Below are 109,203 nucleotides of genomic sequence, written 5' to 3' on the forward strand. Positions count from 1 at the left end.
GTTGACCACCTGTCAACAAGAGCGGGTGGCTGCGGCCATTGCTGAAATCCTCTCAGAAAAAACCTGCCCGTAGCACTGGTTATGGTGATTTCAAATTACACTGAAGCAGCTTGTAGATTCCAGACCTCTTTCTCCTTTGGAGAGGGGCCGGGGATGAAGGAGTGATGAGGGGACTGCGGTGTTGTGGAAACGAAGCCGAAAACTAGTTCCACTACTTCAACAGACGGGAAACCTGGGGATCTTCTCCTCAGAGCAGAAATCAGGGCGCCAGGTTCGTTTTCTGCGCCGCTTCCGCTTTACCCGTATTGGGGGGCGGTTTGTCGGGATCGCCCTGTTGGTAAGTATTGCTGCTTTCAACACCGGCAACAATCCCCTGTATTTGTTGCTGGGAATGCTGCTCAGCCTTATTCTCATCAGTGGTACCCTCTCTGATCTTACCCTCAAAGATCTGGAGGTCAGCCGGCAGTTGCCTAGCCGCATTTTCGCTGGCCAGCCTGTCTTAGTGGGTCTCACGCTGGTCAATCGCAAACGGCGCCTGCCCAGCTTCTCGTTGCAGGTGAGCGAACGCATTGAGGGGCTGAGGCGGGAAGATTGGCCTTCCAGCTATGTTTTGCGGGTGGATCCCGGTGCCAAGGTGGACACTTTTTATCAGCATACTTTTTCAAAGCGGGGAGTCTGGCAGTTGCAAGGTTTTGAAGTTGCCACCAGTTTTCCATTTGAACTCTTCCGCAAGGCGGTAGAGATTAGGGATCCCCAAACGGTGATCGTGTTTCCGCGGCTCGCCCCGGTTCAAGGATTGGCGCTGTGGGATCAGCTCAGCAGCGGCAACCAATTGCGCCCCCAGCCTGGTCGAGAGGGAGACTACCTGAGCTTACGGCCCTACCGACCCCACGACGATGTGCGTTCTGTCCACTGGAAGATCTCGGCCAAACGGGATCAACTGATCGTGCGGGAGTTGGAGCGTCCACGAGCCCAGGCCATCACCCTCTGTTTTGAAAACCGCTGGCAGCCCCAGAAAGAGAGGCCCGAGATCCATCGAGACAAGTTGGAGCGAGCTGTAGAGCGCTGTGCCGGGATCCTCTTCTACTTGATGCGAGAAGGTTACCCGGTAGCACTTGTTACGTTACAAGAGCGGACTCCTTTTGGGTCAGACCTGGCCCATCAAGATCACCTGCTGACCGTGTTGGCACGACTTACTTTTGTCGGGGATCCCCAACTCAACTCTCAGCTAAAAAGAGAGCCTGATCCCTCTGTCGAGTTTGACCTCACCCCTCAAGATCGCTGTGTGCTGCTGGCCCATCCTGGCCAGGATGGAAAATCTGCCCCGGCCCATCTCATCCACACGGGATCGCTGTTGCAATTTATCCCAATTGAGTGAGCTTCAGGCCCATTTTGATAGCAGGATCCATCTGAGATTGTTTGGAAAGCTTGGGCGCAGATCCTTGCAAAGCTTTAGGTTAAACTGCTGAAGAAGTGGTGGTTCACTGCTCCAACTTTTGTCGCAATTCTGGAATGGCCCGCCGCATTTGTCGATAGCCCTCCTGAATAATCGGATCTGCTTGATGAAAATCGAAGATCCCATACTGGCTCAGCTTGGGTTGTAAGAGCAAATCCGGCGGATGTTCGGCTAAAACACTGCGGGTAACGATTTGCTCCATCACGTTCAACGTCTTGCCAATAACGTCGAAAATATTGGGACCAGAGGGCTCATCTGGAAACCATTGGCTAATTTTTTCTTGGATCCCTTGTTGTAGGGATTGATAGCGTTTGCGAATGCGGGTGATGAAGTTGGTTTCTTCTTCGATCACTTCTCCTTCAGCATTCAAGCGCTGTCGCCGTTGAAGGGTTTCTTCCACCTCTGTTTCTTCCAGTTGCGACTCCACATCCGCGGGATCCACATGGTTGAGATTGACCGCAACAACAACATCGGCCCCCATCTCTCGCACCACCCGCACTGGCACTGGGTTGACAATGCCCCCATCTCCGAGATAGCGCCCTTCGTAGTAAAAGGGTGTAAAGATCCCTGGGATAGAGATGCTGGTCCGCACGGCATCTGCCATTTTGCCCGAACGCAACAGCACCTCCTGGCCTGTGATCAAGTCGGTAGCCACACAGCAAAAGGGGATCCCGGCCTCTTCAATACACAGCTCTTGCAAATGTTCTGTCAGCAGCTCATAAATTAATTTTGTTGCCATCCAGCAGGCCACAGGTGGGAAAGACCACATCAAACAAAGACAGGATCATCTTCCAGTTGAGATCTCGCACAAAGTCTTCCAGCTCATCCAGTTCTCCCGCTGCATAAATGGCTCCCACAAAAGCGCCAATGCTCGTCCCGGCAATGTAGTCAACGGAGATCCCAGCCCGCTCTAGAGCTCGAATCACACCAATATGAGCCCATCCCCTCGCTCCGCCGCTGCCCAGTGCTAATCCCAGTTTTTTGCCCATGATTGCTCCCTCAAAAAGAGACCCAAAAGACCTCAAGAATCCTAAACCTTGCTCCCTCTAACAATTAGGTACCTGCCCTTTCCCGCAGATCGGAAGGCAGATAACTGCGTTCCCCTAAGATTTCCAGAAGGGGGCCATAGCGGTCGAACTTGACCACGCTGACCGAGGCGGCCAAAACCTCAATGCGATCCCGGTAGCGACCCAGGTCGATGCCCAGCAGGCTGCAGAGAATAACCCGAATGGTGGCCTTGTGGGAGACGATCAAGACGTGGCCGCCTGTCCATTTTTCCTGGATCTCGGCCACAACCGGCATGGCCCGATTGGCAATTTGCACGGCGGTTTCGCCCCCCGGAGGGGCGTTCCAGGCCGGCTCGGTCATCCAGCGCCAATAGGCTTCTGGGTAGGCTTCTTGCGCCTCAGCGTGGGTTTTGCCCTCCCACTCGCCGTAGTGAATTTCTCTTAGGCCCTCTCGAATCTGCATCTCCAAGCCAACTTTCTCGGCCAGGGGGCTTAGGGTAGCCAAGGCGCGCCGCATTGGGCTGACGTAGAGAGCTTGCCAAGGGATCCCAGCATAGGCTGCGGCAAAGGCTTCTGCCATTTGTTTGCCTTCGGGGGTGAGGTCGGGATCCAGAGCGCCGCAAAAGCCGCCGGAACGGCTGTAGGGGGTTTCGCCGTGTCTGAGGAGGTAAAGTTTCAGGCTCATGGGAGATGTGCGGATGGGTGGTGAACTTCGCCACTCTAGCTCTCCTTATCCCCCTTCGGGGCGGTGGTTGGTGGTGGGGATGTAAATGCGGCTACCTGCCCACTGCAACTTTTCCCGCAGAGTGCGAAAGTAGGAGAGCTCTTTTTCCAGGATCATCAGCTTGACCGGTGTAGGCGCTTGCTGAATGTGAACCCACTGGCCGGGATTCACCGACTGAGCCAACACGCCATCTGTCCACAGGCGGGTCAACCCTTCGGGATCCGCAAGGGGCCAAATGTCCACCCTGGCTGTGCCGCTGATGACAATAGGACGGCTAGACAAACTCAGGGGACAAATAGGGGTGATGATGATGGCGTCGAGGGTAGGCTCGAGGATGGGGCCATTGGCTGCCAGAGTGTAAGAGGTGGATCCCGTCGGTGTGGCCACCAGCACGCCATCCCCGTGGTACTGATCCAAAATCTCTCCGTTGACCTCGATCTCCATGATCGCGGCGGGCAGCCGTTCTCGGTTGATCGGCTTCAGGCAGATCTCATTGAGGGCATAGTAGACTTCGCTAACCGGGCGGCCCTGGGGTTTTCCCTCTCCACGGGCGGCCAAGGGATCCCCTTGCCCCAACTGCGGCTGTTCCCAAATCTGGGCTTGCAACATCATGCGGGCTTGCAAGAAAAAATCCCCTGCCTGAATGCGATCCCAGGGATCCTGTTGCAGCACCCGCTCCGACTGGGCCAAAAACCCCAGCCTACCCCCCACTTTGATCGGCAAAATCGGGATCCCATAGGAGGCTAGGTATCGTGCCGCCGCCAACACCGAGCCATCTCCCCCCAGCACCACTGCCAGATCGATGGGATCCGAGGTGGCCTCTAGAAAGACAGGGTAGGGGTTGTGGTGCAAGCCGGTGGGAGCCGTTAACACCGTAACGCCGCGCCGGCGCAACTGTTCAGCACACCTCTGACAAGCGGCTTTGCTCTCCCGATCCCCCTCTTTGTAGGCAATCACCACCAAGCCCAAGTCCATGGTCAACCTCATCAAGGGATCCCTGTCGATTGTCCCCTTCTTCAGACTGGGGATTGCTCAGGATAATCCAGACTATCCCCCCCAAAGTTAACCAGAAAATGTTCTCTTGGACGGTGAAACCGATCACCGCAGCTCTCCCTTGAGCGTCACTGCCCCCGCCAGAGCTTTCTTCTACAACTTTTAAGTAACAGTTAAGTAAATCTGAGAAGTCACCTTGAAGAATCAACCGAAAACCCCGCCATTTCCAACCGATGGCCCCAATCCGGATCCCTGAGTTCAGCCACCGGCGTAGGCTGGTGCAGACCTCAGCAATTCGGTTTATGGTATGGACATTCCCCCTGCAATTCCTCTTCTCCAAGCTGCAAACCCATGACCGCAGATCTCACCAACCGCATTTTGGGCAACCGCTACCAGCTGATTCAAGAAATTGGTAGCGGTGGTATGGGATCCGTCTTCCGCGCCTTAGACTTACACAACAACGGCCAAGAGGTAGCCGTCAAGATCCTCTATGCCCCCATGCTGCTGAGCCGGGGCGACTTCCAGACAGACTTGCGCCGTCGCTTTGCCGAAGAGATCCGCGTTAGCACCCTTCTGGGGCAGCATCCTCGCATCGTCAAGGTTTTGGATCACGGCCAAGAGGGGGAGCAGGCCTACTTGGTGATGGAGTACCTCAAGGGGCAGGATCTGGGCAAGCTGATCCGAGAAAAAGGGGCTTTGCCGGTTCGACAAGCCGTTCGACTAGCCTTGCAGGCCTGTGAGGGGCTGCACTTTGCCCACACGTTTCAGGCCAAGGTAGAGGGTCGCGAGATTCGGGGTGTCATCCACCGCGACATCAAACCCAGCAACCTCTTCATCGAGCAAGTTTTTCAAAACGGCAAGCTCATCCCCCAACTGAAAATCCTCGACTTTGGCGTGGCCAAAACCCTGGCGGATCACACCCTCAGCCTGGGCACCCAAAAAGGGGGAGGATTTATCGGCACAGCTCGCTACGCCTCTCCTGAACAGATACGGGGCAAAGCCTTGGATGCCCGCTCGGATATCTACTCCTTTGGGGTAGTGCTCTACGAGATGCTGACGGGATCCATGCCCTTTCAGCTGGAAACCGACTCCCTGCACAGCTGGATCCACGCCCATTGCTACGAAAGCCCAATCGAGATCAACCCGAAGGCAGCCCCCCAGCCGATCCCCCCCCCTTTAGCAGCCGTGGTGATGGATTGCCTGAAAAAAAACCCAGACGAACGACCGCAAACGATGCGGGAGCTGGGGGAACGACTGCTGCAAGCCTATGACCTGACGGCAACCACCCAACTCTCTAGTGGCCAAGCCAGCACTGTGATCCTGCCCACCGGCAGTGCCAAGCCTCAACAGGATGCTCCACCCTCTTCTGACCCCAAGCCACCAATCCAAACCACCCGCAATACAGGATCAGCTTCTGGAGCCTTTGAAGATATCCGCGATGAGGATCTGGATCTCATCGAAGATGAGCCGGTCTCTCCCCCCTCCCCAGGTGCAGGGATCCCCTATTACATCACCGAGCGGGAACCCTCCTCAGCAGAAGCTTCGCCAGAAACACCGGATCCCTCCCCCCAAAGTGAGGATGAAACTCCCAAAACGCCCTCCACAGTGATCCCAGCCAGCAACGCTCTCCCGACCGTTCAGGATCCCCCTGTCGCTCGCCCTGCCACGCCGGCACGAACCGATACTCCCCGCACTCGCCCTCTGCGGCAAGCTGCCCCCCAAACGGTTCTGCAACCTTCCGACAGCAACCTGAAGTGGGTTTTGGCCGGGGGATCCCTGGGCGTTATGGCTTTGCTGGCCGCCTTTTTGCTGTGGCCACGTCCAGCGGTTCGCGATACCCAGGAACAGCCGGATCGCACCCCAACTCCCGAACCCAAGGTAGAGCCCATACGCATAGAGCCCATACCCGTAAAACCAATCCTAGGGATCCCAACTCCCGGTTCTACGCCTACCCCTACGCCCGAAGCAACCCCCACGCCTACCCCTGAGGTAACTCCAGCGCCGACACCCACCCCGACTCCAGCACCAACACCCACTCCGACACCGACGCTTACCCCTATCCCTCGATTCACCCCGCTTGTCCCTCGTACTCCTACCCCCACCCCGACTCCATCCCCCACTCCCACTGCCACACCTGCCCCAGCAACGCCAACACCTGCGGCAGAGCTGGCCCTCAGCGGCGAGTGGCTTTACGAGGGAGGATCTTTTATCTGGCAGGGATCCCTGTGCAAGGTCAATGTTGCGGCTGGCGTCCAGGAAACCGTCTCCATTCGTCAGGAGGGCAACCAGATCAGCGTTTCCTCCCCCAGCTTTTCTGAGCGCAGCGGCCAGCTTATCGGCAGCCAACTTTCTGTTAGCGGCAGGATAGGGGGTAGCGGTACCCCAACCGTTGCTTGGAGTGGCACGGTCAGCCCTGACGGGCGCGTGATTCGCGGCAGAGCCACCTGTGGCAGCGCTGACTTTGCCATCAAGCTCACCCGCCAGAGCTAGAGGCCGACACCCCCCCCTCGGTCTCCGCCGCCGCCGTCTTCCCTATCGTCTTTCTGTTGCCGTTGAGGCGGTGGAGGAGGAGCAGCAAAGCTTTCGCTCACAACTTCGATGGTGTAAGGGCCTCGCCCAGGGCTGCCCGGCCCAGCGGCTGGAGAGGCATTTTGCGCCCAGTAGCTTTGCACCTGGAGCAAGTAGCAGCGGTTTTGCCGCACGGGGATGGTTAGCTGAGAGGTGGTAAAGTTGCCAGGGGCAGCATCATCATTTACAAAAACGTCAGGATCGAATCTCCGGTTGCTATCAAAGCTGCCGATAGCCAACAGCGGATCAAAAACCTGGCTGGTCAGCCGGATCGTAACCCCCGTAACGTTGGCTGCAGAGGGAAAGTAAAGAAACGCATCTGAATAAAAGGTAAACGTGCCGGGAGGGGGTGGGAATTCCCGGGCATTTCGAAAATTGCCCTCCTCATCAAAATAAAACTCCAAAAGGCTATTCGGCCCCAAGGTTCCACTGCGCCTATCCCCCTGTCGGCGGAGGCCAATCGAAGCGAAAAAGTCTGGGCTGAAGGCTTGTTCGCAGACGTTCACCAGAGGCGGTATTGTACTCCCTCCACTTCCTCCACAACCTGCCAAAACCGCAGCCGAGGCCAAAAGGCCCAAGAACAGCCTCTGCAGGGATCCCTGCGGAGCTCTAGAAGCATTCGATGCTGGCCCTGGCATAAGCACTCCTCCGGACACCGGATGTCAATGTTCCTCTAGATTACGATGCTCTGAGCAATTCTCAGCAAAATGCAGATCACTGACAGGATTTTCCCACGTTTAGGCTTGCACCAGCCTGGGGGGGCTGTTCCGCTGTTGACCTCGAGAAGGGAGCTTCAAGGGCGTAGTGGGGCCGTTGAGCCAATTTTGTCCTCAGGAAGGGATCCAGAGCAAAACCCTTTTTCGCAGTGGGCTAACCACTACTGGCGTCGGGCTTCCTGGTGAGGAAGAAATGGGCCAGGGCTGCCACACATTCTCGATCTTCGAAGAGTAGGTGGCATCGCTGCCGAACCTCCTCAGCCATGTGGTAGCGAAACTCAGAATCGGATCCCAGTTTTACGGCCAAATCCTCATAGCTTTTCAGATCCGAGGCAATTAAACTGTCCAGCTCCATTCTTTTGAGAATGGCATAGGTATGCCGGCCCCGCATCAGCTTTCCAGGGCAAGTGATTACAGGTAACCCAATCGCAACGGCTTCTAGGGTGGTGATCCCACCTGACCAGCCGTAGGAATCCAACATGAGATCCGCACAGCGGTTGAGATCCAAGTAGTCTTGATGGTCTAATCCAGGCAGAACCAGACAGTGGTCTTCTGCATTGAGACCGTACAGGGAAAAAGCCCGGGTGAGCCGTTGCTGAAATTGTCGAGCAATGGCAGCATTGGGCAGAGCCAAGAAGACAAACTGAGCGTTGGGCACTCGTTGGGCAATAGCGGCAAAAAGATAGTCGTATTGGGGCAGATATTTACCCAAGTATTGACAAGTTAGGTAAACCACTGCATCTTCACGCAGGCCGAAATCCTCACGATAGCGCTTTTGCTGCGGCAAAACCGGCTTTTCAAAGCAAGTACCCAAATGAGGTAGCCGGATCAAGGTTTCACTGTAGTGTTCCTGAGCATTCTCCGGCTCCATTAAATCGCTGGAAAGGAAATAGTCAATCGTAGAAAGCCCAGAAGTTACAGGATGAGCCCAAGTGGAGCACTGTATCGGTGCCAGTCGCAGGGAAGCCAGTTGCAGAATGAGAGGCGAAAGGCCGATCTCCAAATACACCAAAATATCCAACTGATCCTGTAGGATTTGTTGGGCTGCATCCTCGAGGCTGCTGGGAATGTGCCTAAACACATCGGCGTATTGACGATACCGGTCTGTCATGAAGTCGGTTCTGGGATCCAAGTGATAGGCGAAGACTTGAAACTTTCGCTCCGAGTTAGCCTGTCCATCAGCCCAATTGGCGTTCAGGTACTTAACCCAACCCAGAGATAAGCGACTGTAAGAGCAAGCTCGCATGGAAGCTGAGGCAAACCCAACTCGGAGGGGATCCCCTGGTTGGGATTGGCAAGGAAGATATCTCCACTGGGAATAGCAAGCGTTGACTATGCGTTGAACAAACTGGGCATATTTTTTCTGTAAATCCAGGTCGTTGTAGCCTTGGTACTGTAGGTAGTGATTGGTTCCCAGTCCTGATGCCCACAGCGCTGTGCGACGTTGCTCCTCTGTTTCTAGGGGAGTTTCCTCAATAAGACAATCCAGATGCTCGATAAAGCGAGCACGAAAGGAGTTGAGTTCTTCCTCGCTCCGATAGACTGCTGGCAGATACAGATGATAAAACCAACGAGCCTGTTCTAACTGGGGATCCAAAGCCATTGCTTTCTCCAGGTGATCCAACGCAACAGCGTGTTCTCCTTGATCTCGACAGGCGATGGCCAGATTCAGATGCACCTGCGCCAAAGGGATCCCTGTCTGTTCATCCGAGTTTTCCAGTAGAGGATTGAGTAGGGCAATGGCTTCTTCGCTACGTCGCAGGTTAACTAAGATTTTTCCAGCTTGAAAGGCAGATCCAGCAGCGTGTGGATTCAGTTTCAGGCTTTGCTGATAACAGGATAGCGCTTCCTCCAGTTGACCCAAAGACTCATAGACGACACCCAAATTGTGGTGATACAGAGCCACTTCGGGATGTTGCTCAATGGCTTCTGCAATGAGAGCCGCTGCCAATTCCGAGTCTCCTCTGGCTTGAGCTACCGTTCCCAACAGGTGAAGGGCATCTGCATGCTCAGGAAAATCCGCCAAGATTTCGGAGTAAATGGCCTCTGCTTGCCGCAAATCTCCTGCTTGCTGGGCTTGGATCCCGGCTAGAAGTTTGTTTGTAAGTATCCAGTCTGACATCTACTACAAGATGGCTAGAAATTCTCCTGACTTGTCTGCCCAGTATAGTCATTTCAAGTGGATACAAACATCCCCCAAGCTCCACCATTAGCCCTTTTCCCAGAGGAAGAGGGGAGTTGGGGATCAACGGAACAACAGTTTCACTGCTATTGGGAATGCCCCCGTTGTGTTGCTTCTGAGTTGTTGATGTTTGGATGTCTATGTCGGCATTTCGAGGACTTGTAACTCGCTTTTCCAAACCGGTAAGCGAGGAGAAGGGCAACCTAACTCAAATCCGCTGCCACCCGGTGGGCGCAGGCAAAGCCGGAGAAGGCAACGGCATTGAGCCCTTGGCCGGGGAAGGTGCTATCCCCCACGCAGTACAAGTTGGGGATGGCGGTGCGATTGAAGGGCATGCCCAGCAAGCCCCAGGGATCCCGGCTGGGGATGGGCCCATAGGTGCCGTTGCTGCGGCTCAAGAAGCGGCGGTGGGTGCGGGGGGTGCCTATCTCCTTCAGTTCAATGTGGGATCCCAGTTGGGGCCAAAGGGCCTCCAGGCGGCGGATAAGCCGGTCGGCGGCTTGCTGTTTTTGGATCTGGTACTGGCTTGGGCTTAACCCTTGCCAGGTGGATATCCAACTGGGGGTAAAGGCATGAACAATGTGGCGGCCCGGGGGAGCCAGGTCGGGATCCAACAGGGTGGGGACGGAGACGAAAAGGGTGCCCTGCTCAGCCTCCATCTGATCCCAGTCTTCCAGGAGAATGTGGTGACAATGGCATTCGCCGGCCAGGGCCTCGGCCCGCACCCCCAGGTGCAAGCTTAAAAAGCTAGGGGATTGCTGGTAGCGTTTTTGCCACTGCCGCTCCGCCCTGGGCAGGGATCCCGGCCATAGGCGCTCAAAGGTGTCCCAGCGGGTGGCATTGGAGATGATTGTGCGGGCAAAGAGCTTTTCCCCGCTGGCCAGTTCTACGCCCACCGCCCGACCTCTTTCTTCCAGGATCCGCCGCACGGACGCTTTGTAGCGGATCTGCCCGCCATGGGCCTCTAGCCCCTGGGCCAGCTTTTGGGCGATCTGCCCCACCCCCCCTTTGGGATAGTTGACACCGCCGTAGTGTCGGTCACAAAACACCATCCCGGCATTGATGATGGGCGTGCGATCCGCCGGCACCACCGACCAGCAGTAGCACTCCATGTCCACAAAGCGCAGCAAATCCGGATCCCGCAGACAGCGCCGCGCTACCTGGCCCACATTCACCGGCAAATAGCGCGCCAAGGTCAGGCAGCCGAGGGGATTGCTCACAAAAGAACGAAATAGATAGCCCCACTCCTCCAACGAGAGCAGCTCCATGGCATTGAGGCTGTTGAAGATGGGCCACAGGCTATCGTAGAACCGGCGAATGCCGGCGGCTTCCCGGGGAAAGTAGCCGGATAGCTCCTGCAAAAACTGCTCGTAATCCCGGTGTACTCGGGGATTCAGCCCCTTGGGCAGGTGGTAGGCAATCTGCACCGGATCGGGGATAGAGTCTATGGACTGGCCCACGGCTGCCAAGGCGCGGGTCAGCAAGTTGGTGGTGCCTTGGGTGCCCAATCCAAAGATCATGGAAGCGCCCACGTCAAAGCGGTAGATCCCGTTGCCTAAGGGATCCGGACGCTCAAAATAGCCGGCACTGCCCCCTGGAATGAGGTATTTCTCCAGCACCAGCACACGGTATCCTTTGGCAGCCAACTGGCTGGCCGCGACCAATCCCCCGATCCCCGCACCGATGACGATGGCATCCCAAGCAGGGGAAGGGGTGTGCAGAGCCTGCAAGAAGGTCTGAGAAGGCAAAGTAGAGGTCAAGGGATCCCTCTGGAAACTCAAACGCAAGATCAGTATCTTTACCGTACCAGAGGTTCTAGGGTTTCCCCATGGGTTGAGCTCCCCTGGGAATGAGTTTGCCCAGATCTGCAAGATCCCCAAATAGAGATTGTGGCGCGGGCTACGGAACCGAATTCACGAATTTGCTATACAGAATCCGGCCACACGACACAGATGGTTTTGCCATGTTGGTGACCCAGCATCCTGTCTTTCGGCGCTTTTGGTACCCGGTGATGCCCCTCAGCCGATTGGAGCAGGGATCCCCGCAACCTTTCGAGCTGCTGGGAGAGAGGATCGTCCTTTGGCTGGACAAAGCCGGACAGCCCCAGGCAGCCGCAGATCGCTGCTGTCATCGGTCGGCGCAATTGTCCAAGGGAATCGTCTGTGATGACCATATCCGCTGCCCCTACCATGGGTGGGAGTTCGATGGCACGGGAGCCTGTGTCAAGGTGCCGCAACTGCCGGATCAGGCCCGCATCCCAGAGAGCTACCGCATTCCCGCCTATCTCTGCCAGGCCCGCTATGGCTATGCTTGGGTGTGCTTGCATCCCCAGCCTCTACGGGGGATCCCGGTCATCCCAGAAGCCGAGGATCCCAGTTACCGGCTCATCCACGAGTTCTACGAACGCTGGGAATGTGCCAGTTTGCGCATCTGCGAGAACGAGTTCGATGCCGCCCACATCAGCTTTGTACACCAGAACACCTTTGGCAGTATGGAAGACTTGGTACCCAGCCACTTCGAGGTCGAGGAACTGGACTACGGGATCCGCACCCGCACAGTGCTCGGTGTAGCCAACCCAGAGCTGCAACAAAAAAACCTGGGCATTGCTGCCGCCAAAACCGAGCGCACCACCACTTCAACCTGGCATTTGCCCTTCACCAACCACCTTCACATCCGCTACCCCAATGGCCGCAGCCATGTCATCGTCAACATCCCCACCCCCATCAACGACCGAGCCTCCCAAGTGGTGCAGTTTTGTTTGCGCAACGACACCGAAGCCGATACCCCAGCCGCCGAGGTTATCCGCTTTGACCGGGCTGTAACTCTGGAAGATAAAGCCATTTTGGAGACCACGGATCCCGACGTGCCCCTCACCCTCAGCGCCGAACAGCACATGCTCACCGATAAGCCCGGGATCCTGATGCGCAAGCAATTGGCGGCTCTGCTTAAAGCCCACAGCAGCTCCTCAAACCAGATTTTCTAGGCTGCGGGTGCCGGCGTAGCGGCTGTAGGCGTAGATCAACCCCAGGGTGAGGCCGGTAACCAAAAAGCTGAGGGCCGCCCCGAAGGGATAGTCCAGGCTGGAGCCAAACTGCAACTGAATCACATTCCCGATCAACAGCGTTTTGCTGCCACCCAACAGATCCGGCACTACGAACATGCCGAAAGCCGGGATCCCCACCAGAATGAGGCCCGCCGCCAGTCCAGGCAAGGTCTGGGGCAGAAGCACCCACCAAAAGACCTGCCAACCCTTGGCATAGAGATCCCGTGCCGCTTCCGCCAGCCGCCAATCGATGCGCTCCACCGCCGTGTACAGGGGCAAGACCATGTAGGGCAAAAACGTGTAGACCATGCCCAGATAAACCGCCAGCCAACTGGGATACAGAGCCGTTTGCGGTGGGATCCAGCCCAGCCAGGCCGCCAAGCGAGCCGGCCACCCTTCCGGGGCCAGCACCACCATCCAGGCATAGGTGCGGATCACCAGGTTCGTCCAAAAGGGCACCACCACCAAGGTGAGCAACAGATCCCGTTGTCGGGGTGGGTGGGCGGCAATGAAGAAAGCCAATGGGTAGGCCAGCAGCACGCAAAAAAAGGTGGTCACCCCCGCCACCAGCAGGCTGCGGCCCAAGATCTGCCAGTAGATGGGCGTCCATCCCAAGGGGCCAAAGCCGAGAATGCGCAGATAGTTCTCCAGGGTCAGGGGCAGTTGAATCTGGCCAAACTCCCCGCGGCTGAGAAAGCTGCACACCAACAGCAACAGCCCCGGCAGCACCAGAAAAAACATCACCCACAGCACCCCTGGCCCAGCAAAAATTAGGCTGCGCCCCAACTCCTGCCAAGGGGTGAGCAGCTCCCCAAATCGCACCTGGGCTTGGCCAGGGATCCACTTGCCCACAGGAGATGGCAGCTTCAACATCCAGTCTCCTCCTGACGGGGATCCGGTCGCAAACGGATTAGGCTTTTCGGGGGTAGGTGGGCCACCAGCGCTGCGCCGATCTCAAACCCTGCATCCTCAATATCGGTGTTGAGGGCCGTGGCCTTGAGCTGCTGACCTTGGTTTGTCCGCAACAGGTATTGGTTCTCAGCCCCAGTGTAGATGAGGTTTTCCACCCGCACCGGCACCTGGTTGGGCAGCAGATCCCAGCCGCTGCGAGAGAGCTGGATCTTTTCCGGGCGAATAGCCAATTGCACCGGTTCCGAGCTGGCCGGGATCCCCAAGACCTTCAGCTTTCCCAAGGGCGTATCCACACAGTCCGTCCCACAGGCGATCCCCTCGATCAGGTTGCTGGCCCCTAAAAAGTCGGCTACGAAGGCCGTCGCCGGGCGCTCGTACACCTCATCGATAAGGCCCACTTGCTCAATGCGCCCCGCCCGCATCACCGCCACCCGGTCGCTGGTCACCAAAGCCTCTTCTTGGTCGTGGGTAACGAAAATAAAGGTCATGCCCAGGCGGCGCTGCAACTCGCACAACTGCACTTGAAGCTGCTTGCGCAACTTGGCATCCAACGCCGACAGCGGCTCATCCAACAAGAGCACTTCCGGCTCGTTCACCAAAGCCCGAGCTAAGGCCACCCGCTGCTGCTGTCCTCCCGACAGCTCATGGGGCTTCCGCTTGGCCAGAGCTGCAATCTCCACCAATTCCATAGCAGCCGCTACCCGCTTGCGCAGAGCTTCTCCCCGCACACCCCGCATGCGCAGGCCGAAGGCGATGTTGTCCTCCACCGTCATAAAAGGGAAAAGGGCATAGCTCTGAAACACCGTGTTGACGTTGCGCTTGTGGGCGGGCAGGTGGCCTACCGGGCGACCTCGAATCACCACTTCCCCAGCATCGGCCATCTCCAGGCCGGCCAGGATGCGCAGCAGGGTGGTCTTGCCGCAGCCGGAAGGGCCCAGCAGGCCGAAAAACTCCCCCCGCCGAATGTTCAGCTCAATGCCATTGAGGGCCACAAAATCGCCAAAACGCTTGTAGAGGCCGGTTACTTCCACATCCCAGTCGGGATCCCGGAGGGTAGAAATACTGGAGATGACACCCGCGATCACAGTTGACAGCGCTGACAAACCTATCGAACCCAGTATGCAGGTCTCCGGGAAGATTGCAGTTGTCCTCCACACCCGGGGCACAAGTTCCAGGCCAAGCCCTGCAACCGGGGATCCCTGCCCACAGCCTTTCAAGATAGCAAATGTGGGAAACATTGTCGCCACGCCACCCCTGGGCAAACAGTAGCCAGAGATACCGGCTTGAGGAACAGTCTAATTCAGGATTGGAGGGGATTTTTCTTTGATTGAATGGGTCTTTTGCAAGGGATCCCTGGCCGTGCCCGTTCACACCCTCAAAGCCACTCCCCATACCGTCCACTTGGGCGGCTTTTCTTCCCAACTGCCCCCGGCCTTGTATGTGCAATCGGGCGATGTGGTGCAGGTGGAAACCTACTCGGGGTTCGCCCACTACGGCAAAGCGCCGGACCGTTTCTTCACGCCCGAATTCCTCGAAATTTGCCAAACCTTGCCTGCCGAGCGCCGAGTGGGGCCGGGCCCCCATCTGTTGACCGGGCCGATCTACGTTGAGGGAGCTGAACCTGGAGATGTGCTGGAAGTGCGCTTGCAAGCGATCACCCCCCGCTTGCCCATCGGTTTCAATGCCATCCGTCCCGGATGGGGGGCTTTGCCCGGAGAATTTGATCAGCCGCGACTGCGCTTCATCGACCTAGATATAGACCAGGGGGTAGCGGAATTTCCTCCCGGCAGCGGCATCCGCGTCCCCATTCGCCCCTTCTTTGGCATCTTGGGGGTGGCGACCGAGGAAACCAGCCGCAGCTCTATCCCCCCCGGCAACTATGGTGGCAACATCGACAACCGCCAATTGCAGGCGGGATCCCGAGTTTTTTTGCCGGTCTTTGTGCCCGGTGCCCTTTTTTCGGTGGGGGATGGCCACTCCGCTCAAGGGGACGGAGAAGTTGATGTAACGGCCATTGAAACTTCCATGAATGGCACTTTGCAGTTGATCCTGCGCAAAGATCTGCCGCTCGAGGCACCGCTGGCGGAAACCCCGACCGATTTCATTACCATGGGCTTTGCCGAGGATCTGGATGCGGCCTTTGAGATTGCCCTAAGGCGGATGATCGATTTTCTGCATCGGTTTGTCGGCATTGGGCGAGAGGAAGCCTATGTGCTTTGCAGCATTGCTGTCCACTTCCACATCACGCAGGTGGTGAACAGCCCCATGAAAGGTGTGCATGGGTTGCTGCCAAAACAGATCCTGCCCCGCCCTACCCTGATCTAATCGGATCTAATCGCGTCAGCGGGGCGGAGTCCTTACTGCTCCCATTACTGCTCCCAATAAGTATCGGCGATGGGATCCGCAGGTGTCGCGGGCTCCTGCATTGGCCAGACCCAATCCGTGAGGTCTTGAGAGGGGATCCCTTCCGGTAGCAGCCCATGGCAGCGGGAGCGAAACAGACAACTGTTGCAGCGCTCAGTGTGGGGGGTCATGGGAAAGTCTTGCGCCTCCAGTTGCCGCAGGTGGTTCAGAGTGGCTCTTAGGTGGGCCAGGTCTTGCTCATAGGCGGCGGCGCTGTAATACCGGTGGAAGGGCTGCTGCGGATGTTGCACATACCAAAAGGTCAGTTGCACCTGCTCCGGCTCAAAAGGGCCTTCCAGGGGCAGCTGCTGGGCCACCTCGCAGAGCAGCAGAGGGTAAAGGCGCACCTGCCAGTCTTGGGCCAACTGTTCATCGCGAGGACGTTGACGCTCAGTTTTCCAGTCCAGGATGTGCAGGGATCCGGGGATAATCACCAGCCGATCCAAACGGGCTATCAGCTTAAAGCCCTCAATCCGTTGCCACAGGGGCAACTCCGCCAACACCCGTCCCTGGGGATGGGCATGGGAGCTGGCCAAGAACACCTGCCACCACTGCTGCACCCCTTCATCCAGGGCAGACAGACGCGGCTCCACCTGCCGCCCGCGGCTGTGCCACTCCACCAAACGGTGAAACTGCCGTCCGCGCCTCTGCTCCAGCTCGTGCTCAAAAACACTGGCAGCGGGCCAGATCAACCGCTCCAGGTACACATAGCGAAACAGGCGGGGGCAATGGTCCAGCAAGGCCAGCGAAGAGGCGGAGAGGTTGACCTGCTCAAGACTCAACCTCTCCAGAGAAGGGGCAGCAGGGATCCCAGACAAAGTGCTCCGCACCGCTGTCGCGAAGGGGAAGAGCTGGCAAGAGGGGGCTAAGTTCCACTGCTCTCAGGATACCCCCACCGCCACCAGGGGTCGCCCAGCGGAGGAGCTCATTTCCAACCTGCTCCAAATTTCCATCCTGCTGCTCCGCAACGCTTGCGCAGAAGGGCGTGGGCGGGATCTGGACTGCAACCGCCCGCTGGAGCTGGGATCCCTGTCGGGATGGCTAGACCCGGAACCGTCTGTGGTTGCGCTAGGTTCCCACCGGACTTGCCCAGACCCAGATGGCGACCATCCCATCCCAGAGCAACAGAAGCAGAGCAAAACATCCTAGGAGCCCGTACATCCAAGGCTGAACGTAGGGGCGCAGCCCGCCAATCTCCAGTTGAGCGTGCCGTCGAATCTCAGCCAACAGCTGCTTGAACCTGGTCACCCGCATCGGCAAAAGTACGCGATCCCCCCCTCGGCTGACCAAGTAATACACCATACCACCCTGGCTGGTGGAGCGGGGCTCAATGCGCTCGATATCGGCCCACCGGATCTGCCACTCCTGCCGCACAAAAGGCGGCACCCAACTGGGGTAGGTGGCCTGCATGCCCTCTTCGTCCAACTGAATCTGCTGGCTCAGGGATCCCAGGACTACTCCCCACCCCAGCAGCAGAGCAATCCAAAGGGATCCCAGCTCAAGAGGTGTTGCCTGTTGCCGAGCCAGCAGGATGGGTAGGGGCAGAACCAGTCCCCAGTACAGAGCCTGCACAGCGCAGCGAATTAAGGGAGAGATGGGGAAGGTCATCGTCGGCAAGATGAGGCTGGCTTTATCAAACTTAAGATAGCGCTAGATAGCGCTTAAAAAGGCACCTCCTCCTCCAAGGACTCCGTCCCGCTGAGGCGAACGGCAAGCTGAGAAGACTGCTCACGCCGGTAGGACGGATTCCTTACTGCATTGGGAAAGTCTACGGGATGAGGACTCCGCCCCGCTGACGCGGACGGCTCTGCTCCTGTTGGCGAGCCGTAGGTCTCACCGGAGAGCAGGTCAGGGGATCCCTCGGCTTCTATAGCCTCTATTGAGGAGAGCTCTTCCGTGGATCCCGTCACGTCAGACCCCAACACCCCTTCCAAATCCACCAAGCTGCCGTTGAAGTGGTCGGCAAAACGGCGGGCAATCTCCGCCAGCTCCTGGGTTAGCTCGAAGGACTGCCCACCGTGCAGGGTGTCGCGGCGCTCTGCACGACTTGGAGAATCGGTCGCGACAGCGGTGCGGAGCACTTTGTTCGCACCGGCAGGAAAAAGTCCTTGGGTTGCCAAGCCGGCCACCTTGGGGCCACCCATAGGATTGTCCCGCTCAGGTTCTGGCGAAGGTGGGCTGGAGTCAGAAGGGGAATGTTGCTGTCGCCGGGCAAGGCCGTGGCTCTGCGGTTCTGCCCTGGGCTCCCTTGAGGAAGCACGACTGTTGGTGTTGTCGCTCTGCAACCCCGGCGTGGTGACAGGATCCGGGGCCACGGGGGCGGGGGGCAGGTCTGTTTCTCGGCTGAGCAGTGCCGAGGACTCCGCACCGCTGACGCGAATGGAAACATGCGGCCCGCTGGAGCGCTGCACAATCAAGTTGAGCTGCACAGGGCGCTGCAGCAGGTTGTGGAGCACCGACCGCAGTTCGGCTTCTTTGCTGCGCACTTTTTCCACCAGACCCTTGCTGGGAAAGGCGAGGGTAATTGCTTCAGGAGTCTCTTGGTGCAGGTGGCCGGATCCCATCAGAGCCTTGGTGAGGGGAGAGAGGCGCTTGAGGAACTCGTCCCAGTGGGGGCGCAGCAGCTTGACTGTGGCGGCGTCCCTTGCCGGTTCTCTGGGCTGCTCCGAGGACTCCGTCCGAGTAGCGCGATCTGCCTTCTGGCTCGACGCAACAGCAGGGGAGGCTGAAGGCCCAACAGTTAATTCATCTATCTCACCAACAGTTGATGGGCTTGATGGGCTGATGGTCGCAGCAGGGGCCGGAGGGGCTGTCCCGTCCGGGGGAGTTCTCTGGGGTGCAGGAGATAGGTCAAGGGCTGGGAAAGGACTCCGTTCCGCTGAATCCTCAGCCACCATGCTTGGGCGCAGCTGGCCCAGCAGATCCACTAGGGCAATTTCCAACCACAGTTGGGGCTGTCCGCTTTGACGAATTTGCGGCTCACACTGGCGCAGATGGCTCTGGGCTGCCAGCAGTATCTCCACCGAGTAGCGAGGGGCCCGTTGCTGCAGGGCTGCCCAGGTGGAGTCCGTTACAGCCACCAACTCCCGTTGCTGGGGGGCTGTCTTGACCAGCAGCAGATCCCGGTAAAGGGCCACCAAGTTCTGCAACAGGGCTAAGGGCTCTTTGCCCCGCTCCAACAATTGCCGAGTTTGGCTGAGCACCGCCTGCACATCCTGAGCCAGCAGCGCATCCATCAGAGCCAAAAGCTGCTGTTCCGGGATCCCGCCCACCAAGTCCCAAACCGCCTCCGGGGTGATGGATCCTTCCAAGAGGCTGAGCTGGTCCAGCAGGCGTTCGGCGTCCCTCAGGCCCCCTTGGGAAAGTTGGGCCACCAGTTGCAGCGCCTCCGGCGTGATAGGGATCCCTTCTTGGGCGGCGATCTTGCCCAGGTGGGCCACCATGTCGTCGAGGGGGATGCGGCGGAAGTCAAACCGCTGACAGCGGGAAACAATGGTGGGCAAAACCCGCTGCGGGTCAGTGGTGGCCAGGACAAATACCACGCGGGGGGGCGGCTCTTCAAGAGTTTTCAGCAAGGCGTTGAAGGCCGCATTGCTGAGCATGTGGCACTCGTCGATGACATAGACTTTGTAGCGGCTGTTCACCGGGGCAAACTGGGCCCGCTCGATCAGCTCGCGGATGTTGTCTACGCCGGTGTTGCTGGCCGCGTCAATCTCGAGAACATCCAGGGAGGCTCCCGCAGTGATGGCGCGGCATTGGCTGCACGCCTGGCAGGGATCCGGCGTCGGCCCCTGTTCACAATTCAAAGACTTGGCCAAGATGCGGGCGCTGGAGGTTTTTCCCGTGCCCCGCGGCCCGCAGAACAAATAGGCAGGCGCCACCCGCCCCAGCCGGATGGCATTGGCCAGCGTTTGCACCACCGCTCCTTGGCCGACCACATCGGCAAAGCGCTGCGGGCGGTATTTTAAATGCAGGGGTTCATAGTTGCCAGCGGTGGCCATTTCCGGGATCTCCAAGCAAGCAGCGCCCCAACCGGAACCGCGCAAGAGCTCTGCTCTGCTGACGCGATCCCACCGGGGCTCTCCTATTCTGGCTCCTCGATGAAGGGATCCCTCCCTGCCCATCAAGAGCAGGGCTGGACACCAGGGGGGGAGACCGGCAGAGCTTTTGTGCTCCGCTCCGCTGAGGACTTGGGATCCCGGCGACGCAGAGAGGGAAGCTGGATCCAGCCGGGCGAGTCGAGCTGATCTATGTGCTGCACGCGGTAGCTGAGCTGATACACCTCCTTCCTGAGCTGGCGATTCTCTGCCTGGATGGCGGCGATGCGCTGGCGGATGGGCTGCAGGCGGGCTTGCAGCTTGCGCCGGTAGAGCTCTGGCAACTCTTGAATCATCTGCTCCAGCAACTGCTTCTCTTGGTAAAGCTGCTCAATCTCCGCCTCATAGCTGCGAATTTGCCGGTGTTGCTTTTCTTGGCGCAGCTCCAGAAGGTCTATCTGGCCCTGCAAGATGCGATTGCGCTCTCGCAAAAGCTGGATTTCCCGCTCCCGCGCGGCCAGAGCTTGAGCAAACTCCGTCTCGCCAACGCAGCCTGCTTCCTGCATCGTTTCTCCCTCAACCCACCCGTACATGGCTACCCTCCGTCCCACCGGGGCGTAGGGGATCCCCTATCCGTCACTGTATCCGGCCTGCCGAGGTGAGGCAAATGGCCTCTCTAACGCCAAAGCCTGCTTCACCTGGGCTTCCAGCTCAGCCAGGGATCCGGAGTTGTCCAGCACCACATCGGCACGGCGCACTTTTTCCGCCAAAGGCCACTGGCTGGCGATGCGAGCTTCGATTTCTTCCGGTGTAAGAAGATCCCGGCGAGCAAGGCGTTGCCGCTGCTGCTCTGGAGTGCAAGTCACCACCCAAATCTCGCTGGCCCAATTTTCCATGTGGGCTTCAAACAGCAACGGGATCATCAGACAAACGGTTTGAGATCCCTGGGCAGAGGAAAACCCTGGCCCGCTGTTCTTTTGGGAACCAGGCCCTTCCTCAAGCAACACGCCATGCGCCTCAGAGCTCTGCTCCGCTAACCCGAACAGAAAATCTTGCAGTTGAGCTTTAACAAAAGGGTGGATCTGGGCCTCTAGCCAAGCCCGCTCGGCAGCATCGGCAAACACGATCTGGCCCAACTGCCGGCGATCCAGATCCCCGGAGGGTGTTTGGATGGCCTTCCCATAGCGTTCCAGTACCCGCTCGCGAATGGGGGATCCCACCGCCAAGGCCTGGCGGGCCATTTGATCGGCATCGGCCACCGGGATCCCGTGCTGCTCCAAGATGCGGGCGACCGTGGATTTGCCCGTGCCCACTCCGCCTGTCAGGCCGATGATTCGCATAGCTGTCGTGGTTACGGTTTAGCTTGCTGGGGTAGAGGGGCGCTGCCAGGGTAAAGCCAGTTGAAGGTTTTTCTTTCAAGGGGAGGCCGTTTTTGCAGCCAGCGGAGAAGAACGGTGCTCTGCCGCAGCCGGCAAAGGAGAGCTGGGCGGCAGCAGGCTATACTCAAAGCCCTCCACCAAAGCCCGACAGGAGGCCTCGATGATGTTGGTGGAAACCCCCACCGTTGTCCAACGGCGGTGACCGTCGCTAAACTCCACCAGCACGCGCGTTTTGGCCGAGGTGCCGGCTCGCCCATCCAAAATGCGCACCTTGTAATCAGACAGGTGAATCGCCTCCAGTTGGGGATAGAACTCCAGCAGCGCCTTGCGCAACGCCCCATCCAGAGCGGCCACCGGCCCATTGCCTTCCGCCGCCGTCACCCGAGTCTGCCCCTGCACCGCGATTTTCACCGCTGCCAACGATTGCACATCCGTTGCCTCGCCACTGGGATCCCAGTCTTTGCTGTTCCAATCGGAGCGGGTGGTGGTCGTCACGTTGAAGCTGAGCACTTCAAACGGATGCGAGCGCTGACCCAGCAAGCCCCGCACCAACAGCTCAAAGCTGGCCTCAGCCGCCTCAAACTGATAGCCCTGCAGCTCCAAAGTTTTCAGCCGCTCCAAAATCAAGCGCGCCTGTGGATCCGACTTGTCCAGCCGGATCCCGAATCCGGCCATTTTGTGGAGAATGTTGCTCAGCCCCGCCTGTTCTGAGACCACGATGCGGCGACAGTTGCCCACTTGCTCGGGGGCGATGTGCTCGTAGGTGAGAGGGTTTTTCTGAACGGCGCTGACGTGGATCCCACCCTTGTGGGCAAAGGCCGATAGGCCCACAAACGGCGCATGGTCATCCGGGGCCAAATTGACCACCTCGCTGATGGAGCGGGAGATCTCCGTCAGGTGTTGCAGCTTCTCTTGCGGCAGACAGCGATAGCCCAGCTTCAGTTGCAAGTTGGGAATGACGCTGCACAGGTCGGCATTGCCGCAGCGTTCCCCATAGCCGTTGATGGTGCCCTGCACCATGCGCGCCCCTGCCTGCACCGCCGCCAGGGCATTGGCCACAGCAGTGCCGGAGTCGTTGTGGGTGTGAATGCCCAGAGGCAAATGCCGCAGGTGATGGGATTCTGCCAAGACAGCTGCCGTGATCGCCGCAATCTCGTGGGGCAGGGATCCGCCGTTGGTATCGCAGAGAACCAGCCACTCTGCCCCTGCCTCGGCAGCCGCCACCAGGGTTTGCAGGGCATAGTCGGGGTTGTGGCGATAGGCATCGAACCAGTGCTCGGCATCGTAGATGACCCGCCGCTGCTGGGATCCCAAGTAGGCAATGGTGTCGCGGATCATGGCCAGGTTTTCCTGCAGCGTGGTGCCCAGGCCCTCGGTGACGTGGAGATCCCAAGACTTGCCGAAGACGGTTATATAGCGGGTGCCCGCCGCCAAAATGGCCTGCAGCATGGGATCGTCTGCCGCCCGCCGCCCCGGCTTGCGGGTAGAACAAAAAGCCACCAGCTCGGCTTGCTCTAGGGGCTCTTCCCGCATCTGCCAGAAAAACTGCACATCCTTGGGATTGGCTCCTGGCCAGCCCCCTTCAATAAACGGGATCCCCAGCCGATCCAGCAGCTTGGCAATCTGTAACTTGTCTTGCACCGACAGCGATAGACCCTCTCGCTGGGCCCCATCCCGCAGTGTGGTGTCGTAGAGGGTGATGGTGGCTGAGCAACCCAGATCAATCTTCATATCGCATCAGTTTCTTGTAAAAGGCGGTGGAGAAATCCGGCTGTTGTCCGCGCTGCACCAAAGAGACGACATCAATCAGATAATCCACAAACTCGTAGTTGGCGATGGAGAGCTGATAGGTGAGATCTGCATCCTGAGCAAAGATCACCTGAACCACCGTCAGATCCGAGGGCAACGGGGACATGTGCCAACTGGCCAAGAAGCGGACAGGCCCCTCTCCCTCGATGGCCCTCTGCCCTTCCAGGCTGGCTTTTTTGTAGAGGCCCACCGCGAGGGCTAGGTACTGTCGGCGGGCAACGGCGTAATAGGGCTGATAAACGGCCACTTCTGGCGGGCTGGCGGGTTCAAGTTGCAAAGCCATGGTGCGCTAGGAGAGGGGTACAGCTTTTTCTGATTTCATGAAGTTCTACAAAATGGGTGGGATCCCCATAGCCAAGAGAGATCTCTGCATTGGCTATAGCAAGTGTCGCCGGAAAAAGCTGTGAGGTCAATTGTGGCAGAGAACCCAGAAAAAATTATAAGGGGCCACTGCAACCCATTTCATTCAGCGTATCGCGAAGCGGTGCGGTTCCCGGTAGGGTGCCGGAGGCATAGCACCATCGCGACAGCGGGTGAGCGGACTACGAATAGATTGCCCAATTGTCTACTTTTCCTTGAGGGATCCCGCATCCCATGCTGGGGAGAAGCGTTGGAAAGTCGGGGATCTCTAGGAAAGAATAGAAAGAGGGGGGATCCCTGCCCCTGCTCGCAACCGGCTCTTCTCCTGCCGGCAATAGCGAGATGGCATCCTTGCCTGGTTATCCAAACGCTTGGCATCTTCTGTCTTCATGAGCACAGCCCAAGGCCCAACCGCCTCTCGTCTCGACCCTCTCCCCCCCGGAGAGGGAGGAATAGCGGCCAACCCCCTGCTGGAGTGGGATCCCGTCCTGCAGCACAAGTTCCAGCAGCTTGTCCAGATCTTCGCCGAGATGGAGCAGGTCTTGGTGGCCTACTCTGGGGGGGTTGATAGCAGCCTGGTGGCCAAGTTGGCCTGCGATCAGCTGGGGGAGCGGGCCCTGGCTGTCACCGCTGCTTCTCCTTCGCTGCTGCCGGAAGATTTGGAAGAAGCAATTCAGCAGGCTCGGCAAATCGGGATCCGCCATCAGATCGTCGAAACCCACGAGCTGGAGGATCCGAGCTACGCCGCCAACCCCGTTAACCGGTGTTACTTCTGCAAAAGCCACTTGCACGATACCTTGCGCCTGTTGGCCCAAGCCCAGGGATATAACCATGTGGTGGATGGTCTCAATGCCGACGATCTGGCCGATTACCGACCGGGGACACAGGCAGCTCGGGAGCGCGGCGTGCGTTCCCCTTTGGCGGAGGTGGGGATGAGCAAGCTGGAGGTGCGGCAATTGTCTCGCCACCTGGGGCTGTCTTGGTGGGATAAACCGGCCCAACCCTGCCTCAGCTCTCGCTTTCCCTACGGGGAGGCAATCACCCCTGAGAAGCTGCGTCGGGTGGGAGCGGCGGAGCGCTACTTGCGCAGCTTGGGTTGGCGGCAGGTCAGGGTGCGCTCGGAGAAGGACACCGCCCGCATCGAACTTCCTCCGGATCAGATCGTGGAGTTTGTGCAGAAAACCAATCTGGAAGCGCTGGTCAAGGCCCTGCAATCCTTCGGCTATCTCTATGTCAGTCTCGATTTGGAGGGCTACCGCAGCGGCAAGCTCAACCGAGTCCTCAACCTTTCCCAGTTGGCCACAAGCTAGCGGGCTGGGGAAGCCGTAGGGGATCTGTGTTGAAGTTTTGCGCCGGGTGATTATGAGAGGGTTGCGGTTGCTCTGGCTCTGCTTGGGGGTGCTGGGGTTGGCAGTTGCCGGCCCTACTGCGGCTCAGGTGGAGTCCCAGAAGAAGGGGGGCGCTCAGCCCATAAGTACGACCGACCTCAGCGCCGTTGCCGACCGAACGTTACGGCTGCGTTCTGACCGGCAAACCTTCGATCAACGGGCGGAAGTCTTCCAAGCAGAAGGCAATGTGGAGATGCGGCTGGGTCGCTCTGTGTTGCGGGCGGATCGCCTGCGCATTGAGCTGCGACAGCGGCGGGCTGTGGCCGAGGGCAATGTCTCTATTCAACTGGATCGGCAGCGCATCCAGGGATCCCGCCTAGAATACGACTTTGAGCAAGAGCGGGGATTTTTGGAAGAGGCCTTCGGGCAGGTGGATATTGGCCAGTTGCAGGCCAGTGGATCCCCGGCAGCCGCCCTCTCTCCGCAGCGGCTGGTGCGCTTTCGTGCCGTTCGCATCCGCTTCGATGCCACCACCTGGGAAGGAGAACAGGTGCGGCTGACCAACGACCCGCTGGATCCGCCGGAGTTGGAGATTCGTAGCCCACGGGTGACCTCCACCCTGCAAGCCGATGGCTCCAGCCTTTTGATTGCCGAGGCCGGCCAACTGGCCTTCGACCAGGTCTTGTTTCTGCCTCTGCCCATTCGGTTGCGCTTCGACTCATTAAACCGTCAGCCTCCGGTCAGCATCTTCTACGATGATTTCGACAGGGAAGAATTGCGGCGCGGCTTGATCCTCCAGTCCAACATCGAGCTGCTGCGGGATCCCAACGTGAGCTTGGTGCTCTCCCCGCAACTGTATCCACAACGTCTTTGGGGCAGTGAGCAGGGCCTTTTGGATGGGATCGGGCTGCGGGCCGATTTTCGTTGGCGGCAACCGGAAGCCAACGCTCAAACCTCGCTGTTTGCCGAGCTGCGGGGGATCGTCTTCCAGGAGTTTGCTCAGCGCTTGCGAGCCCAGGTCGAACACCGCATCACCACCGGCGATGGCGGAGAAGTCGCCTACACCTACGCCTATCGGGAACGCTTCTTCAGCGGTCGCCTGGGGTTTCAAATTGTGGAAAACCGCCTCGGTGCCAGCTACCGCTCACCCACCCTCCGCCTAGGGAATACCGGCTTGGATCTCAGCTACCGCATAGCCGCCGACTACATCGATGCCTTGGGGCAGCCGGATGAAATCGACACGGATCCGGAGTTGGCCTTAGCCAACACCACCGACCGCATTCAGCTCTCCCGCCTGCAACTGGGGGCAACCTTGAATCGCTCCTTTCCCCTCTGGAGCCCTCCCAAGACGGCGGCGGATCCCCCACCCCGCTTTTCCGCTCTGCCCATCGAGCAAGGGATCTGGCTCAGCACCGGTGTGAGCAGCAGCCAGTCTTTTTACTCCAATGGCCGAGCCCAGAGCTATACTGCCGGCAGTATTGGCATTGATGCGGTGATTGGGGCTTTTGTGGCCGATACCTTCGACTACACCAACCTGAGGGTGACCTACTCCAACGGTTTTTTGGCCGGAGCCTCGCCATTTTTGTTTGACCGCATCACCACGCGGGAACAGCTCGTCCTGGGCTTTTTGCAACAACTGTACGGCCCGCTGCGGGTAGGGGCAGAGACAACGGTAGATTTGCAGTCGGGCCAGCAGGTGGATGTCGTCTATCGCCTGGGCTATGACCGCCGCACCTATGGCTTCAGCCTGCAATACAATCCGGTGCGCCAGTCGGGGGCTCTGGAGCTGCGGGTGGAGGGCCTGAACTGGGATCCCGGCCAATCCTCGCCGCAGCCGACGACCGGATCGCGTATCCACGAGCCTTGATCCCTAAACTCTAAGGCAGCTTAAAAGTGTAGTCTTGACTACTACTCTGTGGAGATTTTCTATGAGAAATTGTCCCATATTGGGGAAAAATCCTAATTCAAATCTTCCTCGAATTGCAGAACCCTCTTGGAAATCGAAACAGTAAGGTAAAATACAGAAGTTATTTTTTCCAGGATTGATTTCTGCCAGTTGGGATCGCCGTATCGCAGACTACCGCAGTGATCCCCAGACGGTGTTAGGGTAGATGGTAGGCTGAGCAACGTGGGCTGGTAATCTGAATTATGCAAACACTCGATGCAATCCCCGATAAAAAACGAGCAGAGCGAATAACCTGTAGCTACATCAATGCGACCAGCTCCATTCAGGTGGTTCGCATCACGAATATCGAAAACTGGTACTTTGAGCGGGTGGTCTTTCCAGGCCAGCGGCTGCTCTTTGAAGCGGTGCCTGGAGCCAAGCTAGAGATTCACACGGGTATGATGGCCAGCTCCATTCTGGCAGACACCATCCCCTGTGAAAAGCTGCGCGTTCGAGAAACGGAGCCGGCGACCGTAGGCGCCTAAATCCCCAGAGGCCAGCGGTGCGGACTAGGTTTCCCGGCCTTGTTGCCTTCTCTCCTCACTCTCTGGGCTGGGGGAAGGCTGAGGTGAGGGGCTGGCGGAGCGGCGGGGCTTGGGAGGTAGGGGGATCTCCAGGAAACGGGCGCTCAATCTCACCAGGCTGGTCTCTTGGGGCGGCCAAGGGATCCCCAACCAACGGGCCGTGATCTCCAGCAAGCTGGGGGGTGGTGTCGGGGTAGGAGTTGGTGTTGGTGATGGGGTGGGATAGAGATCCAGGCGCGGTGGCCGTGGGGTGCTGACCCGAAAAGCATCGGGGGGCGGTTGGGTCAGAGGTACATTCGGATCCCCGCATCCCAGCAAGCCCAGCCCGCCGGCAAGCAACAGGCCGTACAATTTTCGAGTGCCTCTACTGCCCATGAGTACGCTGCTGGACACCTCCAACAGGGTATCATCGGGATCCCAAGGCTCTGAGCTGGGCTTGCAAATCTTCCTCCAGCACAGATAGCTGGCGAGCCAAGGTCACGTAGCGGTTGGCGGTCAGGTTTTTGGCGGTAAATTGCTCCAACAGTTGCTGATCCCGGGCAACCATTTGGTTGAGATACTGAGCCACAGAGGCTTGTGGATCCTCGATCAAAGCTCGGCACACCTGTAGGGCCATCACCAGTTGGGCCCGCACTTGTAAAAACAGCGATTGGATGTACTTTTGCTCAGCCTCACTGAGTTGCCGAAAATCCCGCCAATGCTGCCCCCCCTGCAGGGATTGTTGGAGCTCGTTGACCCAGTGGTTGTAGTCTTTTACTTTGCGGGCCAGATCGGTGGCAAACTTCATCACCTCGGGGGTGCTGTTGAGCAGGTGGGCCTCCTGCCAACGCTGGCGGATGCGATGCAGGCTTTTTCCCAAGCGCAGGCTGACTCTCAGGATCCCCAACAGGAGCAGCAGTAGGATCCCGGCAGCCGCGGTATAGGACACCCAAGAGCCGGGATCCCGCATCCCCAAGAAGATGACCAAGGCTATTGCTATCAAACCAAAGGCCAGCATGCCCCAGGAGCGTAGCCGCTGTTGCTGCAAACGCAGGTACTCCGCCCGCAAATCAAAGGCCTCGCAGCAAGCGTCCAGATCGGCGGCCATGAGCTGGCGAAACTCGTCCACAGAGATCGGTTCCACACTAATCATCGAGGGCACCCTTAACGCAAGTGGATCGAGGCCAAACGGCATCAAGACCTGCCCTGCCAATCACGGGCAGCTTCCGTGCTTTCTTGTAGGGGCTCCAGCGTTTCGCTGGCCGGAACCACCATCAACCCATACCCTCCGCTGCGGCAAAAATCGACGATCTCCTGCGTGTCAAAGCGTTCTGCCACGGGCTTGGGCAGTCCCTGTTGAGCCAACCGCTGCGCATATTTTCTTGCTGCAAACGAGCTCTCGAAAGCAATGACGATATCTTGACCCCCAACCTGGCGCGTGCAGATTCCCTCCTGCCCATTGGCTTGGTAAAGCAGCACAATCACCTGGGGGGGCAAGTCCTCTGGGCTGACCCAAGACAAACCCTTCTCAGCCTGGGATCCCCCGCTAAGCAATACATCCCGCGCCTCATTCAGCCGCGCCAGTTGCGCCTCTAGCAAGGGTCTTTGTCGCTCGTCCTCCAGTTCTGCGAGGGCAGTACTGAGGGTTTGGTATTCCTGAAACAGTCGCCCCCGGATCTGCCGCTCGGTTGCGTCCGGCGGAAGGTTGAGAATCTGAAGGGCTTCGGCGGTGTTCATCATGGGCTCTGATTTATTCAAAATCATTGCCTAGACTAGCTGCTTTGAGAGTCTCTGGAGAGAAATTCTCCTATGATCGTGGCTGCCCGCTTTCTCGGCCAGAAGAGAGGGTGGACTCACCGTTCGCGCCAGCGGGCCGGAGGCCTTGTGCGGCGATGATGACTTCCATCTTGGGGCTGCTCAGCAGGGGAATTGACCTGGGGTTGGTCAGATAAAGAGGGAAGGGGGAAGCCCAACTCAAAAGCCTCTCGTGCCAGCAAAGCCAGCAGAGATGGATTCAACTGGGCGCGTTTCACCCGCTCCTTGAGGCGATTCCACAGGTGTGCTCGGTGGATGCGTTCCAACTCTTCTCGCTGTTCACGTATCATGTTGTTCTCACCTCTCTTGTATCAATCCTAACTAAGCAACAGGGGAGCTGGTGTCAGGGAACTTTGATGGATTTTAGGAGATGGGATCCTCATTTTCTCCGAGTTGACCCGCCGGGATCCCTGGGGTTGCCAGCAGGGAACACCATTCACATCTGTAATTTCTTGTGTTGCAGCAAGCCCGTCTTCGGAATGTACAAGGGCGGGATCCGACAGTTTTTCTAGGGACATTTTGGGATCCCTGCGCGCCTTAGAGGTCTTCCACACAGGGAACTGCGGCCTTGACAGGGCCAGCTTGCCCCAATCTATCCAAAAAATGCTGCAGGAGCTGAAAACCGGGTGGGTTGAGGCTGTAGTAAATCCAGCGCCCCTGCTGGCGAGCATTGACCAATTTCGCATCCCGCAGGGTTTTTAGGTGAAACGAGAGCTTGGATTGGCTCACCTTCAGCTCCTCGCAGAGATCACAAACACACAACTCACGCCCCTGCAGCAGTTGCAGCACGCGCAGGCGAATCGGGTCAGAGAGGGCGTGGAATCCCTCCCGCACCTGCTCATCTGTCAAGTTCCCCTCTACCTCAACCAGGAACGAAACCATCATTCAACCAGGGTAGCAGGAGTTTTGCGCTGCGGCTGCTGATGGATTCGATGGCAGGGGAAAGGCGCGACAATCAACCAGTTTGGCAGCATCTCACTCGAAGGCAAGCAAATACAGACCTTCCGGTTCAGAAGGGATCAGTTGATACGGATCTTTCTGATTGGCCTGTTCACAGAGATTGGCAAAAGACTGCAAACCTTCCAAGCGTTCCGTGAGTTCGCTGAGGGTATCGAGGTACTCCGCCAAGCCCGCTTGAGTCAGGTACCAAGATTTGTCCAGCTCTCGGAAATAGGTCATCTGAAATCAATCACTGGGATCCGTTATGCGAGAGACACAGTTGCACCGGCTATGGCTGGTGTTGCTGGAAAAAGCTGCTTTGAATCATCTGTTGAAAAGCCTGGGCTGCTCGCGAAGTGTGCAGAACCCTCGCGAGAGCATCTACAAACGGCTCATCAATCTTTTGCCAAGACGGAGACGTTAATCCCGACACAGGGATCCAATACGAGCTTGGCAGGTGGCGATTTCTTGGGGGGTGAGGTTGTCCCAATTGACGTCGCGGCGCAGCACCAAGCCATTGTGCCCAGTGATGAAACGGGGCAGCTCTGCTTGGTCGATCACGCTCAGATCCCGCATGTGATAGGTAGTGTAATAGGTAACATCTGGGCTCTCGAAATCCACGTCGATAAGGGTGAGGGTCTTGCGGGGGGGCAGAGGGCTGCCCAAGAGGGGACGAGGGCCAGAGCCGAGAATGCCGCAGTGAAGCAGTTGCAGTTGCCCTTTGTGGCCAGGGTAGTAGCCGTGGTCGTGGCCGCTGATGTAGGTGTGGACGCGGTACTTCTCCAGCAGAGCCCGTTTGGCATCCGCCTCCAGCAGCACTTCTCCCGGATCGTCGCGCCCGACAGTGATGGCGTAGAGGGGCAGATGGCCGATGACAATGCGCAACTTGGCCTTCTGAGCCCGTTCGCTGGCCAGAGCCGCTTCCGCCCAGGCCATTTGTTCGGGCGGGATGTAATTGCAGGTGGCATCCCAGACTAGGTAAAACACATCGTCTTTTTCAAAGGTGTAGTAGAAGGGAAAGTCCCCCCGATCCACAAAGTTCAAACCTGGGTCGTGGGCCGGATCGTTCCAAAACTCGCGGGCCAGATCCCGTTCTTTTTGAAAGAGAAAGCCGCCCCGCGTGGTGCGGGCACAGGAAGCATCGTGATTGCCCAAGGTAAAGCCGTAGGGAAGTTTGGCCGCACGGATTGGGCCAGCCACATGCCGGTCGAAGGCTGCCCACATGGCGCGAATGCGCTCCTCCGACAGGCGGGGATCCTGACCGGCCACCATATCTCCTCCTCCCAAAACAATATCCGGCTGAAGATAGGGGATGAGGCCAATGCCCCGATCCACCTCTGGGTCGTATTCCACCGAGCCGTAGATGCCGTTCATGTCACTGATGACCAAGAGGCGCAGATCTCGGCGGGGGGGGATGTAGAGGCCATGGGGGGCATCTGGATGGGGGACGACGGTGGGGGTGGGCTGGGGGGTAGGAGAGGGGAGAGCGGCTCTAGGGGATCCCATCCCTGGGGCTAGATGAGAGGGCTGCTGCCGACTGGCCCAATAGGCTCCTGCCAATCCACTGCTGCTGGCCAACCCCAACAAACCCAGAATTACCTTGCGCCGCTGCATGATCTTTGCCCCCAACACTCCAGCGGTATTGTAGAAAATCAAAAGGCTGATGTTGGGCTCTTCCATCTGCGCACGGCCTGGACTCGGCTCGAAGATGGCTATGCGCGGCAGCTCTTGTAGAGTTCGGGGTGTTTTTTGAACAACTGTTGACGCACAAATGCTACCTTGGTAGGGATGAGCAACTACCTATCTCAGACTCGGTATGACTTGAGGTTTTCCATGCCTCGCCCCTTGGATTCTTTGGAAGCTGCTTTGGAACGGTGCCGGGAGTGCAATCTGCGTTTGAGCCGACAGCGCCGTTATATCCTGGAGCTGCTGTGGCAGTGTGGCGAGCACCTCTCCGCCCGCGAGATTTACGATCGCCTAAATCAGCAGGGCAAACCGATTGGCCACACGTCCGTTTATCAAAACCTGGAAGCTTTGGCCAGCCACAACATTGTCGAGTGCTTGGATCGTGCCGATGGGCGCCGCTACGGCAACCGCACCCATCCCCACAGCCACGTGAACTGTCTGGATAGCAACCGCATTTTGGATGTGGATGTGGAGCTGCCGCCTGAACTGCTGGCCCAGGTGGAGCAACAAACGGGCACCCGCATCCAGAGCTACCGCATCGAGTTTTTCGGGGTGGAAAAGCCTGCGGAGCCCCAGCAGTAACCTTGGCAAAGGGATCCCTGCTGCCCTGAGCAAAAGCTGGGCAAAGGTCAGTAAGCTCGATTTTGGCCTTTGCCGATTTGCGACTGGATTTGCTCGAGAGAACTGGCAGGGGCCAGGCATTTGTTGCCCCAGCACACCAGCCCTAGAGCTCCTTCCGGCAGAGGTTCGGCTTCGGTGGGGAGAGCAAAGACGGTGGTGGGCCAAGATCGTTGCTGAAAGGCGGGAATGGAATCGGCCTCCAGGGTGACTTTCACCCAATTGCTATACCAATCCAGTCCGGCAAAAAGGCTGGGGCAGGTGCGCGGCTGGGTGCTCATGATGTGGGCAAAGGTTTTCAAGGCCTGCTCTGCCCGCTCCAGGTAGTCCAGATCTCCAGTGAGGGCGGCAAGGCGCACCAGGTTGGCAATGGCCACCCCATTGGCTGCAGGGGTAGCGTTGTCCTGGAACTCCTTCTCTCGCACCAACAGCTCAGGGGCACTCTGGGCATCGCTGACAAAGTATCCCCCCCTGGCCGGATCCCACAGTTGCGCATCCATCTCCTGCTGGAGCTGGAGGGCAGCCTGCAACCAGTCTTGAGGGGTGGGATCCCCCACCAGGGGCAGGCAGGCTTGCTGCAAGTCCAACAGGGCCTTGATCAGCAGGGCGTAATCTTCCGATTTGGCGGGCACCTGAGCTGTGCCATCGTAGTTCAGGCGCAACAGGGATCCGGTCTCAGGGTGGCGCTGCTGGCTGAGGATGAATTGGGCAGCCCGCAGAGCGAATTGCAGATAGTCTGCGTTGCCGAACACTTGATAGGCCCGCGCCAGGCCGGAGATCATCAAGGCGTTCCAAGAGACGATCATCTTGGTGTCGGTGACAGGTGGGATTCGCCCCGGCCAGGATTGCAGACGGGCCGATTGGGCATCCACTGCCGGAGGGAAGGGAACTCGTCGATCCGCAGAGCCATAGCGTGCCTGAAACAGATGGGTGGTCAAGGCGGCTTCAACTTCTGGCGGCAACGTCCCCCCCTGTTTGCGCTGCAAGACGATGCAGCCGGGCCGATCGGGGAAGTTGCCCCCCGGCGATAGGTCAAACGCCTGCTGCAAGGCGCGGAAGGTTTCTTCCCCCAAGAGCTCCTGCAGCTCCTGCCAGCGCCAGACGTAGAACTCTCCCTCCTCTGGCTCTCGATCCTCTGCCCGGGCAAAGCTGTCGGCATCTTGAGCGGCGTAGAAATACCCGGCAGGGGCGGTCATCTCTCGCGCCACCCACTCCACCGTCAGCCGCACCGCCCGCTCGATGGCCGGATCTTGGATACCGTGCGCCCACAGATCGGAGAGAAACTCTAGGATCTGCCCGTTGTCGTAGAGCATCTTTTCAAAGTGGGGCACCGTCCAGGTGGGATCCACGGTGTAGCGGTGAAAGCCGCCGGCCACATGGTCGAAGATCCCTCCCAGCACCAAGGCCATGCCTCGCTCTTTGGCCCGTTCCAGAGCGCTCATGGAGCCGGGGATCCCTTCTGGTGGGTCGAAGCGGGCTGAGCGCAACACCAACTGGGCGTAGGGCATCATGGGAAATTGCTGCACCGCCCCGGCATTGGCGAGCAAAGGCTGGATCTTGGGGATCCCAGAGCGCAGCAGGTCGGCGGGAATGTGGTCTTCCGGCACCAGGTCGCTGAGGGTGGTCAGAGCCGTCAAAATCTGGCCTTTCATCTCCTCTATTTTTTCCTTTTCCTGCCGGTAAAACTGCAGGATGCGCTGCAGCAAGGCCAGAAACCCCGGGCGGCCAAAGCGGGGCTCTACGGGAAAATAGGTGCCGGCGTAAAAGGGCACCAGGTCATCGGGCGTGAGGAAAACATTGAGGGGCCACCCCCCCTGCCCGCTCATGAGCTGCAACGCCTGCATGTAGATGCTGTCGAGATCCGGCCGCTCCTCGCGATCCACCTTGATGGGCAAAAAATGGGCATTCAAAAAGGCGGCAATTTCAGGGTTGGAGAAGGCCTCGCCCTCCATGACCGTACACCAGTGGCAACTGGAATAGCCGATGGACAGAAAAATCGGCCTATCCTCGGCCCGCGCTTTCTCCAGAGCCTCGGGGATCCAAGGCCACCAGTCCACCGGGTTCTCGGCGTGCTTGCGCAAGTAAAGGCTGGAACTTGTGGCGAGGCGATTGGCCATAGGTACACCCTCTCACCTTTTTTTGCTTTTCAGGCTAGCGCGTTCTCCTGCCGAGGCCGAACCAACCCACTGTTGTTCAAGATACACTCACCCAGGATCCCTGTCGGTCAAGCCTGCTCCTGCTCGGCAGCCGGGATCAAAAACTCCAGAGGGCGCCCGTGCAAGACCAAGGTGGTGCTGGGGTTTTCCACAAAGCCGATCCGCTCGTAAAAGCCGCGCTGATGGGTTGTGAACAGGTAGATGCGCTCCACCGACTGCAGGTGGGGATGGCTGATCAGGGTTTCCACCAACTTGCGCCCAATGCCCTGACGTCGGTAGTCGTGATCGACCACGATATCCCAGAGGACGGCCCGGTAAACCCCATCGGAAGTGGCGCGGCCAAAGCCAATCAGGCGCTCCCCATCCCAGGCGCTGACCACCGGATGGCTGTGGGCAACGGCCCGCTCCATCTCCTGCCGCTGGCGATTCTGCGCCCAAAAGGCATTGCGGTTCAACAGCAGGAGAAGTTGATCCAGATCCAGCTCGCCCCGCTCCAGAGAGAAGCGAATGTTGCGGTTGTCCACCGGCTGACGAGAGAGGGCAATGACAGGCTCAGGAGAGGGATCGGGCATGAAGAAGACCTTTGCAGCAGTGAGGGTTGGCAAGGAAGGGGGAGTTCAGCAAAACACTTGGGCCTGACAAACTGAGGCTAGCTGGCCGAGGCACTTTCGGCGGTTGGCCCCGCATGCTCTAGGGCATAGGCTTTGAAGCGCTCCAGATCCGCCTGGATGGTGCTCTCCACCACTTTGCCCACAAACAGGCCATCCAAGATTTTGCCGAGGATCCCCGGGATCTTGTAGGCCACCGACAGCTTCACAATGGTACTGCCTTTGCGGTCGTAAAAGCGCAGCGCGCCCCGATTGGGCAGCCCCTCCACCGAACTCCAGCCAATGTGTTGGTGTTTCACCACCGTGTGGGTGCGGGAGATCCAACTGAAGGTGAGGCCGCGGGTGTCCAGTGTCCACCGGGACAGCTCCTGATCCAGCAATTCCACCGAGCGGATCCACTTCATCCAACGGGGCATGAGGGTGAGGTTGGCCCACAAATCCCATACCTGCTCGATGGGAACAGGCACCTCCACCTGACAGGTATGCTCTAGCCAATCCGACTCTGACATAGGGCCTCCCACGCAACACCCGGCAGAAACACAAACCATCCAGGGGCTTGACCACAACGCCTCGGAACGGGATCCCTGCCTTTACAAAATTTTATATCGACCTAAGATAGCATTATCGGCCTCGTGAAAGTTTGGGGCTCTGCGCTTTTTGGCAGCCCGGTTTCTTTTTCCAGCAAGTTGCGGCTGCCCCCCATGAGGGCAATGCAGAAGGCAGGTATCATGATTGCCATCTGCAAGCTCCACTTGCAAAGGTTCGGTGCATCCACTCGGTTGACTCGACGGGACGACCTCACCATGGTTTCACAATGGAAACAGCATCTTAAGAACTACTTCGTGGCGGGGTTGCTGGTGGTGATCCCTCTGGCAACTACCATTTGGCTGACGGTGGAGGTGGCCACCTGGAGCATTGGCTTTCTGACCAGCATTCCGAAGCAGTTCAATCCCATCCAGGGTTTGCACCCGATCTTGATCAACCTCATCGATCTGGCGGTGGGCCTGTTGACGCCGATTGTGCTCATCCTGTTGATTGGCTTCATGGCCCGCAACATTGTCGGCCAGTGGCTGCTCAATCTCAGCGAACAGTTGCTCCATGCGATTCCGGTGGCGGGGCTGGTGTACAAGACCTTGAAGCAATTGGTCAGTGTTTTGTTTGCCCCCAACAATCAGCGCTTTCGGCGGGTGGTGCTGGTGGAATATCCCCGACCAGGAGCTTGGGCGCTGGCCTTTGTGACGGGCACCATTCAAACTCCCATTCGGCCCGATGGGCCGCAGCGCTCCCTTGGCCTGTTTGTGCCCACCACCCCCAATCCAACGACGGGCTGGTACGCCATTGTGCCGGAAGACCAGGTGGTGGAAGTGTTCATGCCGGTGGAAGATGCTTTTAAGATGCTCATTTCCGGCGGCATTGTCACCCCTGAGAGTTTTGAAGCGGGGCTGCAGCGGCGAGAAGGAGCTTTGGCCGTGACCATGCCCAGTTTGCGGGAGCTGGTGGAGCAGGAGCGGGTGGCAGGATCCCCCAGGGCTGACTCGGTGGGCTCTGAGGTAGGTTTTGAGACTGAAGGGATCCCTTAATCCTGCTTTCCTGTCCCTGCAGAAGGGCCGGGCTGCCAGAGCTGGTATTCTTTGGCCTGTTCCAAGCGCACATAAAAAGGCCGCATTTGCCGATCCAATGCCTCCACTTGCTCGGGGGAAAAGGCTTTCCAATCAGCGCGGCTGGCCCAGCGGAGGATGAGGTGGACAAGTTCAGGATCCTGCTGATCCAGCCAAACTTCTTTGCCCAGAAAACCCGGATGTCGGCGAAGGGCAGATCCCCAAACCCGCTCGTCTTGCTCAAGAAAGGCTGCTTGCCCACCGGGAGGAACCCGGAAGCAGAGATGTTCGATGGCGATAGGGCCGGGCGGGCTGGGGCAGGTCGACATAGGAGCAGAGGCGGCAAAGTTAAAGATGGGCCCTCTCAAGACTCCAGGGGGGAAGCAGTCAATCGTTGCAGGGTGGGAATGAAGTCGGGGTAGGAGATGCGGGCACAGTCGGCTCCCCTGAGGAGGGTGGATCCCTGCGCTCCTAGAGCTGCCACCATCAGGCTCATGGCGATGCGGTGATCCTCGTGGCTATCGACCTCGGCCCCGTGAAGAGGGATCCCTCCCTTGATTTCCAGGCCATCAGGATATTCAGTGACCTGGGCTCCCATGCGGCTCAACTCTTGGGCCATGGCTGACAGACGGTCGCTTTCTTTCACCCGCAGCTCTGCGGCATCGCGAATCACCGTGATCCCCTCGGCAAAGGCCGCCGCCACCGCCAAAACCGGGATCTCGTCGATCAGGGTGGGGATGAGATCGCCGGCGATGGTGCAGCCGCGCAAGCGGGCCGAACGCACCCGCAGATCTCCCAGGGGCTCGCCGGCCATTTCCCGGCAGTTTTCAATTTGAATATCGGCCCCCATCTCCTGCAACACCCGTAGTGCACCGGTACGGGTGGGGTTGAGGCCCACATCCCTTAGCAGCAATTCGCTCTCGGGCACAATGGAGGCGGCCACCAGCCAAAAGGCTGCCGAGCTGATATCCCCCGGCACCTGAACTCTCTGGCCCACCAGGCGGGATCCCCCCACCACGGCCACGGTTTTCGCCTCTGGATCCACGTGAATGTCGGCTCCGAAGGCCCGCAACATCCGTTCCGAGTGATCCCGAGAGAGAGCCGGCTCGGTGACTTGGGTGGTGCCTTCTGCCAGCAGGCCCGCCAGCAAGAGGCAGGATTTCACCTGCGCTGAAGCCACCGGGGAGCGGTAGTGAATGCCCTTGAGGGATCCCCCTTGTACGGCCAAAGGTGCCAACGTCCCACCGGCCCGTCCCCAAATGCTGGCCCCCATCTGCCGCAGCGGTTCTACCACCCGCCCCATGGGCCGCGAGCGCAGGGAGCGATCGCCGGTGACGGCAAAAAAGCGCCCGGCCTGGCCCGCCAGGATCCCCAGCATCAGGCGCAGGGTGGTGCCGGAGTTACCTGCATCCAACACGTCTGCCGGTTCTTGCAGCTGGCCCAGGCCAACTCCCCGAATGCGAACACACTCGCTGTTGAGCTCCGAAATATCTGCCCCCAGCGCCCGAAAACAGGCTGCCGTACTGCGGGGATCCTCTCCCAGCAACAGCCCTTGGATGGTGGTTTCTCCTTCGGCCAGGGATCCCAGCATCAGGGCGCGGTGGGAAATGGATTTGTCGCCGGGGATGCTGACTTGGCCGCGCAGGCCCTTGGCCGGCGAGAGAGTGAGGATATCGGTAGAAGAAGAGTGAGTCAACACAGCAACTCTGATGGCAGACTGGGCAAAAGCGGCAGCAGTCTCATCTTACTCAGGCCCGGACTCATGCCCCAGAGATCTTACCAGGGATCCCAAGACAGCCTGTCTTTTGACGGCCACCCCTCTTTTCTCAGAGGATCACCTTAACAACATGGATTCCTCGGTCGGGGCCTGGCCTCGGCCTTTTTTTTGCAGATACTGAACTTTGTAGCAGCAGAAATAGAACCCCCGCAGACCGTGCTTGGCAAGGTGTATCAACACGATTCCGTTTTGACCGAGGAGGTGATGGCCTACCTGCAACCCCAGGGGGGCGGTATTTTTTTGGATGTGACGTTGGGAGGGGGTGGACACAGCTTGGCGCTGCTGCGGGGGGGAGCTGCTCGAGTGGTGGGGTTGGATCGGGATCCGGCGGCTCTGCAGGCGGCGCAAGCGCGTTTTGCAGCAGAAGGGATCCCCGGCAGCCGCATCCAACTGTGGCACCTCAATTTTGCCGATTTCGATCTGCAGCAGCATGGCTTTCGGGATGAGCAGGGGCAGGGGATTCCCTTCGATGGCATCGTGGCCGACTTGGGGGTGAGTTCGCCGCAACTGGACTGCCCTGAGCGGGGATTTAGCTTTCGCGGAGAGGGGCCGCTGGACATGCGCATGGATCCCAGTGCCGCTCAGGAAACCGCTGCCGATTGGGTTAATCATCGCCCGGTCGAAGAGTTGATCGAGATTTTCACCCGTTACGGCGAAGAGCGATTTGCCCGCCGCATTGCCCATCACATCGAGCAGGCTCGTCCCCTCGCCACAACTACCCAGTTGGCCCAGGTGGTTTGGCAGGCGGTACCTCCGGCAGCTCGGCGAGGCCGCATCCACCCGGCCACCCGCGTCTTTCAGGCGTTGCGCATTGCCGTGAACCGAGAACTGGAGGCTTTAGAAACCTTGCTGGCCCAAGCCCCCACTTGGTTGAAACCCGGCGGCAGGTTGGCCGTAATCAGCTTCCATAGCCTTGAAGATCGCCTGGTGAAATGGGCCTTTCGCAGGGATCCCCGTTGGCAGGTGCTCACCCCCAAGCCCTTGTCCCCTTCCGAACTGGAACGGCAACGCAATCCACGGGCCCGCTCTGCCAAACTGCGAGTGGCTGCCCGCAGCAGTCAGATGTAGGTTTAGGTTGGTTCTCCCGCTCTCAAGAGATCGGCTACCGTGAAGCGGACAGCTGTCCTGCTGAGGCCGGGAATCGGGAGAAGGGGGTTGCTATTGGGGGATGCGGGGAACTAGGGTGAAGCGGAACCGGCAGTCCTGCACCGTCGGATCCCTTGGTGTGTGTGAGGTTAAGCCCTATGGTTAGCCAGCCTTTGAACGCAGGTCTTGATCGTCCCAAAAGCCCTCGTCGCCACAGACAGCCTTCTGCTCTGAGCCGACCCCTCTCCGGTACAGTTCAGGCCAGCCGCACCCAACCTTTGAATTTGAAGTTGAAATCAGCCCATCCTCGCAGCCAGCATCTTGCTTGGGCAGAACACCTAGCCTGGTGGAAGCAAATCTCCACAGGGATGGCTATCCTCTCCGGCGTTTCAGTGTTGAGCCTTTACAGTTGGACTGTGCATACCCAAAGCCGGTGGAGCCAGCGTTACCAGGTGTGGCAGCAGATGCAGCGCAACGAACGACAGTTTCTGCTGACTCAAGAATCCATTGCCAATTCTCTCCGGGAAATCGCCGACCGCTCCGAAATGGTGCCGCTGGTACCGGATCGGATGATTGAGGTGCCGATTGCCTCTCCCAGCCATGTTGAACCGGATCCAGCCCACCAGGCAACGGCTTTGCCGGAAAGAGCGCTCCGCGCCGCTCACGCGACCGAAAAAGCCCCTCTTTTCTATCCGGTTGGGTACTAGTCCAATGAATCCCGTGGACAGCAGCCAAGCCACTGCTCCCCTCTTACTCTCCCAAAGGCTGTGGATTTTGCAAGATCTCAGCGTATCTCTATCCTCCCTATTCTTCAAATTCTTCAAAAGTCAAGGGATCCCTGGGCCTCAGGATCTGGAATAGTAGTGGGCTACTCTTCAACTGCTTACAAAGCAGTGAAGAAATCTGGCCTAAATGGGATGTGGCCCATCCGAAGCCCTGGGATTGCCGTTGGGATCCCGTTCACCCCTGGGGATGACATCCCCCCTGGCAGGATAGGAACTCCAGAGCAGGGGATGTATGATGCCTAGCACGGCTTTTTCGGAGCAATCGCAGAGAAAGCTGTACCGACAGGTTGTCCTGGGGATCAGCCAGGGCATGTAAAGGGGAAAGTCCGGTGCAAATCCGGCGCTGTGCCGCAACTGTGATGGGCTTGGGCTAGACCTATGCCCTCAGTCAGGATGCCCGCCTGCGGTTCTGGCTCGTCTTTCTTCCGCGTCGCACGGAATCAGGAGCTTCAAGAAAGAAAATGAATCCCATTCTAGGTCTCAGCCTGGCGCTGGGGGGTCTTGTTTTGGGGATCCCAGCGTGGGCGCAGCCGGCAGCTTCCCCGCCCTCAGCTCAAGAGGTTTTGGAAACCGGCGTTAGCGCCGAGATTTTAAATCAACCCGTCACCACGCCTTTTCGTCGCCCCGGCTTGCTGCGGGATTCTTCCCGCCCGGTTTACGTCGTTACCCGCCAGCAAATTCGAGAGCAAGGGGCAAGAACCGTTCAGGAGGCCCTGCGCTACCTGCCCGGGATCCTCAGCGACGGCACGGCAGGAACCCAGTTGGGAGCCCTTAGCTCCCAGTTTATGCGGGGAGGACGAACGGCCCAGGTTTTGGTGCTGTTGGATGGCCGCCCCATTAACGACCTGGGCTTTTTTGGCGGGTTCGATCTGTCTCAGATCACTACAGATGTGGTCGAGCGTATTGAGATCTCTCCAGGTGGGGGCTCCACCTTATACGGCTCCGATGCCGTTGGCGGGGTCATCAACATCGTGACGCTGGATCCAAAGCCGGGATCCGAGACCGTGCTGGAAGCGGCTATCGGCAGCTACGGCCTCAACGAGCAAGGGATCCAAAACCGCGGCCAGGTGCAGGATCTGGGCTGGGTGGTCAGCTATCGCCGTCTGCAGAGCAACAACGACTTTCCTTTTGAAATTAGGCGTTTGGGCAAAGCAGGCAGGCGGGAGAACTCGGCAGTGGAGTACCACAACCTACAAGCCAAACTCACCTGGCAACTGGCAGAAGGCCAGGTCCTAACAGGAAATGCCCTTTATCTCAATAAAGCGTTTCAGGTGCCCGGCAGCACCGAGTTTCCCTCCCCCGATGCAGTGCAAAACACCAACGACCTGCTGTTAGATCTCAGTTGGCTGTGGGATCAAGAGAAGGGATCCCTGCAAGCTAGGGTATTTTTTGACGACCTCAACTATCGCTTCAGCGCCCCACAAAGCCAGGGATCCCGGGATGAGATCCTGCGAACGGGGTGGGGATCCCAACTGCAATACACCTGGAAGGCTGCTGAAAACCTGGAGCTTACTCTAGGAGCAGACTACCGATCCATTTCAGCTCGCAACACCACCTTCTCCTTTGCCAGGGGATCCACCAATGTCAACTACGACAATACCGTGAACCAAGGGGCCCTCTTTGCCCGCCTGGATTACAAGCCACAGCCCAACTTTTATCTCAACTTAGGTGTTCGCCAAGATTCGAGCAATCTGGTCAACGGTTCGGCCACCTCTCCCGCCGCAGGGATCCGCTGGGTTTTGGCAGAAGGCACCACCCTGAGGGCCAATTATGCCGGCAGCTTTCGCACCCCCTTGATCTCAAACTTATTCTTTCGTTTGCGGGGCTTTTTTGAGGTAGATGGGAACCCCAATTTGCGACCGGAGCGGGGAGAGAGTTTTGACATTGGCCTGGATCAGGCTCTGGGAGATTTTGGCCTACTGCGCTTGACCTTTGCCCATAACCGCATCCGCGATGGCATTACCTTTGTCAGCACTGGCCCGCGCAGGGGAACCTACGAAAACATTGAGCTCGTGGAATACACAGGCATAGAAGCAGCCCTGGATTTGCGATTGGGGGAAAACTGGACTCTTTTTGCCAACTACACCCTGAACGATCCCATCATCCGCTCGGCGCTGGATCCCAAAGCGGTTGGCAAACAGCTAGCCTTCGTGGGAGCAGACAGCTTCAACCTGGGCCTGAGCTACCGCGATGCAGAGGATCAGTATGCCTCAGTTTTCCTGCATCACATTGGCACTTTCTTTACCAACAACGCCAATACCCAATCTCTGCCCGGCTACACCAACCTGGCTCTGCGGGGAGGGATCCCAGTAGCAGAAAATCTCGCTCTCGAGGTGGGAGTCGATAACCTGCTGGATGAGCAATATGAGGTTTTCCCCGGCTACCCCGGAGTGGGTCGCACCGTTCGGCTTAATTTAAGGGGCCAATTTTAGAGCGACTTGAGGCTGACTTTTAGCTGTCTAACTCACTGCTGAATCCTTGGCCAAGACATTGAGATCGTCTTTGCCTCTTCTCACACCCTTTGCTTGGACAGAAACCTATGACTATATCAAGGAGCACCATGTCTCGATCAACTTCCCAGTTGCCCATCCAAGCTGGCAGCGCTGCTCAGCAACCCAGCAGCCATTGTCTTTGGGTTTGTGTCACTTGCGGATCTCGGTGGGTTAACGGCCAAAAAGAAGGGATTAGCAAGGGAGAAATGCTGCTGTCTGCCCTGCAATCTCAAACCCTCAATCCTCAACTGACCCTGAAGCCGGTTGCCTGTATGAGCGGCTGCAGCCATGCTTGTGTCGTTGCGTTGGCAGCACCTCAAAAGATGACCTATGTTTTTGGAGATCTCGATCCAAAAGATGTGGATCTCATTCTGCAGACAGCAGAGCTCTACCTCACCAAGCCAGATGGGATCCTACCCTGGGCCGAGCGCCCTCTCAAAAAAGAGGTGATTACTCGTATTCCACCACTACCTTGAGGAGCTCTCTCATGGCCACTTTTACCCCCTGGATAACCCCTCTCCATCAAACTTGGCAGGAAGTTTCTCTGACGGGTTGGACAACCCTTTATGAAGGGATCCCTGCCCACATCGACTGCTTGGGGCCGTTGCTCTACGAGCTGTTTCAAGAGCACTGGGCCGAGATCCAGGTGGGCCATGTGGCGGAAGGCGGGGTGCTGGAGCTGGCTTTCAAGAAACCTCCAGCTTTGTGCGTGCTCTACGATGGCTATCTAACCGTTGCCACCGAAACTTGGCACCTGCATTTGTGCCTGGAGGAGCACCAAGGCGGCCCCCATCGTAAGACCCCACCCGAGCTGCGCCGCAAAAGATTGGTTAGCCGTGCTGCTCTCTACCGGCGCCTCAATCCCCAAGGTCAGCCCCGCATGTGGGGAATCCAATTCTGGAATGGAGCAGAAGAGCCTTTGCTGCAGATTTTTCTGCCCAGCCCCTTTTTGGGGCCAGAGGAAGACTACCTGCCGGAAGGCAAAGCAGATTACCAAAAGCTTTCTCTTTACGAGCGCATCCGCGCCATCTATGTGCAGGGGAAAGAGCGGATCCCCTATGAGGATAACCCTCTTAAACGTCCCTACCTTGCCGTCTGTCGTTCCAGCCGTTGTTATCCTTCCCGCAACTACCAACCAGTTGTGGAAGCTCTGGAATCGGCTCTTCGAGAAGCCAACCTGGACGTACAGGTTATCACCTCAGGCTGCTTGGAAGTTTGCCAACAGGGGCCCGTGGTTTTTTACTCTGGGGATCGCACCTGGTACAAGCGGGTTACTCCCCAAGTAGCTCGACAAATTGTTTTTGAGCATTTGCTTAATAGCTGTCCTCTGAAAGACCACCTTTTTCCAGGAGATTAAAGCATGATTGGCCTGCAATCGAGTGCTCAACCTATCCCCAGCTCTCGCCGCTTAATCCCAGCCCCACTTTGGATACAAGCTGCTCAAGATTTGGCCCGAGGCTGGTTCTGGCCCAGCTTGTTTACCACCGTCGGCTGTCTCAGCAATATTGCTTATACATGTACCCTTCCTTTTGTAACTGTTGGTATTGTTGCGGGCACAACTTTAACCCGCCAAAGGGCAATCATTAGTGCTTTGATGATTTGGCTGGCCAACCAAATCTTTGGCTACACCTGGCACAACTATCCCCGCACTCCCGATTCGTTTGCCTGGGGGTTGGTGCTGGGGATCGGCACGGTGGGGATTGCTCTTGCTGGCGGTTACCGACCTCTGTTTTCTCAGTCCAAGCCGCTTCGGCCAAGGCAACTGCTGCTGAACTATCTCTGGATCCCGGCCATGCTCATCTTGGGGTTTCTGGCTTTTGAAGGGCTGATTTTGGCCGCCGGCCTGGTTTTGGGGGGAACGGAGGGCCTGACCCTGCCCATTCTGGGCAAAATCTGGCTGCACAACTGGCTGTGGACAGGACTTTGGATTGGGATCCACGCGCTGCTGGTGTGGGACAGAGGACGTCGCCGGGTGTGGCTTGGAGAGGAGAAACTGCGGTGAGCTGCTCCCGTACAAGCTCTTCCCATCCCGTCAGCGGTGCGGAGCACTTTTGCAGTGATCTAGAGCATCCCCAAGAGGGATCCAGGCCAAAATAGGGGCGACCTGTGTGGGAGGGGATCCCTTTGCAACTCAGTCGCGTTAACAGTGAGCATGACTCTAGTCAATGATACGCTGGACTATACTGAAAATAATGTACAGTATGTTCAGTATGGCTGCTTGGTATGGCTAGGTATGTAAAACCGAGAGAAGCGGCGGATTATTTTGGGGTGTGTCTCCACACTTTGAGGCGATGGGAACAGAAGGGCTGGATCAAGGCAATACGTACACCATCCGGTAGGGCGAGAAGGTATGACCTCGACAGCTACATTAAATCACCAAGAAAAACCAAACGAGTCGTTTTGTACGCCCGAGTCAGCAGTCGAGGGCAGAAACCAGACTTGGAGCGACAGATTGCAAGACTGGTTAACCTCTATCCTGGAGCCGAAGTGGTCGGAGAGGTTGGCGGCGGTCTCGACTTCAAAAGACCAAAGTTCCTTGCCTTATTGGAACGAGTTCGTGCGGGAGACGTCGGAACGATTGTGGTCGCTCACCGGGATCGACTCTGCCGGTTTGGATTTGAGCTCGTTGAGTGGTACTGCCGTCAATACGGGTGCGAGGTCTTGGTTCTCGATGACGATCACCTTTCTCCCCAACAGGAACTGGTTGAGGATATCCTCACCATCCTGCACTGCTTCAGCAGTCGGCTCTACGGACTCAGAAAATACCGGGCTGCAATCGAGAAAGATACGGATTTATCCGGAACCAGCGCTGGCTAAAGTTTGGAAGCGGTGGCAAGCGGCGTGCCGGTACTGCTACAACCAAGCGATTGCCTATCAGCGTCAGCATGGTGCCCCAAAAACGGCCAGAAAGCTGCGGGACATCATCCTGCGCTCCGACCTGCCCGAGTGGGTGAAGGACGCCCCCTGCCACATCAAACAGAACGCGGTCGTCGAGGCGTGGTTGGCGTTTCACCGGAGCAAAGACGCGAGGTTTCGCAGTGTGCGAGACAGGTCGCATACGCTGCAGTTCAACGCCGGCAACTTTCGCAATGGAACGTGGTATCCGAAACTCACCCGAGGTTTGGCGTTTCGTGCATCCGAGGAGATGCCCAGAGAATGGGCACGTGGGACTGAACTAATGCGGGTGAAAGACAGATGGTATGCCATCTTTCCTGAGCCCGTGAACGAGCAGTGTTCGTTAGCAAAGGGGGTTGTTGCGCTTGACCCTGGGGTAAGAAGTTTCTTTACAGGGTTTGATGGAGCAGGTTTTGTAGATATTGCCAAGGGGGACTTCGGTAGGATCGCTCGGCTGTGCTACCACCTAGACGATCTGCAATCTAGGCTGAGCAAGGCACCGAGACTCAAGCGTAGGCGAATGCGGCAAGCGGCGTTTCGTCTGCGGGAGAGAATCGGGAACTTGGTGGACGAGTGCCATCGCAAGGTAGCGGCGTTCCTGACGGATAACTACCGATTGATATTCCTCCCCACTTTCGAGTCAGCCAAGATGGTTGCCAAGGCGGGGAGGAAGTTTGGTAGCAAGACAGCAAGGGCGATGCTCACCTGGGCGCACTATCGGTTCAAGCAGTTCCTGAAGTTTCAAGCCCAAAAGAAAAACGTGGTTGTCGTGGAAGTATCGGAAGCGTACACCAGCAAAACCTGTACCAAGTGTGGGCACATCCACACGAAGTTAGGTGGTGCGAAAGTGTTCACATGCCCCAAGTGCAACCATAGGCTACCACGAGACTGGCAAGGCGCTCTGGGTGTTATGCTCAGAGCTTTGCGGGATACCGCCTTTCTGTTCGAACTCCGTCCCGCTAACGCGAACGGAAATGGACAGAATGCTATCGCTTCACCGTTGAGCAGTAATGGTCAGCAGTGTTCAGCGTAAATGTATCAGCATTCCTGCCATCCTCTGCTCTTGGCTTCCCAACGCCTCTTGCTGTTCAGCGGCAAGGGAGGAGTGGGCAAAACAACCTTGACCTGCGCGCTGGCTCGCCAACTGGCCCAGGTGGATCCCCAGCGCCGTCTGCTCCTGATGTCCACAGATCCCGCCCACTCGTTGGGGGACGTGCTGCAAATCTCGGTTACGGATGTGGCCCAACCCTTGCCGGATCGCCCCAATTTACAGGTGCGGGCTTTGCAAGCGGAGATTTTGCTGCGGTCTTTTCGGCAAACCTATGGGCCGGCCCTGGAGCTCATTGCCGAGCGGGGCAGTTGGTTTGGCCGAGAGGATCTGCTGCCGATCTGGGATTTGGCGTGGCCGGGGGTGGATGAGCTGATGGCCATTCTGGAGGTCAACCGGCTGCTGGCGAGGGAGGAGGTGGATACGGTCATCCTGGATACGGCCCCCACCGGGCATACCCTGCGGCTGTTGGAGCTGCCCGACTTTTTGGATAATCTGCTGGCCGTGTTTGCCACCTTTCAGGCCAAGCACCGGGAAATCGCCCAAGCCCTGACGGGCACCTATCGACCGGATGAGGCGGATGCGTTTTTGGCCCAGTTGCAGAGGGAACTGGAGGGGGGCAAAGCCCGCTTGACCAATCCGGAGAGCACTTCTGCTTGGCTGGTGATGATCCCGGAGCAGTTGAGCGTGGCGGAAACCCGCCGCTTTTGTCAGCAACTGCAAAACCGCCGCGTGCCCATCGGCGGTCTTCTGGTCAATCAGGTGCTGCTTGCAAGAGAGAATAACAGCCAACCTTCGCTGCCCGCTGCTCTCCCCTCTTCCCTCTACTTGGCGCGGCAACAGGAACAGCGGCGTGTGCTCAAAGCCCTACAGGAGGAGCTGCCCGGATACTCTATCTGGGTCTGTCCTTATCAACTGCAGGAGCCGGTTGGGTTGGCGGCCCTGGATGAGCTGGTTCAGCAGCTTCGCCCCTTGCCAGAGGTGCTGCTGCAGTTGGAAGGGATCCCAGAGCAAAAAGCAGAGAGCCAAGAGAAGAGAAAGTCTCTCTTCTCCACCCTCTTCCCTTCCTTCAAGGGGATCCCGGCTCTACCGGACTTTTTGGCCCAAGGGATCCGACTGGTGTTGGTGGGGGGCAAAGGGGGTGTGGGCAAGACGACGGTGGCCGGGGCCCTGGCTTGGAACTTGGCCAAGCGCCATCCCGACAAGCAGCTCTTGCTGGTCTCCATCGATCCGGCTCACTCGCTGGGGGATCTGTTTCAGACGAAACTGGGTCAGGATCCCATTCCCCTGCTGCCCAACCTGCTGGGGCAGGAGGTCGATGCGGCGGTGGTGCTGGAGCAATTCCGGCAGGATTACCTGGAGGAGGTGGCGGCCATCTTGGCGGGGGAGGGGACGGCAGGGGTGGAAGTCCAATACGACCCGCAGGCGTGGCGGCAACTGCTGCAGATGCCTCCACCCGGCTTGGATGAGGTGATGGCCCTGTTGAGTGTTCTCCGACAGGAGACGAGCGGGCAGTTCGACCTGGTGGTGCTGGACACGGCTCCCACAGGCCATCTCCTGCGGTTTCTGCAGATGCCCCAGGCTCTGGAAGGTTGGGTAAGCTTGGCCCTGAAGCTGTGGCTGAAATATCGGGATGTGGTGGGCAGGCCGGAATGGGCGCAGCGGATGCGGGAGCTCTTGGCCCAGGTGCGACAGCTCCGGCAGCAGCTCCAGGATCCCCAGTTTGTTACCTTTATCCCCGTCTTTAACCCCGAGCAAGCAGTTCTGGCGGAAACCGAGCGTCTCTTAGCGGAACTGGATGCTTTGGGGATCCCTCATCCCTACGCCGTTCTCAATCGGGTGTGGTTGGAGGATTCTACCCCCTTTGGAGAGGCCCTCCGCCGTCGTCACCAGACTCTTCTGGCCCAGCTCCCCCAGCCATTTTCCCAGCAGGCCATCTTGACCATCCCCTTCCTACATCCTCCCAGCTTGGAGAATATCGGCTCCTACTTATTGGCTCCTCAGGAGCCCTAACCTAGGGGTAGACCTTGCTCACCCAAGGAGTTATGGATCCCCATCTGGAAGAACGCGCCCGCGAGCTGCGCACCCTGCTGCAGAAGGCCAGCATTGCCTACTATGTCCACGATGCGCCCATCCTGGAAGACAGCGTTTACGACCGCCTCTACCGCGAGCTGCAAGAGCTGGAGCGGGCTTACCCTGAACTGGTCACTCCCGATAGCCCTACTCAGCGGGTGGGAGAAAAACCTGCAGAGCATTTTCCCACCGTCTTCCACCGCATCCCCCTCTACAGCTTGGAAAACGCTTTCAACCCAGAAGAGCTAGAGGAGTGGCAAGAGCGTCTGCTGCGAGTTTTGGGCCGTGCCCCTGTTCCCGACGGCGGGACAGAGGGAGAGCTGGAATATGTATGTGAGCTGAAGATTGATGGCGCCGCCTTGGCCCTAACCTACATCGAGGGTCTTTTGGAGCGGGGTGCTACTCGGGGGGACGGACAGGCCGGAGAGGACATCACCCCCAACGTGCGCGCCATTCGTTCGATTCCCCTGCGGCTGGCGACAGCAGATCCGCCTCCCGTTTTGGAGGTGCGGGGGGAAGTCTATCTGGCCCTAGCCGAGTTTGAACGGATCAACCAAGAGCGTCGTTCCGCCGGGGATCCCCCCTTTGCTAACCCGCGCAACTGTGCTGCCGGTACCCTGCGGCAGTTGGATAGCCGCGTTGTGGCCGCCCGCAAGCTCAGCTTCTTCGCCTACGCCCTCCACTGGCCGGAGGGATGGCCTGCCGGGGATCCCCCGCAAACCCAGTGGCAGTGTCTGCAGCAGCTCAAGGAATTGGGATTTCCGGTCAACCCCCTTTCCCAGGTCTGTCGGGGCTTGGGAGAAGTGATCCAATTTTATGAGCGATGGCGGGGTGCCCAGCTCCCCTACGCCAGCGACGGGGTGGTGGTGAAATTGAACTCCTTGCGGCTGCAGGAGGAGGCCGGCTTTACGCAAAAATTTCCCCGCTGGGCCATTGCCCTCAAATACCCTGCCCAGGAAGTCCCCACCCGCATCCGCGCCATCGTGGCCAGCGTGGGCCGTACCGGCGCCGTCACTCCGGTGGCAGAGCTGGAGCCGGTTCCTTTGGCCGGCACCCTTGTCAGCCGCGCCAGCCTGCACAATGCCGATCGCCTGCGGGAGCTGGACGTGCACATCGGCGATACTGCCATCGTGCGCAAAGCCGGGGAGATCATCCCGGAGGTGGTCGGGATCCTAAAAGAATTGCGCCCTGCCGACGCTGTTCCCTACAGCCTGCCCAGCCAGTGCCCGGAATGCCACACCCCCTTGGTTCGTCCCCCTGGCGAAGCCGTGACCCGCTGCCCCAACCCCGAGTGCCCGGCCAAGCTGCGGGGCCAATTGCAGCACTGGGCCAGCCGCGATGCTTTGGATATCGAAGGCTTAGGGGAAAAGCGGGCAGCCCAATTGGTGGAGAGCTTGGGGGTGCGCACCGTAGCCGATCTCTACCGCCTCACCCCAGAGCAGTTGCAGGGTTTGGAGGGAATGGGATCCCGCTCCAGCCAAAAGCTGGTGCAAGCCATTCAGCGCTCTCGCCAGCAGCCCTGGGAACGGGTGCTCTACGGGCTGGGGATCCCCCATGTGGGGGTGGTCACCGCCCAGATTTTGGCCGGCCATTTTCCCACCCCTGAGCTTTTGGCCCAAGCCAGCGCAGAAACCATCGCCCAGATCTATGGGATAGGCGCGGAAGTGGCGGAAGCGGTGGTGGCCTGGTTTGCCGAGCCGGCCCATCGTCGCCTGTTGCAGGAGTTGCAGGCGCTAGGGATCCCCGCTCTTCCTCAGCAGGAGAACCCTGCCGTCTCCCAGATCCTGGCCGGGAAAAAATTCGTAATCACCGGCACCTTGCCCACCCTCTCCCGCCAGCAGGCCAAGGCTTGGATTGAGAGTCGGGGGGGCAAAGTCACCGCCAGCGTCAGCCGCCAAACCGACTACGTGGTGGTGGGCTCTGACCCCGGCTCCAAGCTGGAGCAAGCCCAACAACTGGGGATCCCCCTGCTGACCGAAGCGGAGCTGTTGGCGCTGGATCCCACCGTGGAATCCGGTGATCTGCATCCTTGACAGGGTGGATCCCCGAAAAACTTGGGTAGGGTGGGTTGTCTTAGCGGCAGGGATAATTTATGATTCACCTCTAGTGAGGAGTGGACGCCAATAGGGGGAAGCGAACGAAACACGGACAGTTCCTTCCCCTTTTTGGTTACAAAAAGGCGCGGCCACACCTCCAAAAAGTATCCAACTTAACTGAAGGATTCCTTTGCCAGTGCCAGATAAGTTCAACTATGATGGGATCAGCGGAGACGCATGTTTCCGTTCACTCCTCACACCATCTTCCGCTCGGCGTCAAGTCGGGCGGTTTTTCTATAAATCCGTCCAAAGGATGTATGACCATTCCCGATAGCAGCGAAACGGCTCACCCCTTCCATTTCCAGTTTTCCTCCTTGTAAGACACTTGGGGAGAACTGAGGCTGTGGCGTTTGCACGGGTAGCGCAGAGCGCTGGAGAAGCTTATGGTCACTTTGAAGCAAGAATGAAACACCTCCGTTGCATTGCTTCCCAGCTCCCTTTTGAAGAGTGGGTGGTCGCGGAAGCGGCACGGAGCGCTTGGGAAGTGTCTCAATCCAGTTTGAAATGACTATATCTCCAGTCTTTCCAGTTGATCCCCATGGGAATCTCTTGGCACCCTGCCCCCTTGGGGATCCGGAAACAAGCCCTACGAGCCCAGTGGAGATGCTAGACTAGTAGGTCAGTGAGATTCCACCAACTTCGGCCTCCTTACGCTTTCGCAGCCAATTTGCGACTGGATTGGAAGGTTTAGTTTTCTTCTGGCTTTTGCCGGATTAGGATAGCCAAGAGCAAGCAGCAACGAGGATCCCATGGCCAAATATGACTCCCATCTAAAGTGCTCCTTCTGCAACAAGTCACAGGATCAGGTGCGTAAGTTGATTGCGGGGCCGGGGGTCTACATCTGTGACGAGTGCGTGGAGCTCTGCAACGAGATTTTGGATGAGGAACTCTACGACGGCAACACTCCTCCTGCTGCCGCCCCTGCCGCCAGCCGTCGCGAAACCCCCAAAAAACCCTCCCGCAGCCTGCCTTCTCTGGCTCAGTTGCCCAAGCCGCATGAGATCATGCGCTATCTCGACCAATATGTGATTGGCCAAGAAAAAGCTAAGAAGGTTTTGTCGGTGGCGGTTTACAACCACTACAAGCGTCTGGCTGCCAAGGCCAACCCCGGTAGCGTCGGAGTTTCGGAACTGGATGAGGTGGAGCTACAGAAGTCCAACATTTTGATCATTGGCCCCACTGGCTCCGGCAAAACCCTGCTGGCGGAAACCCTGGCTCGCATGTTGGATGTGCCTTTTGCGGTTGCAGATGCTACCACCCTTACGGAAGCTGGCTATGTGGGCGAGGATGTGGAAAACATCCTGTTGCGCCTGCTGCAGGTGGCGGACATGGACGTAGAAGAGGCCCAGCGCGGCATCATCTACATCGACGAAATCGACAAAATTGCCCGCAAAAGCGAGAACCCCTCCATTACCCGCGATGTCTCCGGCGAGGGGGTGCAGCAGGCTTTGTTGAAGATGCTGGAAGGGACAATAGCCAACGTGCCTCCCCAGGGAGGGCGCAAGCACCCCTATCAAGACTGCATTCAAATCGACACTTCCAACATCCTCTTCATTTGCGGGGGGGCTTTTGTTGGCCTGGAAAAAGTAATCGAGCAGCGCATTGGCAAGAAATCGATGGGCTTTATCAAGCCAGGGGAGCAATTGTCGGTTAGCCGCGAGCAACGTATGGCCAATGCCCTCAAGGCTTTGGAGCCTGAAGACTTGATCAAGTACGGCATGATTCCCGAATTCACGGGGCGGCTCCCGGTAGTGGCGACTTTGGATCCGCTGGATGAGAAGGCGCTGGAGGCGATCCTGACGCAGCCCAAAAACGCCATTCTCAAGCAGGCGCAGAAGCTGTTGCGCATGGACGGGGTGGAACTGGAGTTTGAACCTGCCGCCATTGCTGCCATTGCCAAAGAGGCTTATCGCCGCAAGACCGGGGCTCGCGCCCTGCGGGCCATTGTGGAAGAGCTAATGCTGGATGTGATGTACGAGGCACCCTCCCGCCGCGACCTAAAGCACATCCGCATCACCGCAGAGATGGTGGAGCGCCGTTCCACCCGCGAGCTGATTCCTCACCCCTCTACGCTGCCCAAGCCTGAGTCGGCCTAGAGTCGCGGCCCTTCCGATCCCTGCTGGATGAACTTATGATCTGTTCTTGAAAGAGGGGGCAGGAGATCCTATGGCAGGGACTGCGTTCCGCTGGCGCGAACGACAGCGGGTGGATCGTGAATATGCGGTAATTGGTCTGGGGCGCTTTGGTTCTAGCTTGGCTCTCACCTTGATGGAGCGAGGGCACAATGTCTTGGGGATCGACCGCAGCCGTGAGATCGTGCAGCGCCTGGCGGATCAGCTGACGCAGGTGGTGGCACTCGATTCCAGCGATGAAGATGCGCTGCGAGCGGTGGATATCCTCTCCTTCGACACGGTGGTGGTGGCCATTGGCAGCGATTTTGAGAGCAATTTGCTGACGACGGTGGCCCTGAAAAGTCTGGGGGTGCGCAATGTGGTCTGTAAGGCGTCGACCGAGCGGCAACGCTCTATTCTCCTGCGAGTGGGGGCAGATCGGGTGGTGTTGCCGGAGCAAGAGGCAGGGCGCCGTTTGGCTCAGGTGTTGACAGCACCGGGGATCCTAGATCAGCTAGAGCTGGAGCCGGGCTACAGCATTACGGAATTACAGGTGCCGGAGGCGTTGGTGGGCCATACGCTGGCGGAGTCGGATCTGCGTCGCCGCTTCGGCATCACGGTGCTGGTGGTGAAGCGAAAGCAATCGCTGGTGGTCTCTCCCCCCGCAGACTACCTGCTGGAAAAGGGGGATTTGCTGGTGGTTCTGGGGGCCAATACCAACATCTCGCGGCTGAATGAGATGTAGGGAGGGATCCGATGAGAGAGGACTCCGCCCCGCTTCCGCGAGAGGAGGGGCCTGAGCGCTTGGTTCCACCAGTGCCATCCCGCGCCCGCCACCTGCCGACACCGGGCTCGGCATTGTCTCAGTCCTCTAGGGCCTTTGGGAATCGTCTGCAGTGGTTTTTCGGGGGGGACAGGCGTCGCCCGCTGCCACCGCCATTGCGCCTGGTTACAGGGTTGGGGCTCTTGGCAGTGGTGGGAACTCTGGTGCTCATGTTGCCGGGGATCGGGCGTGGGGATCCCTTGAGCTGGAATGAGGCGCTGTTTACGGCCATGTCGGCCCTGAGCGTGACGGGGCTCTCGACGATTGTGGCGGCGGAGGATCTCACCCTGTTGGGCCAGATTGTGCTGCTGATCCTGATTCAGATTGGCGGGGTGGGCTTCATGGTGTTGGCGGTGGTGGTGTTTCAATTGATCGGGCGGCGCATTTCCCTCCTCAATCGCTTGGCGCTGTGCAATTCGCTGGGGCTCATCGATCCGGGGGCGATCCTGGAATTGACTCGGCGGGTGCTGCTGGGGGTCACTCTCATTGAGTTGGGGGGGGCTCTGCTGCTCTGGGTGCACTGGCGGGATCTCTATGGGCCGGGGCGGGCAGTTTTTCTGGCTATTTTTCACGCGGTGTCGGCCTTTTGTAATGCAGGATTTGACCTGTTTGGCCGGGAAGGGATCCCTACAGACGGTCTGTCGCTGGCGATTTTGGCCGGTCTGATTTTTATCGGCGGTTTGGGCATCCCGGTTTTGTCGGATTTGTTAACCTGGCCGCGGGGCCACCGCCCCTCTCTGCACACCCGCATTACCCTAGGCGTGGTGGTGGTCTTGCTCTGCACGGGCGGCATTGGTTTGTTCTTGGGAGAGAGCTTGCCCGGTGGATCCCTGCTGGAGGTAAGCTGGCCCCACCGCTTGGGCCTGACGTTTTTTCAGTCGGTTTCTGCCCGAACGGCTGGGTTTGCCGGGATCCCCATTGAGGATTTGACCCCGGCAAGCCAGTTGCTGCTGATGGCTCTCATGTTTATTGGGGCAGCCCCAGCTTCTATGGGGGGCGGCATGACCACCGGCACCTTGGCGGTGTTGGTGTTGGCCTTGTGGGGCTATGCCCGCGGTTTGCCCAGCGCTCAAATTGCCGGGCGCAGTTTGGATCCCTCCATGGTGCGCAAGGCGGCAGCGGTGTTGACGGTTTCTCTGTTTGTGGTGTTGTTGGCCGCTTGGTTGATTTTGATAACCCACAGTAACAGTAGGTTGGATCCGGTGTTGTTTGAGGTGATCTCCGCCTTCGCCACCTGCGGCCTCTCGACAGGCTTCACTGGGGAGTTAAACTGGTTTGGCCAACTGATTATCGTGTTGGTGATGTTCTGGGGCCGGCTGGGGGCATTGACCATTGTCTTGGCCTTGGCCCAACAACAGCCTCGCCCGTTGGTGACCTACCCGGAAGAGCCGATCTTAATCGGTTAGCCCGGAACCGAGAAAAAAAGAGTCTGGTCGCGGCGGCGTTGCCCAGGTTCCAACATTGGTCTCTGGTTTTTGGGAACTTGAAGAGTAAGACTTTGCGTCCAAGCTTGCGTTCAACCTGCGTTTTAGTTCAAGAGACGGGAAATCCCCACCTTTGCTCAGATTCTGCACCGGCTTCTCCCCGAGTAGCCTTCGTTAGACTGAGTATCGGATTCCTTCGTCCCTCGCGTTACCGGGAGCCATCTGTGTCCAAGTTTCTTTTGATCGGTTCTACCGAGCCCTTCAGTGGTAAGTCGGCTGCCATCTTGGGTTTGGCCAAACACCTGCAGCAGCAAGGGATGAAAGTCACCTATGGGAAGCCCATCGGTTCTTGCGAGCGGGAGGATTGCTCGCTGGAAGGGGGCGATCCGGATATGCGCTTTGTGGCGGAGTCTCTGCGGCTGACGATTGACCAAATGCCGCCGATGCTGCTCCGGCTCAACGAAGAGGCTTTGCTGGCCCAAATGAAGCGAGCTCCCGAGGATCCAGCTCCAGAGTGCCCGGTTGCCCCTCTGTTGGAGTTTGTCCGGCGATCCCCTGCGGATTTGGTGCTGTTGGAAGGCCCAGCCGATCTTTATGAGGGGGAATTGTTTGGCTTGTCGCTGGCCAAGATGGCCCAAGCCCTGAATGCTCCGGTACTGCTGATCAATCGCTACCATTCCCCCTTGGCCGTCGATTCTCTTCTCTTTGTTCATCGCCAACTGGGATCCCATTTGGCAGGCGTGCTGCTGAACGATGTGCCGCCCGACCAGGTGCAACCGGCAAAAACGATCATTCGGCCTTTTTTGGAGGGACAAGGGATCCCGGTCTTGGGCATTTTGCCCTCCCATCGCATTTTGCGCAGCATCAGCGTTGGGGAGTTGGTGCGGCAACTGGATGCCGAGGTGCTCTGCTGTCCGGATCGGATGGACCTGATGGTTGAAGACATTGCGGTAGGGGCGATGAACGTCAACTCGGCCTTGAAGTACTTCCGTAAGCTGGATCACAAGGCGGTGATCACCGGCGGAGACCGCACCGATATTCAACTGGCCGCCCTAGAAACTTCCACCCTCTGCCTGATCTTGACCGGCAAGCTCCCTCTGGATCCCCGCATTCAGTCTCGAGCAGAAGAGCTGGAAGTGCCGATCCTCTCGGTGGATCTGGACACCTTCACCACCATCAACCGCATCGAACGGGTTTTTGGGCAGATTCGCCTGCACGAGGAGGTGAAAGTCCGCTGCATCCAAGAGCTAATGTCAGCGAATTTTGACTTTTCCCGTCTCTATGCTCATTTGGGCTTGACACAACCCCTAGTGTCGGCGGTAGGTGCATAAGAAAAGTTATTACTGGCTTCTCTATATTTGGTGTCTAAATAGATATTTCTTCGAGATTGAGCACTATATCTGATCAAGACGAAATAAGCTCAGTTTTGACGCGCTGGTCTCTAGTGTCTGATGCTTTCCAGTATCTGCAATGATTTCTGCAAAAAAACGCAGGGATCTATCGCCGGTTTGGCCTACTCACCGAATTCGAGAGATATCATGCGAGTATTCATCACCTCAACACACCACTCCTCCCCCAGATTTTCTGGGGGTTTTTGTTCGCGCCGTTTTGGCAGAATTTCCCTGTCTCTCTAACCTTACGTCACGTGAGCTGGTGTTGACGAGGTTTATACTACTGATAGTGTAAAGTAAAACTTTCCCGGAACTAGATACACTAAATAGTGGTGCTGGCACGCCCTTGTGCGGTAAGATGCAGTGTCTGTTGTCGAGCCGGGATCCCAAATCTTCCCGTTAGCATCGGATGAGCACCATGACCAAGGTTTCACGGATGCGCAGCCGCAAAGGAGCGCGCCCCAGCCGTCTGGCTGCCTGCCCCCGCAGCGGCATCTTCACGGACGGGGGATGTTCTCCTAACCCGGGGCCAGGGGGATGGGCCGTGGTGGTGGTTCAAGATGATCGGGTTGTGGAAGAGTTTTGGGGAGGGGATCCCGATAGCACCAGCAACCGCATGGAACTGACCGGCTTAATTCGGGCTTTGCGGTATTGCCGTGACACCCAAGGCAACAGCGTAGATACCATCTACAGCGACTCCCACCTTTGCGTACAGACCTACAACGACTGGATGGATCGCTGGGCAGCGCAGGGGTGGCGGCGGCGCACCGGGCCGGTGGAAAACTTGGATCTGGTTCAGGAACTGTATCAACTAAAGCAGCAGTGCCCTCAGGTGCAGGTGGTTTGGATCCAGGCTCACGAAGGGTTGCGCTGGAACGAGTACGTGGATGAGTTGGTCGCTCGCGCCCGGCCAAAGTAACAATTTCTACATATTCCGATGTATGAGGCTGCGATCACAGACAGGCTCTGAGTCCATCGCCTATCCTCAAGAGGACGGCTCGTCGCAGGTGTGATATGAAGACCCAACTTCAGTGCCGGTTTCGTCCTCTCTCCCTGACGTTGATGGCGGTGGGGGGCTCTTGGCTTCTGGGATCCTGCCAACTCAGAGGGCCACAGGTACAGTTGCCCGGCGATGTTCTGCCGGAAACCGCGCTGGTTCCCCAGTCGGCGCCCCTGGTGCTGACCTTTTCTACCCAACCGGAAGAATCTTTTCGCACTCACCCTGACCTTTTGGCCCAGTGGGAGAGCTGGACGGCAGAAGCTTTGGCTGAAACCGGCAAGGAATTCTCTCGGGAAGAGATGCAAGCTTGGGCTGGCGAGCAATTCACGATGGCAGTGGTGATCCCCAATCTGGTGCCCGGAGCTGCCGAGCCGGTGCCTGGGATCCTGTTTGGAGCCAGCACCCGCAACGCCGATTTGTCCGGGCAATTCTTGGCCCAGGTGCGGCAACAGGCAGCAGCAGAAGGGGCCAACTTCGAGCAGCGCCAGGAGCAGGGGGTCACCCTCTATGTGCAAACCAACGGAGAGCCGGGCGAGCGATGGGTAACTGCTGAGTTTGGCAACCGCTTTGTGGCAGTGGCCAACGACCCAAGGGTGATGCAGCAGGCGATTGCTGTGTATCGCGGCGAAGCAGAGCCGATTGGCCGCTCCGAAAGTTTCCGCACCGCTGTTGGCGATCTGTATAAGAGCGGCACGCTGGCCTTTGCCTACTTCAACTTCCAGGCTTTGCAGGAGGATCCCGAATCTTTCAAAGACTGGATGCAGGATCTGGATCCGGCGACGCTGGGATCCCTGCAACCCCTGCGCTCTTTGGCCATGGCTGCCCACTGGCAGGAGCAGGGCCTGCGGCTGCGCATATTGACCCAGACCGATCCGAAAACCCAGGTGCAGGGGGGGTGGCAAACGGCTCGCGGCGAACTCATTCAGCGGCTGCCCGGCAATGCCTTGGCGGTGCTGACCACCCAGCAGATTGCCCAGCGCTGGCAAGCCGTTATGCCTGAGCTGGAAAAAGATCCGCCGGTCAAAGAGTCGTTAGAGGAGCTGCGGGCTGAGTTTCGCGCCAATACCCGTTTGGACTTGGAAAAAGATCTGCTGGCTTGGATGGATGGGGAGATGGCCCTGCTGGTGGCACCGGATGCCCAGGCCCATCCCCTGTTGCAGGGCATGGGAGCAGCCTTGGTGATCGAGACCAGCCAAAAAGACAAGGCCAACGCGGCCCTGACTCAGTTGGATCGGCTGGCCCAAGAATCGGGAGTAGGGGTAACGGAGGCGGGTGGACAGGTGACGTGGGCGGATCCCTTGTTCAACCGACCGCTTCTGGTGCGGGCTTGGGAAGGCAACTACCTGATCGTTACCACCAGCACGGCAGCACTGCAAACGCTTGCCCAACGCCAGGGCAATTTGCTCCCTCGAACTGAGCCGCTGAAGACCCTCTACGATCAGTTGCCCAAGCCCAACTACGGCTACTTTTTGCTGAATTGGCAAGGGATCCGCACAGTGCTGGAGGCTACGCTGCCGGGCGGTTTGGCAAGCTTAGAGCCGGAGGCCCGCGAGCTGCTGACCCGCGTCGATGGGCTGGGCATTACCAGCTACCCTGCCGGGGATCACGCCTTTGGGGTGGAGCTGCTGGTTACTGTGCCACCAAAGCCCCAGCGATAAAACCGTGTCTCACGTTCTTCAGTCTTCCTAGGGGTTGGGGGTGAGGGCTATAGCCGAATTAGGCCATAGGTAAGGGCATAGCGAACCAGCTCGGTGCGGCTGCTGGTGCCCGTCTTGTTCAGCAGGCGGGTGACGTATTTTTCCACGTTGCGCACGCTGGTTTGCAGCTGCTTGGCAATCTCCTTGTTCATCAGCCCTTCTGCCACTTTTTCCAATACCTGTCGCTCGCGCGGCGTGAACTCTACCTTAATGGGTGGGGGCAAGGGAGTTGGGGCGGGGGGCTGAGAGGGACCGGTTGGGGGAAGAGTTCGCTCTGCCAGAAGCGCCCGAATGGAGGCCAGCTCGCGGGCGACCACTTCAGAAGGACTGGCTGCTCGGGATCGCTCAATGAGATTGGAGACGATGGCCACCAGCTCCTCCGGATCGAAGGGCTTGGGCAAATAGGCATCGACACCGGCCCGGTAACCCTGGATGCGGTCGGCGGTCATCCCCTTGGCGGTGAGGAACACCACCGGCAGATGGCTGTAGGGCTCGAGTTTTCGCAGTTGGGCCAAAAATTGATAGCCATCCATGCCCGGCATCATGATGTCGGAGATGATCAACTGAGGCTGGGCCGTGCTGAGCAGTTGCAGAGCCTGCTGGGCGTTGGCCGCCGGGATCACCTCAAAGCCGCTGTCCTCGAGGTAGGCTTGCACCGCTTCCCGTAAGCCGGGTTCATCATCTACTAGCAGAATGCGGGCTGCTGGACTGGCAGCAGGGGGTTCGGGTTTGGCTGGGGGAGAAGAGGCCATCTGCAGCTCCTGGGTAGCGTTCAAGCGTTTGGCGGCACCTGCCATCCCATATCTCTACAATCTTCCTACTAACCTGTGGGCAATCTCAGGCGAAAACAGGAGCCTTGGGGGGAGCTTTCCACCTGGAGATCTCCGCCCATCCGGGTGGCCAGGTCGCGGCTAATGGCCAACCCCAGCCCCTGCCCTGGCTTAGAAAGATCTGCCCGAAAAAAGGGATCGAAGATCCGCTCCAGGTTCTCAGGGTGGATGCCGGGGCCATTGTCACAGACGGCAACGAACACTTCCCGTTGCGAAGCAGTTGAGGGATCTTCACCCAACTCCACCCTCAGCCGGATCTCACCTGGGGGCGGGGTGTACTTGCAAGCGTTGTCGATCAAGTTATCAAGCACCTGGCGCAGGGCGCGCGGATCGGCTTGTACAGGGGGTAGGGAAGGGGGCAGGACGGCTTGAAAGTGGTGTCCCTGGGTTTCGGCCAAGGCTTGATAGATGGGAATCCACTCCCGCAGCAGGTCGGCCAAGGAGAGGGGCTGAAGCTGGAGGGGGGCCGGGATCCCGTCCAAACGCTCGAACTCCGCCAGCAGCTCCTGCAAATGCTTGCACTCCTGTTCAATGCTCAGGCCAATCCAGTGGTTGCGATCCTCGGGGGGCAAGCGTTTTTGTAATAACTTGGCCAGCGTGCTCAGGGCGGTGAGAGGATTGCGCATTTCGTGAAGCAAAGTGGAAAGCTGCTGGGCAGAAAGAGTGACCCCCTTGACCTTGGGTTCTCCGGCTCCGCAGACGGGTTCAGGCTCTGGATGGTGTTCAGCAACTTTTCTGGCTCTCGGCATGGATCCAATCTCTAGACTCTCCCGGCGCTGGCAGATCGATCCTAGCCCCATCTTCCCTGGGTTCCGCCACATCAGCGTTGAGACGGTATCGGGATCCCAACCGGGTGGCTTATAGCTGGCGGGGCAGGTAGATGTTGAGAATTTCCCCCCGACGGGCGCGATGGCGCACGGTGAGGTAGCCCCCCAAGGCGCGGAACAGAGTTTGGGTGACGGGAAGGCTGAGGCTCACTGCACCTGTGTCCGGCTGCACGACCAACAACTGCCCAATGGCCTGAGGGGATTTGGGCTCTGAGGCAGCAGCGACGTTGTTGTCCTCAGGGGTGTTGACCTGAAACTGGAGTTTGACCAGCTCCCCTGCGCTGACCAACTGGGCGCGAATGTGGCTGCCAGCCGGCGTGCTGCGGGCAATGCGGTCGACCATGCCAAACAGCACCGCTTCCAGCGCCTTGGGATCGCTGACCACATCCGGCAGCTCATCGGGAATCTCCAACTCCAGTTGGGATCCCCGCCGTTCCACCTGCTCCTGCCAGCGAGGCAGGTTTTGCCGCACCAAGTCCACCAGCGCAATGGGCTCTAGCTGAAGCCGACGCCCCTCCCCTGGGGTGGCAGTGGGCATCACCGTTTCTGTAGCCTGGAAAAACAGCCCGAAGCGGTTGATTTGCTCGGTACATTCGCGGTCAATTTTCTCCACGTATTCCCGTACCCGCGACGGCAGATCGTGCCGCTTCAGGATGAGACTAACCAAGGTGCGGATGGTGCTGAGGGGCGTCTGGATCTCGTGGATGAGAGCCCGCAACAGTTCTGCCTCCGAAAGGCTGTTCTGTTGGCCTTGACCGGCAGGCTGGCCATGGGAAGGAGGAGACCGCCGCTTCTGCCAATCTTCTGGCCGGGTTGTGGGCGCAGGGGAGTTCTCGGCTCTGGCGGGGGGTAAGCGAGCGGGCGGGGATCCCGACTCGGCCAGGTTTCCCAGCAGAAGAAGGCTGCTGAAGCGGGCCAGCACCCGCACATGAGGCTCCATGAGGGGATGGTGCTTGATCAGCTCCTGCCAGAAGGGCAAGCGATCCGGCCTACCCTGTTGAACCCGCTGCTCTAGGATCTGCCAAGCCCGATGCACCACTTCCGGCTCAAAAGACACCATCATCCCCCTCTGCCGCGTGTGGGGGTGATGCCCTTGGGCGGCCACCGCCGAAAAAACAGGGGTGAGCACCAGCAAAAAAGGCTCCTCCACCAGGGGATCCTGCGGCAGGAGAGGGATCACCGTCTGGCCAGGGGTCAGAATCGACTCAGGGGACAAGTCGGGGGTAAACAGCCAGGGATCTTCACGGGCCAGCTCCCGCAGCTTCAGGTTCGGTTCTGGAGCGTCAATGGGCGACGGCAGTTGAGGCAGCGGATCCCGAACCACCCAGGGGGGCCACCAAGACACCGGCCCACCGATCACCACCCCAAACTGTCCAACTTCTTGCCATAGCTGGAGCAGGGCTGCCACCGTCTGCTGCCAGGAGCGCTCTCCTGCCCCCGGCAACCATTCCGGCAAGGGCAGATCGGCCCACAAAGCTTCCATCAAGGACAGAAATCGGCGGCTGTTCACGGATCTCTTTGACCCATCCTTCCCTTGTAGGGTAGCGGTTGTGGCCCCTCTGGGGCAGGGGAAAACCTCACCTTTTCCGGGGCGGATCCCCGTCTCACTCAGGGACAAGAATCCTCGTCCTCATACGGTAGCGAGTCTGTCCAATCAGCCTACCCGTCCATCCGGCAGAGTTGCCCCGCGCAAATTGGCCCCGCTGAGGTTGGCTGTGCTCAGATCGGCTCGGGTTAGGATTGCCTCGCCGAGATCGGCATTTTCCAGGTTGGTGCGGCCCAAATAGGCATCCACCAGGTTGGCACACCGCAAATCGGCCCCGGCCAGATTGGCCCGACTGAGATCCGTCCGCGCCAGTTTGGCCGAGCACAAAGAACTCGCGGAAAGATCGGCCCCGGCCAGATCCGCCTCGCTTAAGTTGGCCTCTGTCAAATTCACCTGGCGAAGTATCGCCTCCTTCAAGTTGGCCCGCGCCATCTGCGCCCCTTGCAGGTCTGCCCCCAAAAAAGAAACCCCCCTCAGGTCGGTCTCGCTCAGGATGGCCCCTTGCAAACGGGCTTGCTGCAGATTGGCCCCTTGCAAGTTGGCTTTGATCAGACTGGCCTCTTTCAGGTTGGCCCCGCTCAGGTCGGCCCGCGTCAAATCCGCTCCCGACAGGTTGGCTCCGCTGAGATCGGCGCGGCTGAGGTTGGCGTTGCGCAGTACCGCTCCCCGGCGGCTATCGAAACGGAGATTGGCCCCCCGCAGGCAAGCCCCTCCCAAGTTGGCACTGGTGAGGTTGGCCCAGCGCAGATCCGCATCCAGCAGGTTGGCATCGATCAACAGGGCCAGCGTTAGGTTGGCCCCATGCAAATCTGCCCCTTGTAGGGTGGTGCCGTGCAACTGGGCATCTCTGAGATCCGCCTCGCTCAAGTCCGCCTGGCTGAGGTTGGCCCCACCAAGGTTAGCCCCGACGAGGTTGGCCTTCTGCAGCTTGGCCCGCCCCAAGAAGGCGAAGATCAAATTGGCACTGTGCAGGTTTGCTTGGGAGAGATCCACCCCGATCAAATCGGCCCGGCTCAGGTCAAGGGCGGCCAGGTTCTCGCCGGCAAAGTTGATCCGTCCTGCCCGGTAAAGCCGAAGCAGATCCTTGGCATCCATAGAAGAGAGGGGAGAGCTCAGAGAAGTGAGAGAGGAGCTGCACTGGTGGTTATTCTAGATAAGGATCCGGGCGTTTCCCCAGCACTCTGCGCAGCTGATCGCCAGTGTTGAACGGGATCCCCGAACAGCGGGTTTGAGCTTCAAACCAGCCCGAACAGACGGCGCTCTGCCTCCTCCATGCGATCCAAGAAAGCAGCAAATTTGGTGGAGATCTCCCCCACTTCCTGCAAAAAGGCGCGTAGTGTTTGGTACTTGAGAACCAAGGCTTCCTCTAGGGTGCAGGTTTGGAACTGCTCATCCAACGCCTTGCCCAACTCGCTCAGGGCCTGTTCGATAGCAGCTTTGACAGAGCCGACGCTGCGCCGCACCAGACGCATCACCTCCTGCTCCAACTGCGGCTTTTGCTGGGCCAGCTCGCTGCTGGCCAACACCTGTCTTAGGGAAGCATAGGGATCCGCCAGCTCAGCGGGCATTTCGGTAACCGCCTCCGGCAAAGCGTATTCCCCACTGCTGACGTGAGGGGGCTGCACCAAGCGCCACTCCGATTGTTCTAGCTTTTTCAAGATCCCCATGAACATCGCAGCGGATCCCTCGACATCCCTCAAGAAGCCGCGCAGCACCTGGTGTTTGAGGGTCAGATATTGGACGGGATCCTCATCCTGCAGACCTTCGTCCAGGGCGTTGCCCAACTCGCTTAGGGTGTTCTCGATGGCAACCATCAAGGATCCGGCGCTGTGATGGAGCAGTTGGCGGCAGGACTCTGGGATCTCCTGTCGCAGGTCAGAAGAGGGGCCGGGTGGTGTTGTCCAGGTTGCAAAAGCCAGAGGATCTGCAGGTTCTTCCTCATCTTCTGGGATCCCAGCGTCAATCCAAGTCATGGGGCTGGCCAGGGACTCTGCCTCGCCCGCGCGAGCGGCATCTTCGGTATTCAGCCAATCCAGATTGGCGGAGAGAGGCTCAGCAGCCAATCCTCCGCCGGGGAGGGTCGCTGGGGGCACGTCAACGTAAAGAGGCTTCAGCATCTGCAGCACAGCATTGGCGGCTTGGCCATCCTGATCCGGCTCCTGCAACTGCTGCACCGCCTCCTTCAGCCGGGCTTCCAGTTCTTGGGGGGAGGCGCAGGCATCGTAGAGGGCTCTGAGCAGCTCGTCCAGGCTGTAGCGCCGCAGGGCCGCCAACCCCTGCAGAGTAGGCTCTACTTTGTGGTACAAAGCCGTGAACAGAACCAGCTTGGCCCGCAAAGGGCTGGTTTGCCGCATCACCCCTGCCCGCAGCTCGAAGGGATCGTAGTCTTGCTTTTGCAGTCGTGGGCTTCCATACTCCAAGGACAAGATAGGCGAGGGTGCGGCCCAAGCTGATGGCTCCTTGGGCGAGGGCATGAGTGGGCTAGAGGGATCCGCTTGGGGCTGTTGATACAGGGGCTGTAGCTTGCTTAGCAGCATCTTGGCGATGCGAGCATACTCGGCTTTTTTGTTGATGCGGCTGATGGCCTCTCGAAAGCGCTGGCCCAAAGCATCAAGGGTAGCGTGCTGGCGGCAGAGCTGCTCCAGCAGAGCTTTCAGGTCTATTTGGTTCAACTTGCTGACATCGCTTTCCCAAGTGCTGGTGCAGGCAAAGTAAACCAGCTTTTTCACTCGGTCTGCGTACCCGCCCTGCTGCACTTCTTGCACAACAAGGCCAAAGGGATCCGAGACAACCATAGGGAGCTGCTAAGCAGGAGTAGGTGGATCTAAGCTTACGAGGATCTTTGCGGTTTTTGAACAAGGACGGGTACCTTGCTGGGCAGAATAGCATATCCTTCCCAGGCAGAACCCACCTGATGTTTGCCCAGGGATCCCCCAGCCATCAAGTGGGATTTAGCGGCCTATTTTTTGCAGGGCTTTTTCCACCTGTACTACATGGCGGTTCAGTCCCAAGTTTTCCGCCGGGATCCCCAGGGCCAGGCCCACCAATTGTGGCAAATGCAGGATCGGGATCCCCAGCTTGCGCCCGATCACCTCTTCCACCTCCGGCTGCCGAGAGTCCAAGTTGAGGTGACACAGGGGACAGGGGGTGACCAAACAATCCGCTCCCGCCTCTATGGCCTCCAGAAGATGCCGGCCTGCCATCGAGAAAGACTGCTGCGGGGCATAGCTGGAAATGGGCCAGCCGCAACACTGGGTGCGCCCGCGATACCAAACAGGGGTGGCCCCCAAACGCTCGAAGAGATCCTCCATCAAACGGGGATCCCGTGCCACATCGAAGCGGGAGATGTCGTAGGCCCGCAACAGATAACACCCGTAGAAGGCAGCGCAGCGCAGCCCCAAGAGGGGCCGCTTGACCTGTTGGGCCAATCGCTCCAGGCCGTAGTCATGAACCAGCACCCACAGCAAATGGCGCACATCGCCTGTGCCCTGGTAACGGCTCTCACAGCCCCCTTTCTGGCACAGGGCTTGCACCTGGTGAAAGTACTCTGGATTCGCGGTTTTCGCAGCTTTTAACTTTTCATTCACGCGGCCCAACACCCCCTGACAGGTGCTGCAGTGGGTGAGCATCGGCAACCCCAGCGCCTCGGCCAAAGCCAGGTTGCGGGCATTTACCGTATCTTCCAGCAGCTCCGATTCTTCTTTGAAGGTGCCAGAACCACAGCAAGAAGCAGCCTCCAGCTCCACCAGTTCAATGCCCAGATGCCGCGCAATCTGGTCGGTGGAGTCGTACAGCTCACGACAGGCCCCTTGGGCCACACAGCCGGGGTAGTAGGCGTAGCGCAAAGGTGAAGGAACAACAGCGCCGACATTCTCCCTGCCCTAAATGGCAAGGATTCTTTCCCAGGTTGCAGGATGACTCCTACTTCCTGGGCTACACCACCTTTGCAAGTGGTGAGGGATGCTATGACCCCAACTACTGGGATGAACTCCCAGATACTTTCCCTGTTGACACTGCGCCATATTCAAGTTGGCGGAGTTCATTCAACACCATAGCACAAAGCCGACCTGGTTGCGTCAGCGGGCCGTAGGCCTTAGGGCGGGGCTGGCAACCCAGTTTTCTTGGTCAGCAGTGCAGTTTTTGACAGGGTGCCGTAGGCATAACGCTTTAGACAGCAGGGCTAGGCGCTGGCCGCCTTCTTCGGAGTGGGCTGGAGCTTCACCCCGTTGGGAATGCAGATTAAGTTTTGATCCAGCACCTGCACAAACCCTTTCGAGCGCAGGGATCCCAGAAGGCGAGTCACCGTCACACGAGTGGCCCCAATGGCATCCCCAATCTGGGCGTGGGTAAGGGGCCAGGGAAGATACATCCCCTGTTCACAGGGCTGCCCATACTCCTCGATCAACAGGCTCAAAAAGCCCTTGAGGCGGTCGATGGCGCGCCGTTGGCCCAAGTTTCCCAACCACAGCAGCTTCCGTTGCAGTTGCTGGCGAAAGTTTTCCTGGACTTTCTGGTGCAAGTAGGGCCACTGCTCCAGGTCTTGCCAGTAGAACCACATCACCGTGGTGCGGTCGGCGTGGGTGCAGGCTTTTAACTCAAAGCGCTCTGGGTTGCTCAGCTCAAAGGGAAACCCAGCCGTGATAAACCCAACAAAGACCTCCCGCCGCTCTGGAGTTTGGCTGACCAAGCGCACCACCCCCTCTTGGGTGATGTACACCAATCCCGGACGGGTGGGGATGCGCACGTCTTTGGGAAAGGTGCGACAGCGGTAGTGCTCCTCGGCCCACTGGCAAAGCTCACGCCATTCCTGAGCCTCTGTTGCCGATGTGATGGAAACAAGTGACATGAGATCAACTTCCTGTCGCTCGAGCGACCTGATGGGTTTTACAGACTCCCCAGCTTTGCCCCGCTGTTCGCTTTAGCGGGAAGGAGTCTCAAGGGGATATGGATGAGGAAACAGCAAGATGCAAACAAGAAGGCACAACAAAGAGGAAGGAAACCGCAGGGTTTACTTTACCTTAGCTTCATAATGGCACTTGACCTCATGGGGTGACATTGTGTTCCTACTGATATTGTTCGAAAGGCTACGTCCAATAATAACCTCAAGAGGCCGTGAATTTTCAGATTTCGTCGCTGAACTTGGCTACCTGAGGGATCAGAGCGGATCGTTGGGTCAGACTGGTGTATGTCTAAGGGCGGGTGTGGGGTGGCTGCGATGAACATTCTCATCAGCAACGATGATGGCATCCAGGCGGCGGGGGTACGTTGTCTGGCCGCTGCTCTGGCTCGGCTGGGCGCACATCAGATCACGGTGGTCTGTCCGGATCGGGAGCGCTCGGCCACCGGCCATGCCTTGACGTTGCACAAGCCGCTGCGGGTGGATCCGGTGCGGGAAGGATTTCCCCCAGGAGTGCAGGCCTGGGCCTGTTCGGGCACACCTTCCGACTGTGTCAAGTTAGGTCTGGACGGGCTATTGGATCATCCTCCCGATTGGGTGATTTCCGGCATCAATCAGGGAGCCAATCTGGGCACCGACGTGCTCTACTCCGGCACCGTATCGGCAGCGATGGAAGGGCTGCTGGAAGGGATCCCCAGTTTGGCGGTGAGCCTGGCCAGCTTTACCCATCAGGATTTTCAGCCGGCAGCGCAAGTGGTGCTGACGTTGCTGGAGAAACTGAGCTTGAAGCCCTTGGGGGAGCCCATGCTGTTGAATGTGAATGTGCCGCCATTGTCGGCTGCCGAGATGCGCGGCATGGTTCTAGCTCCTCTGGGCTGGCGCAAATACACCGATATCTACGAGAAGCGGGTGGATCCGCGCGGCAAGGCCTACTACTGGCTGGCAGGAGAGGTGGTGGAAGAGGGGGTGGATCCCCGCTCGGATGTGCGGGCCGTTGCGGAAGGCTATGTATCGATTACGCCCCTGCAGCCGGATCTGACGGCCTACGCGGCCTTTGATAGCTTACAGCGCTGGGGGCTCTCAGCTTTTGGCTCATGAATTTTAAGCCGGTGAGCTGGGGTCAGCGCCGAACAATGTCATCCCCTCCAAATTTTGGGTCGAACTCGGCGGGAAAGCGGGTGTTGGCACTGTAGATTGCCCCTTCCAGAAAAGCGCTCTTTAGGTTGTCCATCGACAGATTGGCCCCTCGCAAATCCGCCCCCGTTAGATCCGCCCCACTTAGGTCGGCGCCACGCAAATTGGCCCCACTCAGGTTGGCCTCGCCCATCATAGAGGAGACTGCGTAGAAACTCCCGTCAGCGCCAGCAATCGTTTCGCCACCCCTTCGGCAACCGGCATGACCGACAGTCGCGTGCCCCGTCGTACTACTTCCAGCTCCTCTGGGGTGAAGGTGTCTCGCAATTCAGCCAAAGGGATCAATCGCCCAAAGGCTGAGACAAACCGCACTCGCACCGTATGCCAGCGGGGATCCTCGCGGGTAGATTTGGGATCATAGTAGGGGCTGGCAGGGTCGAATTGGCTGGGATCCACCACGTGGGTTTCCAGGATCTCCATCAAACCGGCAATTCCGGGTGGCTCGGCATTGGAATGGTAGAAAAAGGCGCGATCCCCAGGCTGCATTGCCTTCAGATAGTTGCGGGCTTGGTAGTTGCGCACGCCATCCCAAAGGGTTTGGCCTTCCCGCTGCAGATCCCAGATGCTGTAAACGCTGGGCTCAGATTTCATCAGCCAGTAGTTCATGGGGCACTAAGCTCTGGGAGCAGATAAAAGGGAGCAACGGGCAGCAAACTCGACAAAGTTTTGCAACATCTGCAAGCCAACAGGGCCCGACTTTTCGGGGTGAAATTGGGTAGCAAACAAGGTGCCGCGGGCAATAGCGGCTACACAGGTTTGGCTGCCGTGTTGGGTGGTAGCAGCCACCCAGCTTGGGTCATTGGGCACTGCGTGGTAGGAGTGGACAAAGTAAACCCAGCTTTGATCCGGGATCCCTGCCCAAAGAGGCGATTGGGGTTGGGTAAGGTGCAACTGATTCCAGCCCATGTGAGGGATGCGCAGGCCCGCCTCTGGCCGAAAGCGCTGCACCCGTCCGGGCACGATGCCCAGCCCCGGTTCCACCCCCTCTTCGCTGCTCTCAAACAAAACCTGCAAACCAATGCAAATGCCCAAGAAGGGCTGCTGCCGCTGCACCGCCTCCCGGATGGGATCCACAAAGCCTCGCTCTCGCAACTGCTGCATGGCCGGATCAAAAGCCCCATCTCCCGGCAGGATGATCCCGTCGAAACGCTCCAGCCCGACCGGCTCTGTTACCAGATGCACCTCTGCCCCGGCACGCTCCAAGCCTTTGCAAGCCGAATGCAAGTTTCCGGCATCATAGTCGATTACCGCCAGGCGCACAGCTCCCATGGGATCCCTTCTCGTGAGGAGTTTCGGAGTCTATCAGTATAGTGGTTCTATCCCGTTTGAGCTGACCCATGGCTGTGGCAACGGCTTTGCACAATCCCACTCCGACCGGTACTGCTCCGCAACCCTGTCGCGACCAGGTTGATTGGCCTGAGGCGGCTTACCTGCACATCCCTTTTTGTCGGCAACGCTGCCACTACTGTGATTTTGCCACGGGCTTGGGCACCCGAGAGTTGATAGAAACTTACGTGCAAATGCTCTGCCGAGAGATCGGCAGCTCCTACCGCTACCGCCATCTGGCCGGGGATCCCAGACCGTTGACCAGCCTTTTTTTCGGGGGTGGCACACCCTCTCTGCTGACGGTGGAGCAAGTGGGGCGGATTTTGAACGAGCTGAAAGAGAGGATCCCGTTTCATCCTGACTGTGAGATTTCCCTAGAGGCCAATCCCGGCACCCTGACCCGAGATCAGTTGGCGGGCTATCGGGCATTGGGGGTTAACCGCATCAGCTTGGGGGTACAAGCGTTTCAACCGGAGCTGCTGGCCGCTTGTGGCCGCCTGCATGGGGTAGAAGAAGTTTACGAGGCTGTATCTGATCTCAAAGCGGTGGGCCTTGATAATTTCAATCTGGATTTGATCTTTGGGCTGCCTTACCAAACCTTGGAGCATTGGCACAACTCTTTGCAAGCTCTCATTGAAATTAGCCCTCCCCACGTCTCCATCTATGATCTGACGATTGAGCCGGGAACCCGATTTGGCCGGATGTACCGACCGGGAGATGCGCCTTTGCCCACCGAGGAAACCACGGTTGAAATGTACGTGATGGCGCGCAAGCTGCTCACCCAGACCGGCTACATTCACTATGAGATTTCCAATTTTGCCCAGGCTGGGTATGCCTGCCGCCACAACCGGGTTTATTGGGAAAATCGCCCTTACTTCGGCTTTGGTATGGGATCCGTTGGCTACGAGGGTGGACGGCGCATTCAGCAACCCAAAACCCTTTACCACTACTTTGAGCAGGTGAAAGCTGGAGTCTACCCCCTCCCTCCTGAAGCATCTCCAGAGGAAGTTTGGATGGATACTTTGATGTTGGGGCTGCGTTTACAGGAAGGTCTGGATTTGGGCCATTTGCAAGAGCGTTTTGGCCGGGCAAAGGTCGAGCAAGCTTTGGAGAAGCTGGATCCCTATTTCGAGAAGGGCTGGGCCAGTTGCGAGGCGGGTCGGCTGCGGCTGATTCCGCCCGATGGCTGGCTATTTTCCAATGAGATTCTCAGAGACTTGCTGGCTTGATTCCGACGGTTACTTTCACAAGATTTCTCACCAGAGCCCCCTATCCCAATTGGCCGAAAACTCAAGCTTTGAGGAGCGTAGGCCATCACCATTTCCAGCAGCCATTAAACCCAACATTTCACAGATCCTGAGATCTCTAATCTTGCAAGAGGGGTTGAGGGGAAAGATACGGAAGCCCAGAGGATCCCTATCGATAGTTGACAAATTGCAGCGCCACCGGGTAGTCCTGCTGCCTAAGCATTTGAATGACCGCCTGTAGCTCGTCTTTATCCTTGCCGGAAACGCGCACCAGATCCCCTTGAATGGCAGGCTGCACTTTCTTAAAGTTGTCGCGGATTTGCTTGGCGATCTGTTTGGCCAGTGTGGCATCAATGCCCTTTTTCAGGTGAACCACCTGGCGCACTCGGTTGCCGCCGGCGCTCTCTGGGGGTTGGAAGTCGAAGATCTTCAGGGATAGACCCCGCTTGGCCGCTTTGGTAAGAAGCAGATCCCGAATGGAGTTGAGGGCCATGTCGTTGGCGGTGGTGATGGTCAGGGATCCCTCCTCCAGCTCAATTTCCGTCTGAGTATCCTTGAGGTCGTAGCGCTGTTTGATCTCCCGTCGGGCTTGATCTACAGCGTTCACCAGTTCCTGCCGATCGAAATCGCTGACGATGTCAAATGAGTAGGTAGAGGCCATAAACCTTATCTTCGCTATTGTTCAGTATCTTAAGCCCTCAGCCAAGCAGGGATCCCTAACTCTCGGAGAAGCTACAACAGGTAGAGGGATCCCAGTCCAGATTTACGGAGAAGCAGGATGGCCGATGTTGTTTTAATTACAGGCGCTTCTGAAGGCATCGGCAGAGCTACTGCCTTTACCTTTGCCCGTGGGGGTTACCGATTGGCGCTGGCTGCCCGCACTGCCGAAACCCTGAAGCAAACTGCCATCGACCTAGAGCAAAGCCTCAACGCCGAGGTCTTGGCCGTTCCCACCGATGTCACGCAGCCAGAACAGGTGCAAAACCTGGTGGAGAGAACTCTGGAACGCTATGGCCGCATCGATTGCCTGATCAACAACGCCGGCATCTGCATGAGTGGCCCTTTTTTGCAAACTACCCTGGAACACTGGCAGGCTTTGATGGCGGTCAACTTTTGGGGCTACCTCCACACCATTCGAGCCGTGCTCCCCGACATGTTGAAGCGCAAAAAAGGCCAGATCATCAACGTGGGATCCATTGGCGGCAAAATGCCCCTGCCCCAGATGAGCGCCTATTGTGCCAGCAAGTACGCGGTCAGTGGGCTGACAGAAGCGCTGCGTCTGGAACTGCAACCCCAAGGGATCCAGGTAATTGGCGTCCATCCGGGCATCGTCAGCAGCAATTTCCTCAAGCGAGCCATTTTTCTGGATGAGGTGGGGCCAGAGTCCTCTCCCGATGGCCACTCCCAAACCTCAGGTGGCAAAGCCCGCGAGCAAATGCAACAGGCGCTGGAGAGTTTTTGGGTCAGCCAGCCGGAAGAAGTTGCCGAAGCCATTTGGGATGCCGCTCGCCAGTCCAAGTCAGAGGTGGTGGTGGGCATGGCCCAATGGGCGGTAGGAGCTTACACCCTCTTCCCCGGATGGGTCGGCTCATTGCTCCAGAATGTTCCTCGCTAGCCCATTGGATCGGTCGAGAGTTCTGGGGCGCTGGATGAGCGATTCTGCAGACCCAGCGATAGCAGGAAGAAGGCTAAACTTCGGTATAGTTTGAGGTACGGTTAAACACTGGTATTGACAGCGGAAGTATGGTTGAATCTGTGCCTTCTCCTTCCGGTACCCACCAGCACATCTTGATCGTGGAAGACCGAGATGGCCGCCGTACCCAGGTGCTGGGATCCGCCAAATACTTCATCGGTCGGGACTTGGCGAACGACATCTGTCTCAACTCTCAGTATGCCTCCCGCTACCACGCCATGCTGCTGCGGATTCCCGCCGAGCGAGAGGGAGAATATTGCTACCGCATTTTGGATGGGGATCTGGAAGGTCGCCCCAGCACCAATGGCTTGTTGATCAACGGCCAGAAATTGACCACCCACCAGCTCAAGTCGGGGGATGTGATCACCTTTGGCCCCGATGCCAAAGCCACCTACAAAATTGTTAAGGCTCCCTAGGCCCAGATCTCTGCAGAGCGTGCAATCGCCCCCCAATCAACAGCAGCAAAGCCAGCACCAAGGCCATCTCCGACAGCAAGGTCGCTAGGGCCGCCCCCTGCCAACCCCACCTTGGGATCCAAACCGCATTCAAAAGCCCATTCAGCCCCAGAGCCATCAGTTGCAGACGGCTGCGGGGCTTTTGCAACCCTGCCCCGGTGAGCAGGTGAGATAGCAAAAGGTGGATCCCTTCCAGCAAAATGACCGGGCTGAGCCAGCGCAGGATGAGGGCCGTTTCCCGGTAAGCCGATCCCAGCACCCAGGGGATCCCGTAGGATCCCAGGGCCAGCCCCAGAGCAGCCAAACTGCCGTAGCCCACCACCCAAGGGGAAAGGTGACAGGCGTAGCGCCAGCCTTGCGGAAGGCCCTTCTGCCCTTGGCGGCACAGCTCGGCAAAATGGCTGGTGAGCAGGGCGATCATCGGCGTTTGCGAGAAGTTGATCACCCGATAGGCAGCGCTGTAAAGACCCCCCGCCGCTGCTGAGGCCAAGCGGGGCAAGAGCAGCTTATCCAAATCGGTGAAGGTTTTCACCGCGGCCAGCCCCACCGCAAAGTCCCAGCCCGCTATCAGCCGTTCCCGCAGATCTCTCCAGATCAGGGCCAAGGGGGGAGAAGGCTCGCTCCACCGCCCCATCCCCCTCGCGATCAGCAGCAGCACGACCAACACCATCAGGCCGTACAGAACAGCCCATTGCACCAGGGATCCCCAGCCTAAGGCCACCGCCAGCAATACTGCCCCCAATCGCCCCAGCGCCATGCCCGTGTCGATGAGGGCTACGCCGGCAACCTGCTCTCTCCCGATCAGGATCCCCCTGTACACCTCTGGCACCGCGATGAACAGCAGATCGCTCAAAAGCAATACCCCCACCACCGCTGCCGGCGTCCCGGCCAGCCAAACGCTCAAGAGGGGCCACAACACCAGCGCCATCCCCCCACAGCCCAATCCCGCCAGCCATAAGCTGGGGCCAATCCCCTGGGTGCAAGTCGGGGATCCCTGCCGGCTGAGGCGCTGGATCAGCAGTTCCGATTGGCCCAAATAGCCAAACGGGGCGGCCAGGTTGCTGCAGGCCAAGATGGCGGAGAAAACCCCGAAGGCTTCCGGCCCCAACAGACGGGCCAACAGGATGAAATAGGCCCCGGACAACCCCAGGCGCAGGCCATTGCCCACCATCAGCCAGGCAGCCTGGCGTAGCCGTTGTTGTTCTGCTCTATCCACGCTGCCACTCCTGGACGAGGCTTGCCAGAGCCAGGGATACTGGATGGATGCTGAGAGGGCCCGCCCAAGAGCGGGCATCTCCTCTCGATTTTGGGTGTATGGGTTGCAATTCTTCTGGCAAGTTCATGGCCAAACTCTACCCCGTCAGCAACGCCGCGCGAAGCCCCCACACCTTGGCAGGACGGGATCCGCAAGCCCTGTTCTCCCCCCATTCCAGGCCGCCTGCCCCCCGCCGGGTGCTTCCCCCACCCCCGCCGGACGGCGGTAGTCCTCGTTGGCTGGGATCCCTGCCGACCAAAACGGTGGGGCAAGGCTATCGGGCCGTTGTCTTGCTCTTGCTGGCCAGCCTGCTGCTGTTCGGAGGGCTAGGATCCCGTCTGGCCTACCTGCAGTTGGCGCGCACCCAGTATTACCGCCAGTTGGCCGATACCAACCGCATTCGCCTGCTGCCCCAGCCGCCAGAACGCGGGCGCATTGTGGATCGCAACGGTGTATTGCTGGCGGGCAGCCGATTGTCCCACTCGGTCTTCCTCTGGCCTCTGGTGCAGTCGCGGCAGCGCTGGCAGGAGATGATCCCCAAGTTGGCAGACTACTTGAACATCGCCCCTGAGGAGATCGCCCAAAAGCTAGAACAGGCTGGATATCGTTCCCCTTTTCCCGTGCGCATCCTGCGCAACGCCAGCCCCCAGGTGGTCATTCAACTGGAGGAGATGAGCCGCGAGCTGCCGGGAGTGATGGTGGAGGCGGAGACGGTGCGGTTTTATCCCCATGGCGACTTGGCTGCTCACCTGCTGGGCTACACCGGCGAGATCTCGCAGGAACAACTGCGGGCGGATCCCAGCTATCGCCTGGGGGATATCGTTGGCCTGATGGGAGTGGAGGAGTTGTTCGAGAACCATCTGCGCGGCCAATGGGGCGGGCGACAGGTGGAGGTGGACGCCATGGGAGAGGTGCTGCGGGTGCTGGGGGAACAAGCGCCCCAACCGGGCAACACCCTGCAGCTCACTTTGGATGTGCGGCTGCAGCAGGCGGCAGAGCGAGCCCTCGGCCAGCAAAAAGGAGCGGTGATCGCCATGGATCCCAGCGATGGCTCGATCCTGGCCATGGCCAGCTATCCCACCTTTGATCCCAACCTCTTTTCCAGCCGCATCACCCAAGCCCAGTGGGAGAGCCTGCAGCAGCAGGATTTTCCCTTCCTCAACCGCGGCCTGCGGCCCTATCCCCCCGCCAGCACCTACAAAATCATCACCACTGCTGCCGGGATTGAGTCGGGAGCCTTTCCCCCGAATACGGTGCTGCAGACCGGCCCCTACATCCAGGTGGGAGGGTGGCGCTTTTGGGACTGGAACCGGGCCGGCTTCGGGCGGCTGAACTACCGGCAGGCGATGGCCTACAGCAGCGACACCTTTTTCTACCAAATCGCCCTCGGTACCAAGGCTGCCCCTTTGCAAGAATGGTCGCGCCGCTTTGGGTTGGGACAACTGACCGGGATTGGCCTCAAAGGGGAAGCCGCGGGTCTGGTGCCGGATGCTGAGTGGAAGCAGCGCCACTGGCGCGAGCCCTGGTATGTGGGCGACACGGTCAACATGTCCATCGGCCAGGGATTTATTACCGCTACGCCGCTGCAAATGGCGGTGGTAACGGCGGCAGTGGCCAATGGGGGCTGGCGGGTGCGCCCCTTGCTCTCGCACCAGGTGATCCCGGAAAGCCCTGTGCCGCTGCGCCAAAAGGTAGGTCTTTCCCCTGCCACCCTGGAGATCCTGCAGCAGGGGCTGCGAGATGTCGTGGTTTACGGCACTGGCGGCAACGCCAACCTGGGGCCAGGATTTCCCCCAACGGCTGGTAAAACCGGCACCGCAGAGGATCCGCCGCGGCGATCCCACGCTTGGTATGTTGGCTATGCTCCCTACGACCGGCCCGAATTGGTGGTCGTGGTCTTTCTGGAAAACAGCGGCGGTGGGGGTGGATCACGGGCCGCTCCCATCTTTCGAGAAGTGATGCGGGCCTACTTCCGACCCGAGTCGTGAGCCCTAGCTTTCTGTCGGATCCGAGCCAACTGGGTATATGCAGTCTCTTGTCTCCCAGAAAATTGCGTTAAGATCCCCTAAAACCCCTTGCCCAGCAGGCTTCTGCCCTAACTTAGCTGTAGAATATGTCAGTGATTTGGAGCTCAACTGCCACAATCCTGCCATTCGCGCCAGTGGCGCCTTGGCGCATTGCAGGGCAAGCCCCGCTCCCACACACTGAGAACACTCTGGGCCGTGGCCGCTCTGCAACGCCTGAGCGAATCCGCGATCCAGGGAACGCTCTAACTTTATTGCCTAACTCAAAAGGAGATCAGGATGAACAAGGCAGAACTTGTTGATGCCGTCGCTCATCGCGCCAATGTAACCAAAAAAGAAGCGGAGGCTGTCATTTCCGCCGCACTGGAGATCATTGTCGAAGAGGTCGCATCCCGCGATGAAAACGGTGAACCCAAGGGGAAGGTGACCCTGGTGGGCTTCGGCTCCTTTGAGGCTCGCAAGCGCAAAGAGCGGGAAGGTCGCAACCCGAAAACCAACCAAAAAATGGTGATCCCAGAGAGCATCGTCCCCACTTTTACGGCGGGCAAGTCATTCCGCGAAGCAGTAGCAGGGGGGAAATCTTAATTTCGCCGGGTTGGGACTCGGCTGCTGGGTAGGGCGTGGAGCAGCCTCGACATGGTGGCAATTGGGCTTGGGGAGCAGCAATCGCTGGCTGCTCTCCCCAGGAGATTCTGGATTTTTCGGCCAGCTTGAATCCGCTGGGCCCACCGGAATCGGTCTTGCAAGCTCTGACTCAGGCGCTGTCTGCAGCAGACCCGGTTGTAATCAGCCGCTACCCGGATCCCGACTATCGGGACTTGCGCATCTGTTTGGCCAACCATTGGGCCGTCGATCCTGAGTGGATCTTTGTGGGCAATGGGGCAGCGGAGTTGCTCACCTGGGCAGCCCGGGATGCGCAAGGGCGGGAGGTATGGCTGCCCCAGCCTGCTTTTGGGGATTATGCGCGGGCTCTGCGGGCAGCAGGGGTAACCATCAAGCCGCTGCCTTTTTTCCCCGGCCAGGGATCCGCCGGTTTTACCCTTCTGCAGGAACCCCTTCCGGTGGCAGGCAAGGGAAACCGGGTGCTCTGGCTGAACAACCCTCATAACCCGACGGGCCAGCTCATCCCGCAGCAAGACATCCTGCCTCTCCTGCCCCAGTTCGACCGGGTGGTGGTGGACGAGGCTTTTATGGACTTTTTGCCGGGGGAGCCCACCCTGAGCTTAAACTCCAGCCCGTCGGCAATGCCCCGCAGCCAAACCTTGATCCCCCACCTGGCGGCTCATCCCAACACCATCGTCATCCGTTCCCTCACCAAGTTCTTCACACTGCCCGGCTTGCGCATTGGCTTTGCGGTGGGGCACCCGGATCACTGGCAGCGCTGGCGACAGTGGCGGGATCCCTGGAGCGTCAACGGATTGGCGGGAGTGGCAGTGGCGGCAGCTTTGGCCGATGAGGACTTCCGCCGGCGCACCTTGGCCTGGCTACCCGTGGCCCGAGAGCATTTGTTCAGGGGTTTGCAAGCACTGCCCGGCTGGGATCCCTGGCCTGGTCAAGCCAATTTTATGTTGGTGCGCTGCCCTGGCTCTGCCACGCAAATTCAGCGGGCGCTGCTGCAGCGGCACCGGATTCTGGTGCGGGATTGCCTGAGTTTTCCCGAGCTGGGAGATCGCTACCTGCGCATTGGCCTGCGCACCCTGCCGGAGCAGGAGCAGTTGTTATCCGCCTGCCGGGAGATCCTGGAGAATAGCTAGGGATTTTTCTGCGGGAGAAATTCTCATGCCCGAAGCTACCGCCTTTTGGCCGGAATGCAACGCCCCTATCGTGCGGGGGGTGGCCCATTACAGCGATCTGGAGTTGCTGCGGGCCTTTCAACGGCAGCCGGAGGTGGCCCGCTACTTCATCAGCCTGTTTTGCCGCTACTGCCAGTGGGTGGACGGGATCCTTGCCGAACATCTGCCGCCCGAGCAGTGGGCTGCCTATCGAGAGCAGGTTTGGTTGCGGCTTTACCTGCGCCTACAGCGCCTAGATGTCCACAGCCTTGTGGAAGAAGCGGCTGGCGAAGGGGATCCTGTGCTGCGACCCTGGCTGGCGGAGCAAACCCGTGAGCTGATCCAATCCTTGGATGGGATCCCCACCCGCCCTCAAGCTTCTTGCAGTCTCGACTCCACCAGAGGCGGGGCGAAGTCCTCTCTTTCACCGGCACTGGCCTGTTATTTGACTGCTGGTTTGGATACCTTGCCGGGGGATCTGCGCTTCATTCTGCTGCTGCGGGATCGCTTTGGCTGGCCACCGGTTCGCATTGCCGACCAACTCAAGGCTGACGGATACTACCTTGCTCCAGAAGACGTGGATGCCATCGTTGCCTCTGCCCGCCAGATCTTGCTTCAGAACCTGCCGGCAGATGTGCGTGCCCTCTATCTGGAGGCAAAGCCCTAGAAGACTGCCATAGCCTTATGGCATGGTGATTTATGGCAGGGAATAGAGCGCTGGCAATCCTTGTTCCTAAGGTGGTTTCTCCTGTTAAGCTGTTCCCGGCTGTAACAGTAGACTGGCATTGTTTGCTGTCAGACTTTCATTAAGTTGAGTGTGGGCTGTCTATGAGTCCTTCTCCGCTTCCCCCAGACGCAACCCAACCCTTATCTCCGGCACAGCAGTCCCATTCACATCCAGTTCCTCAACCCGCTCTTCAGGAAGCGCTGAGCCACCTGCATTTGGATGTGCTGAAAGAACTGGAGCGATTTCGCCTCTGGCAGCGTTTGCAGCGCATGGACTCTGTCCCGCCGCCGCGAGCAGGTCAGCTTAGGAATACCGGCTCTGTGCAGCGCTCCTCGCCTGTGCTCCTTCAAGAGGTGGTGGAAGACCTGGAAGAGGAAGAGATGCCACGGGGATCCTTTTCGCCCCTCTGGGTCTTGCTGCTGTGGGTGCTCTCCTGCGCGGGGATCGGCTTTGGGGTGCGCTGGCTGATTTGGCCGGAAGAACTGTCCCTGCCCCAAAGCGCTGCCCACAGGGCGGAAGAAGGGATCCCTGCCCAGGTGGATCTGGCCCAGTTGCCCTTGATCCCAGTGGAACCGGTGGAAGGGCAGGTGGGAGAGGAGTTCTATTTCGGTGGCTTGGATCCCGGTCGGTTGTCCCTGGGCTTGGCGGCCACCCCAGACTGGAAGGACTTGCAGGTGGATCCCCTTCAAGACGTTCCCAACCTGCTGGATAGCCTGCAAACTGACTTGGCCTTGGCTTCCGAGGAATCTGCTCCCCCCAGGTCACAAACGGTGGAGCAGTTGGCGGCCAGCCTGGAGCGCCCATCCCAACCTTCACCGCCTACCTCTGTGGGATCCCTGAACGTGGTGCCCCTAAGCGAAAACAACATAGACTCCCTGGGGCCGAACCGCGGCGAGGGAACCTTCTTAGTGCTCACCACCTACTCAGGGGCAGAGAGCTTGGCACGCGCTCGACAAGTCTCCCATGGGGCCTTTGTGAAAGATGTGGATGGCCAGAAGTTTGTGCAGTTGGCAGCATTTGAACAACTGGAATATGCCCGCTACCATGCGGAAACCCTGAAAAGCAAGGGCTTTAACGTCACGATTGCTGAGCAGTAGCTTTGAGGACTACAGATCCCGAATCCAAGGGATCCGAGAGAGAGGTAGCCGCCGCCAGATCCCTTCGCTTCCTTCCGGATCGAGCAAACGCCAGGCCAGTAACCCGGCTGCCGAGAAGAAAACCAGAGCCAGCAACACCGCAAGGGTATTCTGTAGGCTTTTCAAAAGAGTCCGGAGAGGGGTTCTGCTCGACCCCACCTGAGCAGCTCCAGACCGCTGCCGCGCCTGGGCGGGGGGGTTCCCGGAAGCTGGAGAGGAACTCAAGGGACGGGCAGGTGGAGCGAGGGTAGAGGATGCCAACTTGGCGGCAGGAATGGCCGGCCCCGGCAACCGGTTTAAAGCCATAACCACGGCCTGAGGGCGCTGCTGCTGACGCATCCACCGGTTCAGCTCCGCCAAGGAGATGGCACAGAGGTTGTTGAGACCCAGATCCTGAATTCGCCCCACCAAAGGCCGGTCGTTGCTGACCAAAACCACCAGCGTTCCCGGCTGCTGCTGGGCCAGGGCATAGGCGCATTCGGCAATCGCTTCTTCCAAGCGTACCCTCATGGACTGATCGCCGGCACCGGCGCCACCCACCAAGGCACGGGCTTCTGAGACGGCAAACCCCAGGCTGGGCCAGTGGCGCAAAAACTCGCGGGCTGTCGATTCTTCCTGGGGATCAATGGCCTGCCGGGTCAGGCGTTCCAACTCGGCCATCACTGCCTGTGGCAGCACACACACCCCAAACCGTGCCCACTCCTGCCATAGAGCCAGACGACCGGCCAGGATCACGGGGCTGTCGAAGACGAGGAGAGGCGGGATCTCGGCCATAGAACATGCCAGCGCTGGACTTAACCTCAATTGTGTAGCTTCCCCGAAGACTTGGGTAGCAGGGATCCCTCTGCCAGGCAGAGGCGGATGGCCAGTGGGTAGAGGCGGTGCTCCTGGGCCTGAATGCGCCGGTAAAGGGATTCCACAGTATCTTCGGGCAGAACCGGCACGGCTGCTTGGGCCACGATGGGGCCACTGTCCATTTCCAGGGTGACCCGATGAACGGTGCAGCCGGCGATTTTCACACCGCACTTCAGGGCTTGTTCAACGGCACGCAGGCCCTTGAAACTGGGCAGCAGGCTGGGATGCAGGTTCAAGACGCGATCCGGGTAGGCAGACAACAACACCTGGGTAACCAGGCGCATCCACCCGGCCATGATCACCCACTCCACGTGATGCTGCCAGAGCACCTGGACAATGGCGGCGTCCAGATCTTCGCGACGGGGGTAGTCTCGGTGGTCGAGCAAAACGCAAGGGATCCCTCGCTTTTGGGCCCGCTGCCGCACATAAGCTTTGGGATTGTTGGTGATGACCACAGCAATCTGGGCCTGCAGTTCCCCAGCCTCAATGGCTTGGGCAATAGCCTCGAAATTGCTGCCATTGCCGGAAGCCAAAATGCCAAGGATCCCCGGTTGAGAGGGCGCTGGGATCCCGTCGGGATCCGGCCAGAGTAAGCTGGGCGAGTTCATGAGCGTTTGGTGGGAAAGTCTGCAGCCCCGCTATTATGAACTATCCCACCGCAAGGGCGATCCCCAGGAGCAAGAGCAAGATGACCCCTGAGCAGGAAAGCTTGTCGATTCAAACCGCAGCCAGCCTGTCCCAAGGTTTGGAAGCTTTGAACCGAGTTGTTCAGAATCACGAGGTGTTGATTGCCGAAATTCGAGAAGGTCAAGCAATGCTGGGCCAGTATTTTCGAGAAGCCCTAGACCGCTTTGACGAGCGCACCCGCGCCATTGAGCGTAGACCCAGCCGATCCCAACAATTGAGGCCGGATCTTATGGACTCCGTCCCGCTGTCGCCGGCAACCACCTGATCTAGAGTGGGAAAGCATGGGCAGTGGGTGTGAGAGCATGGCTCCTTTGCAAGGACGACGCCGGCGGTTTTGGATTTGCAGCATGGTAGTCATCCTGTCCGGGTTTATGGGATCCCTGCTGGCGGGATCAGCGCAGAACCTGGGAGCACAAGCGCAGCAGAGCCTGACTCAAGCCCAACTGGAGCAAGCTCAATATGTGCGCAGTTGTGGCAGTTGCCATGTGGCGTTGCCCGCCCAAGTGTTGCCCACTGAAACCTGGCGACGGCTGCTGCAGGATCCCAACCACTATGGCCAGCAGATCCAGCCCCTGAGCGGTGTGGCTTTACAACTGGCCTGGGGCTATTTGCGGCCCAACTCCCGGCCCCTGCGACAGGGGGAACAGGTGCCCTATCGCTTGGCAGATTCTCGCTATTTCCGTGCCCTGCATCTGCAAGTGGAGTTTCCCACTCCTGTGCGGGTGAGCGCCTGTGTGGATTGTCACCCCAGGGCCAATGGGGGGGATTTTGCCAGCCTCTCTGCAGAATGGCAATCTTGAGGAGCGCAACTGAGGCAATGCAGGTGGATCTAGCCACCATTCTGTCAGGCTATGCCCAAGGCTACTTTCTGATGGCCGACGAAGAGACGGGATCCCTGGCCTGGTACGGCACCGACCGGCACGCGGTGATCCCCCTCGATGAGCGATTTCACTGCCCCCGTTCGTTGCGGCCCTTGGTGCGCAGCAATCGCTTTCAGGTGCGGCTGAACTGTGCTTTTGAGCAGGTGGTAGAGGGCTGTGCCGCTCGTCCCCAAACCTGGATTAGCCCCGAGCTGAAGCAGATTTACGCAGCTCTGCACCGGTCTGGCTTTGCCCACAGCTTTGAAACCTGGCAGGGAGAGACCTTGGCAGGCGGGATCCTGGGTATTGCCCTTGGAGCGGCGTTTATCGGCGAGTCGATGTTCTACCGCATCCCCAACGGCTCGAAGGTGGCCTTGGTGAAGTTGGTGGAGCACTTACGGGAGCGGGGCTTTCGCCTATTCGACGCTCAGTTGATGAACCCGCATCTGGCCCGTTTCGGCGCCTTTCTCATGGATGGACAAGAGTACCTGAAGCTATTGCAGCAGTGCCTGGGGATCCCTTGTCGGTTCGATTAGACCTGTGATGCTCAAAGCGACAGGCTTCCCAATAGCTGCTGTTAGATCATTGCAGCGGCTCTTGGTGGGAAACTTGGTGGAAAATGAGGGAGGACTCCACTCTGCTGCTGTGAGCGAATACATCCCGTGGTGGGCCAGCACATGGGATCCGCTCTGTTCCCGTCAGTGGCAGATGAGACTGGCTCGCAAACACCGTTCGTTGCCGTCTGTGCTCTTCTGCGCTCAGAACGAAGAACTATTATGCTCAGACCAAAGAACCATTAGATTAGATGGGCATTGTTATAAGGTGAGAGGAGTTCTCTACTGCTGTTGAGATTGTCATGAGCCAAAAGCTTCTGTTCGTCTGTCTGGGCAACATCTGTCGTTCTCCCACCGCTGAAGGCATCACCAATCACCTTTTGCGCAGCAGCGGCCTTTCGGAAGCGATTCTCTGCGACTCAGCAGGTACGGCAGCCTATCACATCGGCAGCCCCCCAGATCGGCGCATGCGACAAGCAGCCCAACGCTATGGCCTGGAGCTGCAGGGCAAAGCCCGCCAGATCCAACCCGCCGACCTGCGCGAGTTCGACCTGATCCTGGCCATGGATCGACAAAATTACCGCGACATTCTCAGCTTGGATCCCCAGGGAAAATATGCCGAGAAAGTGCGCCTGATGTGCAGCTATTGCCGCTCTCATTCTGACGAAGAAGTTCCGGATCCCTACTACGGGGGTGAGGCCGGATTCCATTATGTAATCGAGCTGCTCTGGGATGCCTGTAGCGGCTTGCTGGAATCCCTGGTTCCCGGGATCCAATGCCCGCCGTTGCCCCCCCGTGCTTGAGAGATTATTCGTCAGATCTGTATTCTTGATGAAACTTGACAGATAAGTCTGGACAACGGGATCCCTTTTGGCTAACTTTGTGGGCGGGATCAGAGTAGCTCCTGAACAGCTTTGGAAAGTTGGTTTTCTTGCGGTTTGGCCTTATAGCTGTATAGATTCGAGGGTTGTCTCTGACACCAAAGAGACGCTGGAGACAAGTGAGTTGACATTCGCAAATATCAAAAAAATATGTGGGAGGGTCACGATGGATGAGCTTTTACCAGGGCTGATTGCCGTTGCCCTTTACGCCTTCTTTAGCTACACCTTAATGGTGATTGGAGAGAAGCTAAACGTGCCGAATGCTTGGTTAGCTTGGATCCCGATTGCTAACATCTGGGTGATGTGTCGAGCTGCTGGTAAACCCGGCTGGTGGGTGATCCTCTTCTTCATTCCCCTAGTCAACTTGATCTTCGGTATCTGGGTGATCTTTGCCATTCCACCCCGCCTGAATAAATCCCGCTGGCTGGGTCTGCTGGTTTTCCTGCCTGTTTTGGGAGCTTTGCTCTACTCAGGCATTCTGGCCTTCACTTGAATTAGCCAGCCTTGCCTTGATACAAACTAAACAATCGAAAAAGTCTACCACTTGAGCAAGTTAAAGCTCTCCATATCGATAGTGGCGCGGTTGCGGTAGATCCCCAGCACGATGGCCAAGCCCACTGCGGCCTCGGCAGCCGCCACAGTGATGACAAACACCGAGAACACCTGGCCGCGAATCATCGCTGAATCGACAAAGTTGGAGAAAGCCATGAAGTTCAGGTTCACCGCATTGAGCATCAGCTCAATCGACATCAGGACGCGAATCGCATTGCGGCTCACAATCAATCCGTAAATACCAATGCAGAAAAGAATCGCTGCCACCACCAAGAAAAACTGCAGTTGCAACATCGCGATGAGCTCCATGTAGATACACAATGTAGATACACAATGACGGGGGCCTCGGGAAAGCTCTAGGTTTTATGGCCGAGAGCAGTCAGCTTCAACGGGTGCTCACCAGCTCTGCCGGTCGTTCTGACTCTGATTCCAGCTGGGGTCGGGCCCGCTCCAGCAAGCTCAGATCCCCTTCTCCGGCTTGGGGAATGACAAACTCTCGACGCGCCAGCACAATAGCACCGATCAGAGCCATCAACAGCAGGACAGAGGCCAGCTCGAAAGGCAACAGATACTCCCTGAAGAAATGCCCACCCATCACCAAAACACTGCTCAAAGGTTGGATCGGCTGCAGCGGCCAAGGGGTGTTCAAAGCCATCGCGGCTAGAAGGGCAAACAGACCCAAACAGACCACCGCCGTCACTCCGTTGCGCAGCCAGCCCAGCTTCAGGGGGGCAAAGGTGTAGCGCCGATTCACCAACATGATGGCAAACAGGATCAACACATTAACCGCGCCGACGTAGATCAGAACTTGGGCTGCGGCCACAAAATCGGCATTCAAGAGGAGATACAACCCGGCCATGCTCAGGAAAACGCCCCCGAGCAGAAAACCGGAATAGACAATGCTGGGGGCCCAAACCACGCCTAGCGCGAAGCCAATGGCCATCGCCGATAGCACCACAAATGTAACCAGTTGTACGCCTTCTCCGAGGGTCATGAGAGATCCGTCCTTAGCCAGTTTCTATTGCTGCTCCCTTACCACTGTACTGTCCTGGCGGATTTAAGAGAAGCCCGACTCCTTTTTCAGATCGATAGAGAAATCTCTAGAGTTGGGTCTCACCAACTGCCGCCCGCCCCGCCACCTCCGCTGCTACCGCCACCGAAGTCTGAATCTCCACCTGAATCTCCACCGAAGTCTGAATCTGTGTCTGTGTCGCTGAGCTCGGGAATGACCACCTCTCGCTCGCTGCGGTACCCGCAGATAGGACAGCTCAGGATTTCCAGCTTCAAGCCGCTAGAGGAATAGGTGGCTTCCCTGAGAACCTGTGTGGTGAGGTCGAGGGTGAGGGCTTGGCACCGAGGGCAGTAAAGGTGTCGGGAGAGCGTGCCTTCGCGCACAACTACAGCTATTCCTTGACAGGTAGGACAAAACCAGCCGTAGTAGCGAGCTCTGCCGCGGCTCCTGGCCAGGCGATGCTCTTGGGGAAGGTACTTATCCAGAAGCTGGGGCTGGATGAGTCGCATGGGTCGACCACAGGCTTGACAAACCACCGGCTGAAAAGGGATCCCACGCTTCCGGCCCAAGGTGCCGTCAGTGGCCATAGCAGCCACAACCGGCAGAGCGAACCCCAGCCAGTTGCCGCTGGACAATCCTAGGAACACGCCAAGGCAGAGGGATCCCGAATAGAGGAAGAGACGAATGGGGTCGCTCTGAACCGAAGAGAGCACAGCACCTGTTCTTGGATCTCTGCGTGTCAGGGAGAGGACTTGTCTTCCCCCTCGCTCAGCCCTTAGAGAGACGGGCATGCGAGAGCGCTGCCACCCCAGTCCCAAAATGATGATCCCCAGCAGCAGCAGGATCCCTTCCACCAGGGAAGAATCAATGCCCTGGGCCACTGCCCCAGAAGAAGTTGCAATCGTTGAGGTGGTAACTCCAGAAGCTGCCGCAGGAACATTTGCAACGGGCTGGCCCTGCAACACCGAGGTCAACTGCCGCACCCCCGCCAGAGTGCCGCCATCAAAATCCCCATTGCGAAACCGAGGCAGGATCTGCTGGTCGATAATCTGCTGGACTCGGCTGTCGGGGAGGATAGCGACCAGGCCCCTGCCCGTTTCGATTTCCACCCGCCGATCCCCTACCGAGATGAGAAACAAAACCCCGTTGTTTTGGCCTGCCTTGCCGATCCCCCAGTAGTTAAATAGCTGCGTGGTGAAGTCTTTTGGTGTTGCATATCCCTGAGTATTCGGCACGGTAACCACTGCCATCTCGGCACTGGTGCGCTGCTCAAGCTGAGTGATAAGACGGTTGAGCTCGTTTTCGGTGCTGCTGCTGAGGATGTTGGCGGTATCGGAAACCCACCCTCCATACTGACGGCGGGGGTTGGGCACTTGTTCAAGGGTAATGGCCCAAGCGGGCTGCGGCAGCAGGGATACAACTAGCAAAACTGCCGCCCAAACTTTCGGCATGGCTTACCTGGCTGAGCGCTGCCTAGGTTCTAGCACAGCTGTCTCGGCTAGACTGGCAGTCCTTTTCCCAGGGAGAGAGGGGAGTTGGGGAACGGTTGAGACAAGCCGCTTCTTGTTGCTAGTAATTGTTAACAGCAACCGGCCCTCAGTCCGGCCAAGGGAGCCAGGCTTCTTCTTGCCATTCCACTTCAAAGCACTCCCGGGCGGCCTGGAGAAAATGTTCGATCAAAGCAGGGATCCCTGGCGCCGTGGGGCAAATGTCGTAGATACCAATCACCTGCGAGCCGGGCAGATACCGTTCCCACAGCTCTAGATTGGGTTGCAATAGGAGGGATCCCTGTTGCAGGATCCCCCAAGGTTGCCACAGTTGGGCGTTGCCCATCAGCTTTTTGCCCTGCCAGCTCAAGTCAGCACGGGTACGGGAGGCAAAGCAACTGGTCTTGTTGCGGTAGCCGGGATCCCGGTGGCTTCGGCCGTGAGCAAAAGCGGGCTCATCTATGGCAATGCCCAGCTCCGCCAACCCCTGCACCCAAAAGCGGCAACAGAAGTCGTACACCCAGGCCCGCTGCAAACTGGGCAACCTGGCTTGCAAGTAAGAAAGGGGCAACACCAAGCTGTAGGTCAGCTCTGCTGCATCCTCAGCCGCCTGATGGAGCACCGCCCTTCCCCCCGTGGGTCGGCGCACAATCGGGATCCCTGGCAGGGGATCTGGCCAAACCTGGTGCCGTCCCAGCGAGAGGGTGAGCCGATCCCAGCCATAAAAGCGCAGGCAGGGGTGAGGGTCATGGCGCAGCCGCTGCAGAAGCCAGGCATCCTGCTCCATTTGCCGGGCCCCAGAGGCCACGCGGTAGGGGAGCCAGTATCCCTGGGATCCCATCCTGGCAAAGCCAGACCTTAAACTTTGGGGAACTCCGCCTGGAGGGGCTCATCATATTCATCGGCCAAGCTGGCCACAATGGTGATGGCCCGGGAAATTTCGCCCGCTGTGATTCCTTCCAAGGTGCGGTAGTGGTTCAGCACCACCTGGTTGTTCCAGATGCAAAAGCGCGCCTCTAGGGTGTCGCTCCAATTCTTCTCCAGGAGCTTCTGCATCAGCTTGGCCGGTTCTGCCACCGGCAGAGAGAGAACGGGAGACCATACCAAAAGGGTGTCTTCTGGGGATTCGCCGCTCAAATGGACGAACACTTCTGCCGTGCCGTAGGTGAACTTCCAGGTGTGTCCCTGCTCATGGTTTTCGTAGGCCGCATCCTCTTTGAGGCTGGAAACCACCGCCGAGACAACCTCAACGCAGCGAAGGGGCTCTGGAAAAACCTCTGGCGAAGGGTTAAAGGTGCTCATGAGCGGCTCACTGTAAACCATGATCTTTCCCCTATTCCCTATCCAACCACCTTAACTATACCGCCTAAGACTCCGACCTATCCGGCCATCGCCTTGGGATCCTCAACTCAGGCGAGAATGAAACCGTTGGCAATGGTTCACTTAGTGGCCGGACAGGTGAGGGCAAGCGATCCCCCCCCGCCAACTGGAGAGAGAGCCTGTTCAAAAGTCTTTCGAAGAACCTGAGGGAAGCTCTATGGAATCTCCATCTCATCTCCCCCAGAAAGCGATTGGTATTCTTGGAGCCCTGCCCGAGGAAGTGGCCATGCTCACCGCAGCAATGGAAACCTGCTCCATCCATACCCATCTGGGGCGACAGTTCCACCAGGGATCCCTGGCGGGGCAACCGGTGGTGGTGGTACAAGGTGGGGTGGGCAAGGTGCGGGCGGCAACCACGGCGGCTCTGTTGGTGGCCCATTTCCCTTTGCAGGGGATCATTTTTACCGGTGTGGCCGGGGCCTTGGCCGATCACCTGCACATGGGAGATGTGGTGCTGGCCCATGCGGCGATCGAGCACGACTTTGGCACCGGGCGTCCAGAGGGCTTTGTTTTGGGGATCGACTTTATCCCAGAGCTGCGCCACCCCTTGGCAGAAGCCGATAGCGCCCTCTACGACCTGATTGTGGCCCATCCCGAGCGGATCCCTCTCCACCCCCTACAAGGCCGGGATCCCGTCATTCATCAAGGCTTGGTGGCCACCGGCGATGTGTTTGTGGCCGACGCAGACCTACGCCGACAAATCCGAGAACGCACCGGCGCTTTGGTTGTGGAGATGGAGGGGGCAGCCGTGGTGCGAGTAGCGCAAGAAGCCGGGATCCCTTGTTTGCTGGTGCGCTCGGTTAGCGATGCAGGGGACGATACGGATTTCTTGAGCTTTTTTCAAACAGCGGCGCTCAACTCGGCCGCAGTCGTCCGCACCATCCTGCAAAGTCTGCCCCCGTCCTTGCCTTAGCCCGACTGTGGGGATCCGGGGATCCCCTTTCCCAAGGAAGAGTTGGGCTGGATCGCGTTGGCGTCAGTTGTTCATCTCCCGCTCCAGTTTGGCCATCGAGATCTGGCTTTCTAGGCGGGAAATGCCTTCGCGAAGGGTTGCCACCTGTGCTTCAACTTCATCCAAAGATTTGCGAACCGCTTCTGCTGCGCTCATGTGCTGGTTGCGCCGGACCAAAGCCTCGCGGGCAAGGTCATCCTGGTTCTGTTGGCTGGCTTTCTCAGCTCTGACAAACCAATCTTCGGCCTTTTGCAAAATTTCGTCGTACCGCCGTTCCAGTTGCTTGCGACTGGCCAGGGTTGTGGTCAGGCTGCGCTGCAATTGTTTCAGATCCCGCTCCATCTGCCGGATGCTCACCCTTTGTCGGCTGGGCTTTCTCCACAGCACTTTGCTCAGACCCACCACCACCACTGCGGTAGCAATCCCCACACCCGCAGCTGCCGCCGGATTTTCACGAATCAAAGAACCATCCAAAACATTGACCCCTGCAAAGGCCGAGGTTTGTGTGGCCGTCTCCCGAAACTCCCAAGGCATCACCGGATTGCGCTGCTGCCAGAAGCCCAACCGTGCCGCTTGGGCCCCCTCTTGAGCTTCTAAGTAGCGCTGCCGATTGGCCCCGTGCAAAAAGCGCTCATAAACCACCGCCTGACCCTGGCGCAACATCTCCAAATTCACCAAACCATCGGCGTTGTACACCTGGGCAATGTGAAGCCCTTCCGGTGTGACATAGAGGGTATCCACCTGCACCAGGGATCCCGTCGGGAGCAAGTTTTGCAGAGCCTCTTGGGATAGCCGCCCCCAGCGCCCTTGGGTCAGCTCCGGCGCATCCACATAGGCCAGACGGAAACGGGTTGGCCTGCCGTTCAAGTCCGCCCAGAAGGTATCCCCATCCACCACCGACCGCACCCGGGCCGTCCCGGAAGATTGTGCTGCCGCCGGAAGAACAAGCCAACTGCCCGAAAGGACAGCCACAGTCATCAGAAGGGAAGTTCTTGAGGTCATGGGGGTCACTCCTATTGTGCAGAACAAGAACAAAAGTTAAGAAATAATAAGATAGAGAAGTTTGGGGGAACAAACCGGAATCCCAGAGCGTCCTTGGGGATTGCCGTGAGGCTGGCTGCTGCTCTTCCCTGGCAAAGGCAACAGAGCCAGCTGCTCCCTACGTCGGAAAAGCGAACCTCTCCCACGAAAAGCTGCGGCTCTCGAAGAGTCGGCTCGTGGGGTCGGCTTAATTTGGGTTAGAGTTTAGCTCACCTTTTGGGGCAACGTCACAGCCCTAAGGCGCAATCTTTGTCCCCCGGATCAAATCACAGGCGCAAGCGATAGGGTTCTTCGTCGGGGAAGTCGGGCAGAGGAGGGGGCAGGATCTCGATCTCCCCCGTAGGCAGCGTTTGCAGCACGGTACCCAATTGGGCCAGTTGTTCCAAGACAAACAGGCGGGTATCCCGGTCGGTGGTGGAGTTAAACACGCTCAGCCAAACATCGAATTGGGAACGGCGGCTGAGAGGACTGCGGGCGATGTTATCCCCCAACTGGCGAAATTCATCTCCAGGCAGGCCCACCTGCTCTCGCCAGGCAGCGGCTTGGTAGTAGTCATTGCGGCCCGCTTCCGCGTCCCCCAGAAACATAAAGTTAAGTAGAGCACGATCCACGTAGAGTCGCCAGGCATCAGGGTTGTTTTGGGGGTTGAACTGCTGCAAGCCGCGATCCAAAACCTCGACGGCTTTTTCCGGCTGGCCGGCCCGATAGGCCAACACCAAACTAGAGAGCCGGTAGCCCAAGAGGAAATGGGGATCCAGCCGCAGCATGTGATCGAAGTAGTCGTAGGCCAGGCCATAGCCAGTCAGGGTGCGAGCCGGTGCATCCCCGTAGTACTGGATCAGCTCCAGCCACAGCCAGGAAGCCCCCAAGTTGCGGTAGCCCAGCCACCCCAGCGTATTGGCCAGGGCAATGTTGCGGTTTTTGCGGGCCTCGGCATTTTCCAATTCTCCCAGATTGATCCGCTCCAGCATCGGCAACTGCAGCCGCACCACCAGGATCCCACACAGAAACGCCCCCCCAACGGCGGCCAAGGTGCCTATGAGGGAGAAGCGAGAGCGGCGACGGGGCAGGGAAGCAGCAGTCATGGCAAGTTTTTTGCGGATCCCTGAGGCTGTCGCGACCAGGGCTACACTCAATCATAAATTGAACCGTTGAGCCTTTCCCCTGCCTATGGCCAGCTCTGCCCTCTCCGCTTCGGAACGAGCCTTGAGCCTTTACGAGGCTCTGCCCTACCCTAATGTGCCCCTCTCGCAGACGGCTCGCAATGCCCTGCCGGAGATGTTTAAGATGAGCTACACCACGGCTCAGTACCTGCGCACCCATACCATCGTCCCGCCAGAGGGCAAGGTGTTGTTGAATGCCGGCTGTGGCTCCGGTTGGGAAACGTTGATGATGGCTGAGGCCAATCCAGGGGCCCAGATCGTTGCCTGTGATCTGTCTCCGGCTTCGGTCAAGCTTACCGAGGAACGCCTGCGCCACCACGGCTTCGCAGATGCCGAATTTTATGTCCTCAATCTGCTGGAGCTGGATCGCCTGGGGATCCAATTCGATTTCATCAGCCTCAATGATGTTTTGTATTTGCTGGAGGATCCCACCGAGGGCCTGCGGGCGATGAAAAATGTCCTCAAGCCCGATGGCATCATCCGGGCCAATCTCCACAGCCGCTACCAACGGCAGGTGTTTTTCCGCCTGCAAGAGGGGTTGCAAAAGGTGGGGCAATTTGACGTTCCGCCAGCAGTAGGAGCCAAGAATGTGCGGGAGTTTATGGGATCCCTGCGAGAAGAAGTGGCCCAGGCGGTGCTCTGGAACCCGGCCAACTATGCCGAAGATGCGGCCATTATGAATAATTACCTACTCTCCAACGACAAGGGGTTCACGATCCCCGACCTGTTTCGCATGTTGCAGCAGGCGGGGTTGAGCTTTTTGAGCTTGGTGGATAGGCCCGACTGGTCGGTGGAGTCTTTGTTTAAAGAGGTGCCTGAGTTTGTGCGGCAGCGGTTGGCAACCCTCAGCATCATGGAGCGGCTGCATCTGTATGAACTCCTTCGCCCTGTCCATCGCCTCATCGACTTCTGGGCGGAGCATGCCGGCTCTTCGCCGGTGCTGCCTTGGAGTGACGAAGATTGGCTGTCGGGATCCGTACAATTCAATCCCCTGTTGATGGACAACCCCCGCTTTCGCCAGGAGTACAGCAAAGCCCTGCAAGAGAAGCGGCCCTACGAAATGCAGTGGACAGGAGCCACCCACGGGCGGATCAGCATCCCTGCCGAGAACGTGAGCTGGTTGGCGCCATTGCTCCAAGGGCCAACGCCGGTTCGAGAGCTGATTCAACAGGCCGTCCAGTTGGGATCCCCAGATGAAGAACGAACAACCGCTGAGGTGCTGACCTTCCTAACCAACCTAGAAGACTTTCTTTTTTTGATGCTGCAATAGGCAGCTCCCCAAGTTCTGGCTGCCCATACCTGTCTGTTGTTTGTAACCTATGAGTCAGATGTCTGCCCGGTCGGGATCTTACTGGCGCGCAACCCTGACGCGGTGGTTCCCACAGCCTCTGGATCGCTGGGTTGCCCGGATTACCCTCTGCAACCTGGCCATCGGGGTGATCCTGGTGGTGTTGGGCAACCACACAGCTCCTTACGTGCGGGATTTCAACTGGCAACAGCAACGGGTGGGGGCGCAAGAAGTGCAGATGGTGCTTACCTTTAACCGCCCGATGGATCCCGTCAGCGTTGAAGAGCATTTGGAGATCCAGCCCACTCTGCCGGGTCGAATGCGCAAACTGGGTCGCCGCTTTTTTTGGACGCTGACAGAACCGGCCCCCTACGGCCAGACCTACCGGGTGCGCCTGCAGGCAGCGGTAGATGAACGGGGCCAGCCCATGGCCCGGCCTTTCGAGGGAGAATTCCGCACGCCGGATCGGCAGTTGCTGGGGATCAGCACCGAACCTGCCCAGCGAGGGCGACTGTTTCTGTTCAATTTGGAGACGGGATCCACTACCCTGCTGACTCCGGCTGGGGTCAAGGTAACCCAAATGCAGCCCAGTGCTGATGGCCGCTTCGTGTACTATTTCGCCACGGCTACCAACCTACAGCACCAGGATCTGTACCAGCTGGATCTGGAGGATCTGTCTTCGCGGTTGCTGCTGGATCATCAGGGTTACCAAAACCTGCGCTTCCAAGTCTCGCCGACGGGGGAACTGGTGGTGGCAGAGCGGATCCCGCTGCAACGGGATCCCATGGCTGCCGTCCAGACGGAGCTGTGGATCCAGAAAACGAGCCGGGATCCCTTTGAACGTCTAGAGCTGGATACGGCGGTGGGGGGAGATTTTTTCATTAGCCCCGATGAGAGCAGCCTGCTCATCTCGCAGGGACAGGGGGTGGGGATCGTACCCTTGCATCCACGGGCGGCAGCGGAGAGCTTTCTGGCCCAGTTCGGCCAAACCTTAGCCATCCGCCCCGATGGGGCTTTCGGGGCTTTGCTGCGCTTCAATCCCGACTACACCCGCAGCCTCTCCATCGTCAGCAATACCGGCAACAGCGAGGAGATTTTGAGAACCCAGGGATCCATCCTGAAAGGGGCTTTTTCCCCTCGGGCGCCCATCTTCTACGCCTTGGTCAGTGAGGTCTCTCACGTTAGCGGTGCGGAGCATTATTCTGTCGGCGAGGTCGCGATGGACTCCCCCAGCTACACCGAGTCGCCCCGCCTGCTGGCGATAACGCTCGGCACTGAAGCAGGCAACGCCATAGAGGTGGTTCGAGCCACCTATCCCGTCGATCTGGACTTCAGCATTTCCCCGGATGGACGCATGCTGGCCTACACGCTCTTGGAACCGTTCCCAGGGATCCCGGATCCCTCGGCTCCCCTTAGCCGTAGCGGGCAAGCCATCATGGCCTCGCAAGTGTGGTTGGTGGATTTGCAGGACGGGCTGCCCATTCCTGATGGACAAAGTGGTTCGCACCGCTGGCGGGAACGCCGCCTACCGCTGGGCAGCAGCGCCCTAGCCTGGATCCCTTAGGGCGAGAAAGCCACTTGGAGAACAAACCTGCCTAGAATCAAAACAGGGTGTGCGAGGAGAGGTGATATGCGGCTCATTGACGAGCAGGGGCGGCTTTTGGGAAAGGTCAGCCTCTTGGATCTGGGAGCTCTGGCAATTGTGGTGGTGGCCATTGTCGCCGTCTTGTTCTTTCCGGGTCGGCAGGCGGGCAGTGTCGTCCAGGTGGGAGGTGGCCCCACGCTGCCGGTGGAAGTGGATATGATCGTGCGCGGGGTCAGCAGCCGCTCTATGGAACCTTTTCAGGCGGGGCAGAAGGCTGACCTGATCATCCGCAACCAGCCCTACGGCCAGGTGGAGGTGGTGCGAGTGGAAAATGTCAGCCGCACGGTGCCAGTGGTTTTCCCCGATGGGCGGGTGCAGAACTTGCCCGATCCCGAAGCCTATCGCCTCGATCTGGTGTTTACCTTGCGAGGGCGCGGCCAGCGGACGGAGAATGGCATCGTCCTGGGCAACAATCGCGTCAAAATCGGTGTTCCCCTAGAGCTAGAGACCTTTGGCTACAACTTGCGCGGCACCGTGATGGACGTGCGGCTGCCGCAATCGTAGAGGATGTCAACCCCAATGCAGCTACAGGAAATTGCCCAAAAATTGGGGTGTGCCTACGAGGGGGATCCCACCCTGGAAATTCACAGCGTGGCCAGCCTGGCGGAGGCTCGCCCAGGGGAGCTGAGCTTTCTCAGCGAGGCCCGCTACCTACCTCTCTTGGAGCAAACCCAGGCCAGCGCCGTCATCGTGGAGGAAGGGCTGGCTTTGCCCTGTTCCATTGCTTGCTTGCGGGGCAGGGATCCCCGTCTGCTCTTTGCCCAGGCCATTGAGCTGTTCTACCAACCCTACCGCCTGCCCGTTGGCATCCACCCCACCGCTGTGATCGATCCCAGCGTCGAGCTGGGGGAGGGGGTGGCCATCGGGCCGCACGCAGTGGTGATGGAGGGAGTGAAAATTGGCGACCACACCCAAATTCACCCCAATGTCACCATCTATCCCCACGTGCGGATTGGATCCCGTTGCCAGCTTTTCGCCAACTGCGTTATTCACGAGCGCACGGAGATTGGGGATGATTGCCTCATCCACAGCGGCGCTGTCATTGGCGACGACGGCTTTGGCCACATTCCTCTGGCAGATGGCTCCTGGCGGCGCATGCTGCAGGCGGGCCGAGTGGTGCTGGAAGACAACGTGGAGGTAGGCAGCAACACCACCATCGACCGGGCCGCCGTTGGCGAGACCCGTATTGGCCGCGGCACCAAGATCGACAATCTGGTGCAAATTGGCCACGGCGTGCGCACCGGATCCCACTGCCTGATCGTGGCTCAGGTGGGCATTGCCGGCAGCACCCAGTTGGGCCACCACGTCATCTTGGCCGGGCAATGTGGCTTGGCCGGGCATCTTCACATCGGCGATGGCGTGCGTGTAGCCGCCCAGACAGGTGTAACCAGCGATATCCCTGCTGGTCAAACGGTGGCCGGCTACCCCCATCAACCCATTTCCGAATGGCGCAAGAGCATGGCCGTCCAGCGGCACTTGCCTGAGCTGCAACGTACCTTGCGCAAGCTGGAAGCTCGTGTGGCCAAGCTAGAACAGAGCAGGGAATCATGAGAGACGGCAAAAGACGTGGATCCACATAAGTCTCCCGCCTTGTCCTGTCGGCCCTAGCTCTGCTCCAGCAACGACCGCAAAGTGTTCAGGTACTCGTTGATGTTGCGCCGGTTGCCGCCGAAATCATATTCCCCAACACGGCCTTCGGAAGTAATGTGTAGACGAGTATGGCCAGGATCCCCTTCTATTGGCGACAGCGAAACCGTTAGATCGTCCACGAACTTAAAAAAGTTGGTGCGGGAGATCCCCTTCACTTCCATCGCCTCAGCATCCACAGAGACCAGTTCCCCCCGCTTCCAAACTTGAAAGGCTTGCTCAGCCGCTTTTAACACCTGGCCTGGGCTAGCTGCAATCACAACTTCCTGTTGGGCGCGATTGTAGGGGGATCCACCCAGGGTGGCCGCTTGTAAGGTGGGGATCCCGCTTGCCAAGCCGAAAAGCAGCACCGCTATCACCACCAAAAGTTTCCAGAAAGACATGCGGACAAAAGGAGAAGTTTACATCTCTTATTATGCCTTTCAGTTAGTAGAACGCTCCTGTTATCACCCTGTCAGCCTGAAGCAGAGCACCTGCCGGCGGTTCTATCGATGGGTTAGCCTACAGCTAATTCACTTGCCCCGAGTGCAAAAATGCTGGCCCAAGAAAAACTCCAAGAGAAAGCCGAGGAAAAGATTACTCCCCTCACCCGCCAGCAACTGGCGGAGCTCATGCCCTCGGCCCAGGGGCTGCTCAGCGATGAACCCGAAATGGAACACTCCCTGCATGCCCTGCAGCTTTTGATTCTGGTCAGCTGCCTCGCCCGCCTCTGGCAAGACCGCAACGACTACTTCCTCGCCTGGAACCTCACCGTCTACTACAGCCGAGAGCAACTCAAAAATAAAGACTTCCGCGGGCCAGATCTGTTTTTGGTCAAAGGGGTAGAAAACCGCCCCCGCCCTTCTTGGGTGGTGTGGGAAGAAGGTGGCAAATACCCGGACTTGATCATCGAGCTGCTTTCGGAATCGACTGCCAAAGTGGATCGGGGTGAGAAGCGGGAGCTTTACGAAAGGATTTTCAGGACACCGGAGTACTTTTACTATTCTCCGGAGACGCAGGAGTTTATGGGTTTGCGACTGAGGGGGGAGAAGTACGAGGAGATTGAGCCAACGGAGCAGGGCTGGCGCTGGAGCGAGATGCTGGAGCTGTATCTGGGGATCCATAACCAACAACTGCGCTACTTTTTCCCCAATGGGGAGCTGGTGCCTACTCCTGAAGAAGCTGAGAGAATCGAGCGCCAACGTGCTGAGCAAGAGCGACAGCGAGCAGAGCGCCTGGCCCAGAAGCTGCGGGAGTTGGGGGTGGATCCCGATACCTTGTAAGGGTAAAGAGAGGAGAACTGGCAATGACTAACCCGAACCCAATTACTGAGGTGCTGGATCCGGTTTATCTACCCGAGTTGCCCCCCACCCAAGACGAGCTCCCCTACGACGACAGCGAACCTATGGAAAGCTGGCGGCACAGGTGCCAGATGGACTTGCTCATCTCCACTACCCAAACCTGGTTGCAGCAGCGCCCTGATGGCTTTGTCGGTGGCAATATGTTTCTCTACTACAGCTTGGAGCAGACCAGCGGCCGCAATTTCAAAGGGCCGGATTATTTTGTGGTGTTGGGCGTGCCTAAAGGCGAGCGCAAAAGCTGGGTGATTTGGGAGCAGGGCAAAGGGCCGGACGTGGTGATTGAGCTTCTTTCTCCCAGCACTGCCCAGGAGGATAAAACAAGCAAAAAGCAACTTTATGAGCAGATTATCCGGGTGCCGGAGTACTTTTGGTTTGACCCGTTTGATCCAGAAGACTGGGCGGGGTTTCGGCTGAGGGGCGGCCGCTATGAGCCAATTCAAGAGGATGCCGAGGGTTGCTTGCCGAGCGAGGTTTTGGGATTGTGCCTAGTGAAGTGGGAGGGCAGGTTTCGGGACATCGAGGCCACCTGGATTCGCTGGGCCACTGCTGCTGGGGAACTGGTACCCACCGAGGCCGAACTGGAGCGGCAAAGGGCTGAGCAGGCCGAACAACGGGCAGGGCGCCTGGCCCGGAAGCTACGAGAGCTAGGGGTAGATCCAGACGCCCTGTAGACAGCCAAGTAACTCAAGACAACAGATGGATCCCTAGGAGGCCAACAGCAACACAGGTAGCTTTTGAATAGCAGGCCGTAATCCCTTGGGAAAGCGCTCCCGCTTCAAGAGATAGCGATAGTTGAGTTGGGGAATAAGTCTCTCCCATTGATAGGGGTTCAAGCCAGCTACCACTGAACAGAACGGCTCTCTACTGAGCTCTAACCCCTCTTCCATGAGCCTGAGAGCTATGTTGCCTGCAGCTATCTCCAGAGTTTGATTGGCCAGTTGCGGATCCGGATCCCCTAGGAAGATCAGAGCATAGTCTTCTGGCTGAGGACTGCGCAGAATTGGCTCCAGCAAGCCCTCCAGTTCTTGGATAAGCTGCTCTGTCTCCATTTCCCAGTAGGGGAAAAGGCCCACGTTGATCTTGCTCAGGCGGATCCCTTGTGGTTTGGAGGTTTCTGTTAGGCTATCTCTCATCACTACCAGGTTTTCTGAAGGACTCAGCCAAACCCCTGTGTAATCGACGCTATGCAACCTGAAAAAGGCTCCGATTTCCTGCTCGAAGTCATGAACAGCTTTCCAACATCCCTGCCAGTGTCCGTAATCATCGATTTGGATGAATCCTTGAGAATGAACCTGATCATAGAAATGATGAAAAATATCCATCGTTGATTGATACCAGTCAGCATCTGCATGCAGCAGAGCAACCTCGCCCACTTGATCTCGATAGATAGGCAAGGTGTCAGCAAACAGCCCTGGCACGGGGACAATTAGATCCCAGACCCCTAGTTCCCTGGCAATCACCTCTAAGTTCTCCGAAATGGGTGCTGCTAAGGCACCGGATCCAAAACCCGTATCGTTGGCACCAACTCCTCGATAATCTCGATCCACCTCTGTTGGATCAGGCATACCTGAGAAGGTATCGAAAGCATATAGCTTGCGAGGTCGACGGCTGTAGTTCTTAATCACCCAGGCCAGCAAAGCTGAGCTTCCACCTCTGCAAACACCACATTCTACAAAGTTCCCAGGAATGTCTTCTTCACAAACCTGCTTAGCCAGTGAATAAAGGCTCCAAAGACGCTCAAAGCCCAGCAAGGTAAAAGATTTAACTTTCTCTAGCACCCTAGACAACTCAAGGTTACAGACCGGATAGTCCTTGAGGTGCTCTGGCAATGTCCAATTCACAGCAGGGTCTGGAATATGCTCAACGGGCTTGACATTGCCTCGCCAGGCCACTCCCATAATTTGCATGGTCTGGTAAATCATCGTGTTCCAGCCCCTGTCTCTCAAGTAATTCAAACCTTCAGCCACATCCGGCGAGGCTAGATCATGAAACAGAATCAAGGCATCCTCAGCAGCATAGCGCTCTGCCACTTGAGCATCCTGCAAGGGGGCTGGTGAGTCATGATTCCCATCGATGAAAATCAGAGACCAGCGACGATCCTCTTGCTGGGCAATTTCCTCTACCTTTTCCGGACTGTAGCCAGGGTAGAGATTGACATTAGAGCGAACTCCAGCCGAGCGAAGAGATTGATCCGCACTTCCATAAATCTGGGGATCGGCCAGAGCAGGATCTACCACATCGAGAATAACTCCTCCTGCCGCCAGGTGCGCAGTTGACCAGCCCAACCAACAGCCGATCTCCAGAGCAGATTTTCCTCGAAACTTTAGCGCAGTATTGTACAGAATGTGTGCCTCGTCCCGACTAACAAAGCCGATGGTAGGTTGACGTAGATCCGTATGCCAAAGGTGAGGAACTTCTTTCCGTAGATAAGGCCAGGGGTGAGAGCTTGGCTCGGCCGCAATCATTGAAGGAAAGCTATGGTCAAGATGTATTCTAATCTGGTTAGGCGATACGTAGTCGTATCTCTTGACCGGAGTGGAGATGATGCCTGCATACCGCAAGCTAGCTTCAATCTTAAAACCTTCAGTTGTAAGCGCAATATGAGTTGGTCTCACCTTAACGTCGGCTGTAAGATGTATGATTCCTACTGGATTGTGAGGTGGAAAAGGATCCACCCAAATCTTCCTTTGCAAATCCCATTGGGGCATCTCATAATGGGCTAGCCAGTTGCAATTTAATGGCAAAAGTTCAACTCTATCCAGACCTATATCTCTATAAATAGCCACGTTTAGAGCAAACTGGTCTGTCCACAAATCAAGGCACCTAGAAATAGCTTGACCTAATCTTTTGCCCCATATTGACCAATGAATAGACTGTCTGGCACCAGAAAACACACCAGCATTTAGCAGAGGCTCTATATCTAAACGATCAAATTCCGTGTGGTAGAAGTAAAGGTGGTAGTGCCAAGATATCCAAGTTTGCATCCAGGGTCTATTCTTATGTTTAGCTACTAACTCTGGAACTATTGAGAAGCCCTTTCTTTTTGCTCCTAAGACAAGAAGATCAATCGCAGACCGGTCTTGCACCCAAGCATCTGCATCAATCCAAATGTAAACTTCATAGCCTGGGAAATATTCAGGCAAAAAAGGTCTAGAGACCAGCGCTTTGAGGTACCTAGGTTGTTTATCGACATCAGGAACGTTGTAATTCCAATCTGGCTCTACGATATAGTCAACGTACTGACCTATCCATTGCAACTGCTCTGGCGTACACCCTACATCAAAAAATCCAATATCTACAGAGTTGCCCTGTGGCTTTTCTCGAATAGAGAGAATAGTTCCCTGAACCAATTCAAAAAACTTGCTATCGGCACTTGTAACGATGATAGTTGAGTTCATGACTTCTATCTCTCCTCTCTAAGACCTTACTTCTTGTCGAAAAGATGAAATCTGTTTATGTAGCAAAGAGCTCCCTTTTGACCGGCTATGATCTCCCCCTGCCAGAGGAGATGAGAGGGATCCAGCATCTGGTCAATCCGCTTGCGGTCTTGCTCAGAAGTAAACTCCACGTAAATCACCTTGATGTCTTTGAGCTGCTCTTGCAAGCTGGTCAACACCTCCACCTCATCTCCACCTGTAGCCACCCTGAGCACATCGATGGGCTCCAAACCCAACTCCTTGAGGGCTGCCCTGGCTTCCCGGAAAGGGAGCAGCTGCTCCACTCCCCACTCGGCCTGAGGATCCTCCGGCCAGAGGCGACGGGTTCTGCAACTATCCTGCCCCGCCAGCCCCACTGGATGCACAAAGCAGTTGCCCAGGCCAAGAGCATTCTGCTGCAGCAGGTGCAAGGCCAAGGGATCCACCTCGAAACAGTGAATAGCCGCCTCAGGGTGAAGAGTTCTGAAACAAGCGCTGGCCACACCTACCCCGGCCCTCACATCCACGACAACCTTGACATCAGGAAGAATGGAAGCCGCAGGCTGATAGATGCGGCTCAGGCTGGCTACTGTCCCTTCATACTCAAGGCCTTCGTACCCCCGCAACCAAGCTGACGGAGCAGAGCTGCCCTTTTGGATTAAGTCAATGAGAAAAGTTTCTGTTATGTTCCCCGCATTGGCAAAGAGGAGCTGGGTATCTTCTCCCGGAATGAAAGCAAAGCTGGCCCTCAAAGGCTGCCCCAGCCGCTGCAAGTCCTGAGCTGTGCACACCACAGCATCAAAGCTAGGCCAGCTGCTCGGCTCCCCCCTCACCTCATGCACCCGCTCGGACACTCCAACCTGCTGCAGCAGGGCACACGGATCCCCAAACCCCTCTTCCACGTACAGCTCCAGCCGCGGCAAGTCCAGCAAGTCCGCGGCTATCACCCCAGGACAGCCTCGGCCAACAAATACCCTCAGTCGCTCCTGCACGCGATGCAGCTCTTGAATGGGCTCGTAGATTCCTAGTCGTGTGTCTATCCAGGCAGAGCTGGCCGTGCTGACAAAGTAGCGCACATCAGAGCGGGGCGAGTAACGAAAGGGCTCTGGCAGCTCTCCCCCAAACACCCAGTCCAGCAGGTTCTGAATGCGGTGGCGGGGATGCCAGTGTTGGTCGAAAGTGTGATAAGCGCGGCGGGCAATTTGAATGGCCTCCTGGGGATGGTCTAGGTAGTAGCGGATTTTCTCCAGGAGTTGGGCTTCGGAGTTGTAGGTGTCGCAGTAGGTGCCGGGCGCCAAAAGTTCGTCCAATCCTGAGGCGAAGGAGAGCTGGTCAGTAAGCAGAAAGCCCCCCGCGGAAATCACTTCCAAGTTCCTTAAGTTCAGATCCCCATTTTGGCTGCAGTTAAAGGAAATCAGAGAATGGGCAAACCATTTGGCTGCCTCTTGGCGGTTGGCTGTTTTGATGAGGATGGGCAAATCTGCATTCTTTATGGCTTGAACCAGCCGGCAACGCCTGGGATGGCGGGATCCCTGTTGGCCGATAAAGACCACTTGATTTTCTCTATCTTCCACCCAATCGTGGGTAACAGTGCGCATGGAGATAAGAGGCAACTAGGCAAGATTCTCAGCGCCTGCTGCGGCAAACCAGTGCAAATGCTGGAAGTTATAGGCAGTAGCGACGTAATCAAAGCCTTCAGTAGCCCAGTAGGCCAAGAGATGGTTGATGGGAAACTCCCAGTGGTGGGTGTCTCCAGCTAGCAAGAGTGTGGGGCATTTAAACTTCCTTGTATTTAGGGGATTACTCTGGTCAAAGCTGGAAGTCCAAACAATAACTAGGTCAAACTCCTTATTTGTAATTTGCTCAGACTGCTGCACAAAGTCATAGAGGTCATAGTCTCCCTCTGGGCACTCCACCAATTCCTTAGAGAGATTGACAAAGTTTAGTCCAAAGCCCTTGGCTCTCCTCTTGGGGCAAAGACTGACCTGCCGATCTGAAAGCTGCGGGGGCGGGATATTCTGGCGGAGTTGGCCAATTGAGGAGAATTCGCGGAGCATTGGCCTTGATGTCTTGCATTTCTCGACTCCCCAAGTTGAGCGGCAGGTTCTTCTAGCTCCTACAGGCTACTAGGATTGGACACAACAACAAGGGATCTCTGTTGCCCTGGAAAACGATAAGCCGAGCATAGGTTATAAGCAACCCCATGGATCCCTGTCTGCAAGAGCCGAATCCAGTTTACCTGCCTGGATGGCCCCTACCCAAGACGAGCTCTCCTACGACAATGGCATACCCATGGAAAGCTGGCGGCACACGTGCCAGATGGACTTGCTCATCTCCACCACCCATGCCGAGCGAGGTTTTGAGGCTGTACCCAGCGAAGTGGGAGGGTAGGAGGCCACCTGGATTCTGTGGGCCACTGCCGCTGGGGAACTGATGCCTGCCAAGGCTGAACTGGAGCAGCAAAGGGCTGAGCGCCTGGCCTAAAAGTTGTGAGAACTGGGGGTGGATCCGGGTACATTAAGCTAGAGCAGACGTCAGGGATCCCTCCCCATGGATTGCCAAGACCTTGCTCAGGATCTTCTCCTAGAACTGGAGCAAGCTCAGAGTCTCACCCAGCTCTTAGATTGGGCTTTAGCCTGCCTTCCTAGCCAGCAAATCTTCTGCCAGATTGGCTGGGAAGAGTCCGCAGCTGTTTTGCAGGCAATGCTTCGCTATCCTGAAAAGTTAGCAGTGATTCTACGGAATCCCCTACAGAGCTCATCCGAAAAGTCAATCAGCACAGAAGATATCCAAACCCAAATTTCTCAGTTGGGATTAGAAGAACGGGTTCTACTCCTAGAAGGCCCCATTCCTGCCCTTTTGGCAGATCTCGGTCAATGTTTCCCAGAGACCCAGATTGGCGTTTGTTTCTGGACTGAACTCACGGACTACCGTACCTGTCTGCTTCAGTCTTTGCTACTGCGGGATTACTTGGCCGACTCAGCCCTATACTTGGTCAACCATTGCCGCTACGGAGCCATAGCCCAAGCCAACCTAGATTTGATGGGGATAGATCCCAGTTTTCATCTGCAGAAGGTTTTGCCCAATCTAGGCCAAGGGATCCATCTCCTCACTTGGGATCCCCAGCACAAAGGGTTAACCGAGCAGGATCTCGCTCACATCCAAGCAATTGGCCCTGGATCACTGCTGGCAGCTAACCCGGTATTCCTGACTTTTACCCAGCCGGATCCTTCAGAACCCACCCGGTTTTACCCCTGTAAATACATCAAGCTGGACAACTTCCTGCCTCAAGAGATCAACCAAGCCATTCTCCAGCATGCAATTACCCACCAGGACAAGTTTGTTCCTTCCAGAAGCTATAGTAAAAACAACACCGAGGCCGAGTCACTAAAATTTCGTCGCTCCCTGCGGCTGGACTTTGCCCACTTTCAGGAGTATGGAGCCCTGCTGCGGGAAAAAATTGCGGCTGTTGCTCCCCAGATTTTCGCTGAGCTAGGCATCGAGAACTTCGACATTCAAATCTTTGAGATGGAGATGATTGCCAGCTATGATAGTTGTTATTTCGTCCCCCACATCGATAATTCCTACCTGCAAACAGCCTTCCGTCAGGTGAGCTGCGTGTACTACTTCCACAAAGAGCCAAAGCCTTACCGAGGAGGTGAGCTGCGCATCTACGACACCCAAAGACGAAAGCCCCATCCGCCAATTCTCTATGGAGCCTACGATGAGGTGATCCCGACCAACAATAGCATCGTCTTCTTCCTCAGCAGTTGTTTGCACGAGATCCTGCCGGTATTTAGTCATAGTCAAGCCTTTGCCGATAGTCGCTTTACCGTCAATACTTGGCTAGGATCCAAGCAATTTACCTAAAAGGCTTGCAGCTCCACTATGGCCAGAGTCTGTATTGTGACCACCGTTCGGGATCCAGGCGTGTGCTTGGAGTCGTTCATTCGCTATCACCTTGCCCTTGGAATTGCCCATATTTATATCTTCTTTGACGATCCAGAGGATCCCGCTATTCAGGTGGCACTTCAGTTTTCCAATGTAACGGCTATTCCCAACGATGAAGCTTTGCAAGTCCAACAAGCACTGGGAAATGTTCTCTACCCAAAGTATGGCCCTCATGCTGGCTATGAGGTCATGGCTCGCCAGATTCTTAATGTAGAAACCGCCATACAACTCGCTCTTGAGCAAGGTATGGATTGGATTATTCATATTGATGGGGATGAGCTCTTCTATCTCGGCGAGGCGCTTACTTTAGACTGGTTTGACCAACTAGATAACGATATACTGCAAGTTCACTTCTTAAACTACGAGGCAGCTCCTGAAGCGTTTGAGATCGAAGACTACTTCCGCGAGGTCACTTTATTTAAGAAAAACCCTGCTATTTTGGATCCCGGATTCTATGCTGAGTTTCAGAGCATCTCCGGTAAGAGCCAATACTTTTTGGCTTATCAAAATGGAAAGTCAGCAGCTCGGATCCATCTCACTCTTTTGCCCAATAGCGTACACAGCTTTGATATTCCAGAAGATCATACCTTAGTAACATCATCCCCTTCTATTTTGCACTACTTAAACTGCGGATTTCAGAACTACTACAAAAAATACGCCCAACTGGGAAACTTTCCTGACTATTGGTGGCGCTCAAAATCTAATCCCATTCGAGTTCCCTTTCATCTGCTCTCAAGAGATGCCTACTGCTTAGGAAATACAAACGAGCTGGTAGACATTTATCAAAAGTTTATACTTTATGACGATTTCACAATCAACCAAAACCTCACAGAGAAGGGGATCCTCACTCGCATTCACTATCCTTCACAGTTGCTAGCGACTGTATCCACTCTGTCCAGTTGACCTATGGCTTAATCTACTCGTCCTGAGTGCAAAAATGCTGGCCCAAGAGAAAGTCCAAGAAAAGATCTCTTCCCTCACCAGCGAGCAACTAGCAGAGATCATGCTCTCTGCACAGGGGCTGCTCAGCAATGAACTCGAAGCGAGTAGCAATCCTTGCCCAAAGACTGCGAAACTGGGGGTGGATCCGGGTACATTAGAACGAGTAGTTTTGGGCACTAGGAATGAACTTCTCAACCTTGACTAGGTGAGAAGTCAAGCGGTCAGTAATGATACTTTCTACGATGGTCACACTTCCAAAAGAAATCCCTCTGCCTATGCCGGCTTTATGCGTCTCCAGGCTTCTTGATAGCTGTAGTATTTGAGAGCGTTTCTGTTGATCAGTTTAAGGTTTGGTTGATCGACCTCCATCCCTGAACTTCCCAAAGCAGTTTAAAGTTTCCCCTTAATCCGCCCACATCCTGGGTCGAGGTTGTCTGGAGAGGCAATAACTCAAGCCCGCCAACCGCTAGATCATCTTGCGTCAAAACTACAGAGCTGGGAATCTCTCCCGACATCATAGAACACTAAAAAAGCTCCCCGGTATGGGGAGCCAAATAGATGACCAAGTCATATAAAGTTAGCCAAGCAGGCCGCAGAAGCGATCTGCAACAAGGTATTGACTAGTCAGCGTCAAACACGTTGCAGGAGCGACCCACAAAGTATTGACTGTTCTGCTGAACTTCGGTGGCTTTATCCCCAAGACCAATCTCACACTTAATAGGTTTGTTGCCAAGGTTGACGTAGGCAGGCCCTTTACCAGTGTCAGCCTCCGTTGTGATCCTCACACCCTTCTGGCTTCCAGGTGCGTCCTTAAACACAGGCTCTTTGTAGATAGGGGTAATTGCAACCCACGGGTCATTCAGGAACTTGTCACCCTTTACCCCGCAGTAGTCAGGTTTAGCCCTGGCAGTGCTATTGCATTGGTTGGGGTCGATGTTTTTCCAGTCAGGGTAGACACTCGTGTCAAGGCGGTAAGCCTCGGAAGCACGGGAGACAGCCGTCAAGGCTGTTTGACCCTCAGCAGCGCGTGAACGACGGACTTGGTTCAAGAACTGCGGAATAGCGATCGCAGACAGCACGCCCACGATCACAATCACCACCAACAGCTCGATCAGAGTAAAGCCCTTGGCTTTAGAGAGGATTTGCTGAGCCAGTTTGGCCCGCAACAGAGACTGACGAGATTTTGCGCTCATGGGTACTTGATCCTTTGACAAACTGGAGAGTTAACTGTGCAGCTCACCTGCCAGTGCTAACTTACCCCGCTTGAGGGCGATTCATAACAGTCTGCCCCTGAGCACAATTGCGGATCTTTACGGGGTGGGCCTGAAAAGAGTCAGTAGTTTAGCCAAGTCGGTCTCAGCGTGGCAGATTAAGACCAGTGCTCTCCCTTCGACCCATGAACCCTGCGCTGCAAGCCCGGATCCTAAAAGCCAAGCAACTGTTTCAGCAGTCTCCCGATGCCTTTGCAGAATGGCTGGCCGCCCTGTACTCAGAGCAAGATGCAGATGCTTGGCGAGAGTTTTTGTGGGGCTTCTTTGACCTTTCCCCACCCCTGCAGTTGGATGGAGGGGCTTCCCCGTCTGACCCAGTAGCGATCACCCTTTTGGCGCTGGAGCAAGTTTTGATTTCCAACCGTCTAAGCCTCGCCTACCAATCCTACACGCCCCTGGTAAAGGCAAGGATCCTGCCCCGCGAGAAGGTCTTGGAGCTATTACTATCCCTCGCAGGCCGTCTGGAAAATAGCCGCATGCAGGATCCACAGCAGGGACTCCAGGTCTGCCTAAAGCTACGGGAGATGGCCTTCGAGCTGGAACCAAGTCGGCGGGATAATACTCAGATTTTGCTGTTCCAGGCTTTGCAAGCTCAAGACGAGCTGGCCGTAGGCTTTTACGGGCAGGCTTTGCTAGAGAGCCTGGCCAGTCTGGAAGACGACGAGACCTTGGACATCACCCAAGAGCCACTCCTGACCCAGTTGCTCACCCGACTCTGGGATGACGGCTACTTGGATTTGTTTTTTGAGCTGGCCACAGCCTTACAAGCTCATCTGCCGGGGAGTCAAAAATCAGGATTTGCTGCTTTGCTAGCCCAACTGGCTCATGCGGCAGATCCCGAGCAGGCGGGGCGCTATGAAGGTTTGTGGACGATAGAGAACCTGGTCGACGACTTCTTCCAAAAAGTAGCTTTTGCTCTTTTCGAGCACTCTACCAGCGATGGCTATTCCACCTTGGGGGAAGCTCTTCTCACAGCAGCCGAGAGCCCCCAGGTGCAAGAGAACTTTACCCTACGCCTAGCTCTTCTAGCAGAATCTTTAGGAAAGCTGATCTACGCCGCCCGATCCGAACGTGTAAACTTTGCTATCCAGAAGATCATGGATCTTCTTTCATCGACATTGATTGACTTGAATTCTCTAGAAGTAAGTGACGAAAATCTTCCTGAGAGCTTGACTGCGGCTAAGGTTGTTCTCTTCCGGGTTTGCGTTTGTTGGGGCTACCTAACTGATGATCGATCCCTAATTCGTTATTACCAGCAGCTTGCCGGTAGGATCTTTAGTGATTGTCTAAGCCTAATGGCTTCCCAGCGAGATTTTCTCTGGTCAGAGTATTGGCAGAAGAACCAGAAAGCCTATCAAAGAGCTAACCCAAGCAGTCGCAAACTGCGAGTCGGCTTTCTTGGCAAATGCTTCCAACGACACTCAGTAGGCTTTCTCAGCGAAGCCATTTTGCGAAACTTATCTCGTGAACTGTTAGATGTTGCTTACTACTGCTACCAAGGCCGAGAGAATGAAGAAGTGGCTAGCTATGACAACATGTATCAAAAGTTTCGCTCACATCAAAACCTTTACTTCCGCTTCTTTACTGAAGAAGTTAAACCTCCCCAGGTGGCTGCAAAAGCTCGTGAGGATCGCATCGATATTATGGTTTTCATGGACTCCATTACCAGTCAGGATGCCAACGTTATAGCGGCTTTGCGAACTGCCCCTATACAGATTGGTTGGCTGGGAGGAGATGCTGTTGGTCTGCCGGAGTTTGATTACTTCTTTGCCGATTCCTATATCCTTTCCGAAGACGCCCAAGCCGATTACCATGAAAAAATTATCCGCCTGCCTAGCTACTGTGCTGTTGAGTATCTGGACATTAC

General features: G+C 57.7%; 102 protein-coding genes, 1 pseudogene and 1 riboswitch. Of the genes and pseudogenes, 50 read left to right on the forward strand and 53 right to left on the reverse strand.

Features of this window, described 5'->3' with window-relative positions:
• Positions 1-334: 334 nt before the first annotated feature.
• Entirely contained in the window at positions 335-1,378 is a 1,044-nt protein-coding gene (locus tag NW842_RS00005; RefSeq protein WP_414417214.1) for a DUF58 domain-containing protein, read from the forward strand.
• 103 nt (positions 1,379-1,481) lie between these two features.
• On the opposite strand, the gene NW842_RS00010 is transcribed toward NW842_RS00005, so the two are convergent.
• From NW842_RS00010 to NW842_RS00025, 4 genes are all read right to left on the reverse strand, one after another.
• The gene (locus NW842_RS00010; RefSeq protein WP_414374922.1) at positions 1,482-2,195 is read right to left on the reverse strand and encodes a patatin-like phospholipase family protein; all 714 of its coding nucleotides are present in this window, start codon (positions 2,193-2,195) and stop codon (positions 1,482-1,484) included.
• Entirely contained in the window at positions 2,173-2,445 is a 273-nt protein-coding gene (locus NW842_RS00015) for a patatin-like phospholipase family protein (protein ID WP_414417215.1), read from the reverse strand. The genes NW842_RS00010 and NW842_RS00015 overlap by 23 nt, the downstream gene beginning before the upstream one ends.
• A 64-nt stretch (positions 2,446-2,509) precedes the next feature.
• Positions 2,510-3,148 (reverse strand): histidine phosphatase family protein, encoded by a 639-nt coding sequence (locus NW842_RS00020; RefSeq protein WP_414374924.1) that lies wholly within the window; start codon positions 3,146-3,148, stop codon positions 2,510-2,512.
• A gap of 45 nt (positions 3,149-3,193) precedes the next feature.
• Positions 3,194-4,162, reverse strand: a complete 969-nt coding sequence (locus tag NW842_RS00025; protein ID WP_414374939.1) for an NAD(+) kinase — start codon at positions 4,160-4,162, stop codon at positions 3,194-3,196.
• A 369-nt stretch (positions 4,163-4,531) separates the two neighbouring features.
• Between NW842_RS00025 and NW842_RS00030 the strand changes: the two genes are divergently transcribed.
• Complete coding sequence (locus NW842_RS00030) at positions 4,532-6,670, forward strand: serine/threonine protein kinase (RefSeq protein WP_414374925.1); 2,139 nt, start codon at positions 4,532-4,534, stop codon at positions 6,668-6,670.
• Here NW842_RS00030 and NW842_RS00035 read toward each other — a convergent pair.
• The 3 genes from NW842_RS00035 to crtH all read right to left on the reverse strand — a co-directional run bounded on the left by NW842_RS00035 (position 6,667) and on the right by crtH (position 11,406).
• On the reverse strand, positions 6,667-7,254 hold the full coding sequence (locus NW842_RS00035; RefSeq protein WP_414374926.1) for a hypothetical protein: 588 nt from the start codon (positions 7,252-7,254) through the stop codon (positions 6,667-6,669). The genes NW842_RS00030 and NW842_RS00035 overlap by 4 nt on opposite strands.
• Before the next feature lie 364 nt (positions 7,255-7,618).
• Positions 7,619-9,586 carry a tetratricopeptide repeat protein gene (locus NW842_RS00040; protein WP_414374927.1) on the reverse strand — a complete coding sequence of 656 codons (1,968 nt, stop codon included), beginning with the start codon at positions 9,584-9,586 and terminating at the stop codon, positions 7,619-7,621.
• 263 nt (positions 9,587-9,849) lie between these two features.
• Positions 9,850-11,406 (reverse strand): carotenoid isomerase, encoded by a 1,557-nt coding sequence (gene crtH, locus NW842_RS00045; RefSeq protein ID WP_414374928.1) that lies wholly within the window; start codon positions 11,404-11,406, stop codon positions 9,850-9,852.
• A gap of 203 nt (positions 11,407-11,609) precedes the next feature.
• On the opposite strand from crtH, the gene NW842_RS00050 reads away from it, so the two are divergent.
• On the forward strand, positions 11,610-12,629 hold the full coding sequence (locus NW842_RS00050; protein WP_414374929.1) for a Rieske 2Fe-2S domain-containing protein: 1,020 nt from the start codon (positions 11,610-11,612) through the stop codon (positions 12,627-12,629).
• Here the strand turns inward: NW842_RS00050 and NW842_RS00055 are convergent.
• The gene (locus NW842_RS00055; protein WP_414342559.1) at positions 12,612-13,562 is read right to left on the reverse strand and encodes an ABC transporter permease; all 951 of its coding nucleotides are present in this window, start codon (positions 13,560-13,562) and stop codon (positions 12,612-12,614) included. The genes NW842_RS00050 and NW842_RS00055 overlap by 18 nt on opposite strands.
• A complete protein-coding gene (locus NW842_RS00060) occupies positions 13,556-14,704 on the reverse strand; it encodes an ABC transporter ATP-binding protein (RefSeq protein ID WP_414417216.1) in 1,149 nt (382 codons plus the stop codon). Before NW842_RS00060 ends, NW842_RS00055 begins: the two co-directional genes overlap by 7 nt.
• Before the next feature lie 220 nt (positions 14,705-14,924).
• On the opposite strand from NW842_RS00060, the gene NW842_RS00065 reads away from it, so the two are divergent.
• Positions 14,925-15,926 carry an acetamidase/formamidase family protein gene (locus tag NW842_RS00065; RefSeq protein WP_414382850.1) on the forward strand — a complete coding sequence of 334 codons (1,002 nt, stop codon included), beginning with the start codon at positions 14,925-14,927 and terminating at the stop codon, positions 15,924-15,926.
• A 44-nt stretch (positions 15,927-15,970) separates the two neighbouring features.
• Here the strand turns inward: NW842_RS00065 and NW842_RS00070 are convergent, their stop codons facing one another.
• The 7 genes from NW842_RS00070 to ebsA form a co-directional block, all read right to left on the reverse strand.
• Entirely contained in the window at positions 15,971-16,834 is an 864-nt protein-coding gene (locus NW842_RS00070; protein ID WP_414417217.1) for a PD-(D/E)XK nuclease family protein, read from the reverse strand.
• A 238-nt stretch (positions 16,835-17,072) separates the two neighbouring features.
• A complete protein-coding gene (locus NW842_RS00075) occupies positions 17,073-17,612 on the reverse strand; it encodes a hypothetical protein (protein WP_414331790.1) in 540 nt (179 codons plus the stop codon).
• 53 nt (positions 17,613-17,665) lie between these two features.
• The gene (locus NW842_RS00080) at positions 17,666-20,005 is read right to left on the reverse strand and encodes a DNA polymerase III subunit gamma/tau (protein WP_414374932.1); all 2,340 of its coding nucleotides are present in this window, start codon (positions 20,003-20,005) and stop codon (positions 17,666-17,668) included.
• Positions 20,006-20,127: 122 nt separating this feature from the next.
• The gene (locus NW842_RS00085) at positions 20,128-20,634 is read right to left on the reverse strand and encodes a hypothetical protein (protein WP_414417218.1); all 507 of its coding nucleotides are present in this window, start codon (positions 20,632-20,634) and stop codon (positions 20,128-20,130) included.
• 36 nt (positions 20,635-20,670) lie between these two features.
• Positions 20,671-21,381 (reverse strand): dephospho-CoA kinase, encoded by a 711-nt coding sequence (coaE, locus tag NW842_RS00090; RefSeq protein WP_414417219.1) that lies wholly within the window; start codon positions 21,379-21,381, stop codon positions 20,671-20,673.
• A gap of 75 nt (positions 21,382-21,456) precedes the next feature.
• Positions 21,457-23,151: a citramalate synthase gene (gene cimA, locus NW842_RS00095; protein WP_414417220.1), complete on the reverse strand. Its 1,695-nt coding sequence runs from the start codon at positions 23,149-23,151 to the stop codon at positions 21,457-21,459.
• On the reverse strand, positions 23,141-23,512 hold the full coding sequence (ebsA, locus tag NW842_RS00100; RefSeq protein ID WP_011432932.1) for a type IV pilus biogenesis protein EbsA: 372 nt from the start codon (positions 23,510-23,512) through the stop codon (positions 23,141-23,143). Before ebsA ends, cimA begins: the two co-directional genes overlap by 11 nt.
• Before the next feature lie 466 nt (positions 23,513-23,978).
• Here ebsA and larE point away from each other — a divergent pair, with 466 nt between their 5' ends.
• The 3 genes from larE (at position 23,979) to NW842_RS00115 (ending at position 27,347) form a co-directional block, all read left to right on the forward strand.
• Positions 23,979-24,899: an ATP-dependent sacrificial sulfur transferase LarE gene (gene larE / locus NW842_RS00105; protein WP_414417221.1), complete on the forward strand. Its 921-nt coding sequence runs from the start codon at positions 23,979-23,981 to the stop codon at positions 24,897-24,899.
• A 52-nt stretch (positions 24,900-24,951) separates the two neighbouring features.
• A complete protein-coding gene (locus NW842_RS00110; RefSeq protein ID WP_414417222.1) occupies positions 24,952-26,784 on the forward strand; it encodes a DUF3769 domain-containing protein in 1,833 nt (610 codons plus the stop codon).
• 281 nt (positions 26,785-27,065) lie between these two features.
• Positions 27,066-27,347, forward strand: a complete 282-nt coding sequence (locus NW842_RS00115; RefSeq protein WP_414343190.1) for a DUF1830 domain-containing protein — start codon at positions 27,066-27,068, stop codon at positions 27,345-27,347.
• 24 nt (positions 27,348-27,371) lie between these two features.
• On the opposite strand, the gene NW842_RS00120 is transcribed toward NW842_RS00115, so the two are convergent.
• The 7 genes from NW842_RS00120 to NW842_RS00150 form a co-directional block, all read right to left on the reverse strand.
• A complete protein-coding gene (locus NW842_RS00120) occupies positions 27,372-27,779 on the reverse strand; it encodes a hypothetical protein (protein ID WP_414417223.1) in 408 nt (135 codons plus the stop codon).
• Positions 27,780-27,792: 13 nt separating this feature from the next.
• Positions 27,793-28,518, reverse strand: a complete 726-nt coding sequence (locus NW842_RS00125) for a hypothetical protein (RefSeq protein WP_414417224.1) — start codon at positions 28,516-28,518, stop codon at positions 27,793-27,795.
• Positions 28,519-28,559: 41 nt separating this feature from the next.
• Entirely contained in the window at positions 28,560-29,105 is a 546-nt protein-coding gene (locus tag NW842_RS00130; RefSeq protein WP_414374936.1) for a DUF3110 domain-containing protein, read from the reverse strand.
• Between the two features lie 113 nt (positions 29,106-29,218).
• Positions 29,219-29,470 (reverse strand): hypothetical protein, encoded by a 252-nt coding sequence (locus NW842_RS00135; RefSeq protein ID WP_414330072.1) that lies wholly within the window; start codon positions 29,468-29,470, stop codon positions 29,219-29,221.
• A gap of 247 nt (positions 29,471-29,717) precedes the next feature.
• Positions 29,718-30,062 (reverse strand): ArsR/SmtB family transcription factor, encoded by a 345-nt coding sequence (locus tag NW842_RS00140; protein WP_414330075.1) that lies wholly within the window; start codon positions 30,060-30,062, stop codon positions 29,718-29,720.
• A 93-nt stretch (positions 30,063-30,155) separates the two neighbouring features.
• Entirely contained in the window at positions 30,156-30,359 is a 204-nt protein-coding gene (locus NW842_RS00145) for a hypothetical protein (protein ID WP_414408983.1), read from the reverse strand.
• A gap of 180 nt (positions 30,360-30,539) precedes the next feature.
• On the reverse strand, positions 30,540-31,799 hold the full coding sequence (locus NW842_RS00150; RefSeq protein ID WP_238376945.1) for a metallophosphoesterase family protein: 1,260 nt from the start codon (positions 31,797-31,799) through the stop codon (positions 30,540-30,542).
• Positions 31,800-31,952: 153 nt separating this feature from the next.
• On the opposite strand from NW842_RS00150, the gene NW842_RS00155 reads away from it, so the two are divergent.
• A complete protein-coding gene (locus NW842_RS00155) occupies positions 31,953-32,387 on the forward strand; it encodes a Fur family transcriptional regulator (RefSeq protein WP_414331897.1) in 435 nt (144 codons plus the stop codon).
• Positions 32,388-32,434: 47 nt separating this feature from the next.
• Here NW842_RS00155 and NW842_RS00160 read toward each other — a convergent pair whose 3' ends face one another.
• The 3 genes from NW842_RS00160 to NW842_RS00170 all read right to left on the reverse strand — a co-directional run bounded on the left by NW842_RS00160 (position 32,435) and on the right by NW842_RS00170 (position 35,696).
• Entirely contained in the window at positions 32,435-34,540 is a 2,106-nt protein-coding gene (locus tag NW842_RS00160; RefSeq protein ID WP_414417225.1) for a thioredoxin domain-containing protein, read from the reverse strand.
• Positions 34,541-34,647: 107 nt separating this feature from the next.
• Positions 34,648-35,151, reverse strand: a complete 504-nt coding sequence (locus NW842_RS00165) for a GNAT family N-acetyltransferase (RefSeq protein ID WP_414415804.1) — start codon at positions 35,149-35,151, stop codon at positions 34,648-34,650.
• A gap of 77 nt (positions 35,152-35,228) precedes the next feature.
• Positions 35,229-35,696 (reverse strand): SRPBCC family protein, encoded by a 468-nt coding sequence (locus NW842_RS00170; protein WP_414357051.1) that lies wholly within the window; start codon positions 35,694-35,696, stop codon positions 35,229-35,231.
• A 294-nt stretch (positions 35,697-35,990) separates the two neighbouring features.
• On the opposite strand from NW842_RS00170, the gene NW842_RS00175 reads away from it, so the two are divergent.
• On the forward strand, positions 35,991-36,767 hold the full coding sequence (locus NW842_RS00175) for a DUF502 domain-containing protein (RefSeq protein ID WP_238376947.1): 777 nt from the start codon (positions 35,991-35,993) through the stop codon (positions 36,765-36,767).
• Here the strand turns inward: NW842_RS00175 and NW842_RS00180 are convergent.
• Together NW842_RS00180 and aroA are read right to left on the reverse strand one after the other, a co-directional pair.
• Positions 36,764-37,114 (reverse strand): TIGR03792 family protein, encoded by a 351-nt coding sequence (locus NW842_RS00180; protein WP_414417226.1) that lies wholly within the window; start codon positions 37,112-37,114, stop codon positions 36,764-36,766. The two genes, NW842_RS00175 and NW842_RS00180, sit on opposite strands and share 4 nt — an antisense overlap.
• Before the next feature lie 35 nt (positions 37,115-37,149).
• Entirely contained in the window at positions 37,150-38,484 is a 1,335-nt protein-coding gene (gene aroA / locus NW842_RS00185; RefSeq protein WP_414417227.1) for a 3-phosphoshikimate 1-carboxyvinyltransferase, read from the reverse strand.
• Positions 38,485-38,730: 246 nt separating this feature from the next.
• Between aroA and rsmH the strand changes: the two genes are divergently transcribed.
• The 16 genes from rsmH to NW842_RS00265 all read left to right on the forward strand — a co-directional run bounded on the left by rsmH (position 38,731) and on the right by NW842_RS00265 (position 59,444).
• A complete protein-coding gene (gene rsmH, locus NW842_RS00190; RefSeq protein WP_414417228.1) occupies positions 38,731-39,630 on the forward strand; it encodes a 16S rRNA (cytosine(1402)-N(4))-methyltransferase RsmH in 900 nt (299 codons plus the stop codon).
• A gap of 176 nt (positions 39,631-39,806) precedes the next feature.
• Positions 39,807-40,355 carry a hypothetical protein gene (locus tag NW842_RS00195; protein ID WP_414417229.1) on the forward strand — a complete coding sequence of 183 codons (549 nt, stop codon included), beginning with the start codon at positions 39,807-39,809 and terminating at the stop codon, positions 40,353-40,355.
• A gap of 345 nt (positions 40,356-40,700) precedes the next feature.
• A riboswitch (cobalamin riboswitch) is annotated at positions 40,701-40,853 on the forward strand.
• A gap of 41 nt (positions 40,854-40,894) precedes the next feature.
• Positions 40,895-42,865: a TonB-dependent receptor plug domain-containing protein gene (locus NW842_RS00200; protein ID WP_414417230.1), complete on the forward strand. Its 1,971-nt coding sequence runs from the start codon at positions 40,895-40,897 to the stop codon at positions 42,863-42,865.
• 128 nt (positions 42,866-42,993) lie between these two features.
• Positions 42,994-43,401, forward strand: a complete 408-nt coding sequence (locus NW842_RS00205) for a DUF1636 domain-containing protein (protein ID WP_414417231.1) — start codon at positions 42,994-42,996, stop codon at positions 43,399-43,401.
• A gap of 11 nt (positions 43,402-43,412) precedes the next feature.
• Entirely contained in the window at positions 43,413-44,282 is an 870-nt protein-coding gene (locus NW842_RS00210) for a (2Fe-2S) ferredoxin domain-containing protein (RefSeq protein WP_414417232.1), read from the forward strand.
• 237 nt (positions 44,283-44,519) lie between these two features.
• Complete coding sequence (locus NW842_RS00215) at positions 44,520-44,927, forward strand: hypothetical protein (protein ID WP_238376949.1); 408 nt, start codon at positions 44,520-44,522, stop codon at positions 44,925-44,927.
• Positions 44,928-45,148: 221 nt separating this feature from the next.
• On the forward strand, positions 45,149-45,742 hold the full coding sequence (locus NW842_RS00220) for an IS607 family transposase (RefSeq protein ID WP_414417233.1): 594 nt from the start codon (positions 45,149-45,151) through the stop codon (positions 45,740-45,742).
• Positions 45,630-46,853, forward strand: coding sequence for an RNA-guided endonuclease InsQ/TnpB family protein (locus NW842_RS00225; protein ID WP_414417261.1), 1,224 nt, complete (start codon positions 45,630-45,632; stop codon positions 46,851-46,853). Before NW842_RS00220 ends, NW842_RS00225 begins: the two co-directional genes overlap by 113 nt.
• Positions 46,854-48,881, forward strand: coding sequence for an ArsA family ATPase (locus NW842_RS00230; RefSeq protein ID WP_414417234.1), 2,028 nt, complete (start codon positions 46,854-46,856; stop codon positions 48,879-48,881).
• 32 nt (positions 48,882-48,913) lie between these two features.
• Positions 48,914-50,974: an NAD-dependent DNA ligase LigA gene (ligA, locus tag NW842_RS00235; RefSeq protein ID WP_414417235.1), complete on the forward strand. Its 2,061-nt coding sequence runs from the start codon at positions 48,914-48,916 to the stop codon at positions 50,972-50,974.
• Between the two features lie 812 nt (positions 50,975-51,786).
• Positions 51,787-53,133: an ATP-dependent protease ATP-binding subunit ClpX gene (gene clpX, locus NW842_RS00240; RefSeq protein ID WP_414417236.1), complete on the forward strand. Its 1,347-nt coding sequence runs from the start codon at positions 51,787-51,789 to the stop codon at positions 53,131-53,133.
• Positions 53,134-53,203: 70 nt separating this feature from the next.
• Positions 53,204-53,893: a potassium channel family protein gene (locus NW842_RS00245; RefSeq protein WP_414329043.1), complete on the forward strand. Its 690-nt coding sequence runs from the start codon at positions 53,204-53,206 to the stop codon at positions 53,891-53,893.
• Between the two features lie 59 nt (positions 53,894-53,952).
• Positions 53,953-55,377, forward strand: a complete 1,425-nt coding sequence (locus NW842_RS00250; RefSeq protein ID WP_414417237.1) for a TrkH family potassium uptake protein — start codon at positions 53,953-53,955, stop codon at positions 55,375-55,377.
• Positions 55,378-55,619: 242 nt separating this feature from the next.
• Complete coding sequence (locus NW842_RS00255; RefSeq protein WP_414417238.1) at positions 55,620-56,726, forward strand: phosphotransacetylase family protein; 1,107 nt, start codon at positions 55,620-55,622, stop codon at positions 56,724-56,726.
• Between the two features lie 478 nt (positions 56,727-57,204).
• On the forward strand, positions 57,205-57,705 hold the full coding sequence (locus NW842_RS00260; protein WP_414417239.1) for a ribonuclease H family protein: 501 nt from the start codon (positions 57,205-57,207) through the stop codon (positions 57,703-57,705).
• 95 nt (positions 57,706-57,800) lie between these two features.
• A complete protein-coding gene (locus NW842_RS00265; RefSeq protein WP_414417240.1) occupies positions 57,801-59,444 on the forward strand; it encodes a DUF3352 domain-containing protein in 1,644 nt (547 codons plus the stop codon).
• Positions 59,445-59,491: 47 nt separating this feature from the next.
• Here the strand turns inward: NW842_RS00265 and NW842_RS00270 are convergent, their stop codons facing one another.
• The 7 genes from NW842_RS00270 to NW842_RS00300 all read right to left on the reverse strand — a co-directional run bounded on the left by NW842_RS00270 (position 59,492) and on the right by NW842_RS00300 (position 67,532).
• On the reverse strand, positions 59,492-60,235 hold the full coding sequence (locus NW842_RS00270; protein WP_414373340.1) for a response regulator: 744 nt from the start codon (positions 60,233-60,235) through the stop codon (positions 59,492-59,494).
• Between the two features lie 68 nt (positions 60,236-60,303).
• A complete protein-coding gene (locus NW842_RS00275; RefSeq protein ID WP_414351954.1) occupies positions 60,304-61,062 on the reverse strand; it encodes a sensor histidine kinase in 759 nt (252 codons plus the stop codon).
• Positions 61,063-61,171: 109 nt separating this feature from the next.
• Complete coding sequence (locus NW842_RS00280) at positions 61,172-62,623, reverse strand: sensor histidine kinase (RefSeq protein WP_414417241.1); 1,452 nt, start codon at positions 62,621-62,623, stop codon at positions 61,172-61,174.
• 171 nt (positions 62,624-62,794) lie between these two features.
• Positions 62,795-63,781, reverse strand: a complete 987-nt coding sequence (locus NW842_RS00285; protein WP_414413267.1) for a pentapeptide repeat-containing protein — start codon at positions 63,779-63,781, stop codon at positions 62,795-62,797.
• A gap of 140 nt (positions 63,782-63,921) precedes the next feature.
• Positions 63,922-65,481, reverse strand: a complete 1,560-nt coding sequence (locus NW842_RS00290) for a hypothetical protein (RefSeq protein ID WP_414417242.1) — start codon at positions 65,479-65,481, stop codon at positions 63,922-63,924.
• 156 nt (positions 65,482-65,637) lie between these two features.
• Positions 65,638-66,531: a CoB--CoM heterodisulfide reductase iron-sulfur subunit B family protein gene (locus tag NW842_RS00295; RefSeq protein ID WP_414417243.1), complete on the reverse strand. Its 894-nt coding sequence runs from the start codon at positions 66,529-66,531 to the stop codon at positions 65,638-65,640.
• Positions 66,532-66,866: 335 nt separating this feature from the next.
• Positions 66,867-67,532: a Crp/Fnr family transcriptional regulator gene (locus NW842_RS00300; RefSeq protein WP_414356496.1), complete on the reverse strand. Its 666-nt coding sequence runs from the start codon at positions 67,530-67,532 to the stop codon at positions 66,867-66,869.
• A 369-nt stretch (positions 67,533-67,901) separates the two neighbouring features.
• On the opposite strand from NW842_RS00300, the gene surE reads away from it, so the two are divergent.
• On the forward strand, positions 67,902-68,681 hold the full coding sequence (gene surE / locus NW842_RS00305; RefSeq protein WP_414373307.1) for a 5'/3'-nucleotidase SurE: 780 nt from the start codon (positions 67,902-67,904) through the stop codon (positions 68,679-68,681).
• 22 nt (positions 68,682-68,703) lie between these two features.
• On the opposite strand, the gene NW842_RS00310 is transcribed toward surE, so the two are convergent.
• From NW842_RS00310 to hisH, 3 genes are read right to left on the reverse strand one after another with little or no spacing between them, the layout of a single operon-like run.
• The gene (locus NW842_RS00310) at positions 68,704-68,913 is read right to left on the reverse strand and encodes a pentapeptide repeat-containing protein (RefSeq protein ID WP_414328915.1); all 210 of its coding nucleotides are present in this window, start codon (positions 68,911-68,913) and stop codon (positions 68,704-68,706) included.
• Positions 68,910-69,383, reverse strand: coding sequence for an EVE domain-containing protein (locus tag NW842_RS00315; RefSeq protein WP_414373305.1), 474 nt, complete (start codon positions 69,381-69,383; stop codon positions 68,910-68,912). The genes NW842_RS00310 and NW842_RS00315 overlap by 4 nt, the downstream gene beginning before the upstream one ends.
• A gap of 6 nt (positions 69,384-69,389) precedes the next feature.
• Entirely contained in the window at positions 69,390-70,046 is a 657-nt protein-coding gene (gene hisH / locus NW842_RS00320; RefSeq protein ID WP_414373302.1) for an imidazole glycerol phosphate synthase subunit HisH, read from the reverse strand.
• Between the two features lie 68 nt (positions 70,047-70,114).
• Between hisH and hemW the strand changes: the two genes are divergently transcribed.
• Positions 70,115-71,332, forward strand: a complete 1,218-nt coding sequence (hemW, locus tag NW842_RS00325) for a radical SAM family heme chaperone HemW (RefSeq protein ID WP_414373300.1) — start codon at positions 70,115-70,117, stop codon at positions 71,330-71,332.
• A 187-nt stretch (positions 71,333-71,519) separates the two neighbouring features.
• On the opposite strand, the gene NW842_RS00330 is transcribed toward hemW, so the two are convergent.
• Positions 71,520-72,011, reverse strand: a complete 492-nt coding sequence (locus NW842_RS00330) for a YajQ family cyclic di-GMP-binding protein (RefSeq protein WP_011432526.1) — start codon at positions 72,009-72,011, stop codon at positions 71,520-71,522.
• A 117-nt stretch (positions 72,012-72,128) separates the two neighbouring features.
• On the opposite strand from NW842_RS00330, the gene NW842_RS00335 reads away from it, so the two are divergent.
• Both NW842_RS00335 and NW842_RS00340 read left to right on the forward strand, forming a co-directional pair.
• Positions 72,129-72,965 carry an SDR family oxidoreductase gene (locus NW842_RS00335; protein WP_414373299.1) on the forward strand — a complete coding sequence of 279 codons (837 nt, stop codon included), beginning with the start codon at positions 72,129-72,131 and terminating at the stop codon, positions 72,963-72,965.
• Between the two features lie 128 nt (positions 72,966-73,093).
• Positions 73,094-73,459 carry an FHA domain-containing protein gene (locus NW842_RS00340; protein WP_011432528.1) on the forward strand — a complete coding sequence of 122 codons (366 nt, stop codon included), beginning with the start codon at positions 73,094-73,096 and terminating at the stop codon, positions 73,457-73,459.
• Here the strand turns inward: NW842_RS00340 and NW842_RS00345 are convergent.
• Positions 73,446-74,714, reverse strand: a complete 1,269-nt coding sequence (locus tag NW842_RS00345) for a lipopolysaccharide biosynthesis protein (RefSeq protein WP_414373297.1) — start codon at positions 74,712-74,714, stop codon at positions 73,446-73,448. The two genes, NW842_RS00340 and NW842_RS00345, sit on opposite strands and share 14 nt — an antisense overlap.
• Before the next feature lie 125 nt (positions 74,715-74,839).
• Between NW842_RS00345 and mrdA the strand changes: the two genes are divergently transcribed.
• The 5 genes from mrdA to NW842_RS00370 all read left to right on the forward strand — a co-directional run bounded on the left by mrdA (position 74,840) and on the right by NW842_RS00370 (position 80,373).
• Positions 74,840-76,741, forward strand: coding sequence for a penicillin-binding protein 2 (gene mrdA / locus NW842_RS00350; RefSeq protein ID WP_414373296.1), 1,902 nt, complete (start codon positions 74,840-74,842; stop codon positions 76,739-76,741).
• Positions 76,742-77,056: 315 nt separating this feature from the next.
• Entirely contained in the window at positions 77,057-77,362 is a 306-nt protein-coding gene (locus NW842_RS00355; protein ID WP_414332065.1) for an HU family DNA-binding protein, read from the forward strand.
• 35 nt (positions 77,363-77,397) lie between these two features.
• Positions 77,398-78,531: a threonine-phosphate decarboxylase CobD gene (gene cobD, locus NW842_RS00360; RefSeq protein WP_414417244.1), complete on the forward strand. Its 1,134-nt coding sequence runs from the start codon at positions 77,398-77,400 to the stop codon at positions 78,529-78,531.
• Between the two features lie 25 nt (positions 78,532-78,556).
• Positions 78,557-79,216 carry a hypothetical protein gene (locus NW842_RS00365; RefSeq protein WP_414417245.1) on the forward strand — a complete coding sequence of 220 codons (660 nt, stop codon included), beginning with the start codon at positions 78,557-78,559 and terminating at the stop codon, positions 79,214-79,216.
• 281 nt (positions 79,217-79,497) lie between these two features.
• Entirely contained in the window at positions 79,498-80,373 is an 876-nt protein-coding gene (locus tag NW842_RS00370; protein WP_414356476.1) for a hypothetical protein, read from the forward strand.
• 9 nt (positions 80,374-80,382) lie between these two features.
• Here NW842_RS00370 and NW842_RS00375 read toward each other — a convergent pair whose 3' ends face one another.
• Positions 80,383-81,186 carry a PIN domain-containing protein gene (locus NW842_RS00375; RefSeq protein WP_414417246.1) on the reverse strand — a complete coding sequence of 268 codons (804 nt, stop codon included), beginning with the start codon at positions 81,184-81,186 and terminating at the stop codon, positions 80,383-80,385.
• Positions 81,187-81,212: 26 nt separating this feature from the next.
• A complete protein-coding gene (gene purN / locus NW842_RS00380; RefSeq protein ID WP_414408273.1) occupies positions 81,213-81,875 on the reverse strand; it encodes a phosphoribosylglycinamide formyltransferase in 663 nt (220 codons plus the stop codon).
• Between the two features lie 80 nt (positions 81,876-81,955).
• On the opposite strand from purN, the gene NW842_RS00385 reads away from it, so the two are divergent.
• From NW842_RS00385 to NW842_RS00405, 5 genes are all read left to right on the forward strand, one after another.
• Positions 81,956-82,219: a hypothetical protein gene (locus NW842_RS00385; RefSeq protein ID WP_414391119.1), complete on the forward strand. Its 264-nt coding sequence runs from the start codon at positions 81,956-81,958 to the stop codon at positions 82,217-82,219.
• Positions 82,220-82,256: 37 nt separating this feature from the next.
• Positions 82,257-82,754, forward strand: coding sequence for a hypothetical protein (locus NW842_RS00390; protein WP_414415927.1), 498 nt, complete (start codon positions 82,257-82,259; stop codon positions 82,752-82,754).
• A 17-nt stretch (positions 82,755-82,771) separates the two neighbouring features.
• Entirely contained in the window at positions 82,772-83,350 is a 579-nt protein-coding gene (gene aat / locus NW842_RS00395) for a leucyl/phenylalanyl-tRNA--protein transferase (RefSeq protein ID WP_414417247.1), read from the forward strand.
• Positions 83,351-83,670: 320 nt separating this feature from the next.
• Complete coding sequence (locus NW842_RS00400) at positions 83,671-84,171, forward strand: low molecular weight protein-tyrosine-phosphatase (RefSeq protein WP_414408275.1); 501 nt, start codon at positions 83,671-83,673, stop codon at positions 84,169-84,171.
• A 244-nt stretch (positions 84,172-84,415) separates the two neighbouring features.
• Positions 84,416-84,742, forward strand: a complete 327-nt coding sequence (locus NW842_RS00405) for a DUF5684 domain-containing protein (RefSeq protein WP_011432901.1) — start codon at positions 84,416-84,418, stop codon at positions 84,740-84,742.
• Between the two features lie 44 nt (positions 84,743-84,786).
• Here the strand turns inward: NW842_RS00405 and nuoK are convergent, their stop codons facing one another.
• From nuoK to NW842_RS00430, 5 genes are all read right to left on the reverse strand, one after another.
• Complete coding sequence (gene nuoK, locus NW842_RS00410; RefSeq protein ID WP_414328814.1) at positions 84,787-85,092, reverse strand: NADH-quinone oxidoreductase subunit NuoK; 306 nt, start codon at positions 85,090-85,092, stop codon at positions 84,787-84,789.
• 94 nt (positions 85,093-85,186) lie between these two features.
• The gene (locus tag NW842_RS00415) at positions 85,187-85,795 is read right to left on the reverse strand and encodes an NADH-quinone oxidoreductase subunit J (RefSeq protein ID WP_414417248.1); all 609 of its coding nucleotides are present in this window, start codon (positions 85,793-85,795) and stop codon (positions 85,187-85,189) included.
• Between the two features lie 119 nt (positions 85,796-85,914).
• The gene (locus tag NW842_RS00420) at positions 85,915-87,264 is read right to left on the reverse strand and encodes a TPM domain-containing protein (protein WP_414328807.1); all 1,350 of its coding nucleotides are present in this window, start codon (positions 87,262-87,264) and stop codon (positions 85,915-85,917) included.
• 145 nt (positions 87,265-87,409) lie between these two features.
• Positions 87,410-88,141: a lipoyl protein ligase domain-containing protein gene (locus NW842_RS00425; RefSeq protein WP_414417249.1), complete on the reverse strand. Its 732-nt coding sequence runs from the start codon at positions 88,139-88,141 to the stop codon at positions 87,410-87,412.
• A 17-nt stretch (positions 88,142-88,158) separates the two neighbouring features.
• Positions 88,159-88,623, reverse strand: coding sequence for a YbjN domain-containing protein (locus NW842_RS00430; RefSeq protein ID WP_414328810.1), 465 nt, complete (start codon positions 88,621-88,623; stop codon positions 88,159-88,161).
• Between the two features lie 214 nt (positions 88,624-88,837).
• On the opposite strand from NW842_RS00430, the gene NW842_RS00435 reads away from it, so the two are divergent.
• Positions 88,838-89,593 (forward strand): 5'-methylthioadenosine/adenosylhomocysteine nucleosidase, encoded by a 756-nt coding sequence (locus NW842_RS00435; protein WP_414357952.1) that lies wholly within the window; start codon positions 88,838-88,840, stop codon positions 89,591-89,593.
• 63 nt (positions 89,594-89,656) lie between these two features.
• Here NW842_RS00435 and NW842_RS00440 read toward each other — a convergent pair whose 3' ends face one another.
• Positions 89,657-90,610, reverse strand: coding sequence for a PspA/IM30 family protein (locus tag NW842_RS00440; RefSeq protein ID WP_414417250.1), 954 nt, complete (start codon positions 90,608-90,610; stop codon positions 89,657-89,659).
• Between the two features lie 329 nt (positions 90,611-90,939).
• Positions 90,940-91,758 carry a hypothetical protein gene (locus NW842_RS00445; RefSeq protein ID WP_414417251.1) on the reverse strand — a complete coding sequence of 273 codons (819 nt, stop codon included), beginning with the start codon at positions 91,756-91,758 and terminating at the stop codon, positions 90,940-90,942.
• Positions 91,759-91,843: 85 nt separating this feature from the next.
• On the opposite strand from NW842_RS00445, the gene NW842_RS00450 reads away from it, so the two are divergent.
• From NW842_RS00450 to lpxD, 4 genes are all read left to right on the forward strand, one after another.
• The gene (locus NW842_RS00450; RefSeq protein WP_414417252.1) at positions 91,844-93,106 is read left to right on the forward strand and encodes a class I SAM-dependent methyltransferase; all 1,263 of its coding nucleotides are present in this window, start codon (positions 91,844-91,846) and stop codon (positions 93,104-93,106) included.
• A 49-nt stretch (positions 93,107-93,155) separates the two neighbouring features.
• Positions 93,156-94,688 carry a hypothetical protein gene (locus NW842_RS00455; protein ID WP_414417253.1) on the forward strand — a complete coding sequence of 511 codons (1,533 nt, stop codon included), beginning with the start codon at positions 93,156-93,158 and terminating at the stop codon, positions 94,686-94,688.
• 66 nt (positions 94,689-94,754) lie between these two features.
• The gene (locus NW842_RS00460) at positions 94,755-95,273 is read left to right on the forward strand and encodes a DUF4330 domain-containing protein (protein WP_414342569.1); all 519 of its coding nucleotides are present in this window, start codon (positions 94,755-94,757) and stop codon (positions 95,271-95,273) included.
• Positions 95,274-95,288: 15 nt separating this feature from the next.
• Positions 95,289-96,320 carry a UDP-3-O-(3-hydroxymyristoyl)glucosamine N-acyltransferase gene (gene lpxD, locus NW842_RS00465; RefSeq protein ID WP_414417262.1) on the forward strand — a complete coding sequence of 344 codons (1,032 nt, stop codon included), beginning with the start codon at positions 95,289-95,291 and terminating at the stop codon, positions 96,318-96,320.
• A 53-nt stretch (positions 96,321-96,373) separates the two neighbouring features.
• Here the strand turns inward: lpxD and NW842_RS00470 are convergent, their stop codons facing one another.
• Complete coding sequence (locus NW842_RS00470; RefSeq protein ID WP_414417254.1) at positions 96,374-96,799, reverse strand: DUF1499 domain-containing protein; 426 nt, start codon at positions 96,797-96,799, stop codon at positions 96,374-96,376.
• Between the two features lie 192 nt (positions 96,800-96,991).
• On the opposite strand from NW842_RS00470, the gene NW842_RS00475 reads away from it, so the two are divergent.
• Both NW842_RS00475 and NW842_RS00480 read left to right on the forward strand, forming a co-directional pair.
• On the forward strand, positions 96,992-97,678 hold the full coding sequence (locus NW842_RS00475) for a Uma2 family endonuclease (RefSeq protein ID WP_414342578.1): 687 nt from the start codon (positions 96,992-96,994) through the stop codon (positions 97,676-97,678).
• 23 nt (positions 97,679-97,701) lie between these two features.
• Complete coding sequence (locus tag NW842_RS00480; protein ID WP_414417255.1) at positions 97,702-98,427, forward strand: Uma2 family endonuclease; 726 nt, start codon at positions 97,702-97,704, stop codon at positions 98,425-98,427.
• Between the two features lie 33 nt (positions 98,428-98,460).
• On the opposite strand, the gene NW842_RS00485 is transcribed toward NW842_RS00480, so the two are convergent.
• Positions 98,461-101,154, reverse strand: coding sequence for a class I SAM-dependent methyltransferase (locus NW842_RS00485; protein ID WP_414417256.1), 2,694 nt, complete (start codon positions 101,152-101,154; stop codon positions 98,461-98,463).
• Between the two features lie 26 nt (positions 101,155-101,180).
• Positions 101,181-102,770: a glycosyltransferase gene (locus NW842_RS00490; protein WP_414417257.1), complete on the reverse strand. Its 1,590-nt coding sequence runs from the start codon at positions 102,768-102,770 to the stop codon at positions 101,181-101,183.
• A gap of 649 nt (positions 102,771-103,419) precedes the next feature.
• Here NW842_RS00490 and NW842_RS00495 point away from each other — a divergent pair.
• The 3 genes from NW842_RS00495 (at position 103,420) to NW842_RS00505 (ending at position 106,026) form a co-directional block, all read left to right on the forward strand.
• Positions 103,420-103,563 (forward strand): hypothetical protein, encoded by a 144-nt coding sequence (locus NW842_RS00495; protein ID WP_011432125.1) that lies wholly within the window; start codon positions 103,420-103,422, stop codon positions 103,561-103,563.
• Between the two features lie 561 nt (positions 103,564-104,124).
• Positions 104,125-105,042, forward strand: coding sequence for a 2OG-Fe(II) oxygenase (locus NW842_RS00500; RefSeq protein WP_414417258.1), 918 nt, complete (start codon positions 104,125-104,127; stop codon positions 105,040-105,042).
• A gap of 36 nt (positions 105,043-105,078) precedes the next feature.
• Positions 105,079-106,026 (forward strand): glycosyltransferase family 2 protein, encoded by a 948-nt coding sequence (locus tag NW842_RS00505; RefSeq protein ID WP_414417259.1) that lies wholly within the window; start codon positions 105,079-105,081, stop codon positions 106,024-106,026.
• Between the two features lie 659 nt (positions 106,027-106,685).
• Here the strand turns inward: NW842_RS00505 and NW842_RS00510 are convergent.
• Positions 106,686-107,258: a type IV pilin protein gene (locus NW842_RS00510; protein ID WP_414417260.1), complete on the reverse strand. Its 573-nt coding sequence runs from the start codon at positions 107,256-107,258 to the stop codon at positions 106,686-106,688.
• 410 nt (positions 107,259-107,668) lie between these two features.
• On the opposite strand from NW842_RS00510, the pseudogene NW842_RS00515 reads away from it, so the two are divergent.
• Positions 107,669-109,203 (forward strand): annotated as a pseudogene (locus NW842_RS00515) (FkbM family methyltransferase); the annotation flags it as partial.

Source organism: Synechococcus sp. R55.4, assembly GCF_047461935.1.
Lineage (GTDB): Bacteria > Cyanobacteriota > Cyanobacteriia > Thermostichales > Thermostichaceae > Thermostichus.

Bases quoted from the DNA above. Each gene is read 5' to 3' on its own strand.
- NW842_RS00365 (WP_414417245.1), top strand. From the start codon at position 78,557: ATGCCCGAAGCTACCGCCTTTTGGCCGGAATGCAACGCCCCTATCGTG.
- NW842_RS00415 (WP_414417248.1), bottom strand. From the start codon at position 85,795: ATGACCCTCGGAGAAGGCGTACAACTGGTTACATTTGTGGTGCTATCG.
- NW842_RS00140 (WP_414330075.1), bottom strand. From the start codon at position 30,062: ATGGTTTCGTTCCTGGTTGAGGTAGAGGGGAACTTGACAGATGAGCAG.
- NW842_RS00495 (WP_011432125.1), top strand. From the start codon at position 103,420: ATGGCCCCTACCCAAGACGAGCTCTCCTACGACAATGGCATACCCATG.
- NW842_RS00050 (WP_414374929.1), top strand. From the start codon at position 11,610: ATGTTGGTGACCCAGCATCCTGTCTTTCGGCGCTTTTGGTACCCGGTG.
- NW842_RS00470 (WP_414417254.1), bottom strand. From the start codon at position 96,799: ATGTCTTTCTGGAAACTTTTGGTGGTGATAGCGGTGCTGCTTTTCGGC.
- hisH (WP_414373302.1), bottom strand. From the start codon at position 70,046: ATGGGAGCTGTGCGCCTGGCGGTAATCGACTATGATGCCGGAAACTTG.
- ligA (WP_414417235.1), top strand. From the start codon at position 48,914: ATGGATCCCCATCTGGAAGAACGCGCCCGCGAGCTGCGCACCCTGCTG.
- NW842_RS00040 (WP_414374927.1), bottom strand. From the start codon at position 9,586: ATGTCAGACTGGATACTTACAAACAAACTTCTAGCCGGGATCCAAGCC.
- NW842_RS00155 (WP_414331897.1), top strand. From the start codon at position 31,953: ATGCCTCGCCCCTTGGATTCTTTGGAAGCTGCTTTGGAACGGTGCCGG.
- NW842_RS00055 (WP_414342559.1), bottom strand. From the start codon at position 13,562: ATGTTGAAGCTGCCATCTCCTGTGGGCAAGTGGATCCCTGGCCAAGCC.
- NW842_RS00210 (WP_414417232.1), top strand. From the start codon at position 43,413: ATGGCCACTTTTACCCCCTGGATAACCCCTCTCCATCAAACTTGGCAG.
- NW842_RS00400 (WP_414408275.1), top strand. From the start codon at position 83,671: ATGAGCCAAAAGCTTCTGTTCGTCTGTCTGGGCAACATCTGTCGTTCT.
- NW842_RS00460 (WP_414342569.1), top strand. From the start codon at position 94,755: ATGCGGCTCATTGACGAGCAGGGGCGGCTTTTGGGAAAGGTCAGCCTC.
- NW842_RS00260 (WP_414417239.1), top strand. From the start codon at position 57,205: ATGACCAAGGTTTCACGGATGCGCAGCCGCAAAGGAGCGCGCCCCAGC.
- NW842_RS00440 (WP_414417250.1), bottom strand. From the start codon at position 90,610: ATGACTGTGGCTGTCCTTTCGGGCAGTTGGCTTGTTCTTCCGGCGGCA.
- NW842_RS00315 (WP_414373305.1), bottom strand. From the start codon at position 69,383: ATGAACTACTGGCTGATGAAATCTGAGCCCAGCGTTTACAGCATCTGG.
- NW842_RS00030 (WP_414374925.1), top strand. From the start codon at position 4,532: ATGACCGCAGATCTCACCAACCGCATTTTGGGCAACCGCTACCAGCTG.
- NW842_RS00335 (WP_414373299.1), top strand. From the start codon at position 72,129: ATGGCCGATGTTGTTTTAATTACAGGCGCTTCTGAAGGCATCGGCAGA.
- NW842_RS00230 (WP_414417234.1), top strand. From the start codon at position 46,854: ATGTATCAGCATTCCTGCCATCCTCTGCTCTTGGCTTCCCAACGCCTC.
- NW842_RS00145 (WP_414408983.1), bottom strand. From the start codon at position 30,359: ATGACCTATTTCCGAGAGCTGGACAAATCTTGGTACCTGACTCAAGCG.
- NW842_RS00205 (WP_414417231.1), top strand. From the start codon at position 42,994: ATGTCTCGATCAACTTCCCAGTTGCCCATCCAAGCTGGCAGCGCTGCT.
- NW842_RS00015 (WP_414417215.1), bottom strand. From the start codon at position 2,445: ATGGGCAAAAAACTGGGATTAGCACTGGGCAGCGGCGGAGCGAGGGGA.
- NW842_RS00340 (WP_011432528.1), top strand. From the start codon at position 73,094: ATGGTTGAATCTGTGCCTTCTCCTTCCGGTACCCACCAGCACATCTTG.
- NW842_RS00010 (WP_414374922.1), bottom strand. From the start codon at position 2,195: ATGGCAACAAAATTAATTTATGAGCTGCTGACAGAACATTTGCAAGAG.
- NW842_RS00355 (WP_414332065.1), top strand. From the start codon at position 77,057: ATGAACAAGGCAGAACTTGTTGATGCCGTCGCTCATCGCGCCAATGTA.
- cimA (WP_414417220.1), bottom strand. From the start codon at position 23,151: ATGAAGATTGATCTGGGTTGCTCAGCCACCATCACCCTCTACGACACC.
- NW842_RS00245 (WP_414329043.1), top strand. From the start codon at position 53,204: ATGGCAGGGACTGCGTTCCGCTGGCGCGAACGACAGCGGGTGGATCGT.
- NW842_RS00490 (WP_414417257.1), bottom strand. From the start codon at position 102,770: ATGCGCACTGTTACCCACGATTGGGTGGAAGATAGAGAAAATCAAGTG.
- NW842_RS00300 (WP_414356496.1), bottom strand. From the start codon at position 67,532: ATGTCACTTGTTTCCATCACATCGGCAACAGAGGCTCAGGAATGGCGT.
- lpxD (WP_414417262.1), top strand. From the start codon at position 95,289: ATGCAGCTACAGGAAATTGCCCAAAAATTGGGGTGTGCCTACGAGGGG.
- NW842_RS00265 (WP_414417240.1), top strand. From the start codon at position 57,801: ATGAAGACCCAACTTCAGTGCCGGTTTCGTCCTCTCTCCCTGACGTTG.
- NW842_RS00080 (WP_414374932.1), bottom strand. From the start codon at position 20,005: ATGGCCACCGCTGGCAACTATGAACCCCTGCATTTAAAATACCGCCCG.
- NW842_RS00385 (WP_414391119.1), top strand. From the start codon at position 81,956: ATGACCCCTGAGCAGGAAAGCTTGTCGATTCAAACCGCAGCCAGCCTG.
- NW842_RS00025 (WP_414374939.1), bottom strand. From the start codon at position 4,162: ATGGACTTGGGCTTGGTGGTGATTGCCTACAAAGAGGGGGATCGGGAG.
- NW842_RS00275 (WP_414351954.1), bottom strand. From the start codon at position 61,062: ATGCCGAGAGCCAGAAAAGTTGCTGAACACCATCCAGAGCCTGAACCC.
- NW842_RS00435 (WP_414357952.1), top strand. From the start codon at position 88,838: ATGGAATCTCCATCTCATCTCCCCCAGAAAGCGATTGGTATTCTTGGA.
- surE (WP_414373307.1), top strand. From the start codon at position 67,902: ATGAACATTCTCATCAGCAACGATGATGGCATCCAGGCGGCGGGGGTA.
- NW842_RS00165 (WP_414415804.1), bottom strand. From the start codon at position 35,151: ATGCCCGATCCCTCTCCTGAGCCTGTCATTGCCCTCTCTCGTCAGCCG.
- NW842_RS00270 (WP_414373340.1), bottom strand. From the start codon at position 60,235: ATGGCCTCTTCTCCCCCAGCCAAACCCGAACCCCCTGCTGCCAGTCCA.
- NW842_RS00125 (WP_414417224.1), bottom strand. From the start codon at position 28,518: ATGATTAGTGTGGAACCGATCTCTGTGGACGAGTTTCGCCAGCTCATG.
- aat (WP_414417247.1), top strand. From the start codon at position 82,772: ATGCAGGTGGATCTAGCCACCATTCTGTCAGGCTATGCCCAAGGCTAC.
- NW842_RS00455 (WP_414417253.1), top strand. From the start codon at position 93,156: ATGAGTCAGATGTCTGCCCGGTCGGGATCTTACTGGCGCGCAACCCTG.
- NW842_RS00405 (WP_011432901.1), top strand. From the start codon at position 84,416: ATGGATGAGCTTTTACCAGGGCTGATTGCCGTTGCCCTTTACGCCTTC.
- NW842_RS00085 (WP_414417218.1), bottom strand. From the start codon at position 20,634: ATGTACGGGTGGGTTGAGGGAGAAACGATGCAGGAAGCAGGCTGCGTT.
- NW842_RS00420 (WP_414328807.1), bottom strand. From the start codon at position 87,264: ATGCCGAAAGTTTGGGCGGCAGTTTTGCTAGTTGTATCCCTGCTGCCG.
- NW842_RS00485 (WP_414417256.1), bottom strand. From the start codon at position 101,154: ATGAACTCAACTATCATCGTTACAAGTGCCGATAGCAAGTTTTTTGAA.
- NW842_RS00450 (WP_414417252.1), top strand. From the start codon at position 91,844: ATGGCCAGCTCTGCCCTCTCCGCTTCGGAACGAGCCTTGAGCCTTTAC.
- NW842_RS00020 (WP_414374924.1), bottom strand. From the start codon at position 3,148: ATGAGCCTGAAACTTTACCTCCTCAGACACGGCGAAACCCCCTACAGC.
- NW842_RS00170 (WP_414357051.1), bottom strand. From the start codon at position 35,696: ATGTCAGAGTCGGATTGGCTAGAGCATACCTGTCAGGTGGAGGTGCCT.
- NW842_RS00280 (WP_414417241.1), bottom strand. From the start codon at position 62,623: ATGGAAGCTTTGTGGGCCGATCTGCCCTTGCCGGAATGGTTGCCGGGG.
- NW842_RS00220 (WP_414417233.1), top strand. From the start codon at position 45,149: ATGGCTAGGTATGTAAAACCGAGAGAAGCGGCGGATTATTTTGGGGTG.
- NW842_RS00215 (WP_238376949.1), top strand. From the start codon at position 44,520: ATGATTTGGCTGGCCAACCAAATCTTTGGCTACACCTGGCACAACTAT.
- NW842_RS00375 (WP_414417246.1), bottom strand. From the start codon at position 81,186: ATGGCCGAGATCCCGCCTCTCCTCGTCTTCGACAGCCCCGTGATCCTG.
- NW842_RS00285 (WP_414413267.1), bottom strand. From the start codon at position 63,781: ATGGATGCCAAGGATCTGCTTCGGCTTTACCGGGCAGGACGGATCAAC.
- NW842_RS00390 (WP_414415927.1), top strand. From the start codon at position 82,257: ATGGCTCCTTTGCAAGGACGACGCCGGCGGTTTTGGATTTGCAGCATG.
- NW842_RS00200 (WP_414417230.1), top strand. From the start codon at position 40,895: ATGAATCCCATTCTAGGTCTCAGCCTGGCGCTGGGGGGTCTTGTTTTG.
- NW842_RS00195 (WP_414417229.1), top strand. From the start codon at position 39,807: ATGGTTAGCCAGCCTTTGAACGCAGGTCTTGATCGTCCCAAAAGCCCT.
- hemW (WP_414373300.1), top strand. From the start codon at position 70,115: ATGGCTGTGGCAACGGCTTTGCACAATCCCACTCCGACCGGTACTGCT.
- NW842_RS00480 (WP_414417255.1), top strand. From the start codon at position 97,702: ATGACTAACCCGAACCCAATTACTGAGGTGCTGGATCCGGTTTATCTA.
- ebsA (WP_011432932.1), bottom strand. From the start codon at position 23,512: ATGGCTTTGCAACTTGAACCCGCCAGCCCGCCAGAAGTGGCCGTTTAT.
- purN (WP_414408273.1), bottom strand. From the start codon at position 81,875: ATGAACTCGCCCAGCTTACTCTGGCCGGATCCCGACGGGATCCCAGCG.
- mrdA (WP_414373296.1), top strand. From the start codon at position 74,840: ATGGCCAAACTCTACCCCGTCAGCAACGCCGCGCGAAGCCCCCACACC.
- NW842_RS00130 (WP_414374936.1), bottom strand. From the start codon at position 29,105: ATGATGAACACCGCCGAAGCCCTTCAGATTCTCAACCTTCCGCCGGAC.
- clpX (WP_414417236.1), top strand. From the start codon at position 51,787: ATGGCCAAATATGACTCCCATCTAAAGTGCTCCTTCTGCAACAAGTCA.
- NW842_RS00290 (WP_414417242.1), bottom strand. From the start codon at position 65,481: ATGGTTGTCTCGGATCCCTTTGGCCTTGTTGTGCAAGAAGTGCAGCAG.
- NW842_RS00135 (WP_414330072.1), bottom strand. From the start codon at position 29,470: ATGATACGTGAACAGCGAGAAGAGTTGGAACGCATCCACCGAGCACAC.
- NW842_RS00175 (WP_238376947.1), top strand. From the start codon at position 35,991: ATGGTTTCACAATGGAAACAGCATCTTAAGAACTACTTCGTGGCGGGG.
- NW842_RS00110 (WP_414417222.1), top strand. From the start codon at position 24,952: ATGAGAGGGTTGCGGTTGCTCTGGCTCTGCTTGGGGGTGCTGGGGTTG.
- NW842_RS00180 (WP_414417226.1), bottom strand. From the start codon at position 37,114: ATGTCGACCTGCCCCAGCCCGCCCGGCCCTATCGCCATCGAACATCTC.
- larE (WP_414417221.1), top strand. From the start codon at position 23,979: ATGAGCACAGCCCAAGGCCCAACCGCCTCTCGTCTCGACCCTCTCCCC.
- NW842_RS00510 (WP_414417260.1), bottom strand. From the start codon at position 107,258: ATGAGCGCAAAATCTCGTCAGTCTCTGTTGCGGGCCAAACTGGCTCAG.
- NW842_RS00445 (WP_414417251.1), bottom strand. From the start codon at position 91,758: ATGACTGCTGCTTCCCTGCCCCGTCGCCGCTCTCGCTTCTCCCTCATA.
- NW842_RS00425 (WP_414417249.1), bottom strand. From the start codon at position 88,141: ATGGGATCCCAGGGATACTGGCTCCCCTACCGCGTGGCCTCTGGGGCC.
- NW842_RS00330 (WP_011432526.1), bottom strand. From the start codon at position 72,011: ATGGCCTCTACCTACTCATTTGACATCGTCAGCGATTTCGATCGGCAG.
- coaE (WP_414417219.1), bottom strand. From the start codon at position 21,381: ATGCGAATCATCGGCCTGACAGGCGGAGTGGGCACGGGCAAATCCACG.
- NW842_RS00430 (WP_414328810.1), bottom strand. From the start codon at position 88,623: ATGGTTTACAGTGAGCCGCTCATGAGCACCTTTAACCCTTCGCCAGAG.
- NW842_RS00150 (WP_238376945.1), bottom strand. From the start codon at position 31,799: ATGGAAGAGCCCAACATCAGCCTTTTGATTTTCTACAATACCGCTGGA.
- NW842_RS00075 (WP_414331790.1), bottom strand. From the start codon at position 17,612: ATGACCTTCCCCATCTCTCCCTTAATTCGCTGCGCTGTGCAGGCTCTG.
- NW842_RS00310 (WP_414328915.1), bottom strand. From the start codon at position 68,913: ATGATGGGCGAGGCCAACCTGAGTGGGGCCAATTTGCGTGGCGCCGAC.
- NW842_RS00115 (WP_414343190.1), top strand. From the start codon at position 27,066: ATGCAAACACTCGATGCAATCCCCGATAAAAAACGAGCAGAGCGAATA.
- NW842_RS00160 (WP_414417225.1), bottom strand. From the start codon at position 34,540: ATGGCCAATCGCCTCGCCACAAGTTCCAGCCTTTACTTGCGCAAGCAC.